The sequence below is a fragment of the Leifsonia poae genome, from assembly GCF_020009625.1.
In the GTDB taxonomy this organism is placed as follows: domain Bacteria; phylum Actinomycetota; class Actinomycetes; order Actinomycetales; family Microbacteriaceae; genus Leifsonia; species Leifsonia poae_A.
Window position 1 is genome coordinate 2461559 of record NZ_JAIHLP010000002.1, and the last position, 111498, is coordinate 2573056.

Here is a 111498-nt window from a genome sequence, read left to right on the forward strand (position 1 = left end):
GATCGTCGGACTGCCGGTCGGCACCTTCGCGATCAACATCGTCGGTGCTTTCGTGCTCGGCATGCTGCTGGAGTGGCTCGCACTGCACGGCCCCGACGTCGGTGCGCGCCGCTCCCTGCGTCTCTTCATCGGCACCGGAATTCTGGGTGGCTTCACGACCTACAGTGCGTTCGCCGTGGACGCCGACGGGTTGATCGCCGCCCAGAACCTCGCCGGGAGCATCCTGTACGCCCTCGCGACGATCGTGGTCGGCGCCCTCGCCTCGTTGGCGGGCATCGCCCTCGCGGCCCGGATGGGACGCGCGGCAGCGGCCCGGGGTGGCGCGGGAGCGCCTCCCCACGACCCGCCGGTGATCGGCGACCCGCACGTGATCGGCGACCCGCACGTGATCGGCGACCCGCACGTGACCGGCGACCCGCACGTGACCGGCGACCCGCACGTGACCGGCGACCCGGGGGCCGGGCGTTGAGCCCGCTGCTGGTGCTGGCCGTCGCGGTTGCCGGCGGTCTCGGCGCGGTCGCCCGCCTCGTGCTCGACGGTGTGCTGCGCAGCAGGATGGTCGTGAACTTTCCGCTCGGCACGACCGTCATCAACGTGACCGGCTCGTTCCTGCTCGGGCTGGTGACCGGTCTCGCCCTCGCGCACGGCCTGCCGACCGAGTGGCGTGCCATCCTCGGCACCGGGTTTCTGGGTGGCTACACCACCTTCAGCACGGCGAGCTTCGAGACCGTGCGGCTCGCTCAGCAGCACCGCTACCGGGCCGCGCTGGTCAACGGGTTCGGGATGATGCTGCTCGCGCTCGCCGCGGCCGGTCTCGGCCTGTGGGTGGGGGCGCTGTAGCGCGGCTACTCCGCGCTGTCGCCCTGCTCCATCCACCACTCCGTGAACTCCTCGGCACGTCCGTCGGGTGCGAGGCGCACCAGCCACAGGTTGCTGTAGGTGGGGCCGTCGCGGTACTCGGTGAGCCCTTCGACGAAATAGGTGGCGCCATCGCGCCCGGCGAGACGCCATTGGAAGGTGGCGCTGCCCGGATCGTCCTGGGCATCGAGCCAGCCTTCGACGATCTCGAGATGACCGTCCCACGGCTCGGCGAACGGTTCGGTTCGGTATGACGCCTCTTCAGTGAAGAGTGCCCGGATGTCGTCGGGTTCGTTGGTCTCCCACGCCCGGCGGTAGAGGTCGATCCAGGTCGTGATCGCGTCGCTCATGGGACCGTTATACGCCTCGCGGCCCGCCCGGCGCCAGAGCGTTGTCTCCGGAACGCGCGGCTCGAGCGCGAGCGGCGGGCGGAAGGAGTTCGGGGGAGTGCGTCGGCCGGGTCAGTGGGTCAGCGCGAGTTGGGGGAGGACCGAGATGAGGGCGGCGAGCTCCGGAACGTCGCCGGCGTCGGTGAGGGCGCGTTCGAGGGCCTCGTCGTGCACCGGTCTCGCCTGGTCGAGGAGGTGGCTGCCCGCCGCCGTCAACTCGGTGTAGATGCCGCGCCGGTCGTCGTCGCAGAGCACGCGAGTGAGCAGCCCGCGGTCTTCGAGGCGGTTGACCAGTCGCGTCGTCGCACTCGGGCTGAGGGCGCTCGCGCGGGCGAGCTGCTGCATGCGCATGTGCCAACCGTGCTGCCTGTTGAGGGCGTCGAGCACGGTGTACTCGACGACGGACAGGTTCGCCTGTCGTGCGAGCGAGCGTTCGAGCTCGTTCCCGATGAAGTCGTGCAGCGCGGTGAGAGTGCGCCAGCCCTGGGCGCGGACTTCGAGTGCATCGTCGGCGATTCCCATGTCCGTCCTTCCATTCGTCGGTGCAGCGAGGGGTTGCGTGAAGTAGTTGCATGTGCAACTATTTATGACGCGTCTGCAACTATTAGAGTACGCGTTCCGGTGCCCCGTCGCACCATCCCCATCCGGACCATCCAGGGAGTACCCATGCCAATCGGCCTCATCGCCCTCGCCCTCGGCGGATTCGGCATCGGTCTGACCGAGTTCGTCATCGCCGGCCTGCTGCCCGAGGTCGCGGCGGACTTCCATGTCGATGAAGCCGCCGCCGGCTGGCTCATCTCCGGATACGCCCTCGCGGTGGTCGTGGGTGCGCTCGGCCTCACCGCCACCGTCACCCGGCTGCCGCGCAAGACCGTTCTGCTCGGGCTCATGGTGCTCTTCATCGTCGGAAACGCCGTGTCTGCGCTGGCGCCCAGCTACACGGTGATGCTCACCGGACGGGTGCTCGCCGCGCTCTGCCACGGTGCGTTCTTCGGAATCGGTTCGGTGGTGGCCGCCGGGATGGTCGCCCCCGAGAAGAGGGCCCGCGCGATCGCGATCATGTTCACGGGTCTCACGGCCGCGAACGTGCTCGGCGTCCCGTTCGGCACTCTGCTCGGCCAGGCCCTCGGCTGGCGCTCCACGTTCTTGGCGATCACTGTCATCGGCGTCGTCGCGCTCGCCGGGGTGGCGCTGCTCGTGCCGCGCGCAACAGAGGCGCCGCACAGCGACGGACTCCTGCGTGAGCTCCGGGCATTCCGCTCCGGGCAGGTCTGGTTGTCGATCGTGGTGACCATCCTCGGATTCGGCGGGATGTTCGGCGCCTTCACCTACATGGCGTACACCCTCACCGAGGTCTCCGGGTTCGCCTCATCGGCCGTGCCGTGGCTGCTCATCCTGTTCGGCGTCGGGCTCTTCGCCGGCAACGCACTCGGCGGCCGGTTCGCCGACCGGGCCCTCGACACGAGCCTCGTGGTCATCCTCTTCGCACTCGCCGTCGTCCTCGCCGTGTTCGCCCTGGTGGCCGGGAATCCGGTCGCGACCGTCGTCGCACTCGTGCTGCTGGGCTTCTTCGGCTTCGCGACGGTTCCGGGGTTGCAGACCCGGGTGATGACGTACGCCGATCGCGCCCCGACCCTCGCCTCGGGGGCGAACATCGCCGCGTTCAACCTCGGCAATGCCCTCGGCGCGTGGATCGGCGGCCTCGCCATCACCGCCGGGCTGGGGTACACGTCCCCTCTCTGGGTGGGCGCCGTGATCACGGCCGGGGCGGTCGTCGTGATGGCGGTGGCGGCCGCACTCGCCCGGCGGTCGAGTCTGAAGATCGAAGAAGATACCGGGCGACCTCTTCCGGTGGCGTGACGAGGGGCGTACAGTGCGTTCTATCTGAGTGCAGGGGGTGACCTGGTGGAAGAGGCAGCCGTCGAACGGCCGAGCTTCCTCACGCCTGCCCGTCTCGTGGTCGGGTCCCTGGTCGGCGGTGCGGGAATCGCACTGCTCGCACTCTTCTTCGGGGGTTCTGCGGCGCACGCGGCCGAGCCGGCTCCGCCGCCTCCGGCGCACTCGCTGTTGAGCGGTGTCGGATCCCTGGTCTCGGGCGTCGACGACACCGTCTCGTCGGTGGTCGGTCACGTCGGGACCACGCTCGGTGCGGTCACCGCACCGGTCGCGACCGTCGTTCCGGCCCCGGTGCAGAACGTCGTCTCCACGGTCACGACCCCGGTCACGGATGTGTTGCACAACGTAGCCGCGGCCACGCCGGTCTCGCATATCGTCACGCCGGTCACGTCAGCGGTTGACTCCGTTTTGAACGCTGTACCGGTCACGCATCAGCTCCTCGGCGACAACCCGCTCGGCACCATCGTCAACCCGGTCGCAGCCACCGTCGACAACACGGTCGGTGCGGTAGCGGGTTTGACGCACGATGCGGTCGCCCCGCTCGGAGGGCAGCCCGCCGCGAGCGGCGGCGGCACAGGAGGACCCGGTTCGGGCGAGCCGGGGGGCGGCGTGATCGCCGGGCCGCCGCTCGTCTCACCGAATGACGGCACGTCATCGCTTTCACCGGGCGTCGCCACAGTGATGAACGCTGGTGCGGTGCTCACGGTCGGCGGGCCAGCGTGGTCAGCCGTGCATCCCGTGCCCGGTACCGCCGCGGTGACCGGCAGCGACCCGAGTGGTGCGCCCGGCGCACCGTTCGACCCGAACGGGCGCGGCCCGCTGGCTCAGCCTGCGACGACCGGTGGCGGCGCGGCCGGCCCCGGATCGGGCGCGGCCGGCGTCGGCTCGGCCCTGCCCTCTGACATCTTCGCCCTGTCCACCGCCGCGAGCGGCGCACAGGGGCCCTCGACGGACGACCGCTTGCCGTCGTCGCCCGTCGCCGACAACGACTCCAGCCCCGACTGAGTGGGTCGCCTCTGCCCTTTTTGGGCGGAAACGCGACCAAAGTCTCCCGTTCCGGGAGCGAACAGCACTCAATCGAAGGGCTTTCCTCATGAACAAATACGTGTCGAGGGGGTTGTGGTTCACCCTCTTCCTCGGCGGTCTCTCACTGGCCGGAGTCGGAGTGGCCAACGCCGCCGAATCCAGCGGCAGCGACGGGGTCGCCTCTGGCGACCAGGCGGCCGTCAGTGTCACCGTGCCGATCAGCCTGAGCGGCAACGGCATCAGCCTGCTGGGCACCTCCTCCAGTTCTGGCGCCCACACGACGACACCGGCCGCGGCCCCCGCCGCAACACCATCGGTCGCCGTGTCGAGCTCCGGACTCGGGGGCGTGCTCTCGGGCGACCAGGCACTGCTCCATGTGAGCGTGCCGGTCACCGTTTCGGGCAACTCCATCAGTGCCGTCGGCGACAGCACGAGCAGCGGGGCGACGACCGCCGCTCCCGCCGCAGCCCGGGCGGCGACGCCGGCGGCCGTGCCGACGACATCCGGCAGCAACGGTATCGCCTCCGGTGTCCAGGCGCCCATCGGCGTCTCGGTGCCCGTGACTGTCGGCGGCAACGCGATCAGCGTGCTCGGCGACACCTCGTCGACGGGCGCGTCCACGAAGACGCCGACGGCTCCCGCCGGGGCGCCGACCGGCGCACTGAGCACCTCGGGCGAAGACGGTATCGCCTCGGGCGCGCAGGTGCCGATCAGTGTGGGCATCCCCGTGACGGTCGGCGGCAATGCGATCAGCCTGCTCGGCGACTCGCACAGCACTGGCGCCGCCACGGCCACTCCGGCCGGAACGACGGCGGCCCCGGGAGGATCCGGGTCGACCACATCGGGCTCCGATGGCATCGCTTCGGGGATCCAAGCGCCGATCGGCGCGGCTGTGCCGGTGACGGTGGGTGGGAACGCGATCAGCCTGCTCGGCGACTCGAAGACCACCGGTTCGGCGACGACCGGTGGCGGAACCCAGGCGGCGACACCGGGCGGTGGTTCGACGACCTCGGGCACAGGCGGCCTCCTCGGCGGTCTGCAACTGCCGATCGGCGCGGCGATCCCGGTGACGGCGGGCGGCAACGCCATCAGCGCGGTCGGTGATTCGACGAGCTCCGGTTCATCGACCACCGGCGGCTCCGGTGGGGGAACCGGTCTCGGCCTCTCGACGAGTGGCGGGGGCGGGCTGCTCGGCGGTCTGCAGCTGCCGATCGAGCTCGGCATTCCGGTGACGCTCGGCGGCAACGCGATCAGTGTGATCGGTGACAGCACGACGGACGGATCGACGACAACGCCCACGACGCCCACGACGCCGACCACGCCCACGACCCCGACTACGCCCACGACCCCGACCACCCCGACCACCCCGTCGACACCGGGGTCCGACACGACGGTGGCCGGTGCCGGCCCGGTGACAGTGCTCGCCTCGGGGAGCGCCTCGGCGCTCGCAGAAACCGGGTCGAACACCGCGGGCGCGTCGAGCCTCGGCGTGATCGCGGCCATGCTGGCGCTGGTCGGCGTCGTGCTGCTGTTCGGAGCGCGCAACCGCGCGACCCGGCACGCACGCAGGCTGCGGAGCACCCACCGCACGCACTGAAAGCGGGCGGCCGTGCCGCCGGGCCACGCGCCCGGCGGCACGCCGTGCTGCCCGGGAGCGGAAACGGGAGCGGGCCGTCAGGCCACGCCCACCGCGCTCCATTCCGCGACGACGTCTCCACGGCCTGCGGCGCGGAAGGCGAGGATCGCAGCCCCGATGCGGCCCGCATCCCCGCCGAGCTCGCTGCGCACGACGCGGGGCCGTTCACGCCAGGCCAGACCCTCGGACATGCGGGCCGTAAGCGGCACGAGAAGAGCGTCGCCGGCGCGGGAGAACCCGCCCCCGAGGACGATCACGTCGGGGTCGAGCAGCAGAGTGAGGGTGTTGAGCCCCTGGGCGAGCACGTCGACGGCCTCGGACCAGACGCGGTCTGCCACCGGATCGGCACCGAGCCTGCCGACGATCTCGCGCGAGCTCAGGGGGTCGCCACCCGCGGTTGCGTAGCGCCGCGCGAGGCCGGCGCCGGAGACGTAGACCTCCAGGCATCCGCGCTGACCGCAGGTGCAGAGCTCGCCCCCCGGCACCATCGGGATGTGACCGAACTCGCCCGCGGCACCCGTGGCGCCGGTCACGATGTCGCCGGCGGTGACCAGGGCGGCCGCCACGCCTGTGCCGATCGGGACGAGCACGAAGTCGTCGGTGCCACGCGCCGCCCCGATGAGGCGTTCGGCGAGCCCGGCCGCCCGCACATCGTGGCCGAGCGCCACGGGCACATCGAGAGCCTCGCGGAGCGCATCGAGCAGGGGCACATCGCGCCAGTCGAGGTTGGAGGCGTACAGCACGACGCCGCGCTCCTCGTCGACGATACCGGGCGTCGCGACGCCGGCGCCGATCACGCGGCAGTCGAGCTCGGTCGCCCGGGCGTGCAGGTCGTGGAACAGGGCGATGAGGGCGGCGACCACGTCGCTGGCCGGAGTCGGCCGGGTGAGCTCGGCGACCGTGCGGCCGAACTCGGTGACGATGGCGCCCTTCATGGCCGTACCGCCGAGGTCGACGGCGAGAACGGCTGCGGATCGATCGTCGCTCATGCGGCGGCACCGCCCGCGAGCGCGTTGATCAGCTCGGCGACGATCGCCTCCGAGGTCGCGATGCGAACGCCGGAGTCGTAGGCGGACGGTGTGTCCGCAACGGTCGGCAAAGCCGCGCTGGGAACGGCCGCGCCGGCGCGGAGGTGAACCTCCGCAACACCCGTCCGGCGAACCAGGTCTGCGACGTTCGACGGCCGCACACCGCCGCCGGCGAGGATGACGATGCGCCCGGCGGCGCGGGTCACAAGCTGTGCGAGCCTATCTGCTCCGTCGGGCGCGGTGACCGCCCCACCGGAGGTGAGGATGCGGCCGACCCCGGCCCGGATCAGCACGTCGAGGGCGGCGAGCAGGTCGGGCGTCTGATCGAACGCTTTGTGGAAGGTGACCGGGTGCTCGCCACAGGCGTCGATCATCCGTTCGAGAGAGCTCGAGTCGATCGTGCCGTCGGGGCGCAGAGCGCCGATCACGAACCCGAGGGGGACACCGGCCGGATTCGGCAGCTCGCGCACGGCGCGGATGTCGGCCACCATCGCCTCGACCTCCGCCGTGCTGTAGACGAAGTCGCCGGCCCGTTGACGCACGAGCACGTTGATGCCGATGCGCGTCGCCGTGCGCAGGGCCACGGAGATGGTGCCGATGCTGGGGGTCGTGCCGCCGTCGCCGAGCGAGGCGCACAGCTCCACCCGGTCGGCACCGGCATGTTCGGCCGCGAGAACGCCGTCCAGGTCGTCGAGGCACACCTCGACGGCGGTCACGCGGAGGCCCCGAGGGCGGCGGCCAGGTCGCGACCGACGGCGATCTCGCCGACCGGCACGCCCCCACCGAGTACGGGAAGCGAGGTCAGGACGGTGGCGCCGGAGATATCGGTGCCGAACGCCTCGAGCACCTTGAGGGCGACGAGCGTGGTGGCGCGCGGGCTTCCGTCGACGATCTTCATCGACACGGCCGTGCCGTCGGCCGCGGCGACCCCGATCACGCCCTCGGCGCCGCCCTTCGCGAGAGCACCGGGAACGGTCTCCATCAGGGTCGAGTTCTGGTGCCCCGAGCCGCCGACGTAGAAGGGATGCTCGCGCATGGCCGCGGCCACCTGGCCGGCCGGTGAGGCCGGGTCGGCCTGCACAAGGGAACGGAAGGATTGGGCGACACCGCGCACGGTGGTGCCGAACAGCGGTGCGCCGCAGCCGTCGATGGCGTCGTGGCCGACCGGAACGCCGGTGAGCTCGGCCATCGTGGCGCGCACATGCTGCTGCAGCGGGTGGTCGGTGTGCAGGTAGTCGTGGGTCGACCAGCCGTTCACGGTACAGGCCAGAAGCATGGCGGCGTGCTTTCCCGAGCAGTTCATGCGGATGCGCGCCCGAGGCTCACCCGCCCGCACCAGGCGCTCGAACGTGCCCTCGTCTTCCGGGCGGTCGACCGGGCAGCCCAGGGCGCTCTCGTCGAGGCCGGCCCGTTCGAGGATTTCGCGTACGACCCGCACATGCTCGTCTTCGCCGGTGTGGCTGCCGGCGGCGATGGCGAGTTCCGGCCCGGCCAGCGGAGCACCGGCCGTGAGGCAGGCGAGCGCCTGCAGGGGCTTCACCGTCGACCGGGGCAGCACCACCGCATCCGGGGTGCCGAGCTCGAGCAGCGCGGCTCCCGACGGATCCACGGCCACCAGCGAGCCGAAGTGGCGGCTCTCGACGAGGCCGGACCGGATCACGGCGGCGAGCTCGGCCAGGTCGGCGACGGCCGGTTCGGCAGCGGCCGGTTCGGCAGCGGCGGGGGTGGGCGGGAAGGGCGACTCAGACATTCGCGGCTTTCGTGTGATCGAGCGCCGGCAGCGCCGGCAGGGGTGGTTGCTTGGCCGGGCGTCGACGCGAGCCGCGTTGCAGACGCGACGCCAGGAACGAGAGGCTGCCGTTGACCACGAGGTAGATCGCGGTCACGGCGATGTAGGTCGGGATGAGCAGGTGCAGGTAGGAGGCGAGCACCTGACCGCGGTACAGCAGCTCGGTGAAGGCGACGATGTACCCGAGCGAGGTGTCCTTCAGCAGGCTCACCAGCTGGGTCACCAGTGACGGGGCGACATTGCGGAACGCCTGCGGGAGCACCACGAAACGCATCGCCTGCGCCGAGCGCATCCCCAGGCTGAGGGCTGCCTCGCGCTGACCGCGGGGCAGACTCGCGACGCCGGCGCGCACGATCTCGGCGAAGACGGCCGAGTTGGCGATGGTGAGCGGAACGACCAGCTTCCACAGCGTCGGCAGGTTGATACCGATCTGCGGAAGCCCGAAGAGCATCAGGTAGATCATCAGGAGCACCGGAATCGTCCGGGCGATCTCGATGTAAGCGGAGCAGAGCCAGCGCAGCCAGCGCTGGTGGCTCATCCGGCCGAGGGCGAGCAGCACGCCGAGCGCACCGCCCAGCACCGCGACGATCGCGGCGGCCTCCAGGGTGCCGAGCAGGCCGACGAGCAGGTAGCTCCAGATCGCCCAATCGGTGAAGGGTGCCCAGCGTTCCGGATCGAGCTGGCCGTGGGCGGCGAACTGCCAGAGACCGAGGCCGAGCACGACCACGATGACCGCACTGCTGACGATCGAGCCGAGCAGGATGTTCCGGCGGCCGCGCGGGCCGGGCTTGTCGTACATGAACGAGGAAGCGTATTGCCGCTTCGGCTTGCGCGGGCGGGCGGGTGCGGGACGGTCGGGGATGAGCTGGGCGGTCATCGGACGATCGCCACCTTTCGTTCGACCCATCCGGCGGTGAGGCCGATGACGAGGGCGATGGCCATGTAGATGAGGCCGGCGCCGGAGAAGATGAGGATGGGCTGCGCGGCCACGAGGTTGATCTTGTTGACCGTGGCGGTGAGCTCGACGACGCCGACCGCGGCCGCGAGGGCGGTGTTCATGGCGAGGGCGATCATCACATTGCCGATCGGCTGCACGACCGCGCGCAGTGCCTGCGGGATGATCACGAACCGCAGCGACTGCGAGAGGGTGAACCCGAGGGCGCGGGAGGCCTCGACTTGCCCGACCGAGACGGTGTTCACCCCGCTGCGCACGGCTTCGGCGACGTAGGCGGCCTCGTACACGGTGAGCACGATGATCGCCGTGGGGGTGAGGGGGAGCAGGAGTCCCGCATCGGGGAGCGCGAAGACCGCGAGCAGCAGCAGTGCGAGCAGCGGGACGTTGATGAAGAACTGCACGTAGACGAAGGCGGCGCCGCGCAGGATCGGGATGGGGCTCACCCGCGCCACCGTCACGAGAACACCGAGCACGATCGAGCAGACCCCGGCGATGAGCGCCATCATCAGGGTCGTGCCGAGTGCCTGGGCGATCAGCCCGAGGTTGTCGATCAGGGGGTTCATTGTTCACTCATTCGGAAAAGGGGCAGGGACGTGAGGGCCGGGGCGCGCGCGAAGGAACGATGGGCACTCCGCGCGCGCCCGAGCGGTCAGGAGCCGGGGACCGAGCCGATCGCCGGCGGGGTCGGGATGGCGGAGTCGGTCACGGTGCCGAGCGTGGTCTTCCACGCCTTGCCCCACTGGCCGTCCTTCTGGATGGTCTTCAGCCAGGTGTTGATGAACGACTTGAAGTCGCTGTCACCGTGCTTGAGGCCGATGCCGTATGGCTCCTTGGTGAACGGCTCGCCGACGACCTTGATCTGCTTCTCGCTGGCCGCGTCGCTCGCGAGCAGGGTGTAGTCCTGCACGTAGGCGTCGCCGCGGCCCTGAATGAGCGCCTGGACGGCGGCCGGGTCGGTGGCGAAGGCGGTGATCTTGGCGGTCGGGACCTGCTTGGGCACCTCGGTGACGGCGGGGGTGTTCGCCCCGACGATCACGTTCTTGCCGGCGAGGTCCTTGATGCTCTTGATCTTGTCGTTGTCGCTCTTGACGGCGACGGCCAATCCGGATTCGAAGTACGGCCCGGCGAAGTCGATCTGCGTCGCGCGCTCCGGTGTGATCGTGTAGGTGTTGAACACGACGTCGACCGTGCCGTTTTGCAGCATCGCTTCACGGGTCTCCGAGGCGGGCGGCACGATCTCCACATTCGGCTTGCCGAGGATGTAGATGGCGAGCAGCTTGGCGAGGTCGGCATCGAACCCGGTCACTTGGTCCGGGTTCGTCGGGTCCTGCTGCGAGAGCAGCGGGGCATCGAGCGCCTCGGCGACGATGAGCTTGCCGCGCTTCTTGATGGCTTCCATCGTCGAGTTCGGCAGGATGAGGTCGGCCTTCGCGACCGGGGCGTCGGCGAAGACCGAGGCGGCGTTGGTCGAGCCGGCGCTGGAGCCGCTGCCGGGCAGGGCGGTGTTGCTGGAGCAGGCGGTGACGGCGAGTGTCACGGCGGCCAGCATCATGCCGGCGGCCATCGCCTTCTTGCGGGGGAATCGGGTCATGGGTACTGCGTCCTTCCTCAGGGGGATGTGTGGTGCAGGGGTTACCTTCCGTGCACTTAGTGCGACAGGACGGAAGCCAGGAACGAGCGCGCGCGCTCGGATCGGGGGGCGTCGAAGAAGTCGGCCGGGGCGGCCTGCTCGACGATCTGTCCGCGGTCCATGAAGACCACGCGGTCGGCGGCACGGCGGGCGAAACCCATCTCGTGGGTGACGACGATCATCGTCATTCCGTCGTGGGCGAGCGAGGTCATCACCTCGAGCACCTCCCCGACCATCTCGGGGTCGAGCGCGCTGGTGGGCTCGTCGAACAGCATGACCTTGGGGTGCATGGCGAGTGCGCGGGCGATCGCCGCGCGCTGCTGCTGGCCGCCGGAGAGTTGCGCCGGGTGGCTGTGCGCCTTCTCGGCGATGCCGACCCGGGCGAGCAGCTCCATAGCCTCTTTCTCGGCGTCGGCCTTCTTGGCGCCGCGCACCTTGATGGGTGCGAGGGTCACGTTCTCGAGGATCGTGCGGTGTGCGAACAGGTTGAACGACTGGAAGACCATGCCGACATCGGCGCGCAGCCGCGCGAGCGCGGCCCCTTCGACGGGGAGCAGTTCGCCGTCGACACGGATCTCGCCGGCGTCGATGGTCTCGAGGCGGTTGATCGACCGGCAGAGGGTCGACTTGCCCGAGCCGGAGGGGCCGACGACGACGACTACCTCTCGGGGCTGCACGGTCAGCTCGATGTCTTTGAGCACGTGCAATTCGCCGAAGTGCTTGTTGACCGCGTGCAGGCTCACCATGGGCTGGGTGCGTGCATCCGTTGCTGTCATCGGGTTCCTCGCGTCATTGTCGATCGTTCTGTCGGTCGGGGCCGGTGGGGGCAGGCCTCGATCGGGGTTGCGGAAAGCGTACTAAGTCTTTGCCGTTTTACGCAATCATGGAGTTACTTTCTGCAAATTCGAATAAAGTCGATACAGTATCCTCGACCCAAACGTCTTCAGAGTGGAGTGGCACGGCGCGATGAACAGCACCACGGACGCCCTGCAGGGCCACGGCTCGTCGGCCGGCGCCATCCTCGACCTCATCCGGTCGGGGCGCTCCCGATCGCGGGCCGAGATCGCCCGCTCCACCGGACTCTCGCCCTCCACCGTCGCCCAGCGCATCGACGCCCTGATCGGCGCCGGCTACGTGAGGGAAGCGGGGGAAGGTGTCTCACAGGGAGGCCGCCGCCCGCGCACGCTGGAGGTCGACCCGTCCACCGGCGTCGTCTGCGCCGTCGACCTCGGCTCGCACCACGCCACCTTCGGCCTGCTCGACCTCTCCGGGCGCCTGATCGCAGTGCGCAACGAAGGCATGGACATCGGAGACGGCCCCCGCCGCATCCTCACCTGGATCACCGCGGTTGCCGACGAACTCGTGGCGGAGCACGGCCAGCCCGGCCAGCGGATGCGCGGCTACGGCATCGGGCTGCCCGGCCCTGTCGACTCCGCCGGAGTGATGGTCTCGCCCTCGCGCATGCCCGGCTGGAACGGCGTGGACGTCGCCGCCATGATGACCGCGCTGAGCGGACTCCCCACCGCCATCGACAACGATGCCAATCTGATGGCCCTCGGCGAGCACGTCAGCCTGCGCGACGATGTGAAGCATTTCGTCTTCGTCAAGGCCGGCTCCAGCATCGGCTGCGGGGTTGTCGCCTCGGGCGACCTCTACCACGGGTTCCACGGCATGGCGGGGGACATCAGCCATGTCACCGTTCCGGGCGCCCCGCCCGTGCTCTGCTCCTGCGGCCGCACCGGGTGCCTGGATGCGGTGGCCGGCGGCGCCGCCATCGTTCAGGCACTCCGCGACGCCGGTGTGGCGGTGGAAGACACCAGCGAGGTGCTGGCGCTCGCCCGTGACGCGCATCCGCTCGCCACCCAGATGCTGCGCGAGGCCGGAACCCGCGTCGGCGGGGTGCTGGCCACCATCATGAACTTCTTCAACCCGCAGCGTCTCGTGCTCGGCGGCATCCTGGGCGAGGCCGAGGCCTTCGTGGCCGGGGTGCGCTCCACCATCTACTTCGAGTGCCTCCCGATGGTCACCGACACGCTCGACATCGCGGTGAGCGTCGCGAAAGACCGCGCCGGCATCCTCGGCGCCGGCCGGCTCGTGCTCGACCTGCTCTTCGACACGCACGAGATCAACCGCGTGGTGCGCTGAGTGCACCACCGCATCGCCGTGGTGGGCGCGGGGCGCATGGCACGCGCCCACGCCGGTGCGTGGGCGCGTCTCGGCCTCGAGGTCGCCGTCGTCGTGTCACCGCGTCGCCGGCCCGAGCTGCCCGAAGCTCCGAACGCCCGGTGGGCCACCTCCCTCGACGACGTGCTGGCCGACCCCACGCTGACAGTCGTCTCGGTGTGCACGCCGACCCCCAGCCATGCGTCGATCGCGATCGCTGCGCTCGACGCGGGGAAGAACGTGCTGCTGGAGAAGCCGATCGCGCTGACGGTCCCCGACGCGCTGTCGGTGTCGGCGGCCGCCGAGCGGAGCCCCGGCGTTCTCATGGTGGCACAGGTCGTGCGCTTCTTCGCCGGGTACTCCGACCTGGCCGATCGTGTGGCTGCGGATGCGATCGGCACGGTCCGTGCGCTGCGCGCCTGCCGCCTGTCGGCGACGCCGGAGTGGGCGCCGTGGCTCGCCGACGAGCAGCAGTCCGGCGGCATGATCGTGGACTTCGCCATCCACGACTTCGACCAGGCCAACCACTTTCTCGGCACCCCTGTCGCGGTTCGCAGCGTGCGGGGGCCGGGCACGGGGATCGGCGCCGGCTTCGGCACCCCGGTCGAGACGACGATCGAGTACGCCGACGGTGGGGTCGCACAGGTGCTCAGCGTCGCCGACCTGCCGGCCGACTATCCCTTTCGCAGCACCCTCGAACTGGTCGGCTCGCGGGGAACGGATGCGGTGCACAGCGATGCCGGCGACGCCTTCCTCGCGCAGGCGCGCAGTTTCCTGTGCTGCGTCGACGCCGGTCAGGATTCGCGACGCTCGCCGACCGCGGCGGCGGTGGACGCCCTGCGGGTCGCCCTCGCCGCCCGCGACTCTCTGCACTCCGCTGCGCGCATCGAACTCCCCGCCCTCCCGGCCCGCTGACCCGACACCGGGATCCGCGTCACCGGGATCCGCGACACCGGGATCGTAACGGGGTGGGAACCGGGCGGCGCGATCCGGCAGGATGAACGTATGAGCCTTCTGCGCGCGGACGACCGCATCCTGTTCATCGGAGATTCGATCACGGATGCGGAGCGTGTGCGCACCGACCCCGCCGATCTCGGCCAGGGCTACGCCCGGGTCGTGGCGGAGTCGCTCGCCGAGACGCGCCCCGAGCTGGCGATCGAGGTCATCAACCGCGGCATCAGCGGCGACCGCGCCGTCGACCTCCAGGCGCGCTGGGAGGAAGACTGCCTCGATCTGACGCCGACCGTGGTCTCGCTGCTCGTCGGCGTCAATGACACCTGGCGCCGGTTCGACTCGAACGACCCCACGTCGACCGAAGCCTTCGAGACCTCGGTGCGCGACCTGCTGACCCGGGCGCGGGAGTCGCTGAACCCCCGGTTCGTGCTGCTCGAGCCGTTCACCCTGCCGGTCGGCCCGGTGACCCCGGAATGGCGGGACGACCTGGAACCGCGCATCGTGGTCATCCGTGCGCTCGCAGCCGAGTTCGACGCCGTGCTGGTGTCGACGGACGAGCTCTTCGCCTTCTGGGCGACCGAGCGCCGCGCGGCCGAACTGCTGGGGGATGGCGTGCACCCGACCCCGCTCGGTCACGAGCTGATGGCACAGGCCTGGCTCGGCGCAGCGGCCTGATCGGCCGGAACACGGGCATTTCAATTGGCGCTCCACGCCGATAGGTTGATGCCATGAAGATCGTGCGCACCACCGTTCTCGTTCTGGCCATCGCGGCCGCGGCCTCCCTCACCGGATGCGCGGCGAACTCCCCGAGCGCGAGCCCCACCCCGACCGCATCCGCCGACTCGTCGGTGTCGGTGTTCGTCGGCTCCTGGGGGGACGACGCCCAGGGGCAGCCGTCGCTGACCATCGCCGCCGACGGCGCCTTCAACGGGTCGGATGGCTGCAACGCGATGGCAGGCAAGGCGACCTTCGTCGGCGACAAGCTCGAGTTCGGGCCGTTCGCCAGCACGCTGGTGGCCTGCGAGGGTGTTCACCCCTGGCTCTCCCTGGCCTCCACTGCCACGGTGTCGGGCGACACCCTCACCGTCTTCAAAGCGGATGGCGACAAGATCGGCACGCTGGCGAAACGGTGACCGCTCGGCGCGCATCCGCTCGCCCGCCTGCCGTGCCGAATCGGCGAACGGGCTGGAACCGGATGCCCGACGGCGGCACTATGGAGAACGGGCGTGCCCCGTCGTGCCCCAGCGAAGGAGAACCGAATGGCTGAGTCCACCCAGGTGCTGTCCGGCGCCGGCATCGGTCAGGGCGTCGCGCTCGGTCGGGTGCTGCGGATGGCCGACCCGCTGCCCGACCCGGTCGACGAGGCGAGCAACCGTACGCCCGACGAGGAGCGCGCCCGCTCGGCGTCAGCGGTGACGATCGTCGCCGCCGATCTGCGCGAGCGTGCGGCGCGGGTCTCCGGCACGGCCGCCGACGTGCTCGAAGCGCAGGCGATGATGGCCGAGGATTCGTCGCTCGCCGATGACGTATCGGAGCGGATCGCGACGGGGAAGACCGCGGAGCGTGCGGTGTTCGAGGGCTTCGCGGTCTACCGCGACATGCTCGTCGGCCTGGGCGGATATCTCGGTGAGCGTGCGGCCGACCTCGACGATGTCGCACGCCGGGTGATCGCCGCCATCGCCGGGCGACCGGCTCCCGGTGTTCCGGAGTCCGAAGAGCCGTACGTGCTCGTGGCGCACGACCTTGCGCCGGCCGACACGGCACTCCTCGACCTCACCAAGGTGCTCGGACTCGTCACCCGCGAGGGCGGGCCCACGTCGCACACGGCCATCCTGGCGCGGGAGAAGGCGATCGTCGCCCTCGTCGGCGTTGCCGGAGCCGACGCCATCCCCGCCGGTGCCGAGGTCGTGGTGGATGCTGCGGCAGGCACGGTCACGGTGGCCCCCGACGAGACCGCCCGCACGGGGCGCTCCGCCGCATCCGGGAACGCGAGCAGGCGCTCTCCGGCGGCAACCGGCCGGGCGCGCTCGCCGACGGCACCGCCGTCCCCCTGCTCGCGAACCTCGGCTCGCCCGACGGCTTGCAGCGGGCGCTCGACGCGGGGGCGGAGGGCGTCGGCCTGTTCCGCACCGAGTTCCTCTTCCTCGACCAGCGGCTCGCCCCCACCGTGGATCAGCAACGTGAGCAATACACCGCCCTCCTCGACGCGTTCCCCGAGAAGAAGGTCGTTGTTCGCGTGCTCGACGCCGGCGCCGACAAGCCGCTCGAGTTCCTGGGCGACGGCACGGCGGAAGACAACCCGGCGCTGGGGATGCGGGGGCTGCGGTCGCTGCGAGCCAATGAACCCCTGCTGCGCGACCAGCTGACCGCCCTGGCCGAAGCCGACGCCGCGACGAACGCGGACCTGTGGGTGATGGCGCCGATGGTGGCCACCGTGGAGGAGACCCGCTACTTCGTCGAACTCGCCACGGCGCTCGGGCTGAAGACCGTGGGCGTCATGATCGAGGTGCCGTCGGCAGCACTGCTGGCCGACCGCATCCTGCGTGAGGCGGCGTTCGCCTCGATCGGCACCAACGACCTCACGCAGTACACGCTGGCGGCCGATCGGCTGCTCGGGTCGGTCGCGGGCTATCAGGATCCGTGGCATCCCGCTGTTCTGAAGTTGATCGGCGAGGTCGGTCAGGCGGGGAGCGCGGCCGGCAAACCCGTCGGCATCTGCGGCGAGGCGGCGGCCGATCCGCTGCTCGCCGTCGTCCTCGTCGGGCTGGGCGCCACGACGCTCTCCATGTCGCCGGCCGCGATCGCCGATGTCCGGCTTTCGCTGCGGCGGTTCACCCTCGATCAGGCGAAACGGCTGGCGGCTGTCGCGCTCGCTGCCGACGGTGCGGCCGAGGCGCGGGATGCGGTGCGCGCGGCCGTCGCGGAGTCCGTCTGAGCCGAACGCTCAGCGCGGCACGATCGGGGTCGCCGGGTCGAGGCACCAGGCCTCCACGGCCGGCCATGCGCCGTAGCCTGCCGTGCGTTCGAGGTGACCGCCGCCGGGGACGACCGTGACCGGCAGCCCGAACGGCGCGCCGAATACGGCGGTCGCACCCGCGGGGCAGAACGGGTCGTCGTCCGAAGCGGCGATCAGGGTCGGCGTCGCGCCGGCGATGAGTGGCAGCCGCGCGAACGCGGCGATCGCGGGGAAGCCGGCCACCACCTCCGGTGAGGGCGGGGCGACGAGCAGCACACGCTCCACCGACTCGTCACCCGACAGGGTCTCCGTGCCCAGCCAGAGCAGGCAGGCGAGACTGTGGCAGAGCACTACGACATGGGCTTCGTTGCCCGAGGCTTCCGCAAGCGCCGCTCCGGCCGCGTCGCGCCAGGCGTCGACCGAGGGGCGTGCGGCATCCGGCAATTGGGGGTAGACCACGCGCTCGCCGCGGGAACGGAGCGCGGTCGCGAGCTCATGCTGCCAATGCCCGGGCGGCCGGAAGTTGTCCCACCCGTGCAGGATGAGGAAAGATCTCGTCACACTGCATTCTTTCGCAGGGCCCGCCCCGGCACCTGGTCGGTTCGCGTCGAGTCGGCGATCACCGGGCGCCCGGCGATGAACACCCAGGGGATGCCGACGGCGGGGCGCCGCGGGTCGGCGTCAGTGGCGCGGTCGGCGACGGCGTGCGGGTCGAACAGCACGAGGTCGGCGACGGCGCCCGCCCGGATGCGCCCTCGGTCTGTGAGCCCGAGCCGGGCGGCGGGACGCGCCGACAGGTGCACGATCGCGTCTTCGAGGGTCAGCACGCCCTCCTCGCGCACATAGTGCCCGAGGTAGCGGGGGAACGTACCCCAGGCGCGGGGGTGCGGCTTGGTGCCCACCAGGATGCCGTCGCTTCCGCCGGTGTGCCGCGGATGCCGCATCATCGTGCGCACGTTCTGCTCGTCGCCGACGTGCTGCAGGATGCTCGTGCCGAGCCGGTCGGCCGTCAGCAGATCGAAGTACACGTTCGATGGGGGTGCGCCCCGGCGCTCGGCCAGCGCCGCGATCGTGTGACCGACGGCCGGGAGCAGCGCCGGATCGAGCACACCGGCGATCTCGACCGTGCCCCACTCCACGGGGACGCCGTGGCAGCCGTCCGAGCCGGTCACTTCCAGTTCGTAGGCGATCCGGGCGCGGTCGGCCGGGTCGCGCAGCCGCGCGAGGGTCGCCTCCGGGCCCCCGGCGGACGCCCAGCCGGGCAGCAGCGCCGACAGCGTCGTCGACCCGGAGAGGTAGGGGTACGTGTCGATGGTGATGTCGAGTCCGGCCGCGAGACCGCCGTCGATCAGGGCGACGAGTTCGCTCGCGCGGCCCCGGTTGACGGCGAAGTTCATCGTGGCGTGGGTGAGATGCAGGGCGCATCCGGCCTGCGCGGCCACGTCGAGCATCTCGGCATAGGCCGCCAGCGCGCCCGCGCCATAGGAGCGCTGGTGGGGTGCATAGAAGCCGCCGTGCTCGGCGACCACGGTGCAGAGGGCGACGAGCTCGGCGGTGTCGGCGAACATCCCGGGCGCGTAGGTGAGGCCGGAGGAGAGGCCGAACGCGCCGTCGCGCATCCCGTCGGCGATGAGTCTGCGCATCTCGCGGAGCTCGTCGGGGGTGGCGGTGCGGCGCTCCGAGCCGACGACGGCCATCCGCACGGATCCCTGCGGGATGAGGTAGGCCACGTTCGTCGCGGTGCCGTGAGCGTCGACGGCGGCAAGATAGTCGGCCACGCTGCGCCAAGCGAAGTCCAGGCCCGGTCCGGTGCCGTTCCAGCCGGCGATCTGTTCGCGCAGCATCGGCATGGTCTGCTCGGTGGCCGGCGCGTAGGAGAGGCCGTCCTGCCCGATCACCTCGGTGGTGACGCCCTGCGACACCTTGGCGAGGTGGGCGTGATCGGTGAGCACGGCGAGATCGGAGTGCGCGTGCATATCGATGAAGCCAGGGGCGACGGCGAGACCGTCCGCGTCGAGGATTCGCCCGCCGACGGGGGCGTCGAGCCGGCTGGCTGCGTTCACTCGGCCCACGGCGGCGATGCGTCCGCCCTCGACCAGGACGTCGCCCACGAAGCCAGGCTCGCCCGATCCGTCGAGCACCAGGGCCCCGCGGATGAGTGTGCTCCCGCCCTCCGGCACGGTCATACTCCGTGGACGGCGGCCGAAAAGGTCTTCGCCTGCTCGCGGATCGCCTGCCACTGTCCCGCCTCGATCGCCGCCGCGCTGACGACGCTCGATCCCGCCGTCACGGCGAGGGCTCCCGCGGCCACCCAGTCGGCGGCCGTGCCCGCGTGCACCCCGCCGGACGGGACGAAGGCCACATCGGGGAAAGGGCCGCGCAGGTCTTTGAGATACCCGGGCCCGACGAGGGAGGCGGGGAAGATCTTCACGGCGGCCGCACCCCACTCCATGGCCCGCATGACCTCGCTGGGGCTGAGCGCGCCGAGGAGGAAGGGGATGCCCGCCTCGCGTGCGACGGCGGCGACGCCCTCGTGCAGCCCGGGCGTCACCAGAAAGCGCGCACCCGCCGCGATGGCGGCCTCGGCCTTGGCTTCGTCGGTCACGGTTCCGACGCCGACGACGGCCCCGTGATCGGCGGCCGTGGCCACCGACTCCGCCACGATGCGCTCCACCTCCGGCGTCGTGAACGTGAACTCGACCGTGCGGATGCCGCCGCTCGCGAGCGCACGACAGAGGGCGGCGGGGTCTTCGATGCGGGGGGCGCGCACCACGGTGAGCGCGCGATCGGCGCGGAGGATGTCGAGGATCATGGTTCTCCCGGTTCGCGGCGGTCAGCCGAAGGTGGTCTCGAGCAGGCCGATCACGCGGGGGTCGGCCGCCTCCACATCGTCGACGATGGCGAGGGCGCGCCATTTGTCGAATGTGGTGCACGGATGCGACAGCCCGAAACGCACGACATCCCCCACGTCGAGCGCCAGCCCGGGCGGAACGCTCACGAAGCTGTGCTGGTCGTTCATCGCGGTGACGACCGCATCCTGGATCGGGATGGTGGTCGTGGAGCCTCGGCGGCGGACGGCCTGGGGTACGGGCAGACCTTCGTCGTAGGGGAGGTCGCGTTTTCCCGCATCCACCAGCGCGAGTCCGGGTTCGGGGCGGGAGACCACCGTGGCCCAGCCGTGGATCGCGGCGTGGAACCCTGCGTTCGATTCTTCGCGGTCGAGCGGGGTGATCCCGTGGTAGAAGCCGTCGTCGTGCGTGATGTAGGCGCCCGAGCGGAGCAGGACCTCAACCACGCGACCACGTGCGCCGACGGGGTCGTGACGCGCGGCGAGGACCTCCGCGACGATGTCGAAGTAGGCGCTGCCACCGGCGGTCAGGATCGCCGTGCCGCCGGCGGGGTAGAGCCCTTCGGCTTCGATCGCGTCGTGCAGCGCGACGAGGGTGCGCAGGTAGTCGCGCACAACGGACAGTGCTGTTTCGTCGCCGGTGTGCGCCAGTGCTCCCTCATAACCGCTGACGCCGGCGAGGGTGAGGGCGGGGGAGGTCGTTACGGCGCGGGCGACGGCGAGGGCTTCGCCCTGCGTTCGAGCCCCGGTGCGGCCGCCCGCGCTGCCGAGCTCGACCAGCACGCCGAGGGGCGCGGGGGCCCGGGCGGCGCTCAGCGTCTCCTGCATGATCTCCACTGCGGCGACCGAGTCCGCCCAGACCAGCACCTGACCGGGTGCCCCCTGCCGGGCGGTGAACCGCAGCGCATCCGGCTGCACGAGGGCGTTGGCGAGCATCACGCGGGGGATGCCCCACTCCAGCGCCACCGAGAGCTGCCAGGGCGTCGCCACGGTGATCCCCCACGCCCCGGCCGCGAGCTGCCGTTCCCAGAGCGCGCGGCTCATGGTCGTCTTCCCGTGCGGCGCCAGACCGACGCCCGCCCGGGCGCACCAGGCGGACATCGTGTCGAGGTTGTGCTGCAAAGCGGCTTCGCTCAGCGTGACGAGCGGGGTGGGGAAGGTGTGCAGCGCCGGTCGCCTGCTCGCCAGGGCGGTGACGTCATCCGCGGTGGAACCGAGCGGCATGGCCTTCGAGGTCTGCATGGCATCTCCTCCTGTGCGTTGCGCATAGCGCAACGGGCGTTGCAGATTGTGTTGTGCCTGTTCTACCATGCAGGATGACGCCGGCGAAACCCGAGAACACGGCATCCGGACGAAACGAGGCGGCGGTGCAACGGGAACCCGTGCAGGTCACGACGATCGGCGAAGCCATGATCGCGCTGTTCCCCGATACCCCGCTTCCGCTCGCGGAGGCGCACACCTTCGGTTCCGATGTGGGCGGCGCCGAGTTCAATGTGGCGAGCACGCTGGCCCGCATGGGCATCCGCACCGCGTGGATCTCACGCCTCGGCGCCGACGGGTTCGGCGACCGCATCCGACGCACCGCGGCCGAAGCAGGTGTCGACACCGCCGCGGTCGAGACCGATGACAAGCGTGCGACCGGTCTCTACGTGAAAGAGACGGCATCCGGGCTGAACGGGACACGCACCCGGATGCACTACTACCGTCGCGAATCGGCCGCCTCGGCGATCGGCCCGGCCCTGCTCCGCTCCGAGGCCGCCGCTGCGGCGCTGCGCGAGTCGCGGATCGTCCACACCTCCGGGATCACGGCCGCCCTCTCGGTCTCGGCCGCCGAAGCCCTCGCCGGGCTGCGCGATGCCGTCGGGCCGCACGCCATCGTGAGCGTCGACCTCAACTACCGCCCGTTGCTCTGGCGCGACCGCGCGACCGACCCTCTGGATGCGCTTGTCGCCCAGGCGGACGCCCTCTTCGTGGGCGTCGACGAGGCCGGCGCCCACTTCGGCCACGCCGACGGGGAGCGACTGTTCGCCGACCACCCCCGCCTCAGCCGGCTCGTGCTGAAAGACGAAGCCATGCACGCTTCCACGCTGCGTCGGGACGGAACGCAGATCCGTGTCCCCTGTCTCACAGTTGAGGTGGTGGAACCAGTCGGCGCGGGTGACGCCTTCGCCGCCGGCTATCTGGCGGCCCTGGTGGAGGGGCGCGACGAGACGACCTGCCTGCGGCTCGGGCACGCACTCGCGGCGCTCACTCTGATCGGCTCCGGCGATCGTCCCGTCACGGTTCCGGATGCGGCGGAGCGCGACCGCATCGCCGCCGCCCCCGACGAGGTCTGGGCAGCGTGGCGTGTGCACCCCGGCGAGATCCCCTGGCGGCGGTCATGAGCCAGTCCTTGGCACGCGGCCTCGAACTGCTCGACCTCGTCTCGCGCGGGGTCGACTCGCTCGACACCCTGGCGGCGGCCACGGGCGTGCACAAGACGACGGTGCTGCGCCTGCTGCAGACGCTGGAATCGCATGGCTACGTCACCCGCGACGTGTCGTACCGCTACCACGTGGGTTCGGCGGTCTTCGGGCTCGCCCAGACCGCCCTCGACACCCGGGATGTGCGTCGCGTCGCCGCCCCCACGCTGCGGGCGCTCGGCGCGACGACCGGCCAGACCGTGCACCTGGCCGCCTTCGACGGGGAGACGGTGATCTACATCGACAAAGTCGAGTCGCGTCAGCCGTTGCGGATGTACTCCCGCATCGGGCTTCCCGCCGCCCTTCACGCCACCGCGGTGGCGAAGATCCTGCTCGGCGGACTCGACGACGCCGACCTCGACCGTGTGGCCGCGGCCGTCGACTACGAGCGGTTCACCGGGTGCACCATCGCCGGCCCCGACGAGCTGATCGCCGAGGTGCGCCGCTCCGCCGCCCGCGGCTGGGCGCAAGACCACGAGGAGCACGAGACCTTCATGAACTGCGTCGGCGCCCCCGTCTTCGGCGCCGACGGACGGGTTGCCGCTGCCGTGTCGGTCTCGGTTCCGAACGTCGTGCTTTCCTACGCCGGTGTGCTCGACCTGCTTCCCGCGCTGCGAGAAGCCACTGCGGCGATCTCCGCCGAGCTCGGGTTCGTGGGCGAAGCGCCCTTCGTGCTTCCGCCCGCCCTCCCCACCCTCCCCACCATCCCCACCGTCTGACCGTCTCGAAAGGACCACCATGGCCGACCGCACCGCCCTGAGCACCCCCGACGCCCCCGCTCCGGCGCACACCTTCTCGCAGGGGGTCCGCCGTGGACCCTTCGTGCAGGTCTCGGGGCAGGGCCCGGTCGACCCGGCCACGAACGAGTACCTGCACCCGGGCGATGTCGCCGCCCAGACGAAGCGGACCCTGCAGAATGTGGAGGCCATCCTCGCGGCCGGCGGCGCCACCTTCGACGATGTCATGATGCTGCGGGTCTACCTCACCAAGCGTGAGGACTTCGCCGTCATGAACGAGGCGTACGGGGAGTTCGTCTCGGCCCGGGTGAGCTCGGGCGTGCTGCCGGCCCGCACCACGGTCTTCACCGGATTGCCCCGCGAGGAGATGCTCGTCGAGATCGACGCCATCGCTGTCACCGACTGATCCCGGGCACGCGGCGGCCTGCGTTCAGCGCGGGAATCGAATGCAGACGTTTTGCGCGGGGGTGCGCTCAGATAGATTCGCCCCATGAGTGACATCGCGGTGACGATGGTGATCCTCGGCCTCGCGGTCGTCGCGTTCGTGAGCGGGAAGGTGCCGACCGGTCTCGTCGCGCTCGGTGCATCCCTCGCCCTGCTCGCGACGGGCGTGCTCGATCTGCCGCAGGCGTTCGCCGGTTTCGCCGACCCCGCGGTGGTGCTCATCGCCTCCCTCTTCGTGGTCGCCGAAGGGCTCGACGCCTCCGGCCTCACCGGGTGGGCAGGGCAGCAGCTCGTGAGTCGGGGCGGCACGAAGGCCGGGGTGCTCACGGTACTCGTCATGCTGGTGGTCGCCGTGCTCTCGGCTCTGATCAGTGTGAACGGTGCCGTCGCCGCCCTCCTCCCGGTGGTGGTCGTGGTCGCCTCGCGCATCTCGGTGGCGCCGTCGCGGCTGCTGCTCCCGCTCGCCTTCGGCGCCCACGCCGGGTCGTTGCTCACCCTCACGGGCAGTCCGGTGAACGTGATCATCTCCGAGCTCGCCGCCGAGACCGGCCACGGCGGTTTCGGGTTCTTCGAGTTCACCGCGGTCGGTGCGGTGCTGGTGGTGGGTACGGTGCTGATCACCGTGCTGTTCCGGCGCTGGCTCATCCCGGAGCGGATGCCGGCCACCATGCCGCGTGACCTCAGCGACCACGCTCGCACCCTCCTCCGGGAGTACGCGACGCCGCAGCCCTTCGCCCGTGTGCGCGTGCGATCCAACTCGCCGCTCGTCGGCCGCTCGGCGGGGGAGGCGCGCCTCGGCGAGCTCGCGCCCGTTCAGCTGATCGCCGTGCAGGGCACCGACCGGCGTCCCGCGGGCGAGACGATCCAGCCGGGCGATCGCCTGCTGGTGCGAGGTGAGACGACGAGTATCCGCATCCTGAAGAAGGAGGCCAAGCTCGCCGGCCTCGGCGCGAACGGCTCGCTCGGGCGCACGGACGCCCTCATCGACGCGACCTACGGGGTGGCCGAGGTCGTCGTCTCACCGCGGTCGAGCATGGTCGGCGAAACGGTGTTCCCGGGCATGATCACCGACAGCGGCGACCTCGTCGTCCTCGCCGTGCAGCGCGCGGGCGAGGCGATCGACTCGCAGACCATCGTGCTCGAGTCCGGCGACATCCTGCTCGTGCAGGGGCGATGGGATGCGCTCGACCTGAACCTCGCCGACCCCGACCTCCTCGTCGTCGACCAGCCCGATCAGTTGCGCCGGCAGGCAGCTCCGCTCGGCATGCGCGCCTGGGTGGCGCTCGCCATCCTCGTCCTCATGGTGGCCTCGCTGGCGACCGGGATCATGCCCCCTGCTGTCACGGGCCTCCTGGCCGCGGCGGCGATGGTGCTCACCCGCGCCGTCACCGTCGAACGGGCACACCGCTCGATTTCGTGGACGACGCTGCTGCTGGTCGCCGGCATGATCCCGATGTCGACGGCCATCACCAAGACGGGCGCCGCGGAGCTGATCGCAACCGGTCTCGTCGACACGGTCGGCCACCTCGGCCCGCTCTTCGTGCTGCTGGCACTCTGCGTCGTCGCCCTCGTCTTCGGTCAGCTCATCAGCAACACTGCGACCGCGCTCATCATCGCGCCGATCGCGGTCTCCGTGGCCGTCGAGCTGCACGTCTCGCCGTTGCCGTTCCTGATGGCGGTCGCGGTCGTCTCCGCCGCGGCCTTCCTCACCCCGGTGGCCACCCCGGCGAACTTCATGATCATGGGGCCGGCCGGTCTGCGCTTCGGCGACTATTGGCGGCTCGGGCTGGTGCTGGTGGTGCTGTTCCTCGCCGTCGCCGTGCTGCTCGTGCCGCTCCTCTGGCCGTTCTGATCCGGCCGTCGTTTCCGGCAGGATGGGGGAGTGACGGACGCGACGAGAACCATTCTGAAAGCGGAGGGCGTCGCTTTCGTGCGCGGCGGCCGCACCATCCTCGACGACATCGACCTCGAGGTTCGGGCAGGGGAGCACTGGGCGCTGATCGGGTCGAACGGTGCCGGCAAGAGCACGATCCTCAGCATGCTCGGCGCGGTGGTGCACCCGACGAGAGGCACCGTCGACGTTCTCGGCCGTCGTCTCGGGCGGGTCGACCTGCGAGAGCTGCGCGGCCTCATCGGTCACGTGAACCCGAGGCACCAGGTGCGCTCGCCGCTCACCGTGCGGGAGGTCGTCCTCACCGGTGCCACCGGCACGACGGAAATCATGATGCGCTGGGAGCCGACAGCAGAGCAGTCGGCGCACGCTGACGAACTGGTCGACCTGCTCGGGATGCGCGACCTCGCCGAGTCGACCTGGCCCACCCTCTCCCAGGGTGAGCGCGGGCGCGCGCTCATCGCCCGGGCGCTCCTGGCCGACCCGCACCTTCTGCTGCTGGACGAGCCGAGCACCGGGCTCGACATCGCGGCCCGGGAGCATCTGCTCGATCGCATCGACGGGCTACGAGCGCAGCACCCGGACCTTGCGAGCGTGCTCGTGACCCACCACCTGGAGGAGCTGCCCGCCAGCACCACCCATGCGGTTCTGCTGCGCGACGGTCGCATCGTGGCGCAGGGGCTCGCCGACGAGGTGCTGACGAGCGAGCTCATCAGCCGGACGCTCGACTACCCCTTGGCCCTCACCCGCACCGACGGCCGCTGGTCCGTTCGCACGGCCGGGCGCTGACGGCACAGGCATCCCGGATGCGCGCTCGCCGGGAATCGGGGGCGAGACGGGGGTGCGACCCCGTGGCGGTGGTACGTTGCGGAGGTGACCCGAATCGTGGCGGTGGCGCCGGTGGTGCCAGCGCGGAGCTACCCGCAGACGGAGATCACCGCGGCGCTTCTGACGATGATCACCTCCGACCCTGGCCGGCAGGCCGTGATGCGCCGCGTCCACGCCTCGAGCGGAGTGGAAACGCGCAACCTGGTGATGCCGTTGGAGCGGTACAGCGCCCTCGCCTCGTTCCAGGAGTCGAACGACTACTTCATCGCCGAGGGCACCACGCTGGCCGAGCGCGCGCTCACCGCGGCCCTCGCGACGGCGGGCCTCGCGCCGGCCGATGTCGACTTTCTGCTGTTCACCTCGGTGACCGGCATCGCCGCCCCGTCGATCGACGCCCAGCTCGTCGCACGCATGGGCCTGCGCCCCGACGTGAAACGCCTGCCCAGCTTCGGTCTCGGCTGCGTGGCGGGCGCCGCCGGAATCGCCCGCGTGCACGACTACCTGGTCGGACACCCGAACGAGGTCGCTGTGCTGCTCTCGGTGGAACTGTGCTCACTGACGGTGCAGGCGAGCGACGACTCGATGGCGAACATCGTGGCCAGCGGCCTATTCGGTGACGGCGCCGCGGCGGTGATCATGGTGGGCGATCGCCGCGCCCAGCAGCTCGGCCTTCCCGGGCCTGAGGTCGTCGACACCCGCAGCCGCATCTACCCGGACACCGCCGATGTGATCGGCTGGGACATCGGAGGCACGGGGTTCCGCATCGTGCTCAGCGCCGGCGTCCCCGAGGTGATCGACCGCAACTTCGCCGGGACGCCGCCGGGTTGCTCGCTGCGCACGACCTGACGATCGCCGATGTGGGTGCGTGGGCCGCGCATCCGGGTGGTCCGAAAGTTCTGGAGGCCTTCGCCCGGGCGCTCGACCTGCCCGACGGCGCCCTCGACGCCAGCTGGCGCTCACTGGCGAAAGTCGGCAACCTCTCGTCGGCGGCCGTGCTGCATGTGCTGGCCGAATTGATGGATACGCAGCCTGCGGCCGGCACCCATGGGCTGCTGTTCGCGCTCGGACCCGGTGTGACCGCCGAACTCGTGCTGCTGCGCTGGGCGGACGGCGCCGACTCCGAGGCGTCGGGCCCGGCTGAGATCGGCACGGCCGCGTGATCCTGTACACGGTGCTGGTGCTCGCCACCGGCGTCGAGCGCCTGGTCGAGCTCGTGGTCTCCGCGCGCAACGCCCGGTGGTCGTTCGCCCGGGGCGGCATCGAGTTCGGTCGGGGGCACTTTCCGCCGATGGTCGCACTGCACACCGGGCTGCTGCTCGCCTGCTTGGCGGAGGTGTGGTTCGGCGGGCGGCCGTTCCTCCCGTGGCTCGGCTGGCCGATGTTCGCGCTGGTGCTGGCCAGCCAGGGCCTGCGCTGGTGGTGCATCGCGGTGCTGGGCCCCCGCTGGAACACCCGGGTGATCATCGTGCGAGGGCTGCCGCTGGTGAATCGTGGACCGTACCGTTGGCTCCGTCACCCCAACTATGTGGCCGTCGTGGTCGAAGGTTTCGCGTTGCCGCTCGTGCACACCGCCTGGATCACCGCGCTCGCCTTCACTGTGCTGAACGCGATCCTCCTGCTCGCCGTGCGCATCCCGTGCGAGAACCGCGCGCTCGCGACGGTGATGCCGGCCCGGCCATGACGGCGAAAGACGCCGACCTTCTCGTGGTCGGCGCCGGCCCGGTCGGGCTCGCGGCGGCCATCGAGGCCCGCCTCGCCGGACAGGACGTGCTGCTCGTGGAAGCGCGGGAGGGCCCGATCGACAAGGCCTGCGGCGAAGGGCTGATGCCGGGAGCCCTGACGGCGCTGCGCCGGATCGGCGTCGACCCGGCCGGCCACGACCTCGCCGGGATCGCGTACCTGAACGCGGACCATCGAGTGGAGCATCGCTTCACCGGCGGAGGCGGACGCGGGGTGCGGCGAACCGTTCTGCAGGCCGCGCTCGCGGCCCGAGCCGCGGACCTCGGCGTGCGCTTCGTGCGCGGCCGGGTGACCGGGGCAGAACAGGGGGGCGGGAGCGCGTCCGTGCGGATCGCCGAAGGGGGAACCGTGCTCACCGCGCCCTGGCTGATCGCCGCCGACGGGCTGCACTCGCCCATCCGCCGCCACCTCGGCCTGGAACGGGCGCCGCAGCCGGAACGCCGCCGCCGGTTCGGACTCCGACGGCACTACGCGCTCGCACCGTGGACCGATTTCGTCGAAGTGCATTGGGCGGGTGCGGTGGAGGCGTACGTCACGCCGGTCGGTCCGCAGACGGTGGGCATCGCGGTGCTCGGTCCGCGGAACCTGCGCTTGGACGAGGCGCTCGCCGGCATCCCGCAGCTCGCCGAACGTCTGGGCGCCGCGGACGCGTCGACTCCGGTGCGCGGAGCCGGTCCGCTGCTGCAGCGGACGAGCGCCCGCACGCAGGGCCGGGTGCTGCTGGTCGGTGACGCCTCCGGATACGTAGACGCACTCACCGGCGAAGGGATGCGCGTCGGCTTCGCGCAGGCCCGCTCCGCCGTCGACGCGGTGCTCGCCGGGCGGCCGCAGCAGTACGAGCGGGCCTGGCGCACGGAGACCCGAGACTTCCGGCTGCTCACCACGGCGCTGGTCCGGGTCGCCCGGTCGCCGTTGCGCGGCCGGATCGTTCCCCTCGCGGCAGCATGCCCCGGCCTCTACGGACGCGTCGTCGAGCGCCTCGCCCGCTGAGGCCCCACTGGCGCCGGGGCAGGGCTAGCCATAGAGTATGTGAAACAGTCAACGATCACATGCAATATATTGCGAGGTCCCCGTGGGTAGTTCTCTTTCGGCCGAAAGCCACGATCCCGACCCCGGCACTTCCGTCTCGCCGGATGCTCAGGGGCCTGTGGGCGCGCGCGAAACCGCCTCCGAGTTCCGTGCCGCACGCAGCTCCGTCGTCGGCGCCGCGGGAGCAACCGGCCCGATGCGACGGACGACGATCACCTTCTACATCACCGAAGGTCTGCGCGACCGCGCCCGCGGTGCCTACCGCGCCACCTCATTCTTCGAGCAGGACAGCAGCTGGTCCGAGATGCTCAACAAGGCGCTTCTCGCGGAGGTCGAGCGTCGGGAGCGGGCGCACAACGCGGGGGAGAGATTCGCCGGAAACGGGAAACCGCTCGCCCCCGGGCGGCCGATCGGATTCTAGGCGGTGTTCCTAGCCGAGAAGCAGCGAGCTGAGCTGGTCGGTGGAGTGAACCACGGCGATCGCCCCGACGGCCTCCGCGGGCGAGCCGTAACCCCATTCGACGAGGATGGTCGGCAGCCCGTTCTCCGCGGCCCCCTCCACATCGAAGGCGCGGTCTCCGACCATTACTGTCTGTGCGAGGTCGACGCCCTGTTCGGTGAGACGACGGAGGGCCTCGGCGACGACCTCCGATTTCGCGCTGCGCGACTCGTCTTCGGTGGCACCGGCGATCACATCGAAATGCCGGGCGAGGTCGAAATGCTCCAAGATGCGCTTCGCCTGCAGTTCGGGCTTGCTGGTGGCCACGGCGAGCGGGATCCCCGCCTCGTTCAGGCGCGAGAGCAGCCCCCGGATGCCGGGGAAGACCGCGCTGTCGAAGGCGCCGTGCTCATGGTACGAGGCACGGTAGACGGTGAGCGCATCGCGAGCCTCGGCCTCGGTCAGACCGGCGAACTGCTGCAGCGAGTCGAGCAGCGGCGGCCCGACGTATTCGACGAGTCGGGCAGGGAGGGAACGGGCAGCCCGAACGTCTCGAACGTCGAGACGAGGGAGGCGGTGATGCCGGGTGCGGAGTCGGTGAGGGTTCCGTCGAGGTCGAACAGGATGCAGGTCCAGGTTCGCGTGACGGTGGGGGTCGGATTGGTCATAACCGTCCAATGGTAGGTGAGGGTTCTCGAAGAATGCTCGGTGTCAGCCGAGTGCGGCCTCGATGTGGGAGCGGGCGACCACCATCGTCTCGTCGGCGCCCGGGTTGAACTGGACCGCCACGAAGTCGGCCGAGGCGATGAAGCCGAGCGCCTCGGTGGCGGGAACGATCACGGCCTGTACCGGAGCCCCCTCGCCCGCGGCGGTGTTCGCCACCGCACCCTGAAGGACCTTCATCGAGGTGAACAGGGGGAGCACCGCTTCCCCCGTCGTCGACGAGATCGTGCGCAGGGTCGTGTTCTCCGGCGTCGATCCGGTGACGTCGACGACCAGGCCGCCGGTGACGGCGGCGGCGAGCAGTGCATCCAAGTTCTCGCGGCTCGGCTCGGCGACGATCGCGGTGAGCGCCTTGCGCACCGGCACGTTCTCGTAGCTGGCGGGGAACCGCGGCTTCGGGGCCATCAGAACAACCTGCTGTCGCTGTCGTCGAGCCCGCGCATGGCGTCGTAGTCGAGAACGAGGCACCGGATGCCGCGATCCTCGGCGAGAGTGCGGGCCTGCGGCTTGATCTCCTGGGCGGCGAACACACCCTGGACCGGCGCGAGGTGCGGGTCGCGGTTCATCAGTTCGAGGTAGCGGGTGAGCTGCTCGACCCCGTCGATGTCGCCGCGGCGTTTCAGCTCGACGGCGACCGAGCCGCCCGTCTCATCCCGAGCCAGGATGTCGACCGGCCCGATGGCGGTCATGTACTCGCGGCGCACCAGCACGTGGCCGTCGCCGAGGAGGTGGATCTGTTCCGCGAGCAGCTTCTGCAGGTGGGCTTCGACGCCGTCTTTCTGCAGGCCGGGATCGACACCCAGCTCGTGCGCCGAATCGTGCAGCACCTCGTGGATCGAGACGACGAGCATATCCGCCGTCTTGGCCTGGGTGACCTTCCAGACTTCGGTCACCCCGGCGGCGGCCTGGGCCTCGTCGGGCTCGATCACCGAGAGGGTGCAGGGCGGGCTCATCCAGTTCAACGGCTTGTACGAGCCGCCGTCGGAGTGCACCAGCAGGCTGCCGTCGGACTTCAGCATGAGCAGCCGGTTCGCCAGCGGCAGATGCGCGCTGAGGCGTCCGGCGTAGTCGACGGAGCAATGGGCTATGACGAGACGCACCGGACAATCCTAAACCGTGGCGGGGATGCGTCCCCGGCCGCTGGCAGGATGGGCTCATGACCCGCGATCTGCTCATCGGCACGTACACCGAAACCCTCCCGCACGTCCACGGCCGAGCGGATGGCATCCTCACCGCCCGCTTCGACGGCGACCGGGTCACAGACCAGGAGGTCGCCGCCGTCGTGACCAACCCGTCGTGGGTCACCGCCACCGCCGACGGTTCCCGCGTGTACAGCGTGATCGAAACCGCGCCTGCGGGTGGGGTCGCCGCCTACGCTCGGGATGCGGTGGGCGCGCTGACCCCGTTGGGCGAGGTGGCGGTCGTCGGCGCGGAACCCGCCCATCTCGTGCTCGACCCGAGCGAGCGGTTTCTGCTGGTCGGCGCCTACGGGGGCGGTTCGTTCTCCGTGTTCGCGCTCGACGCCTCCGGTGCCATCGGCCGGCGCACGGCGTTCGTGCAGCACGAGGGGAGCGGATCGGGCCTGGAACGGCAGGCGGCCCCGCATGTGCACCAGCTCCAGTTCGACCCTCGCACCGGCGACCTCGCGGTCGTCGACCTCGGCCTCGGCGCGGTGCTCTTCTTCGCGTTCGGCGACGACGGAACGGTCACAGCGCTCCCCGACGCGACCGTTATCACCGGTGAGGCCGGCCCGCGGCACCTGGCCTTCCACCCGAGCGGTGCTCACGCCTTCCTGGTGAACGAGCTCGACAGCACCCTCACCCTGCTGCACCGCGTGGGCGACCGGTTCGAGATCGCGGGAAGCGCATCCGCTCGCCCCGACGAGGCCTCGGGCGAGAGCTTCGCCGCCGCCGTGCGCGTGTCGGAGGACGGGGGCACCGTGTTCGCGACGAACCGTGGTGACGACACGATCGCCGTGTTCGCCTTCGACGTCGCGACCGAAGCGCTCACCCTGCTGACGGTGGTGCCGACGCAGGGTGCCGCGCCGCGCGACCTCATCGTGGCGCCGGGGGCGAACGGATTCTCGTGGCGAATCAGGACAGCTCGTCGATCGCCGTGTTCTCGTTCGACAGCGCGACGCGTTCCCTCGACGTCGTCTCGCTCACCGAAGTGCCCACTCCCGTCTGCCTGCACCTCCTCTGACCAGCCCCTGCCCCCCTGCCCCCCCCTCCACCCCTTCGCCCTCGGCGCGAACATTTGCGCCACATGTGGAGAGTGCCGTCGCCGGAGGCGACATTTGTGGCAAATGCGCGGGCGCATTGCCGGAGGGGTGGGGTGGGGCAAGGGCGGGATGAGGGGCGGGTTAGACGCTTTCGGAGGAGGAGGAGGGCTCCGGTGCGGTTTTGCGGGAGCGGGAGGATTCGCGCACCGCCGGTGCCGCCAGGAAGGCAGCGATGAGCAGCACCAGGATGAGGTAGAGCGCGTTGAGCAGGCCGAAGTCTTTGCCGAGGAAGCCGATCAGAGGTGGTCCGACGAGGAAGGCGCAGTAGCCGATGATGGCCACGGCGCTCACCCGAGCCGCCGGGTTGGCGGCGCCGTCGGCTGCGGCCGACATTCCGAGCGGGAAGCCGAGGGAGACGCCGAACCCCCAGAGCACGGTGCCGACGATGACCAACCAGAGCGGTCCGCCGAGGATGAAGATGAGCAGCCCCGCGGCACCGAACCCGGCCGTGATGCGGATGGCGGTCACCCGGCCGATGCGGTCGACGAGCGGCCCGCCGAGCACGCGGCCGAGCGTCATCGCGGTCACGAAGAACCCGAAGACCAGGGCGCCGGTCGAATTGTCTTGGCCGTGCCCGTCGACCACGGCCAGGGAGATCCAGTCGTTGGCCGATCCTTCCCGAACGACATGCCGAGCATGACGACGCCGATCAGGATGAGGCGCCAGTCGGCCCACACGGCGAGGTTCTCGCGCATCCGTTCGCGGAAGGGCACCGCCGGCTTCTCGCCGACCTCGTCGCCCAGGTCGGCCTCGCGCGGGATGAACCGCACGGCGATGATCGCGACGACGACGATCACGATCGCGGTGCCGGTGAGATGCCAGGACACGGCCACGTTCAGCGCGGCCATGGCGACGCCGATGCCCGCTCCGATCACGGTGCCGAGGCTGAAGCAGGCGTGCATCAGCGGCATCAGCGTTTTGCCGATCTCGCGTTCCACGGCGGTGCCTTCGACGTTCATCATGACGTCGACCATGCCGTTGCCGAAGCCGAGCAGGATGAGTCCGGCGGCGACGACCGGCACCGAGTGGGCGACCGATGCGCCCAGCCCGATCAGCACCATGCCGGCGGCGACGATGGCCAGCGCCGAAACCATGCCCTTGTGGGGGCCGAACCGCACGAGCACCGGTGACGATGCGGCGAGGCCGACGATGGCACCCACTGACAGTCCGAGGATGAGCAGGCCGATCGACGATGGGTCTTTTCCGAAGCCGAGGTCGTCGCGGACACCGGGGATGCGCGCCACCCAGGTGGCCATGGCGAGGCCGCTCAGAATGAAGACCATGAAGACGGCGTTGCGCCAGGCGGTGAGCTCTCGGCGGCTGCGGGGGTGGACGTGGTCGGCTGCGACATCGTGGTTCCTGCGGTGCTCGGGTCGTGCTTGAAAAGGGGTCGAATCGTTTCGATCGAAACGATTCGACTAAGCTATCACACGTGAACGACACGAGCACCACCCCCACGCGCCCGACGCTGGCGGCCGTCGCACGGCTCGCCGGCGTCTCCAACTCCACGGCATCGCTGGCGTTCAGCGGCACCGGGCCCGTCTCCGACGCGACCCGCGACCGGGTGCTCGCCGCCGCGAAGGAGCTCAACTACGCCGGCCCCGATCCTCGCGCGCGCTCGCTGCGGCGAGGGCGGTCCGGCATCGTGGGCGTCGTGATGGAGGAGCGCGTGCGCGAGGCGTTCCACGACCCGATCAAGATCGCCCTGCTCGACGGTATCGCCCAGGCCATCGCCTCCATCGAGGCGGGCCTGCTCATCCTGACCGACGCGGGCGGTGCCGCCCAGCGCATCGACGATGCCCCGATGGATGCGGTGGTGCTGATCGGCTGCAGTCCGCGCCTCGACGAGTCGGTCGCCCTGCTCCGTCAGCGCGGCATCCCGCTCGTCGCCATCGAGGGCGACCCGGACGACGATGTGCTCAGCATCGGCCAGGACAACCGGGAGGCCACCCGGGTCGCGGCGCAGCATCTCTACGATCTGGGCCACCGGGAGGTCGCGCTGGTCACTCTTCCGTTCGACCGGGACCGCACCCGCGGAGAGCTCACCGCCGAGCGCATCGCCTCGGGAACCTCGAACACGTCGTCGGAGCGGCTGGCCGGCGCGCGCGACGTCTTTCCGCAGGCCCCGGGTTATGTCACCCGGGGCTCGTTCGTCGAAGAGGGCCTTCTCGCCGGTCACGCCCTCCTCGACGACCCGGCGGGGCGGCCGACGGCGGTCATCGCGCAGAGCGATCTTCTCGCCGCCGGTGTCATCCGTGCGGCCGAGGAACTGGGCCTCACCGTTCCCGACGACCTCAGCGTCGTCGGTTTCGACGGTGTGCGCGTCGACGGTCTCTGGCCGTACGATCTCACCACGCTCGTGCAGCCCGCGGTGGACAAGGGTCGGGCGGCCGGCGCCGCCATCGTCGACATGCTCGAGGGTGTCGTCGCGCATCCCGCCACGTTCACCAGCGTCTTCCACCAGGGGAACACGACAGCCCGGCCGTCCCGCTAGTCGGGGATCGCTCGGGTTCCGCCCGCCGAGTCCCTTGCCCGCCGCCCGAACGTGCCGCGGGTGACGGTGGAGAACGATGCACCGACGATCTCTGCGAGCACGTCGAGATCGATTGCCGCGAGGTTCTTGAGATACAGGCATCCAACGCCGGTCGTGTGCGGGCCGAGCCGTTCGAGTCGGTCGGCGTGCGCGCCGACACCGTCGGGGAGGTACACCGTCGTGGCCGCCGCGCGGGGCGCGAACCCTGCGGCCGCCGAGTCGCCCTTCCTGCCGCTGGCGTACTCATAGTGGTACTCGCCGAACCCGATGATCGAGCCGTGCCAGACCTGCGGTGCCGCTCCGGTGGTCCGGCCGAAGAGGTCGAGCAGCGTCTCGGCGTCTCGTCGGCGCACGGGATGTTTCACCCGGTTCAGGAGCGCTCGCACCGCAGCCGGCCCCTCCGTCGCCGCGCGGGCCGCCTCGTCGCCGCTCATGCCGGCTCGTCGCCGCTCATGCCGTCTCCTTCGTCGCTCCGATGCTGACAGCTCCGATGCTGGCAGCTCTCATGCTGGCACGGACCACGCCTAGGCTGGGATCATGACCGATCTTGAAGCCCTCTACCGCGACCTGCACCGTCATCCCGAGCTCTCCTTCTCTGAACATCGCACCGCCGACATCGTCGTCGACAAGCTCGTTTCGCTCGGTCTCGAGGTCACCGCGGGAATCGGCGGCACCGGCGTCGTCGGCGTTCTCGCGAACGGCGTCGGCCCGACGGTTCTGCTGCGTGCCGATATGGATGCGCTGCCCGTGCTGGAGGACACCGGCCTCGAGTGGGCGTCCACCGACACCGGTGTCGACCACACCGGCAGGACGGTGCCGGTGATGCACGCCTGCGGTCACGACATCCACATCACCTGCCTGATCGGAGCCGTCGAGTCGCTCGTCGCCGAGCGTGCGGAGTGGAGCGGCACCCTCGTCGCGCTGTTCCAGCCCGGCGAGGAGCACGGCGGCGGCGCCCGGGTGATGGTCGACGACGCCCTCTACGAGAAGGTGCCCACTCCGGATGTGGTGCTCGGCCAGCATGTCATCCCGCTGCCCGCCGGCACCCTCGGCGCCCACTCCGGGGCGGCCATGGCGGCCGTGGACACCATGGAGGTCACGCTGCGCGGCCGGGGCGGCCACGGTTCCCGCCCCGAGACCACGGTCGACCCGGTGGTGATGGCGGCCGCGACCGTGATGCGCCTGCAGACCGTCGTCTCGCGCGAGGTCGCCCCGCAGGAGACGAGCGTGGTCACCGTCGGTTCCCTCCACGCGGGCAGTGCGAACAACATCATCGCAGCGGAGGCGAAACTGGGTATCAGCGTGCGCAGCTTCAGCGAGGAGGTGCGTGCCCGGATGCTCGACGCCGTGGAGCGCATCGTCACCGCCGAGGCGGCCGCCTCCGGCGCGACAGAGGTGCCCACCATCGAGTTCGGCGAGCAGTACCCGGTGACCGTCAACGAACCGGCTGCCACCGCGCGCACCACCGCCGCATTCGTCGCCGAGTTCGGCGCTGACCGCATCGTCGACCCGGGTGCGCTCGCGGGCAGCGAAGACGTCGGGAATCTCGCCACCGCCGCGGGCGCGCCGCTGGTCTATTGGATGCTCGGCGGTGCAGACCCCGAGACCTTCGCCTCGGCGCTCGCCGCGGGAACCCTCGACGCCGACATCCCCTCCAACCACTCCCCGCATTTCGCCCCCCTCGCGCAACCGACCATCGACACCGGGGTGCGGGCGCTGGTCGTGGCGGCGCGGGAGTGGCTCGACTAGAGGATCGCCCAGGCCGGTCGCGCCGTCGACCCCGATCACGGGGTCAAGACGAACCGTCCGAACACGTCACCGGCGTCCATGCGCCGGTGTGCGTCGGCCGCCCGGTCGAGCGGGAGCACGTCGTGCACGACCGCGCGCAGTTCGCCGCGCGCCGCCGCGGCGAGTTGGTCGGCCCGAACCCGGTTGCGGGCATCGATCGGCACCGTGTTCAGGCTGAAGGTGGCGAACGACAGCGACCGCTGGAACGACCGCAGGAGCGACATCCCGAAGTCGGTCGGCGGGTAGCCCGCGACCACCCCGACCGACACCAGCCGGCCGTTCGGGGCGAGGCGTTCGATGAAGTCCGGCAGTGCCGCGCCGCCGACGATGTCGAGCACGACGTCGAACTCGGCGGCCTCTCCGTCAGCGGGTGCGTCGGCGGCCGCGCCCGACCGGTCGAGCACATGGGTCGCACCGAGCTTCCGGAGCCGTTCTCCCCGCTCGGCGCTGGACGCCGTGACGGCGATCGTGCCTGCGCCCCGGGCAGCGGCGATCTGCACGGCCAGGATGCCGATGCTCCCGGCGGCGCCGCGGATCAGCAGGGACTCGACCGGGGCGAATCGGGCATGGTCGAGGCCGAACCGGGCGACCGGGCCGGCACTGCCGATGGTCACCGCGTCGACGCTCGTGAGCGTCTCGGGTAGCGGCGTCACATCGTCGACCGCGGCGACGGCACGCTCGGCATATCCGCCGCTCGTTCCGGTGAAAGCCCAGACCCGTCGGCCGATCCAGGCCGTGTCGACGCCGTCGCCGACCCCGATCACGTGGCCGGCGACCTCGCTGCCGGGGACGAGCCCGACCGGGAACCCCGATCCGAGCGTTCCGCGGCGAATCACCGCGTCCACCCCGCCGACGCCGATCGCCTCGACCTCGATGAGTAGCTGCCCGGCCGCCGCGACCGGGTCGGGGAGTTCGGTCACCGTCATCCCGTCGGCGTCGCCATACGCCAGGATCGTCACAGCCTGCATCGTCGTCTCCCTTTCGGGGCCGGTCGTGTGCCCCGGTCAGGACGTTAGTGGACGCCCCCGTCCGTTTGGCTAAAGTGAGAGTCATGCCCGACCGTTTGCCTCACCCGCTGAGGGCCGATGCCGAAGACAACCGCGCGCGCATGGTCGACGCTGCCAGAGAGCTCTTCTCCGAACGGGGACTCGAGGTGCCGATGCGAGCGATCGCCCGCCGGGCGGAGGTGGGGCCCGCGACGCTCTACCGGCGGTTCCCGACCAAGCAAGCGCTCATCGACGAGGCGTTCCGCGACGAGCTCCGCGCCTGCAGGACAATCGTGGACGAGGGGTGCGCCGACCCCGACCCGTGGCGGGGGTTCACGACGATCCTGCTGCGCCTCGGAGACCTGAACGCCCGCAACCAAGGCCTCACCGACGCGTTTCTGGCGACGTTCCCTGATGCGGTCGATATCGGCGCCCACCGCGAAGGGATGCTGCGGTCGCTGGCCGGGCTCTGCCGGCGAGCCCAGGACGCGGGCGCCCTCCGGGCCGACTTCGTGCTCGACGACGTCGTGCTGGTGCTGATGGCCGGGCGCGGGGTGACAGCGGCGACGGCGGATGCGCGACTCGCCGCATCCCACCGCTTCTCGGCCCTCGCGATCGAGGCCTTCCGGGCGTCTGCATCGTCGGCTCCGCTGCCGCCGCCGGCGCGGGTCGCCGCATCCGCCCTGGTCGCTCCCTGACGCGGAACCGCTCCGCTGGTTCAGGCCGCCCCGGCACGCATCCATCGTGTCGCGCGCGCGCGGAGGCCGAGGGTGACCGCACGCGCGCCGATGTAGCCGAAGGCGAAGGCCGCCGTCAGCCAGGCGAGTCCGCTCGCGTCGTGGCCGGCCCAGGCTCCCACCGCCAGAGCGAGGGGGATGAAGACGGCGACGTTCGCCAGGCCGGTGAGCGCGAGGTAGCGGGCGTCGCCGGCGCCGATCAGCACCCCGTCGAGAACGAAGACGTAGCCGCCGAGGGGTGCGCCGACCCCGATGATCGCGAGGGCGACGGGCAGAAGGGCGGTCACGGCGGGGTCGGTGGTGAAGAGCAGAGCGGCGAACGGGCTGGTGAGCACCACCACCGCTCCGAACACGACGCCGGCGCCGACGCCCCACTGCAGACAGCGGCGGAGGACGGCGCGCACCTGCTCCAGATCGCCGGCCCCGAGGCCCTTGCCGATCAGAGCCTGCGCGGCGATGGCCAGAGCGTCGAGGGCGAAGGCCACGGTGGCGAACATCGTCATCGTCACCTGGAACGCAGCGAGCTCATCCGGGCCGAGACGCGTCGCGGTGAACACGGCCAGCAGCATGGCGGCGCGCAGGCTGGCGGTGCGCACGAACAGCCAGCCACCGGAGCGGGCGCTGTGCCCGAGGCCGCCGCGGTGGGGGAGCAGCGGCGCGCTGACGCGGCGGGCGTGACGGGCGACGATCACGAGGTAAACGGCGGCCATGCCCCACTGGGCCACGACGGTGCCGATGGCGGAGCCGGCGATGCCGAGACCGGCCAGGTAGATGAAAGCGAAGTTGAGGACGATGTTGGCGGCGAAACCCGCACCGGCCACGGCGAGCGGGGTGCGGGTGTCCTGCAGCCCGCGGAGCAGACCGGTCGCCGCGTAGACGAGGAGCATTGCGGGGAGCCCGAGCATCGAGAGTTCGAGGTAGCGCGTCGCGGCCGCGGCCACTTCCGGGGAGGCGCCGAACAGGGTGACGAGCGTGGGTGAGGCGAACCAGCCGGCCGCGGCCAGGGCGACGCCGAGGCCGAGCGCCAGCCAGCATCCGTCGACGCCGGAGGCCACCGCGCCGCGTTCATCGCCCGCGCCGAGCCGACGTGCCACCGCCGGGGTGGTGCTGTATGCGAGGAAGACCATGAGCCGACGATGGTCTGCAGGATGGCGCTGGCGATGCCGAGGCCGGCCAGCGGGGTGACGCCGAGGTGACCCACCATCGCCGAGTCGGCGAGCAGGAAGACCGGTTCGGCGATGAGTGCGCCGAGGGCCGGGACGGCCAGGCGCAGGATGTCCCGGTCCACCGGGCGACGGTTGAGAAGCTTCACTGGGGCACCACGCTATCGCGAGCCGCCGATGCCGCCCGACGGGCCCCTCCCCTCCGCGCCCGGTACCATCGCCGCATGAAGGTGACAACGCTGGGCAGCGCGACGCCCTACCCTCGCCCGGACAACGGATGCTCGGGGTACCTCGTCGAGGCGGAGGGGACGGCGCTCTGGGTCGATGCCGGCCCCGGAACGCTCGCAGAGCTGCAACGGCATGTGCCGTTGCGCGGCGTCGACGGAATCTGGATCTCCCACACCCACGCCGACCATAGCTCCGACCTGCTCACGGCCTTCTACGCCTTCCGGTTCGGCGACCTGCCGCCCGGGCCGCCGGTTCCGCTGTTCGCGCCGCCGGCACTGCGCGAGCGCCTCGTCGCTTTCCTCGGCGGGAGTGCGCGGGAGGGCATCGACCGGGCGTTCCGGTTCGTCGAGCTGGCGGCGGCCGATTCCGCGAGGCTGGGAGCGCTCGACCTGCGGTGGCGGGGTGTCGACCACGACGTTCCCGGTTTCGCGCTGCGGGTCGACAGCCCGGCGGGTTCGCTCGTCTACTCGGGTGACAGCGCGCCGTGCGCCGACCTGGACCAATTGGCGGAGGGATGTGATGTGCTGCTCTGCGAAGCAGGCGTCGACGCGCGGCAGCCGGGGGAGCATCCGGCCCACCACACCCCGGAGGAAGCCGGTGCGACGGCAACGCGTTCGGGCGCACATGCGCTGGTCGTCACGCACATCGCCCTCGGAGTGACGGAGGAGGAAGCCGAGTCGCGGGCGCGTACGGCCTTCGCCGGGCCGGTCTCAGCGGCCCGGCCCGGGGTCGCCTTCACGGTCGGCAGCGCAGAGAACGCGGCGCACGGTGCGCGCCGGCCGCCCGGCCGTGGCAGTCTGGATTCCGAGACCCGTCACCCGATCCGTTCCGGGGCCGGCGTCGATCGCCCGCACCGTCCTCAGGGAGAGACCATGACCACCCCCGCCCCCGTCGCCGCCCGCCCGGTGTACTTCGACTGCGACACCGGCATCGACGACTCCCTCGCGCTCGCCTACCTGCTGGCCTCGCCCGAGATCGAGCTCGTCGGCATCGGCACGGTCAGCGGAAACGTGAGCGCGGAGCAGGCCGCCGACAACACGCTGCGGTTGCTCGCCCTCGCCGGCCGGGAGGACATCCCGGTCGCCGTCGGGGCACACGACTTCCTCGCGGCCGAATTCGACGGCGGCGCCACGCATGTGCACGGCGACAACGGCATCGGGGGCGTCGAGCTGCCGGAGGCCGCCGCGCGGCCCGTGGAAGAGGATGCCGCCCACTTTCTGGTGCGGCTCGCGCGGGAGCACTCCGGACGCCTCACAGTGATCGCGGTCGGCCCGGCGACCAATCTCGCGGTGGCGCTCGCGCTCGACCCGGCGCTGCCGACGCGCGTCGCGGAGGTGGTCATGATGGGCGGTGCCGCCCTGGTGCCGGGAAATGTGACGCCGGTCGCCGAGGCGAACATCTGGAACGATCCCGAGGCGGCGGCCGAGCTGGTGGCAGCACCGTGGCCGGTCACCCTCGTACCGCTCGATGTGACGATGGAGAACGTGTTCGAGGAAGCCGACCGGCAGCGGCTGCTCGGCTCGGAGCTTCCGCTCGCCCGCGCGGTGGGTGCGATGCTCGACTTCTATTTCGACTTCTACGTGGATGTCTACGGTCACCGCAGCTGCGCGCTGCACGACCCGCTGGCGGCCGCGATCGCGGTCGGCGGCGTGCGTCCCACCGTCGCCCCGGAGGTCGATGTGGTCGTCGACGCCACTGGCGGTCCCGGCCGCGGGCAGACGATCTGCGATCTGCGCGGGCAGCGTTCGGGCGCGGCCGACCAGCCGGAGCACATGTGCGCGTCGTGCTCGGCACCGATCGACCGCTCGCGCCCCATCTGCTCGGCAGGCTGCTCGGCCCGGCCAGCTAGCGCCCATTCCGCCTCGCCAGGGACCGGTGGCTCGGGATGACCCGGGCTCAGACGGAAGCGATCGCCTTCGCTGACGTGCTTCCCGGGGCTCCGGCGTAGGCCACCCGTGTGGTGCGGCGGCCCGGCCGGAGGGTCTCGGGCGGCCAGCCGTCGAGGTCGAACACCGCCGTGGTGCCGCTGGGCACCTCGGTCTCGACGATCAGCTCGCCATCGTCGAGGCGCCAGGAGATGGCGACGGTCCCGTACGGCGACTCGTGCCGGGCGGCGGCACGGGTGAGGCCGCCACCGGGCCGCGGGGCGAACCGGATCTCCCGGTAGCCCGGGGCTGCAGGGGAGAGCCCGGCGACCACCCTGTGCAGCCAGTCGGCCACCGCGCCGAGGGCGTAGTGGTTGAACGAGGTCATCGTGCCGGGGTTCACGCGCCCGTCAGGCATCTGCGAATCCCAGCGCTCCCAGATCGTCGTCGCGCCCTGGGTCACGGGGTACAACCACGAGGGGCACTCCCGTTCAAGCAGCAGGTCGTACGCCGTGTCGAGGTGACCGGTCGATGAGAGCGCGTCGCTGATCAGCGGCGTTCCGACGAAGCCGGTCGCGATGGTGTTGCCACCGGCGGCGACGAGCTCGGCGAGCCGGTCGCCGAGTCGCGCCTTGAGGTCGTCGTCGACGAGGTCGAAGGTGATCGCCAGCGCGTAGGACGTCTGCGCATCATCGGTGGTGCGGCCGCCGGGGAGCAGATAGGCCGTGGCGAAAGCGTCGCGGACGGCCGCGGCGAGGCCCGCGTAGTGCCGGGCGTCGTCGGTGCGGCCGAGGGTCTCCGCCATCTGCGCGACGGCGCGAGCCGAAGCTGCGAAGTGGGCTGTCGCCACGAGGTATTTGTCGGACTTCGCGTCGGCGGGGTCTTGTGGCGGCGCCGTCGGGTCCAGCCAGTCGCCCAGCTGGAACCCCTCGTTCCAGAGGTGGTCGGGGCCGGCCAGGCGGTCGAGCAGGTCGACCCAGCGGCGGGCGCTCTCGAACTGCGCCGCCGGGATGCCCGCGTCCCCGAATCTCTCGTAGAGCACGGCCGGCGTGAGCGCGGCGACATCGCCCCAGGCGGCGCCCGGGCGGATCGGCGTCCACATCTGGTGGGCCGGGATGACGGGGACATACCAGGGCACGGTCCCGTCGGGCAGCTGGTCGGCCGCGACATCCTTCAGCCAGGAGGAGAGCATGCCCGAGACGTCGTAGAGGAAGGATGCCGTGGGCGCGAACACCTGGATGTCGCCGGTCCAGCCCACGCGTTCGTCGCGCTGGGGGCAGTCGGTGGGCAGGTCGACGAAGTTGCCGCGCATGCTCCACACGACGTTGTCGTGCAGTCGGTCGACGAGCTCGTCCGACGACTCGAACCAGCCGGTGCGCTCGAGGTCGGTGTGGTAGACGCGGGCCACGACATCCCCAGCCGTCACGGCGGCGTCGAGGTCGCCCGGCCACCCTTCGATCTCGGCGAAGCGGAAACCGTGGAACGTGAACCGCGGCTCCCACTCTTCGGCCTGCGCTCGCCCGGCGAGCGTGTAGGAGTCGGTGGAGCGCGCATCCCGCAGAGGGCGGGTGTAGAGCTCGCCGTCCTGCATGACCTCGGCGGTGCGGATCGTCACGACCCGGCCTGCATCTCCACGCACCCGGATGCGCACCCGGCCGACGAGGTTCTGGCCGAAGTCGAGAACGCGCCGCCCGCTCGGCGTGGTCAGCACCGCCACCGCGACGACTTCCTCGGTGCAGCGCACGGGCGGACCCTCCGGTGCCACGAGAGTTGCCGGGTCGCGCTCGGCCAGCGAAACGGCACTCCACCCGCTGTCGTCGAACGCCGGTCTGGACCAGCCGGCCTGCTCGTCGCGTGCGTCGTAGTCTTCGCCGTCGTAGTTGCCGGCGCGCACGATGGGACCGGTGGAGGCACGCCAGCTCTCGTCGGTGGCGATCGTGACGAGGCGGCCGTCGGAGTAGCGGAGTTCGAGTTGGGCGATCAGCGAGAGGTCGCTCCCGAACAGGTTGCGGAAGCCGCCGCGCCAGCCGAGGCGCCCCCGGTACCAGCCGTCGCCGAGCCAGGAGCCGATCGCGTTGGCGCCGGGCCGGAGCAGGGCGCTGACGTCGTAGGTGGAGTAGCGGAGCCGCTTCGGGTACACGGTCCAGCCGGGGGCGAGGGCGTCCTCGCCGACCCGCTGGCCGTTCAGCTCCACCTCGAATAGTCCGTGAGCGGTCACGTAGAGGCGGGCGGAGATGGGGTCGCCATCGACGACGAACTCGTGGCGCACGATAGCCGGCCGGCGGTCGTCGGATCCGGGGTCTTCCGGCCAGGACGCGCCGATCGGCCGTGCCGCCCAGTCGCCCGGTTCGAGGAGACCCGCCTCGAGAGTTGTCTTCTCGCTCCAGGGGCCGGTCGCCCCGTCTTCGCCGGTCACCCGCACTCGCACGGTGGCGCTCTCCCGGGATGCGAGCGGAGTTCCTGGCCACGGGACGAGGATCTGTTCGGCGCCGTCGACCCGATAGTGCCGCACCTCGTCGGCGCGGTCGAGTTCGAGCTCGTAGCCGGTCTGACGCCAGTCGCCGGGTGCTGTTGTCTTCCATGACAGGCGAGGGCTGCTCTGCCCGATGCCGAGCGGTTCGCGGTGGTGCTCGACGGTCGGGGCGGACGGACGCGCTGTGCTGGCACTCATGGGGACCTCGTTGCTTCGATCTCGCGGACCGGCCTCAGCGCCGATCTTCTGACACGTATCAAGTGAACGATACACACGCCCTGATCCAAAGGGAACAGACTGTTGACACGTGTCAAAATCTGCAACAGGATGTGAGTACCACGCTCCGGACACAAGGATGTGCGCGCGTCCGACGCGCCGAGGAGGAGACCCCGCCATGACCCACCGCCCCACTGTCGCCCTCGTGGGCACTCTCGACACCAAAGGCGTCGAGTATCAATGGATCGCCGAGCAGGTGGAGCGGCACGGTGTCGCCGTCCACATCGTCGACGCGGGCATCCGCGAACCGCACGGCTTCGACCGGTCCATTGACACCGATCAGGATGCTGTCGCCGAGGCGGCGGGCACCACCATCGACGCGCTACGGTCGGCCGACGACCGGGGTGCAGCCGTCACGGCGGCCGGCGAGGGAACGGCTGAGGTTCTTGCCGCGCTGCACGCAGCGGGCGGGCTCGACGGGGTGCTCGCGGTCGGCGGGTCCGGCGGATCGTCCATCGCCGCCCGCGCCGTACGCGATATGCCGATCGGGCTGCCCAAACTCATCGTCTCCACCATGGCCTCCGGCGATGTGTCGCCGTACGTGGGGGCGAGCGACGTGACCCTCATGTACAGCGTCGTCGACATCGCCGGTATCAATCAGCTCTCGCGCGCGGTGCTCGGCAATGCGGCAGCCGCCATCGCCGCCATGGCCGTCGAGCACAGCACCCGCCGGTCGGCCGAAACGCCCGACGACCGACCGCTGATCGCCGCTTCGATGTTCGGGGTGACGACCCCGGCCGTGGATGCCGCCCGCGAGCGTCTCGACGACCTCGGGTACGAGGTGCTCGTCTTCCACGCCACCGGTTCCGGCGGCCAGGCTCTCGAGTCGCTTGCACGGTCGGGGATGCTCGCGGGCGTGCTCGATCTGACCACGACCGAGCTGGCCGACGACCTCGTCGGGGGAGTGCTGAGCGCCGGGCCGGAGCGGCTCACCGCCGCGGGGGCATCCTCGGTGCCGCAGGTCGTGAGCCTCGGTGCGCTCGACATGGTCAATTTCGGACCGCGCGAAAGCGTGCCCGCCGCGTTCGAGGGTCGCGACTTCTTCGTGCACAACCCGACCGTGACGCTCATGCGCACGACGGCGGACGAGTCGGCCGAGCTCGGCCGCCGTGTGGCGGCGAAGCTGGCGGCGGCAGCGGCGCCAACGGTGCTGATGCTTCCGCGCGGTGGGGTCTCCGCGCTCGACGCCCCCGGCCAGCCGTTCGCAGACGCGGAGGCCGACCGGGCGCTGTTCGCGGCGGTCACCGACGGGGTGGCCGGTTCGTCCGTCACCACGATCGACCTTCCCGACCACATCAACGATGCGTCGTTCGCGGTACGGGCGGCCGACGAACTGCACACCCTGATCACCGCCCAGAGAAAGAGGAACTGACCATGGAGCGATCCGTCGCCCTCGACCGCCTCCGTGCCACCTCCGCGGCCGGACGGGCCATCATCGGCGCCGGCGCCGGAACCGGCATCTCGGCCAAATCGGCCGAGGCCGGCGGCGTCGACCTGATCATCATCTACAACTCGGGGCGCTACCGCATGGCCGGCCGCGGCTCGCTGAGCGGGCTGCTCGCCTACGGCGACGCCAATCAGGTCGTCGTCGAGATGAGTCGCGAAGTGCTGCCGATCGTGCGCGACACTCCCGTGCTGGCCGGCGTCAACGGCACCGACCCGTTCCGGCTGCTCGGCCCATTCCTCGACGACCTCAAGCGGATGGGTTTCACCGGGGTGCAGAACTTCCCGACGGTCGGGCTCTTCGACGGCGTATTCCGGCAGAACCTGGAAGAGACGGGGATGGGCTACGACCTCGAGGTCGAGATGATCCGCCTGGCCGCTGAGCGCGACCTCCTCACCGCGCCGTATGTGTTCGACGTCGAGTCGACGATCGCCATGACCGAGGCCGGCGCCGATGTGCTGGTCCCGCATATGGGTCTCACCACGGCGGGGACCATCGGTGCGCACACCGCGCTCACCCTGGAGGAGTCCGCCGCCCGCGTGCAGGAGATGCGGGATGCCGCGGTGAAGGTCAATCCCGACGTCATCGTGCTCTGCCACGGCGGACCGATCGCCGAGCCGGAGGACGCCGCCTACATCCTCGGGCACACGACAGGAGTCGCCGGGTTCTTCGGCGCCTCCTCTGCCGAGCGTCTGCCCACCGAACGTGCCATCAAGAAGCAGATCGAGGACTTCAAAGCGATCCCCACCGCCTGAGACCCGCCGAACGACAACCGAAACCAGGAGCAATCATGACCATCGCATCCGCTACCGCCCAGTCGGGCCGCCGCCCCGACGAGGTCCCCACCCGCGTCTTCGATTGGGGCACCATCAAGTGGCTCGTCACCCCGCATCTCGACGGCGACGTCGGCCTCACCACCGGCGAGGTGATCGTCTACCCAGGCAAGGGCCACGACCCGCACACCCACCCGGGCGAGGAGGAGGTCATCTACGTGGTCTCGGGCGAGGGCCTGCAGACCGTCGGCGACGGCGAAGCGTTCCCCATCCGCGAAGGGGACGCGCTGCACATCCCGAAGGGCACGGTCCACTCCACCTACAACACCACGTGGCGTCCGTTGCGGCTCGTCGTCGTCTACACTCCGGGTGGCGGGGAGACCGGGCTCGACGGCCTGCCCGACGCCCGCATCCTCGAGCCCGGCGTCGTGCCGACCTGGGCTCAGGACAGGAGCTGACCCGGTGCCCGTCTTCCGCCCCGGATCCTGGCTCAACCCGGAAAGCCGCCCAGACGGATGCGGCACCGCGACGGCGGGTCGCTTCGCCGTCCCGCTGGCCGGCGGCCGTTTCGACCGGCACTTTCACGACGACGACGAGTTGTGGTTCTTCACCGCGGGCAAGGCGAAGATCCTCCTCGATGGGTCCGAGCAGTACGTGCAGGCCGGCGACATCGTTCTCTCGCCCGCGGGCGCCCCGCACGACATCGTTGAGGTCTACGAGGAGGTGCGCGGCTTCTTCAGCGAGACCGGGCACCCCGTCGGCGGCCGGGTGGGGCATCTGCACACCTCCGAGGAGGATGCGGCCGGGCACGTCGTGCCGGCGCGTCCGCTTCCCGCCGACTTCCCTAGTCTCTGAGTGAGTGCCCTTTCCCCGCCCACCCCGACTCCAGGAGGAGCCGCCATGAGAATCGCCGTCACCGGAAGCAGCGGAAAGCTGGGTTCGGCCACCGTGGAGCGTCTTCGCTCCGAGGGGCACGAGGTGGTCGGGTTCGACCTCGCGGGAGCCCCGGGTGCCGGCTTCACGCGGGTCGATCTGCTCGACTACGGTCAGACGCTCGACGCGATGCTCGGTGTGACCGCCCGGCACGCCGGCCTCGACGCGGTCGTGCACCTCGCGGCGATCCCGGTCAACGGGCTCGTCCCGGATGCGACGACCTTCCACAACAACATGACGGTGTCGTTCAACGTGCTGTTCGCCGCGTTCCGGGCCGGAGTGCGCACCCTCGTCACAGCCTCCAGCATCACGGCGATGGGGTTCCCGTTCGAAACCCCTCCGCCGTCGCTGCCGGTGGACGAGGAGTACACCTCGGCGAACAACACCTACGGCCTCGTCAAGGTGATGGAGGAGGCGATGATCGGCCAGCTGGTCGGCTGGGACGACCGGATGAGCGTGACTGCCCTGCGGTTCACCAACGTCGTGGCGCCGGGCGAGTACGCGACCTTCGCCCGCGCCGGCGAACCGGACTACCGGCGCGACCTGATCGGCTCATACGTCGATTCGCGCGACGGTGCGCTGGCCGTCTCGCTCGCCCTGGCAGCGTCCGAGCCCGGCTTCGAGCTTTACACGATCGCGGCGCCGGACTCCGGTCTCGCGATCCCGTCGTCCCGGCTCGCCGAGCTGTGGTTCCCGGGCGTTCCGGTGCGGGGCGTGCTGGGCGAGCACGAATCTCTGCTGTCGACGCGCAAGGCGCAGGAGGGTCTCGGCTTCCGCGCCGAGCATCTCTGGCGCGACGAATACCGGAGCTGAGCGCGCGGAGCCGGCCGCCGCAGGGCGGGCCGGCTCCGGCGGCGTCAGCGTTCGGCGGTGTCAGCGTTCGGCGGTGAAGGTCAGCCGCAGGGTCGCCGGTTCCGACGGAACCCGGTACCGCTCGGGCAGGGCCGGACCGCAGGACGACGAACCGAGCCCCTGTTGGCGCACGTCCAGGTTCAGCCAGACGCTGCCGGAGTCGCTCAGATCGTGAGGGTGGCGCGCGTTCTCGAGGGCCTCCGACGTCCACCGGCGCGCGGTGAAGTCGAACAGGGAGATCTCGGGATCGGTGGCCGCGATCCGCAGGGTCGGAAGGCCTGGTCCGAGGATGCGCAGCCACCTCGTCTCCACGTGGTTGCCGTTCTCCTCGGGCACCGGGTATGGCACCTGGAAGCTGTCGATGCTGGCGGCGAAGCGCCCGATCCGTGCCGCGGCCATGCTGTCGACATAGGACTCTCCCGGACCCCGCCCGAACCATTCGACCCGGTCGTAGCCGCCGGGCAGGGCCAGGCGCAGGCCGAGCCGCGGGGGTGTCACGTCGTAGTGGCCGTGCGGGGTGTCGCTCCACCGTCCCGTGAAGGCGAAGTCGGCGGTGAGGTCGATCCGGGCGTCACCGACGGTCCAGGTCTGCTCCCAGAGAACCGCGAGGGTCTGGGTCGCGGGGCCGCTGCGCCCTCGAACGACGGTGGTCGGCCCGACGGTCGCACGGGCATCGGTGCGGTGCGTGAAACGGTCGAGTCCGACGGCCTTGCCGTCGGCGGCCATCGTGTTGCTTGAGCCCTGGCCGCGGTCGTTCTCGGTCGGGGCGCGCCAGACATCGACGGTCGGGCCGGCGATCCCGACCCCGAACAGGGAGCCGAGGGCGCCGGTGAGCGGGTCGAAGACGGGCTCGGGACGCACCGGGTCGCCGACCTCCTCACTGCGCGCTGCGGGACCTGCGGACGCGGGTGCGCTCCCGACGGTTTCCCAGCGCGCCTGGCCGACCGCCACTTCATGCCCGCGCGGAGCCCAGTCGGTGGCGTCGGCGAGTGCCGCCGTGACGGTGAGCCAGACCTCACCGTCGGCCGCCTCGACAGGGGGGACATCGTCGAGAACGATCTGCACGCCGGAGCGGGGGCCGACCGCCGGCACGTCGATGGGGCCTTCGGCGATGGGGAGCCCGTCGACGTCGAGACGCCAGCCGAACACCAGAGCGGAGAGGTCGGCGAAGTCGTGCTTGTTGACGATCCGCACGGTTCCGCTCGCCGCATCCGGTTCGAGTGCGACCGGCGCGATCGCCGCGGCGAGCTCGAAGTAGGCCGGAGACGGGGTGCGGTCGCTGAAGAGCACGCCGTCGAGGCAGTACCTCCCGCCGTTCGGACGGAAGGCGATGTCGCCGCCGTGGGCGGTGAACGGCCGGCCTGCGGCATCCCGCGCCGCGAACCCGTGGTCGATCCACTCCCAGACGAAGCCACCGCAGAACCGTTCGTGCGCCTCCAGGATGCGCTGATAGTCCACCAGCGACCCCGGGCCGTTCCCCATCGCGTGCGCGTACTCGACCAGCAGGAAGGGCAGCCCGCGCCGCCGCACATCGTCGGTCGATCCAGGTTCGACCCCCTCGGGCGTCGGCTCCTCACGGCGGCCGATCCGCTCGAGATCCTCGAGCGAGGGGTACATCAGGGAGTGGAAATCGGAGTCGGCGTAGGAGGGGTCGCGCTCGTAGAGCACCGGCCGTCCCGGGTCGGCGTCCCGGATCCACTGGCGGAGCTCCCGGAAGGTGTCGCCCGTCCAGCTCTCGTTCGCCATCGACCAGACCACAACGCTCGGTGAGTTCTTGTCGCGCTGCACCATCCGCCGGATGCGATCGTGCAGCGCGTCGCGCCAGACCGGCTCCGCCGGCGGGTTGCCTTCCCATGCCGCGTAGATGAACCCGTGGGTCTCCAGATCGCACTCTTCGACGACCCAGAGGCCGTACTCGTCGCAGAGGCGGAGAAACTCGGGGTGCGGCGGGTAGTGGCTGGTGCGCACCGCATTGATGTTCGCCCGCTTCATCAGCTCGATGTCGCGCACCATTGTCTCGCGGTCGAGCGACCGCCCGCGGTGCTCGTCGTGCTCGTGCCGGTTCACACCGCGGAAGAGGATCGGCGACCCGTTGACGAGCAGCCTCCCGCCGTCGATCGTGACGGTGCGGAACCCGACGACGAGGTCGATGCGCTCGCCGCCGGCCGTCAGCGTTCCGCGGTAGAGCCGCGGCCGCTCGGCGCTCCACGGGTCGACCTCCGGCACCGCGATCGTCTCGCCGGTCGCCGCGCGGACGCCCAGCTCGGGGATCTCCACCATGCCCGGCCGGTCGGCATCGACCCGCAGGCGGCCCACCCCGGTCGTGTGGTCGTAGTCGGCGACGATGTTGAAGTCGTCGACGGCGTCGACGGGCCGTTCGATGAGCTCGACATCGCGGAAGAGGCCGGGCAGCCACCACATGTCCTGGTCTTCGAGGTAGCTGCCGGCCGACCAGCGGTGGACGCGGACGGCGAGCACATTGCGGCCGGCTCGCAGCAGGTGGCCGACCGCGAACTCGACCGGCAAGCGGCTTCCGGTGAACCAGCCGAGCTCGACCCCGTTCAGCCAGACGGCTGCGCAGGAGTCGACGCCCTGGAAGCGCAGCACCGTCGCACCCTCGCGTCGGTCGGCGACCTCGTCCGCCGGCAGCTCGAACTCGAGACGGTAGTCGCCCGTGGGGTTCTCGGTGGGTACGCGGGGCGGGTCGATCGGGAACGGGAAGGCGGTGTTCGTGTAGAGCGGGCCGGTGCCGTCCAGACGTGGCGCGGATACCCGGGGCTCATCGGCCCAGGGAACCGTGATGTCTTCGAGCACCCAGTGCGCGGGCACCCGGATGAGGTCCCAGGCCGCGTCGTCGTAGCCGTCCCGCTCGAAGCCGGGCCCGGTGCCGGCCGGGGTGGGCGAGAGCCGGAAGCGCCACCGGCCGTTGAGCGAGCGGAGGCGCGCGGTCGAGGTGGTCCACGGCCGCGGTGCTCTCGCGCCGGCGCTGCCGGCCGTCGACTCCCAGTAGCGGTCGAGCATCAGTCGGTCGGTGAGGCCGGCGGCGTGCCCAGGCCGCTGAGCGCATCCCAGAGGCCGGCGGGAACGGTGGTCGCGGCGAGCTCGGCGAGACCGGTCAGGCGCTCGGTCGTCGAGACCCCGACGACGGTCGAGTGGATGCGGGGCTCGGCCAGCGAGAACTGCAGCGCCACCGCAGGAACCGGCACCTGCCAGTGGGAGCAGACTTCTCCGAGCCGGTCGATGTACGCGAGGAGCTCCGGTGACGCCGGGCGGTAGCCGTAGGTGGCGCCCCGGTGCGACGACCCGGCAAGGATGCCGCCGCCGAACGGTGCCGCGTTGAAGACCGCCATGCCGCGTTCGGTGGCCAGGGTCAGGACGGTCTCGGCCGTGCGGTCGACAAGGGTGTACCGGTTGTGGGTGAGGACGGCGTCGAACGCATCCGTGCGCACATAGTCCTCGACGAGACCGCGCGGGCCCGCTGCGATTCCGACGGCGTCGATGACGCCCTCCTCGCGCAGCCGGACCAGTGCTTCGACCGCGCCGCCGGGGGCCATGGCCTCGGCCACGGTGATCGTGTATGGGTCGTGCAGGTGGAGCACCGGAAAGCGATCGACCCCCAGCCGGGTGATCGATTCGTCGACCGACCGACGCACTCGGTCGCCGTCGAACCGTCCCGTGACGGGGTCCTGATCGACCTTGGTGAACAGCGACAGCCCGGGCTCGAGACCACCGGCGCGCGCGATCGCCCCGCCGAGGAGTTGCTCGCTCCGCCCGCCGGCGTAGGCGTTCGAGGTGTCGATCTGGGCGAGCGGCGAGGCGACGATGGCGTCGGCGAGAGCTGCATCCGCACCCTCGCGCTTGCCGAGGCCGCTCGTCCCGATCGTGATGGGTCGCACCGTGAGGCGGTCGAACACTCTCACCCCTTCACCGAGCCGGCCGCGAGACCGGCCATGATCTGCTTGTTCAGGAAGAGGTACAGCACACCGATCCCCAGCACATTGATGCTGATGGCGGCGAAGAGCGGACCGTACTGCGTCGACCCGTATTGGTCGCTGAAGTTCAGGAGGCCGACCTGCACCGTTTGCAACGAGTCGTTCGTCGTGAACGTCAGGGCGATCAGCAGGTCGTTCCAGACGCTGAAGAACTCGACGAGGGCGATCGTCACGATGGCGTTGCGCATCATGGGAACGCCGATCAGCCAGAAGCTCTTCAGCATCCCGGCGCCGTCGATCGTCGCGGCCTCGAAGATCTCGCGCGGGATGGCGCGGAAGTACGCCGTCAGGAGGAACACCGTGAGGGGGAGGCCCATGACCGTGTACGTGATGATGAGCGGCCAGAGCGAGTTGGTGAGGCCGGTGCGGAAGTACACGGTGAACAGCGGAACGAGGATCATCTGGCCCGGGATCATGATGCCGGCGACGAAGGCGAGAAGGATCGCACCGCGCCCGCGGAACACCATCACCTCGAGGGCGAACGCCGCGGCGACGCCGAGTGCGATCATCAGGGCGAGCGCCGGAACCGTCACGAGCACGCTGTTGAGCATGTTGTGCGCGAGGCTGCCGGTCGTCCAGGCCTGCACGTAGTTGGCGAAGTCGAAGTGCTGGGGAGAGCCCAGGTGGGTTGCGAGAAGAACTCGTTCTGCGTCTTGAAGGAGCCCATCACGAGCCAGAAGATCGGGTAGAGCTCCACGATCACGAGCACGGTGAGCAGGATGCGCACGGGTAGTCTGCGCATCCCCCTGGTGAACCCGGAGGCCCGTCCGGGCGGCTTGCGGGCACCTGTCGTCGACGGGAACCCGGTGGATACGGTTGCGGTGGTGACGACCATGGCTCAGACCCTCGTGTTGTCGCGGCGTGCGGAGCGGAAGATGAACAGGGTGACGAGGAAGCACATGATCGTCAGCACCAGGGCGATCGTGCTGCCGTACCCGTAGTCGGAGAACTGGAAGACCGTTCGATACATGTACAGGGTCAGCGGCGTCGTCGAGCTTCCCGGGCCGCCGTTGTTGAGGGCGAGCACGGTGTCGAACACTTTGAGCGTGTTGTTGATGCTGAAGATCACCGACGAGAGCAGCACCGGCAACGACAGCGGCACGACGATGTGGCGCACGAGTTTCCAGCCGGTCGCCCCTTCGAGGCGGGCCGACTCCAGGGTCTCCTCAGGGATGTCGAGGAGGCCCGCGTAGAGCAGTACGGCGAAGAATCCCATCGAGCGCCAGAGTTCCATGATGATGGCGACGATGAAGGTGCCGGTTCCGGTTGAGAACCAGTCGACCGACGGCATCCCGAACGCCTGCAGCGCCGCGTTCACCGGTCCTTCCTGGGTTCCGGTCGCGAACAGGCTTTTGAACAGCAGCGCGACGGCCACCGTCGGCAGCACGGTCGGGAAGAACACGACGGTGCGGACGAACGTGGATGCTTTGCGCAGCACGAAAACGTAGAGCAGGGCGAGCAGGTAACCGAGAAGGATCTGGCCGACCGTGACGACGACGGCGTATTGCACCGTGAACCACAGGGCGTTCAATGCCTGCGGATCGTGGAAGAAGCGGACGAAGTTGCTCACGCCCGCGAAGGTGAACCCGCTGAGCGGGTTACCGGTGAAGAAGGTCAGGCCGAGCGACCACGCCACCGGGACGAGCTTGATGAGCGTGTAGACGAGCAGGGCCGGCCCCAACAGGATGAGGATCGCCTTCTTGTCACCGAGGACGCTGTTCACAGGGGTGCCTCACAGGGGTCGTGGGTGGTGGAGCGGGGTGCCGGCCGGTAGGCGGCCGGCACCCCTGTGCTTGATCGGTTCCGGCTCAGCCGGCGGCCGCGTCCAGGTCGGACTGCAGCAGGGCCATGTAGTCCTTGGCCGACATCGATCCGGTGATCAGGTTCGCGACGTTGGTCTGGGCGTCGGATGTCGTCTTCGCGTCCATCCGCGCCTCGAACCAGAGCACCGTCGACGAAGCATCGTTCACGATTCCCTGCACCGTGGAGGTGAGCGGCGGAACGTCCTTGACCTCTTTGTTCACTTTGAAGCCGGAGATGACGCCCTGGTCGGAGAGCGCGGCACTGCCGTAGTTCTTCGCGATGCAGGAGAGCCAGTCGCCGACCTTCGGGCCGTACAGAGCCGTCGAGGTGGCTGTCGCCGCGCCGGCGTTCGCCGGCCAGTCCTTGCTCGACCCCGTGCCGCCGGTCACATCGGGGAAGGGGATGAAGCCGACCTGGTCGACGCCGATCTTGTTCTGCGCCGGATCGTTGAGGTTCGCGAGGAACCAGGATCCGTTGTAGGTCATGGCCGCCTGACCGTTCAGGAATTGGGCGTTGGCGGTGTCGGTGTCGCGCGAGGTGATGCCGGCGCCGAAGAGCCCGGCGGTTCCGAAATCGGCGATCTCCTGGGCGGCCTTCACGTACCCGGGATCGGTGAGCTTGGCCTTGCCGTCCTGCACATTCTTCATCGCGTCGACGCCGAGCGAGCGGAAGATGTAGTTGCCGAGCAGGCGCGTGATCGGCCAGCCCTGGCTGCCCGCCTCGGTCATCGGGATGACACCGGCCGACTTGAGCGTCTTCGAGTCGGCGACCAGGTCGTCCCACGTCGTGGGCGCTTCGAGGCCGTTCTTCTTGAAGATCTCCTTGTTGTACCAGATGCCCTCGATGTTGTACTGGTACGGCAGCGAGACCATGCCGCCGTAGACGTCCTTGATCGTCGAGGCGGCGGCGGGGAGGATGTCGTCCCAGACGCCGAGCTTCTTGAGGGTCGCTTCGTAGTCGAGCACCATCGTGTTCTTGCCGAGGTCGCCGTCCGGCTTCACCTGAGCGGTTCCGGCGACGAATTGCACCGGAAGGGCGTTCTGGCTGGCGAGCAGGGTGATCTTCTGCACCACATCAGCCTGGGCGACCGTGCTGGTCTTCAGGGGGAGTGCTTTGTTCTCGGCCGTGCACTGGTCCTTCGACAGGCTGGTCAACTGGGTTCTGATGATGGCGTTCTCGGCCGGGGTGAGGAGACTGAACTCCGTGGCCTTGTCCGTGCCACCCGAAGCGTCGCCGCCTGGGGTGGATGCTGCACAGCCCACGAGGGCGAGTGCTGCTGCTGTTCCGATGGCGAGCCCGGTTGTGATCCGGCGCCGCCGTGGCGTGATCGACACATTTCCTCCTTGAAAGGTGTTGCGTGGGATTGACACGATTCAAGTGCGAGGGTAATCAACCGGTTGACCGGTGTCAAGCGCCCGGAGAATAAAGGAGCTCGTGCCTTCACCCTTGTCGCTCGCCTATGTTGACACGTGTCAAGCATCGGGACACACTTACTCTCGTCCGCCCGCCCGGACACGCCGCCCGTCGGAGACGGTCGCGCGCCGGGCATCCCCGATATTGGAGAAGAGTCGAAGACATGAGACTGCAGGGAAAGCGCGCCATCGTCACCGGAGCGGCCGGTGCACTCGGAACGGTGATCGCCCAGACGCTCGCCCGCGAAGGCGCGGACGTGGCCGGTATCGACCTCAATGCCGAGGGCCTCGAGCGCACGGCCGACCTGGTGCGCGCCGAAGGGCGCCGCGCTCTCTCGGCCGCCGCCGACCTCTCGGACTTCGACGCGGTCGGGACGGCCGTCGCCTCCATCACCGACGAGTGGGGAGGCGTCGACATCCTCCTCAACGGCGCCGGCGGCGGCGCGGTCAGCTGGTTCCACGAGATGACCACCGAGACCTGGCAGACCCAGCTCGACCGCAACCTCACCTCCGTGTTCAACGTCACCCGGGCCGTGCTCCCCTCGATGCTGGAACAGCGCTCGGGCCGCATCATCTCGATCGCCTCGATCGCCGCCGTCTCCGGCGGCCGGCTCGTGCGAGGAGCAACAGCGTACGCGGCGGCGAAGGCCGGTGTGATCGGTCTCACCAAGGCGCTCGCCATCGAGGTGGCGGAGCAGGGCATCACCGTGAACGCCCTCGCCCCGGGAGCACAGGCCACCCCCGGCCGCGACAACGACACCCCTGAACGACGCGAGGCCCTGCTGGCGCAGATCCCCACCCGCCTGCTCGGAGATCCGGCGCATCTGGCCCAGATCGTCGTCTTCCTCGCCGCGCCGGAATCCGAGAACATCACAGGACTGGTGCTGCCGGTCGACGGCGGACACTCCATCTGAGAGACGGGAAGAACACCATGACGGAACGCCTCGAGACCGGCAAACGCTGGTTCAACAATGTCTACGGGGAGGGAAAGGCCGATGGGCTCATCGAGATGCAGACCGGGCTCGCTCAGGATCTCGCCCGCTTCGGCATCGAGTTCAACTTCGGTGACATCTACTCGCGGCCCGGCCTCACTCTCGCCCAGCGGGAGCTGCTGTCGCTCGCATCCCTCGTGACGATCGGCGGACTCGAACCGCAGCTGCAGGGTCACACCCGCGGGGCGATCAATGTGGGATGCACACCCACCGAGATCCTCGAGACCGTCATCCACACGGTGCAGTACAGCGGCTTTCCGAAGGCGCTCAACGCGATCCGGGTCGTCACCGATCAGCTGCTCGCCCTCGGGCTCGAGGTGCCGCCTGCGCTCGGACCGGACGGACGCGGCTGAACACCGGGCACGGCCGGCCCCGTCGTGGTGCGGATGCGGTAGAGACTCGTCGTCGCCGTGATGTAGAGGTCGCGTCCGTCCGGGCCGCCGAAGCATACGTTCGACACCGTCTCGGGAACCGGGATCACCGCGATCCGTTCTCCGCTCGGCAGGAACACCTGCACCGAGTCCCGGCTCGACGACCAGACCCGGCCGGCCGCGTCGACGCGGAATCCGTCGGCGGCGCCAGGGCGCACTTCGGCGAACACCCGCGGCGCGCTGCAGGCGCCATCGGCCACCTCGTAGGCTCGGATCCAGCCGGGGGCGTCGTCGTTCCACAGGTAGCCGGTGTCGGCCACGTAGAGCGTCTTCTCGTCCGGCGAGAAGGCGAGTCCGTTCGGGTGCACCATGTCGGTGACGACGGCGCGGAGGTCGCCCGTCGACTCGTCGTAGCGGAAGACCGAACAGCCGCCGTATTCGGGCTCGCCCGGGTGCCCTTCGCGGCCGCTCTCGTGGATTCCGTACGGCGGGTCGGTGAACCAGATCACGCCGGCGGAGTCGACGACGACGTCGTTCGGCGAATTGAACCGGTGCCCCTTGAAGCGGTCGACGATCATCTCGACGTGCCCGCCCGCATCCCGTTCGACCCGGCGGCGGCCGTGCGAACACTGCACGACATCGCCGGCACGGTCGAGGGTGCGTCCGTTGACGAACTCGACGCCGTCGGCGTAGACACCGGTCTCGCCGGTCTCGGGATCGAACTCGAGGATGCGGTCGCCGACCACATCGCTCCAGCGCAGCCGGCCGGTGGCCGCGATCCAGCACGGGCCTTCAGCCCAGGTGCTTCCGCTCGCAAGGTGTTCGAGGGTCGCATCGGTGGCGAGCACGCCGTGCGGGTCGTGGATCGTGGACGGGTTCATCTGACCAGGATGCCAGAGGCCGGGCCTGAATTGACACGTGTCAGAATCTTTTCGCCGCGCAATGCGGCCGACCAGGCCCTCGCCCGGTACCGTTGGCCTACCAAGGTGGCGTGGGGCAGGTGCCGCGACGAGAGGGGATAGCGGTGGCGAGAGTCGGAATGCGGGAGGTCGCGGTGCTCGCCGGGGTCTCCCACGGAACGGTGTCCCACTACCTGAACCACCCCGACCGGGTGTCGGCAGAGAAGGTGGAGCGCATCCAGCGTGCCATCCAGACGCTCGGCTTCGTGCCGAACAACGCCGGCCGTCAGCTGCGGCTGGGCAGCAGCACGGCGATCGCCTACATCGCCCCTGATGTCAGCAATCCCTATTTCGCGACGATCGCCGAAGGCGTGGAGCAACGAGCAGCAAAGAGCGGCCTCTCGGTGTTCATCGCGAACTCGAACCGCAGCCGCGCCCGGGAAGACGCCTATCTCGAACTCTTCGAGCGCCACCAGGTGCGCGGGATGCTCGTCGCCTCCCATGAGGGCGTGGAAGACAGGCTCGCGGCTGTCCGCCAGCGCGGAACACCCAGCGTTCTCGTTGGCCAAGCGGCGGCCTCGCCGGATCAGCCGTCGGTGTCGGTCGACGACGTCGCGGGCGGGTTCCTCGCCGCACAGCACCTGATCGGCCTGGGGCGCCGACGGCTCGCGTTCATCGGCGGTCCGCTCGGCATCCGCCAGCTCGGCGACCGTCTCGACGGGGCGAGCGCCGCGATCCGCGAGTCCGGATCGGCGACGCTCGAGGTCATCAACCTCACCGAACGCACCATCGCCGGTGGTCATGCGGTGGCGAAAGCCCTGCTGGAGCGCCCCGCCGCGCTCCGGCCGGACGGTGTCTTCGCCGCGAACGACCTGATCGCCCTCGGCCTGCTGCAAGATCTGGTGCTGGCGGGTGTGCGCGTTCCCGACGATGTGGCACTCATCGGGTATGACGACATCGAGTTCGCGGCGTCGTCGATCATTCCCCTCAGCTCGATCCGGTCGCCTCACGAGGCCTTCGGCATCGCGGCGGTCGAACTGCTCCTGGCGGAGATCGCCGGTGAAAGCGCGGAGCGGCACCAGATCTTCCCGCCCGAGCTCGTGGCACGGTCGAGCACGGTCGGCGGCGGACGGCGCTGACGCCCACGCCCGTCGAAGCGCGCGGGCGCTGGTGGCCCGGGGCCGCGGTCAGTCGGCGGTCGGCGTGATGGTGAGCCGCAGCCGCGCGCCGGCCGTGTCCATGTGGCGTGTCATCGCCGCCGCCGCCGCCCGCGGGTCGCGCGCGCGCAGGGCGGCGAGCACCTCCGCATGCTCGGCGAGGGCCGCCTGCGCCTCGTCGTCGGAGCTGAGGCCGCGCTCAACCCAGATGCGCAGCAGCGAGCGGATGCTCCGCAGCAGATCCGAGAGCACCTGGTTGCCGGCGCTCGCGGCGATCTCCAGGTGGAACTTGAGGTCGGCCTCGATGAACCGCACATGGTTGCCGAGGGAGTTGTGCATTGCGGTCAGGTGGCGGTCGAGGCGCGTGAGAGCGTCGTCGCCGATCTGGGTCGCGGCGAGCTCGGCCGCGAAGATCTCGAGCCGCCCGCGCAGGGCGATCAGCTCATCCGTGCGTGGCTCGCCGAGCATGAGCCCCCAGCTGAGCGTCTCGGGGAGCAACTCGGAGGCGGAGCCGCGCAGATAGGTTCCGCTGCCCGGTCGAACGTCGATGATCCCGAGGATTTCGAGGGCGGCGAGAGCCTCGCGCACCGCTGAGCGCCCGATCCCCAGCGACTGTGCGAGCTGTCGTTCGGGGGGCAGACGGGCGCCGCGGGGGATGGCGCCGCTGGTGAAGAGCTCGAGCAGGCGCTTCGCGACGGCCGAGACCGCCGTTCCCGTGGGAACGCTGCCGAGCGCCGCGGTGATGGTGTCGGTGGGCTGATCGGGGAACGCTGGCACGGGTTCAGAGTAGCAACCGGGCGGCCGGATTGGTCAACCGGTACTGGAACTGGTCAACCGGTTGATGTTATGGTGGCGATCAGCCCTCCACCGGAACGGGCATCACCGACCCTTCGAACGAGAGAGCAGCAATGATCGGTCTCGGAAGCTACGCCTTCTTCTGGCAGGGGTCCGACCGTGTCAGCGCGCCCCTGACCCTGACCGACCAACTGCGCCGCACCCGCGAACTCGACGTCGACCTGTTCCAGATCTGCGACTACGCACCCCTGCTGGAGCTGTCGGGCGCCGAGCGGCATGAGGCGAAAGCTGTTGCTGACGAGCTCGGGCTGACGATCGAGCTCGGCACGAAAGGCATCGCACCTGCGCACCTCGCGAGCATGCTCGACCTCGCCGCTGTCTTCGACGCCCCCCTGGTGCGCAGCATGGTCCACGCGCCCGGGTCGCGCCCGACGCTCGACGAGGCTGCCGGGATGCTGAGGGCGAGCATCCCCGCGTACGAGGCGGCCGGGGTGACCCTCGCGCTCGAGACCTACGAGCAGCTGCCGTCCGTCGACCTGGTCTCGCTCGTGGAGGAGGTCGGCAGCCCCCGGCTGGGCATCTGCCTCGACCCGGCCAACACCGTCGCCGGGCTGGAGCATCCCCGCGACGTCGTCGCGCTCTGCGCTCCGCACACCGTCGCGATCCACGCCAAAGACTTCGCCTTCCGCCGCCGTGACGGCTGGGTCGGGTTCACGCTCGAGGGCGCAGCGTTCGGAACCGGATTGCTCGACTACCCCCACCTGCTCGCTGCCGTCGATCCGGCCGGCCGCGGCGTCAACCAGGTCGTGGAGCATTGGCTGCCCTGGCAGGGCGATGAAGCCACGACCATCCGACTCGAGAACGACTGGACCGCGGCCACGCTTGCCGCAGTGAGGAGTAGCACATGACGGACACCACGACCAGGGCCATCGCGATCGCGATCATCGGCGCCGGCGGCAAGATGGGGATGCGCGTCTCGGACAACCTCGTCAAGACCGCCCACGATGGCCGCTACAGCGAGACAGGGGCCGCCGGCCGGGAGCGCGTCGAGGCGGCCGGTCGCCGGCTCACCGACACGGCCTCGGCCGTCCGCGACGCGGATGTGGTGGTCCTCGCCGTCCCCGATCTCGCACTCGCCGCGGTGTCGGCCGAGGTGGTGCCGCTGATGAAAGCGGGGAGCGTGCTGCTCACCCTCGACCCGGCGGCAGCCTATGCCGGGTTGCTCACCCGTCGCGCTGATGTCGTGCAGGCGGTGGCGCATCCCTGTCACCCCTCGATCTTCCTGCAGCGCAGCACCCCGGAGGAATGGGCGGATACGTTCGGCGGAATCGCCGCACCGCAGGACGCGATCCTCGCGGTCGAGAGCGACGACCCGGCCACGCGCGCCCGCGTCGAGGAGGTGGTGCGCAGCCTCTACGCCCCGGTGATCGACGTGCACCACGTGACGGTGAAGCAGCTCGCGCAGCTTGAGCCGACCCTCGTGGAGACGATCGCCTGCATGATCGGCGGCCTGCTCAAGGAGGCGCTGCATGAGGCCGTGAACACGATGGGTGTTCCCGAGGCGGCTGCCCGGTCCATCCTGCTCGGTCACACGCAGGTCGCGCTGGCCAACTCGCTCCGCGGCGACAACCCGTTCAGCGACGCCTGCCTGATCGCGATGGACTACGGTCGCGCGAACATCGTCAGAGACGATTGGAAGAAGGTCTTCACCGACGCCGAACTCGACAAGAACCTCGCGGCGATGCTCCACTTGTCCGCGATCGGGCGCTGACCGTGACCCGCCTGTTCAACGAGCCCGCGGCTTTTGCAGACGAAATGGTCGCCGGCTTCGTCGCGGCCAACCGGTCGTATGTGCGGCCGGTCTCCGGCGGCGTCGTGCGCCGCTCGCCGGCAGACCCCGGCTCGGTGTCCGTCGTCATCGGAGGAGGCTCCGGGCACTATCCGGCGTTCGGCGGACTCGTCGGTCCGGGTCTCGCGCACGGCGCCGCCCTGGGCAACCTGTTCGCCTCGCCGTCGGCGCGCGCCGTGCACAGCGTCGCCTCCGAGGTTGCGGGGGAAGGCGGGGTGCTCCTCACCTACGGCAACTATGCGGGCGACGTGCTGAACTTCGACGCCGCTCAGGAACAGTTGAGGGCGGAGGGCATCGCGTGCGAAACCGTCACGGTCACCGACGATATCTCCAGCGCCCCGAGCACCGAGCGGGAGAAGCGGCGGGGTATCGCCGGCGACCTGACCGTCTTCAAGGTCGCCGCCGCCGCGGCCGATGCCGGCTACCCGCTCTCCGAGGTGGCGAGGGTCGCGCGTCTGGCCAATGAGGGCACCCGTTCGTTCGGTGTCGCCTTCACAGGATGCACGCTGCCCGGGGCCCAAGAGCCCCTCTTCTCCGTTCCCGGCGGTCGCATGGCGGTGGGCATGGGAATCCACGGCGAACCCGGGATCGACGAGGCCGACATCCCCTCGGCCGCCGAACTCGCGACGCTGCTCGTCTCCTCCCTGCTCGCCGAGCTGCCCGACGGAATGGACTCGGTGGCCGGGCGACGAGTCGTCCCCCTCCTCAACGGGCTCGGTTCGGTGAAGTACGAGGAGCTGTTCGTGGTGTTCGGAACCGTCGCGCGCCTGCTCGACGAGGCCGGCGTCGTCACGGTCGACCCCCAGGTCGGGGAGTTCTGCACCAGTTTCGACATGGCGGGCGTCTCCCTCACGCTGTTCTGGCTGGATCCCGAGCTCGAGACCCTGTGGTCAGCCGCCTGCGACTCTCCCGCGTTCAAGCGTGGGTCGCGCGACGACCTCCGGATCGCGCCGGCCGGTTCGGAGGCAGCGGCGCCCCGCGCCGTCGTTGCCGAGCCCGAGCCCGCCCCCGACCCCGAGCCCGAGCCCGCCGACCCCGCCTCGATCGAGGCCGCGGCCCGCATCGTCCACCTGCTCGAGGTCGTCTGCGCCACCATCGACGAGAACGCCGACGAGCTTGGCCGCATCGATGCGGTCGCCGGCGACGGTGACCACGGCATCGGCATGCAACGCGGTGTCCACGCGGCGCTCGACGCCGCACGCAGCGCCGCCGAGGGTTCCGGCGCCGGCTCGGTGCTGACCCGTGCCGCGCATGCGTGGGCTGATCGGGCCGGCGGCACATCCGGCGCGCTCTGGGGGGTCGCGCTGCGCCGCCTCGGCGAGACGATCGGGGATGCGGCGGCACCGACTGCCGCGACGGTGAGCGCCGGGGTCACTGCTGCCGTCGACGGGGTCGTCGGCTACGGCAAGGCATCTTTGGGCGATAAGACGATGGTGGATGCGATGCTCCCGTTCCGGGATGCTCTCGCCTCCCACATCGCTGCCGGGCTCCCGAGCGCCTGGAACATCGCGGCCGATGTCGCCGTGGCTGCCGCCGCCGCGACGGCCGATCTGCTTCCGCGGTTGGGGCGGGCCCGGCCCCACGCTCTCAAGAGCGTGGGCACCCCCGACGCCGGCGCGCAGTCGTTCGCATTGATCGTGTCCGCCATCGCGCGGCATCTGAGCACGGGGAAGGGATGACATGACGAAGCCTCTGCGCCTCGTCGTCGGCAGTGACGATGCCGGCTTCGACTATAAGGAGATCCTCAAAGGCGACATGCGGAACAGCCTGCTCGTCGAGTCCGTCGTCGACGTCGGCGTGGACGACAGCGGGCACACGTCTTACCCTCGGGTTGCGATCCGCGCCGCCGACCTCGTCGCCGCCGGCGAGGCCGACCGTGCACTGCTGGTGTGCGGAACCGGGCTGGGGGTGGCCATCTCGGCCAACAAGGTGCCGGGCATCCGAGCCGTCACCGCTCACGACAGCTTCTCCGTCGAGCGGGCCGTGTTGTCGAACAACGCCCAGGTGCTGTGCTTCGGTCAGCGCGTGATCGGGATCGAATTGGCCCGCAGGCTCGCGGGCGAGTGGCTGACCTACCGCTTCGATGAGGCGAGCGCGAGCGCGGAGAAGGTGGCCGACATCGACCGCTACGAGTCCGCCGGAAGCTGCTGAGTCGCTCCGTGAACAGAGGAGGAGCGGGAGCGGGAGCCCGACGCCTCACTGTCGGTGTGAGCTTGAAGATGTATTTCGGGCTCGAACGTACGCGTGAGTACTGCCGCGCGGTCGCCGAATTGGCCAGCCGGCATCCGGCTGTGGTCTCCGGCGCGATCGAGCTGTTCGTCATCCCGAGCACCCCGTTCCTGACCGAGGCCAGGCTCGCTCTGGGCGACACCCCCGTTCGGCTCGGCGCACAGAATCTGCACTGGGCCGACGAGGGTGCCTTCACCGGCGAAGTGGGCGGCCCGCAGTTGGTCGAGGTCGGCGCAGAACTGGTCGAGGTCGGCCATGCCGAGCGCCGCCGCCTGTTCGGCGAGACGGAGGAGGTCGTCGCCCTCAAGTCCGCCGCCGCGCTCCGGGCCGGCCTCGTTCCGGTGGTCTGCGTCGGTGAGCCCGAGCGGGCGACACCGGATGCGGCGGCCGCCGTCGTCGGGCGGCAGGTCCGCTCCGCCCTGGCCGACGCCGGCCCGGGGCGGGTGATCGTCGCCTACGAGCCGGTGTGGGCGATCGGCGCCGCCGAACCGGCCGAGGCCGGGCATGTCCGTGCGGTGAGCACGCACGTGTCGACTCTGCTGGGCGGGCTTCCCGGTCGCACCGGGAGCACGGTCGTCTACGGCGGAAGCGCAGGCCCCGGCCTGCTCGGGGAACTCTTCCCTCATGTCGGCGGCCTGTTCCTCGGCCGGTTCGCCCACGACCCGTCCGGCCTGCACCGCGTGCTCGATGATGCAGCGGATTGTCTGCGCATCCCACGCTGAGCCGTCCGGGCTTGTCACCTGTGATGATTCCGTTAGGAACTTTCACAAATTTGTGAAATGAGCGTAGAGTCCCGCTCATGAACACAGTGATTGAGGCCGTCGGCCTCGAGAAGCGCTTCGGCCGTGTGCGGGCCCTCGACGGGCTCGACCTCTCCGTCACCGCGGGGGAGGTTCACGGATTCCTCGGACCGAACGGTGCGGGGAAGTCGACGACCATCCGCATTCTGCTGGGTCTGGCGAAGACCAGCGGCGGCACCGCCGCCCTGTTCGGGCGTGACCCGTGGAAGGACGCGGTGGAGCTGCACCGCCGCCTCGCCTACGTTCCTGGCGACGTCAACCTGTGGCCGAACCTCTCCGGCGGCGAAGCGATCGACCTGCTCGCCCGGCTGCGCGGGGGGACGACCGACAAGGCCGTGTACGCCGAGCGCAAGAAGCGGCTGGTGGAGGTGTTCCAGCTCGACCCCTCCAAGAAGGGCCGCGCATACTCGAAGGGGAACCGGCAGAAGGTGGCTCTGGTCGCCGCCTTCGCCACCCCGGCCGACCTCTACATCCTCGACGAGCCGACGAGCGGACTCGACCCGCTGATGGAGGCGACCTTCAACGCGGAAGTCGCCCGGGTGGCCGCCGAGGGCGCGACGGTCCTGCTCTCCAGTCACATCCTGTCCGAGGTAGAGCTGCTCTGCGACCGCGTGAGCATCATCCGTTCGGGCAAAACCGTCGAGACGGGAACCCTCGCCGACCTGAGGCACCTCACCCGCACCGAGATCGCGTTCGCGTCCGAAGGTGTGAGCGAGGCGCAGCTCGCGAGCATCCCGAACGCGCACGACCTGCACACCGACAACGGTCGGGTGCGCTTCACGGCCGACAGCGACAAGCTCCCCGGAGTGCTCTCGGCGCTCGCCGGCCTCGAAACGCAGGGTCTGACGGTGGCGCCACCGTCACTCGAAGAGCTGTTCTTGCGCCACTACGGCGACGAACTGGCGGAGGCGAACGCACGATGAGCGCGACCGTGCAGGCGCCGGCCGCGCGCCACGAACGAGAACGGGCGACCGCCGGCGGCGGAACGCTCACAACGCTGAGCGTCCTCCTCCGGCAACGGTTGCGCCGCGACCGCTGGCAGCTGCTCATCTGGCTGCTGTGCATCGCGCTGCTCGCCGCGTTCTCGGCGGCCAGCATTCAGAACACGTACGGGGATGCCACGGGCCGCGTCGAATTGGTGCACCTCGCCATCGCGAACCCCGCCATCCTCATGCTGCGAGGACTGCCGCAGGGCACCGGGCTCGCCTCCGTCACCTTCTTCGAGATCTTCACCTTCCTGGCACTGCTCGCCGGACTGATGAGCACGTTCCTCGCCGTGCGGCATTCGCGCGCCGAGGAGGAGACCGGGCGGGCCGAACTCGTGGCCTCGACGCCGGCCGCGCGCATCCTTCCCACTGTGGCCACCCTCGTGCACGGCGTGATTGCCAATGTGCTGCTGGCCCTGTTCACGGCGCTCGGCTTCATGGCCGCCGGGCTGCCGGCCGCCGGGTCGTTCGTGGCGGGGGCCGCGACCGGCGGCGCCGGCATCGCCTTCCTCGCGGTCGGCCTGCTGCTGGCGCAGCTCATGATGACCTCGCGTGGAGCCAACGGGTTCGCCTCCGCCGTCGTTGTGCTCGCTTACCTGTTTCGCGGAATCGGGGATGCGACCGGAACGGTAACCGCCGACGGCACCCACATGATCAGCTCCTGGCCCTCCTGGCTGAGCCCGATCGGCTGGGGGGAGCAGACCGCGGCCTACACCGCGAACGACGGCCGCCCGCTGCTGCTCGACCTCGGCCTCGCCGTGGTGCTGATGGCCATCGTCTTCGCCCTGCAGTCCGTGCGCGACAGCGGTGCCGGCCTCATCCCCGAGCGTGCCGGCCGGCGGGATGCGCGCGCCACCCTGTCGGGTCCGCTCGGCCTGGCCTGGCGGTTGCAATGGCCGACCATTCTCGGCTGGACGGTCGGCGGCCTGTTCACCGGCCTCCTCGCCGGCGCGCTCGGCAGCGTCGTGAGCTCGTCGATCGCCAACGATCCGAGCCTGGCCAGCATCCGCAAGGCTCTGGGGGCGATCGGCTCGGGCGGCACCGGTCCGCTCACGCAGATCTTCATCAGCGCCATCTTCTCCATCGTGGGAGTGCTCGCCGCCGCCTGCGCGACGCAGATCGTCATCCGACTGCGCCAGGAGGAGTCCGCCGGCGCCGCCGAGGTGATGATGTCCACACCGCTCTCCCGAGTGCGCTGGCTGTTCTCCTTCCTGTTCATCGGCCTCGTCGCGATCGTTCTCGTGCTGCTGGCGGCCGGGCTCGCCTCGGGCCTCTCGGCGCTGTCGGCCGGCGAGAGCGCCTCGGTGCTCGGCGACTCGTTCGCGGCGGCGGCCGCTCAGCTCCCGGTGGCGCTCGTCTATCTCGGCGTGCTCGCACTCGTGTTCGCCGCGGTGCCGTCGTGGACGGTCGGGCTCTCCTGGAGTCTCCTCGGCCTCGGCGCCTTCTTCGGTATCTTCGGCTCCCTGGTCGGGCTGCCCACGTGGTTACACGACCTCTCGCCGTTCAGCCACGCACCCGTCGTGGCGGGCACGCCCGACTGGAGCGGCGGCTACTGGATGTTCGGCATCGCCATCGTGGCCGCCGCCATCGCCGCGGTGCTGGTGCGCCGCCGGGACTTCGCAATCGGGTGAACGGACGAACTGAAAGGATGGCGACATGGCCGAGAACGAGCAAGCGCTGAACGATGTCGTCGAACGCTCGGCCGCCATCCTCACCTCGGCCGGCTTCCCCAAGATGCCGGCCCGCGTGGTGATGGCCCTCACCGTCGAGGAGAGCGGCGGCCTCACCGCCGTCGAGCTGAGCGAACAGCTCGGCGTGAGCGCGGCCGCCATCTCGGGTGCTGTGCGCTACCTCCAGCAGATCGGCATCGTCCGTCGCGTTGCGCAGACCGGCAGTCGCCGCGACCGCTACGAGCTCCCCGAAGACCCCTGGTACGCCGCCCTTGCCAGCAAGAACGAGATCTACGAGGTGCTGGCCGCCCAGGCGGATGCGGGGGCGGCCAGCATCACCGACCCCACCTCCATCGCGCGCGCACGCCTGCTGGAGATGGCTGATTTCTACCGCTTCTTCGGCCGCCGCGTGCCCGAACTCCTCGAAGAGTGGGAACAGCTGCGCTCCGACCAGGCCGACTGACCCCCCCCAACTCCCCCCTCCCTCCATGCGAGCTGGGAAGTCTTCGTAACCTCTCAGCTTGTGGGAGGATGGCTCAACTCAGACGCCAGAGCAGTTCTCGACGGCCGCTGCAGAGTCGCAGTGGGAGGGTCGCCGGAGGTCGCTCGGCGTTCCGGCGTTCTTAAAGGAGAGAACATGACGACGACATCGGCGCCCGCGACCGCTTCGGGGGCACGGCTGAAGCGGAATCTCGGGTTGTGGGCGATCGTGGGCCTCGGGCTCGGCTACATGACGCCGACCGTCGTCTTCGACACGTTCGGGATGGTGTCGCGGGACACGAACAATGTCGTTCCTTCCGCATATCTGGTTGCCCTCATCGTGATGATGTTCACGGCGGTGAGCTACGGCAAGATGGCCGGTGCCATCCCGAGCGCGGGGTCGGCTTACACCTATGTGCGTGAGTCCGTGCATCCGAATGTCGGGTTCATGGTGGGCTGGACCTCCCTGATCGACTACGTGCTGCTGCCGATGGTGAACTGCCTCATCATCCGCAGCTACCTGGGGGCGCTGTTCCCCGAGGTTCCCGGCTGGATCTGGGTGGTCATCTATTGCGCGGTCGTCACCACCGTCATCTACCTGACGATGCGCGGCACCTCGAACATCAACATGATCCTCCTCGTGTTCTCGATCGTCGTGATGGCCGTGTTCGTGGTCATGGTCATCGCCCAGCTGATGCGCGGCGAGGGTCAGGGCACCGTCGCCTCCGTGCAGCCGTTCTTCCACGATGCGGTCACCCTCGGCGCGGTTCTCACAGGTGCGACGATCGTCTGTTTCTCGTTCATCGGGTTCGACGCGGTCACGATGTACGCCGAGGAAGCGAAGAGCCCCAAGATCATGCCGAAGGCGATCCTCTACACCGTCATCATCGGCGGCGCGATCTTCCTCATCACCGCCTACTTCACCCAGCTTCGGTTCCCGTCATCGAGCGCGTTCCCTCAGGAGGCGATCGAAGACAGCACCCTCCCCGAGATCGGCTTACAGGTCGGCGGCCCCACGCTCCAGGCCGTGCTCACGGCGGCCGGGTTCGCGGCGACACTCGCCTCCGGTCTGGCGTCGCACGCGTCGGTGTCCCGGATGCTGCTGGTGATGGGCCGCAACAACGTGCTGCCCCGTAGGTTCTTCGGCCACATCAACGCGAAGACGCACACGCCGACGTTCAACATCGTGCTCGTCGGACTGATCAGCCTGCTGGCGGCGGCGTTCACCCTGGAGATGATCGCGGCGTTCATCAACTTCGGCGCTCTGATCGCGTTCACCTTCGTGAACGTGTCGGTGATCGCCTGGTTCGCCATCCGCAAGGGCCGCCGTCACACGGTGAAGGACATCTTCACGTTCATCGTCCTGCCGGGGATCGGCATGCTGCTGACCGGGGTGCTGTGGGCGAATCTGCACGTAGACGCATTGATCGGCGGCAGCATCTGGATGGGCATCGGCCTGATCTACCTGCTCGTGCTCACCAGGGGCTTCCGCCGCAAGGTCGCCGCCTTCGACGAGAACCAGCCTGTCACCGGCTTCAGCAAGGCCATCAAAACCGACGAGAAGTAGGGGAACGGCGAGCCGGGCGGGCCGGGGGACAGGCATGTGACAGGCTGGCCCCGGCCCCACGAACGGCGGGGCAGCACCACCAGGGGGCCCCTCATGCGTTTCGTGTCGGTCGGTCAGAAGACGATCGTCGTGGGGGTGCTCCTCGGCGTGAACCTCCTCCTGATGCTTCTGCTGAACGCGTTCGGCTGGGAGCCGGGGTCGATCGTCCTCTCGCTCCTGCAACTGGCCGGCTGGTATCTGGCCTCGCGGATGTTCCGGGGCGCCGGCGAGGATGTCGCGCGGGCAAGGCCGTGGTGGCGGATGACGGCGAAGCCCCTGCTGAGCGGAGTGCTCGGCGCCGGCTACGCGCTGCTGGCCGCCGTGAACCTGGTCTTCTCCCTGCTCGGCTACGGCAGCGCATCCGGAACAGTGTCGGTGCTCGTGCAGGCGGCGCTCGCAACGCTGTTCCTGAACTCGTACCGGCGGTTGCGGCGCGGCGACGGCACCCACGACGCGCGGCCGCGCCAGGCGGCTGCGGCCGGGCCCTCGGCCCGAAGGGTGTCCAACCCGTAGGCTGGCAGGATGACTGACTCCGCCACCACCTCCGGCATCGAAACCGCTGAACTCGATCCTTCCGTGCGGCCGCAGGACGACCTGTTCCGGCACGTCAACGGCACGTGGATCGCCCGCACCGAGATCCCCGCAGACAAGGCCCGCTGGGGCTCGTTCATGATCCTCGCGGAGGAGGCGGAGGCGGCCGTCCGCGACATCATCCAGTCGGCCCAGGATGCGCCGGAGGGCACCGAGGAGCGCAAGTTCGGTGACCTCTTCGCCAGCTTCGTGGACGAGGAGCACATCGAGCAGCTCGGTGCGGCGCCGATCGAGAGCCAGCTGGCCCTCGCGAGCGACGTCGACAGCATCCCGAGCCTGCTGAGCACGATCGGCACGCTGGAGCGGCACGGCCTCGCCGGTTTCTACCAGCTGTTCGTCGACAACGACCCGGGCGACCCCGAGCGCTACCTGGTGTTCGCCGAGCAGGCCGGCATCTCGCTGCCCGACGAGTCGTATTTCCGCGAGGAGACGTTCGCGCCGGTGCGCGAAGCGTTCGTGGCGCACATCCAGCGGATGTTCGAGCTGGCCGGCCTCGACGATGCCCCGCAGCGCGCTCAGCGCGTGTTCGATCTGGAGACGGCCATCGCGAGCCATCACTGGGACAACGTGAAGTCGCGCGACTCCGAGAAGACGTACAACCTGTTCACCTGGGCGGAGGCGGCCGAACTGTTCCAGGGCGCCGCCGGCGACGGCGCCGACCTCACTGTGTGGGAGCAGGCCCTCGGCGCTCCCGAGGGCGCGCTGGCCGAGCTCGTGCTGCGTCAGCCGTCGTTCACCGCCGGGCTTGCGAGCCTGCTCACGGCCGAGCGCCTGGAGAGTTGGAAGGACTGGCTCGCCTGGCAGATCATCCACGGTGCCGCGCCCTACCTGAGCGGCGACTTCGTGGAGGCGAATTTCGACTTCTACGGTCGCACCCTCACCGGCACTCCGCAGATGCGCGCACGCTGGAAGCGCGGGGTCTCCCTCGTCGAGGGTGCGATGGGTGAGGCCGTCGGCCGAATCTACGTCGAGAAGCATTTCCCGCCGACCGCGAAGCAGAGCATGGATGTGCTGGTCGGCAACCTGATCGAGGCTTACCGTCAGAGCATTCGCACCCTTGAATGGATGGGGGAGGACACCCGCAACCGCGCCGAGGACAAGCTGGAGAAGTTCACGCCCAAGATCGGCTTCCCGGTGAAATGGCGCGACTATTCCGCCCTCGAGATCGACCCGACCGACCTGCTCGGCAATGTGCGCGCCACCAGCACCTTCGAGTTCAACCGCGAGCTGGGCAAGATCGGCAGACCGCTGGACCGCGACGAGTGGTTCATGACGCCGCAGACCATCAACGCCTACTACAACCCCGGGTTCAACGAGATCGTGTTCCCGGCGGCCATCCTGCAGTTCCCGTTCTTCGACGCCGCACGGGATGACGCGGCCAACTATGGTGCGATCGGCGCGGTCATCGGCCACGAGATCGGCCACGGGTTCGACGACCAGGGGTCCAAGTATGACGGCGACGGCCGCCTGCAGGACTGGTGGACGGAGGCCGACCGCACGGCGTTCGAGAAGCGCACCAGCAGCCTGATCGAGCAGTACAACGCGCTCGCTCCGGCCCAGGTGCCCGACCACCATGTCAACGGCGCGCTCACGATCGGCGAGAACATCGGCGACCTGGGCGGTCTCGGCATCGCCTGGAAGGCCTACCGCATTTCGCTCGGGGGCCAGGAGCCGCCGGTGGTCGACGGTCTCACCGGTGCGCAGCGGTTCTTCCTGTCGTGGGCGCAGGCCTGGCAGCAGAAGGGCCGGGATGAGGAAGTCATCCGGCTCCTCGCCATCGACCCGCACTCCCCGAACGAGTTCCGCTGCAACCAGATCGTGCGCAACATCGACGCCTTCTACGACACCTTCGGGGTCATCGAGGGCGACGGTCTGTGGCTCGCGCCCGAGGAACGCGTCACCATCTGGTGATTCGGTCTTCTTCCGCGGAGGGCGGGGCGCAGGTCCCCCTTCCGCGGGGTAATATCGAGCGTATTGTGCCTTCGGTCGTGCCGCCCGAACGCATGCGGACCAGGGGGACCGCGCCGAACGCACCACCATCGGACGAAGGACTTACCCCCGCCGTGACGATCCAGACGCAGGAACCCGAGCGCCGCAGCCGGCACAGTGCCGCGCGGCGCAGCCGCCACCGAGGTGCCGACACGACCGGCAATTTCAGTCGTGGTTTCGCCGCGCTCGGTCAGCTGGCACTGAACGGCGTGCAGGTTTCGGCTCGTGCCACCGATCTGGCGACGGGCGCCGTCCTCTTCTCGGTCGACGATCATGTGGTGATGCCGACCGCGAGCATCGGCAAGGTGCTGCTGCTGGTCGAGGTGGCGGCCCGGTTGCAGACCGGTGAGCTGAGCCCGTTGACGTTGCTCGACCGTTCGCCGGCCGATGCGGTGGGCGATTCCGGTATTTGGCAGCATCTGCAGGCGCCGTCGCTTCCGGTCGCCGATCTTGCCGCGTTGGTGGGTGCCACCAGCGACAACCTCGCCACCAATGTGTTGTTGCGCCGGGTGGGTTTGGATGCGGTGAGTGCGCGTACGGAGGCGCTCGGCCTGACCCGCACCGCCTTGCTCGATCTGGTGCGTGATCATCGCGGCCCGGATGACGCACCGCAATTGTCGGTCGGCAGCGCCAACGAGCTCACCTGGTTGTTTTCGGCTTTGGCTCGTGGTGAGATCGTGGACCCGCCGACCAGTCAGCGTGTCATCTCGTGGCTGTCGTTGAACAGCGACTTCTCTCTGGTGTCGAGCGCGTTCGGTTTGGACCCGCATTCGCATCGCGCGGCCGAGCACGGCATCCTGCTCGTGAACAAGACGGGCACGGATGCGGGCGTCCGCAGCGAGGTCGGCGTGCTGCGCGGTCCCCGCTCCGGTGTCACCTACGCCGTCTCAACCTACTTCGACGACTCCGCCCTGTCTGCCCGTCTCGCCGTCATCGACGGGATGCGCACCCTCGGCCTCGACCTCCTCGAGCACGTCTTCTGACCCTCCCTCCTCTTTTGGCCTCTCGCCGTCGGGCTCTGCCGTCGTTGGGCGACGGCATCAGAAGGCCCGGGCGAGGGCGGCGTCTGCACCGGCGAAGGCGGAGGCCGCCACCGCCGGGGCGGCTGCGACGCTGCGCAGCGCGTCGAAGACGAGTTGGGCTCGGCGGCTCTGCTGCGCTGAGCCGCCCTGCAGGGTGGAGGCGACGGTCGCTGACCCGATCGTGCCATCGGCCGGTGCGGTGAGCGCGGGCGTGAAGAGCACGGAGGGCGCAGACGCGGTCAGGCGCGCGGCGAGCTCGCGCAGCAGCGAACCGTCCACGACGAGCTGGGAGTCGTTCATTCGAGAAAGAATCCGGGCGAGCTCAGCGGCCGAGGCGCGCGGCGAGCTGGGCATCGACATCGCCGAGGGCTTGCGCGGCCGTGCGCAGGAACCGGGCGAGGTCGTCGAGGCCGCCGATGGTGTTCTGGGCGCCGGTGGTGAAGCGGGTGTACGCGTCGGAGAAAGCGCCCGAAGACTTGTCGGTCGTGAACCCGGCGGTCACGAGGGCGGAGATCTGGGATTGGAGCCTCGACAGGGTTGAGTTGATCTCGTCGCGACCGGCGACGAGACGGTCGGCGTTGCCGTTCAGTTCCTGGAACGAGACGTTGATGTTCGACATGGTTTCCCCCGATGAAATGCGAAATGTGTCATCGACGATACCGAAGGGACAGAGTGCGGGGAACCCTTCGGCGGGCCAATGAAGGCATTTGCGCAGATTCGTTCGAGCCGCCCGATAGGGTCATCGCATGGCCAAACGAACCCGCAAGCGGTGGTATCAGAGCGTCGTCACCGTGGCCCTGATGGCACTGTCACTGGCGGTCGTGACGGTGCTCATCGTCGGGCTGGTCAATCCGTGGCCGAGTGCGCTGCTCATCCGGGCACTGTTCGAGCAGGGTGCGCGCGAAACGGTCGCCGAGATGCAGCCGTACGTGCCGAAGAGCGGGATCGAGGCGCGTCGGAACATCGCGTACGGCGATGCCGGCTCGGACACCTCGCTCGACGTCTTCGCCCCCACCGGAACGGCGAAACCGCTCGCAACCGTCGTCTGGATCCACGGCGGGGCATGGATCTCGGGTGACAAGGACAATGTCGACCCGTACCTCCAGATGATCGCGTCGCACGGGTACACGACCGTCGGGCTCAACTACACGGTCGCGCCCGAGGCGACGTACCCGACTGCCCTGAAGCAGCTCAACCAGGCGCTGGCCTTCCTGGTGGCGCACGCGGACGAGTACGGCATCGATCCGACCCGCATCGTTCTCGCCGGCGACTCCGCAGGGGCGCAGTACGCGTCGCAGATCGCCGTGCTGGCGACGAACCCGGACTACGCCCGCCAGGTCGGGGTCGAGCCGGGGGTGAGCAAAGACCAGCTTCGCGCCGTCATCCTCAACTGCGGCATCTACGATGTGCGGGGCATCCCGGATGCGCCCGGCATCGGCGGCTGGGGCTTCCGCATCGCACTGTGGTCGTATCTCGGCGAGAAGAACTGGTCGACGAGCGCGGGAGGCAAAGCGATGTCCACGATCGAATACGTGACGAAGGACTTCCCGACCACCTGGATCTCCGGCGGGAACGCCGATCCGCTCACCCCGGTTCAGTCGAAGCCGATGGCGACCAAGCTGCAGGGTCTCGGAGTCGATGTGACCACGGTGTTCTACCCCGAGGATGAGAAGCCCGGCCTCCCGCACGAATACCAGTTCCACTTCAAAGATGCGGCCGCCCGCTCGGCGCTCGCCTCGACAGTGGCGTTCCTCGACCGCGTCACCGCCTCGTGAACCGCGCTCGACTCGGATGGGCGTCGGCAGCGATAATCCGTCTGTGACCTCTGGCCCTTGTCCTCCGCTCCCACCGAGCGGCTGGTATCCCGACCCGCAGCCCGTACCGCAGTACCGGTGGTGGAACGGCTTCGCGTGGACGCCGTACGTTTCTCCGCCGCGCGAGGTCTGGGCCCCGCAGAGCGGGCCGGGCGGGCTCGCCGTGGGCGCCGCATCCGAGAGGGGAGTGGCGTGGCAGGGTTCCTCTTCCGCTGTCGTCGCACCGCGCAGACGCACGTGGCTGGGACGTTTCGGCGGGTTCATCATCGTCGGCGCGTGTGCCGGCATCTGGGTCTGGCTGATCGGCCTGAGCGTCATTCTCGCCGCGCTCACCCCGCCCGGGCACGACGAGGGGCCGTCGACGCTCTCGCCGTACTTCCTGGTCACCGGCAGCGTGACCGTCGCCGCCGCGATCCTGTACACGATGGCGTACCGGCTGAGACCAGAGGACGGGCTCAGCGCATCCCGCCTGCTCATCATCGCTCTCGTCGGCGGCACCGGCGCCACTCTGCTGGCGCTGCCCCTGAACTCGCTCATCGACATCGCCGGCGGGGGCACCGCGACGAAACCGAGCGCCCTCGCCCTGGGGCTGGCCGGTGTGGTCGAGGAGTTCGCGAAGATCCTGTTCGTGGTGCTGCTCTCGCTGCATCTGCCGGTGAAGAACGCGCGGACGGGTCTGTTCGTCGGTGGAGCCGTCGGGTTCGGGTTCAGCGTCGTCGAGAACCTCGGCTACCTGCAGCAGGCCTTCGCCCTGGGAGCGGAGAACGGCAACGCGTTCGGCAGTTTTCTCGGCACGATGATCGTGCGGGAGCTGACGGGGCCCTTCCTGCATCCCCTTTTCACCGCACTCCTGGCGGCGGCGGTGTTCGGTGCGGCCCGTAACGGACGGTTCCGTCTCACGATCGGCGTCGTCGGCACCTATCTCGCGGTCGCGGCGGCACACGGGCTGTTCAACAGCCTGGCCGGTCTCACCTCGCTCATCCCGGGCCTCGGGCGGCTGGATGGGCTCGTCTCGTTCGCGTTCAGCGTGCTGCTGCTGCTGGCCGGAGGGTTCGTCTGGCTGTTCGTGGCGCGCGCGGCCAAACGGTCGGCGTTCGCGGTCAGCGGCCTGTGATGCGCTCGGCCAGGAAGGCGTCTTCGGCCGGGTATTCGAACCAGGTGTCCGCCTGGTCGGCGAGGGCGGGGAACAGCCGCTGCCAGCTCCCGCCGTGCCGGTCGGCCGCGTCGACTGCGCGCACCATCCAGTCGATTGCTGCCGCAGCCGCATCCGCGTAGCCCACCGGCTGGTGATAGCCGAGTTCGACCGTCGCGGCGGCCATGCTGAGCAGCAGGGGATGCGCGACCGTCCACGGCGTCGACCCCACCGACCCGATCGGCGGGCCCGGGAACGCGACGATCTCCACCTCGCGGTCCAGCGCGGTGAACACCGTGCGGGCGATCTCGGCGACGCTCAGAGCGTCGTCGTCGACGGCGTTGAGCACACGCCGTCCCGGCTTGTCGGCGCAGAGCGCGACGAGCTCGGCCAGGTTCACCGTGGCCGAAGTACTGAAGCGGTTGGAGCCGTCATCGGAGAGCACCACACGTTCGCGGCGATCGAGCGCCCGTTTGATGAAGAACCACTCACGCAGCCTCGGGCTGAACGGGCCGTGGACGGCGCCGGGGCGCAGGATGCTCACCGGGAGGTCGTCGACCGCGAGAAGCCGACGCTCCATCGCGGCCTTCAACGGTGAGTAGGTCTTCTCGGCGTTGTCGACGACCGGGTCGGTCTCACGCAATGGCAGCGGGAAGTCGGGGAAGTCTTCGGGGCCGGTGACGATGTCGAGGTATCCACCGTCGGCGCCGGTGTAGACCGACCCGGTCGAGACGACCACCAGCGAACCGACATCGCCCGCGAGCCGAGCCAATTGGTCGGCGTGCCGCGGCTCGTAGGCCACGGTGTCCAGCACGAGGTCGTGGCCGCGGGCGTGCGCGAGCAGCGATTCGGTGTCGTCGCGGTCGAGGCGGATGGTCGTGACGTCGAGGTCGGCGAGTGCCGCATCCCCGGCATGCTCACCGCGGTGGGCGATCAGAACCGACCAGCCATCGTGGGCGAGGCGCCGGGCAGCGGCCACGCCGATCTGCCCCGTGCCGCCGATGATCAGTGCCGTGCGCGTGGTGTCCGCCTGCATGGCACCAACCTACGCCGGCTCGGCGGGGGTCAGACCTCTTTGAGGTGGCGGCTCAGGTAGGCGTCCAGCTGGTCGAGCGGGATGCGCTCCTGCTTCATCGTGTCGCGGTCGCGCACCGTCACGGCATTGTCTTCGAGCGAGTCGAAGTCGACCGTGACGCAGAACGGCGTGCCGATCTCGTCTTGCCGACGGTAGCGTCGGCCGATCGCACCCGAGTCATCGAAGTCGACGTTGCGGCGCTTGCGCAGCGAGTCGGCGAGCGAGCGGGCGAGCGGCGAGAGCGCCTCGTTGCGGGAGAGGGGGAGCACGGCCACCTTGACCGGCGCCAGTCGCGGGTCGAGTCGCAGCACTGTGCGCTTGTCGGTGCCGCCCTTCGCGTTCGGCACCTCCTCCTCGTGGTACGAGTCGACGAGGAACGCCATCAGGGCGCGGGTCAGGCCGAACGACGGCTCGATCACGTATGGGGTGAACCGCTCGTTCTTGTTCTGGTCGAAGAAGCTCAGGTCTTTGCCGGACGCCTCAGCGTGAACGCGCAGGTCGTAGTCGGTGCGGTTGGCCACACCCATCAGCTCGCCCCACGGGTTGCCCGTGAACTCGAACTTGTACTCGATGTCGACGGTGCGCTTGGAGTAGTGGGCGAGCTTGTCTTTGGGGTGCTCGAACCAGCGGATGTTCTCCGGGGTCATCCCGAGGTCGACGAACCAGTCCCAGCAGAGGTCCATCCAGGTCTGCTGCCACTCGTCGTCGGTTCCCGGCTCGACGAAGAACTCGATCTCCATCTGCTCGAACTCGCGGGTGCGGAAGATGAAGTTTCCCGGCGTGATCTCATTGCGGAACGCCTTGCCGATCTGGCCGATGCCGAAGGGCGGCTTCTTGCGGGAGGTCTGCAGCACGCTCGCGAAGTCGGTGAAGATGCCCTGCGCCGTCTCGGGGCGCAGGTAGTGCAGTCCGGACTCGTCGTCGACGACGCCGAGGAAGGTCTTGAGCAGCCCGGAGAACTGGCGCACCTCGGTCCACTGGCCGACCTTGTCGGGATGCTCAGGGTCCGGGATGTCGGCGAGACCGTTCTCCGGCGGGTGACCGTGCTTCTCCTCATACGCCTCGAACAGGTGGTCGGCACGGTAGCGCTTGTGGGTGATGAGGGATTCGGTCAGTGGGTCGCTGAACACTTTGACGTGCCCGGAGGCCTCCCACACGGCGGTCGGGAGGATGATGGCCGAGTCGAGCCCGACCATGTCGCCGCGCCCGCGCACGAAAGCGTTCCACCACTCACGTTTGATGTTCTCTTTGAGTTCGACACCGAGAGGGCCGTAGTCCCAGGCCGATCGCGTTCCGCCGTAGATGTCGCCGGAGGGGAAGACGAACCCGCGGTGCTGTGCCAGCGTGATTACCGAATCGAGTTTCGACTGCTCAGCCAATTGCTGCTCCCTGTATTGCCGTTGTCCCAGTGCCTCGGGCGCACGGCCCGCCCTCCCAATGTTACTGAGGTTGTCGGGCCCCCGATTCCCGCGGGTCGACCGGCTCCGGGTGCATCCCGGGCTCAGCGCGCGCGGTACTCGTCATCGAGGATGCCGTAGACGGCGGTGTCGCCCCATTCCCCTTTGAAGATCTCGTTCTGGCGCAGGTGGGCCTCCTTGCGCATCCCGAGACGCTCGCAGAGGCGGGAGGAGGCTTCGTTGCGCGGGTCGAGCTGGGCGAAGACGCGGTGCGCGCCCACAATGTCGAAGCAGATCTTCAGCACGGCTTCGGCAGCCTCGGTGGCGTAGCCGCGGCCGTGGACGGCGGGGTGGAAGACCCAGCCGATCTCCACCTGGCCGAACTGGGCGTTCTTGAGGAAGATGCTCATATCGCCGACGACCCGCCCGTGCCCGCCGGCCGGGTCGGGGAGTTCGACGGCGTAGATGAGGCCGTCGCCGTCTTTCGACAGCTGCCTCATCGCGATGCGCTTCTTGAGGTGCTCCGCGGATTCCTCGTGGTCGTGCACCTCCCAGTAGAGGTAGCGCACGACGTCTTTGAGCTTCTGGTACTCGTGCACATCGTCGAGGTCACCGGCGTTGAGGGGGCGCAGCAGCAGACGCTCCGTCGCCACCTCCTGTGCACCGTAGGGGAGCCCGGTGGCTCCGTGCGGGGCGTCGTTCGCTTCGTTGCTCACGGTCTTCCTCGGGTCGGTGGTCAGGATGCGGCGGTTTCGTCGGTGATCGCGCGCAGACGGCGGGAGGTGGCGGGTGCGTCGGCGATGTCGAGACCGAAGAGCGTGTTGGCGGCGTCGACGACGGCCTGGGCGTCGCCTTCCCGAGCGAGCCGGCGCGCGCGCACCGAGGGGGTGTGGAGCAGCACGCCGGCGAGGTGGCGCAGGGCCGCCTCGGTCTGCTCGCTGTCGTCGCGGCCACGGGAGCGCTCGATCTCGGCGTCGAGGATGTCGAAGACGTGCGTGCGCAGGGCCACGAGAGCGTCGGTCACCGACTGCTCCGCCGACTGTGCGGCGAACTCTGCGGCCGCGGCGCCCACGATGAGGCGGGCGTCTTCGGTGGCGTTGAGCTCCTCGAGCGGGGCGTGGCGGCTGATCGTCTCGAGGTCGAGCAGCTCGGCGCCGTGCAGTTCGGCAACGGCGGGGTCGACGTTGCGTGGCAGCCCGAGGTCGATCACCAGGCGGCGCTCGAGGGCTCCCGGCCGGTTCATCGCCTCGGCGAGCTGGGCACGGCTGAGGATGGGGTCGGTGGCGGCGCTGCAGGTGACCACCAGGTCGCATTCGGCGAGCACCGCGATCAGGTCGGCGCCGTCGATCGGCTCGATGTCGTGGGAACGGGCGAACTTGGCGGCGCGGCCGGAGGGGGAGAACACCCGCACATCGCTCACGCCGCGGTCGCGCAGGGCGGCGAGGCTGGCACCGGCGTATGCGCCGGTGCCGACGAGCAGCACGCGGGTGGCCGCCCAGTCGGTCACGCGGCTCTCGGCGAGGTCGAGGCCGAGTCGCACCATCGAGCGGCCTGCCGTCGTGATGCCGGTGCGGTTCTTCACCCCGCGCGAGGTTCGCGACGCGCCCTGGAAGAGTCGTTCGAGGTCGCTTGTGACAGTCCCGGTGGCACGGGCCGTCTCCAACGCGCGGCGCACCTGCCCGGCGATCTCGCCCTCGCCGACGACGACGGATTCGAGACCGCTCGACACCGAGAAGAGGTGCTCGGCGACGCCGTGGTCGCAGATCACTTCGCTCGAGGCCCGCAACTCGTCCGCGTCGATGCCGGATGCGGCGCTCACAGCCTCGATGACGGTCTCGGCCGAGACGGCGCGTGCCGCGGTGAGCGGCTCGTCCACATCCAGGTAGGCCTCGAAACGGTTGCAGGTGGCGAGCACCACGGATCCGCTGATGACTTCGGTATGCTCCGCGAGTGCAGCTTTCACGGCCGGAGCGTGACGCTCGAGCCGTTCGAGAAGGTCGAAGTCCGCAGTGCGGTGACTCGACGAGAAGCACAGAAGCACGATGAGGAGCCTACGCTTGCCGTCGCCGAACCTCGAATCGGCGGCAGGTGTTCTGCGGCGCTCAGCTTTCCTTCCCGGTGCTTTGACAGAATCAGGGGGTGAACATCCTCGACCCGTCGCACCCGCTGAGTGCGGGACGCACCGCATCCGCTCGCCTCGTCCGTGCCTATCAGGGCGTGCGGCAGGAGGTGGCACCGGTCTGGTTCATGCGCCAGGCGGGCAGGTCCCTTCCGGAGTATCGCGAGCTGCGGGTGGGAACACGCATGCTGGACGCCTGCCTCGACCCCGCGCTCGCCAGCGAGATCACCCTGCAGCCGGTGCGCCGTCACGGCGTGGACGCGGGCATCTTCTTCAGCGACATCGTGATACCGCTGCGTCTGGCCGGTGTGGACGTCGACATCGTTCCCGGCAAAGGCCCGGTGCTCGGCAGCCCGGTGCGCACCGCCGACGATGTGGCGCGGCTCACCGAGACCGACCCCGCCTCGCTCGATGCGTCTGCTTTCGCCCCCATCGTCGAGGCTGTCGCCCTCACGATCGCCGAGCTGGGTGAAACCCCCTTGATCGGTTTCGCGGGCGCGCCGTTCACCCTCGCCGCCTACCTCGTGGAGGGCGGCCCGTCGAAGGATCACATTCGCGCCCGCACCCTGATGCACGCCGATCCCGCCGCCTGGGCGAAGCTCATGGCGTGGACGGCCGACGTCACGGGCGCGTTCCTGCGGGCGCAGATCCTCGCCGGCGCGAGCGCGGCCCAGTTGTTCGACTCGTGGGCGGGCGCCCTGTCGCTCGGCGACTACACCGAGCATGTCGCCCCCGCCTCCACCCGCGCCCTCTCGCATGTTCGCGACCTCACCTACGACGTGCCCGTCGACGACGGAATGAGCGAGACGCGCAATGTGCCGATCGTGCACTTCGGGGTGGGCACAGGCGAGCTGCTCAAGGCGATGCACGAGGTGGGTGCCGACGTCGTCGGCATCGACTACCGCATCCCTCTCGACGAAGCGAGTCGGCGGCTGGGGCATGTGGTTCCGCTGCAGGGCAATATCGACCCGGCGATGCTCGACGCGCCGTGGCCGGTGCTGGAGGCCCACGTCGCCGATGTTCTCGCCCGCGGCGCTGATGCTCCCGCCCATGTGGTGAACCTGGGGCACGGTGTTCCGCCCGAGACCGATCCGGCCGTGCTCACCCGGCTCGTCGAATTCATCCACTCGCGGTGACCGACGTGCCGGAGAACACCCGCCCCGCCGTCGACGATGAGGTGCGTCTCGCGGTCGACTCCGCGCCGACGCGCATCGTCGTGATCGGCGGCGGGATGGCCGGCCTGGTGGCCGCCCGCGACTGCGCGCGGCCCGGTTTCGCCGTGACACTGCTGGAATCGTCGGATCGGGTCGGCGGATCGGTGGCGCCGCTCCCGCTCGACGGCGGCGTGATCGTGGACGCCGGAGCCGAGAGCTTCGCCACGCGGGGCGGTCACGTCGCCGCGCTGATCGAGGAGCTCGGGCTCGCCGACGATATCGTGACGCCGAACGCCGCCGGCGCGTGGGTTCGGTATGGAACGGCCTCCGTGCCGCTGCCGAAGGCCGGTCTGTTGGGCATCCCGAGCTCACCGCTCGCAACCGACGTCGTGCGTGCCATCGGCTGGGGCGGGGCGCTGCGCGCCTATGCCGATCGGCTTCGTCCCGTGCTCAAGATCGGTCGTGAGCGCAGCCTCGGCAAGCTCGTGCGTCAACGGATGGGGCAGAAGGTCCTCGACCGTCTCGTCGCGCCGGTGGCGACGGGGGTCTACTCGGCCGACCCGGATGATCTCGACATCGAGGTGGTGGCCCCGGGTCTCAACTCGGCGCTCACCCGCCTCGGCTCGCTCTCCGGCGCGGTGGGCGAGTTGCGTGCGTCGGCCACGGCGGGCAGCGCCGTCGGCGGCATTCGCGGCGGGATGTGGCGGTTGCCGGAAGCGATCGAGGCCGACCTGCGTGAACGCGGCGGGTTGGTGCGCGTCTCGGCGCCGGTCGTCGCCGTCGTGCCGTTCGTCGCCGCAAAGGGGGAGTCCGTCGGTGCCGATTACGAGGTCGACGGAACCGACGCCGCTGAGTCCGACATCGCTGGACCTGCGCCGTCGCAGCCCGAGAGCGCGCGCTGGACCGTGCGGCTGGCTGACGGCGATGAGATCCCCGCCGACGCGGTGATCGTGGCCGCCCCGGCCGAGGCGGCGCTCGCCGTGCTGGGCACGGCATCCGCGTCGCTCGCCGGTCTCTCCGACCTCGACTGGCCGCCCGCCTCCAGCGTCGAATTGGTGACTCTGGTGCTGACCGACGACCGGCTCGCCGCCGCGCCGCGCGGAACGGGTGTGCTCGTCGCCGACGCCGAGGATTCCGACGTCACCGCCAAAGCGATGACGCACTCCACGGCGAAATGGGCGTGGCTCGCCGACAGTGTCGCCGCCGGTGAGCATGTGGTGCGGCTCTCGTACGGACGCGCCGGCAAACCGTCGGAGACGGACGCCCTCGGTGACGACGAGCTGCGCGAGCTGGCGATCCGGGATGCTGGCAGATTGCTGAATATTCCGCTGACGGCATCCGATGCGACCGGCTTCGCCCGAACACGCTGGACGAATGCGCTTCCCTACGCGGCTCTGGGCGAACGCGAGCGCATCGACCGTGTTCGTGCGGATGTCGCGGCCGTGGAGGGGCTCGAGGTGACGGGTTCGTGGCTCACCGGCACCGGTCTTGCCTCCGTCATCCCGGATTCCCGCGAGGTGGCGACGCGGGCGAGGGGTCTACGCTGGAAAGCACTGACCGACAACCTTTGACGAACGGGGGCTGACAATGCGGGGAAAGATCCTCTTCGTGGCCGGGGCGGCGGTGGGCTACGTGCTCGGCGCCCGAGCCGGACGCAAGCGATACGAGCAGATCAAGTCGACGGCGACGAAGGTGTGGGAGTCGCCCGGCATTCAGAAGCAGGTCGTCGCGGTCGAAGACTTCGTCGCGGCGAAGGTCGGTGACCTTCCCGGCGCGGTGTTCGACGGTGCGAGAAAGCTCGTCGTCCTCGTCGTCGGCCGGCACCCGGAGAAGACCCCGGTCGCTGAGCCCGCGGAACCGCGCGAGAAGCCGGCGACCGCCTCCGCCGTCGCGGCGAAACCGGCCGCGCGCAAGGCCCCGGCCAAACCCGCCGCTCGAAAGGCCCCGGCCAAGCCGGCCGCCGGCGACGCGGAAGCTTGAGCGGCACGCACCGAGGAGTACGGTGGCCCCTATGACTGACGACGAACGCGCACGCTCGCGATCGCTGTTCGCGCTGATCGGCGACCTGCCGCGGTTGCTCATCGCCCTGCTCAAGGCCGAACTCGATCATCTCAAGACAGAGCTGGCCGCCAAGGCGAAATATGCCGGAGTCGGAATAGGCCTGTTCGCCGTCGCCGGTGCGCTGCTGTTCTTCGCACTCGGCGTGTTCGTGGCGGCCGCCGTCCTCGGTCTGGCCGTCGTGCTGCCGGCGTGGCTCGCGGCGCTCATCGTGGCCGTGGCGCTCCTGATCATCGCCGCCGTGCTCGTGCTGATCGGCGTCTCCTCGCTCAAACGCATGAACGGGGTCGCGCCGCAGCAGACGATCGCGAGCATCCGCGAAGACACCGAGGCGTTCAAGGGGATGGGCAAGTATGACAACTGAACCGACCGATGTGGAACGGGCCCGCGCCGACCTCGCCGAGGCCCTCGACGCCATCGAATACAAGCTGAACGTGCCCAAGCGAGCCGCCGAGCGTGTGCAGAATCTGCGGCGAGACAATCCGCTCGCCCTGGTCGGCATCGCCGTCGGAGCCGCCGCTGCGGTCGGCGGGGTCGTCTGGCTCGCGATCCGCGCATCGCGCAGGAAGTAGTCCGAGAAGGGGTTGTGCATGGCCCCCGCTTTTGGCTCTCACAGCTTTCAGAGGGAGACTGTGGGGTATGACTAACCCGGCTGTCCCCCCGGCAGATTCGAGCTTCCCTGAAGAAACACCGAACGGCTTCACCCTCTGGGCCGTTCTCCGCCGGGATCCGGCGCGACCGGACGACCTCGACGGCACGGATGTGCCCCGCGCGGTGAAAGAGCTGGAGGGCGTGATCGCCGACCTCGAGCTGCAGAACGTCACCACCCGCGGCCTGTACGACGTCTCCGGCCTGCGCGCGGACGCCGACGTGATGATCTGGGTCCACGGACCGGAGGCGCACACCCTGCAGTGGGCGCTCCGCCAATTGCGACGCACTCAGTTGCTGAAAGCGCTGCTCCCGACCTGGAACGCAATGGGCGTCCACCGCGACGCCGAGTTCAACAAGGCGCATGTGCCCGGATTCCTGCGTGGCAAAGAGGCGAAGGAATGGCTGACCGTCTACCCCTTCGTGCGCAGCTACGAGTGGTATCTGCTCCCGGATGAGGAGCGTGGCCGAATGCTCTCCGAGCACGGCCGCAAGGGGGCCGCATTCCGCTCGGTGCTCGCCAATACCGTCGCATCGTTCGCTCTCGGTGACTACGAGTGGATCCTTCCGCTCGAGTCCGACGAGCTCACCGACCTCGTCGACCTGATGCGCGATCTGCGGCAGACGGATGCGCGCCGTCATGTGCGCGAAGAGGTTCCGTTCTTCACCGGTCGCCGCATCGCCCCGGCCGAGCTCGTGGAGGTGCTGCAGTGACCGAGGTCGACACCTCGACAGTGCGAGTCCTCGGCGCAACCGAGGCCGCCGCATCCGGCCCGGAGCACGTCACCGAGCCGGTCGCTTACGACGCGATCCTGCTGGCCGGTTTCGGCGGGCCGGAGGGGCAGGACGACGTCATCCCGTTCCTGCGCAACGTCACGCGCGGCCGCGGCATCCCCGAGGAACGCCTCGAAGAGGTCGCCCACCACTACCGTCACTTCGGCGGTGTCAGCCCCATCAACGATCAGAACCGCGAGCTGAAGGCGGCGCTGGAGGCCGAACTGGCTTCGCGCGGCATCGACCTCCCGGTGCTCTGGGGCAACCGCAACTGGGATCCGTATCTGCGGGATGCGCTGGCCGAAGCGGAGGAGCGCGGCCTGAGGAAGATCATCGCGATCGCCACGAGCGCGTACTCCTCGTATTCGAGCTGTCGGCAGTACCGCGAAGATTTCGCGATCGCGCTCGAGGAGACCGGTCTCGAAGGAACCATCCAGATCGACAAGGTACGCCAGTTCTTCGACCACCCCGGCTTCGTCGAACCCTTCATCGAGGGGGTGCGCGACGGTCTGGCCGACATCGAGCGGAAGCTGCCCGGGATCGACCCGGCCACCGAGGTGGAGCTGCTCTTCACGACGCACTCCATCCCCTCGGTCGACGCGGCCAAGTCGGGGCCGGCGGAGCGCAGCTTCGGCGAAGGCGGCGCGTATGCGGCCCAGCATCTGGCGGTGGCCGAGGTCGTCGCGCAGGCGGCGACGGATGGCGTGGTCGCCTGGCAGCTCGTGTACCAATCGCGCAGCGGCCCGCCCTCGATGCCGTGGTTGGAACCGGACATCAACGATGCCATCGCCGCCCTCCCGGCGAAGGGCGTCCGCGCGGTGATCATCGTGCCGCTCGGTTTCGTCAGCGACCACATGGAGGTGCTCTGGGATCTCGACAACGAGGCGATGGAGACGTCTGACGAGCACGACCTCGTCGCCGTGCGGGTTCCGACCCCCGGCACGCACCACGCTTATGTGGCAGGACTGGTCGACCTCGTTCTCGAACGCCGCGACGGCGTTCCCGTCGCGGAGCGCCCGGCGATGACGAAGCTCGGCCCCTGGTACGACGTGTGCCGTCCCGGATGCTGCGAGAACGCACGGCTCGGATTCAAGCCGGCCGCTGCGGGGCTCGCACCGTGAGCGCGACGGTGAGCCGGGCCTCCGGGCCGTCGCCGCGCCGCGACGGCGTGCTCCGGGTCGGCACCCGGGGCAGTGCGCTCGCGGTCGCGCAGACCACCACGGTCGCCGAGCTGATCGCCAAGACGACCGGCCTGGATGTGGAGATCGTCACCGTCACCACGCACGGCGACACGTCGCGCGAATCCCTCTCGGAGCTCGGGGGACGGGCGTGTTCGCGAGCGCCCTGCGGGACGCCCTGCTCGCCGATGAGTGCGATCTGATCGTCCATTCGCTCAAAGATCTGCCCACCGGGGAGGTGCCCGGTCTGGTGATCGGCGCCGTTCCGAAACGTGCGGACGCCCGCGACGCCCTCTGCGCCCGCGACGCGCTCACCCTGGAGAGCCTTCCGGTCGGCGCCCGTGTCGGCACCGGCTCCCCGCGTCGGGTGGCGCAGCTGAAAGCTCGCCGCCCAGACCTCGACGTCGTCGACATCCGAGGCAATGTCGACACCCGGCTCGGCCGCGTCGCCGAGGGCGACCTCGACGCGGTGGTGCTCGCGGTCGCCGGTCTCAAACGTCTCGGCCGCTCCGATGCAGTCACCGACAGCTTCCCGCTCTCCGAGGTGCCGACGGCGCCGGGTCAGGGCGCGCTCGCGATCGAGGTGCGTTCCGGCGACGAGAAGGGTCGCGGACCGATCGCCAAGGCGGTCACCGCCGTCGATCACGCCACCACCCGCGCCTGCGTCACCGCCGAGCGTGTCGTGCTCGCCGGGCTCGAAGCGGGATGCGCGGCCCCCATCGGCGCCACCGCCATCGTCGACGACGGTCTGCTCTTCCTCACCGCCACGGTGTACCGCCCCGACGGGACGGCGCAGGTGACTGCATCCCACGCCGCCACCCGGACTCGATGAGTCGGCACGACCTCGAGGTCGCCGCCCACGACGTCGGCCGGCGCGCCGCCGCCGAACTGCTCGCCGGGGGTGCGGCCGACCTGGCGCCGCTCGGGGCCCACGGTGAGCGCGCAGTCGGGCTCGATCCCCGCGCCGGCGAAACCGCTCGCCGGGTGGCGCGTGCTGGTGCCGCGGGGCGGTCCCTGGGGCGATTCGGTGGCTGCCGATCTGCGCGCCAAGGGCGCTTCGCCGGTCGTCGCCGCCATGATCAACTTCGCGCCGACAGCTGACGCGCCGGCCCTCGAGGCGGCGCTCGCGCGGCTCGCCGACGGCGACTTCGACTGGATGACCGTGACCAGCGCCACCACGGTCGATGTGCTCAGCGCCCAGCGCGTCGTCGTGCCCCCGAGCACCCGGGTCGCCGCTGTGGGCGAGACGACCGCCGCGGCGCTCGTGGCCGCGGGATACACGGTGGATCTCGTGCCGTCGGAAGACAATTCTGCTCGCGGGCTGCTCGCGGAGTGGGAGGCGGCGACCGCCGGCGTCGTGCCGCTGCGTGTGCTCACCCTCCGCTCCGAGATCGCCAAACCGCTCCTCACCGAGGGGCTGAAACGGATCGGGCACGATGTCGAATCCGTCGTGGCCTACCGCACGATCGGTGTCCCGGTGCCCGAGTCGGTCGTGACGGATGTCGCGGACGGTCTCGTGCAGGCCATCCTCGTCACCAGTGGTTCGGTCGCCGAGCAGGTGCAGGGCCAGCTCGGGCCCATCCCCGGTACCACCCTCGTCGCCGCGATCGGACCGCAGACCGCCCGCGATGCCCGCTCTTTCGGCCTCCGCGTCGATGTCATCGCCGCGGAGCGTACCGCCGCCTCCCTCATCGCCGCCGTCGTCGACGCGGCCTCCAGCTGACCCGGCCCTCCGCCAGTCGGAGAAACGGCCCGCTCCCGCGGAAGAATCCGTCGGCACGGACATTCCTTCGGCGGGTCGTGCGATCCTTCCGTCATCCTGGGAGCGCGCGCAGGCTGCCTACCGCGGGCGCGCGTAGGCTTGTCCGGTGACTGACGTGACGCATCCTGTTGTGAGACCACGACGGCTGCGGCAGTCGCCGGCTCTGCGCCGGCTGACCGCCGAGACCCGGCTGCACCCGAACGAGCTGATCCTGCCGATGTTCGTGCGGGAGGGGACACCGGAGGCGCTGCCCATTCTGTCGATGCCCGGTGTCGTGCAGCACAGCGTCGATTCGCTGAAACGGGCGGTCGCCGAGGCGGCCGAGGCGGGCGTCGGCGGCGTGATGCTGTTCGGCGTTCCAGAGACCCGGGATGCGATCGGTTCCGGTGCCACCGACCCCGACGGCATCCTGAACGTCGCGACCCGTGCCGTCGCGGCCGAGGTCGGCGACGCGCTGGTGCTGCAGACCGATCTGTGCCTCGACGAGTTCACCGACCACGGCCACTGCGGCGTCCTGGATGCGTACGGTCGCGTCGACAACGACTTGACCCTGCTGCGCTACCGCGACATGGCGGTCGCACAGGCGGCGGCGGGCTCCCGATTGCTCGGGCTGAGCGGCATGATGGATGGTCAGGTGGCCGCAGTGCGTGATGCGCTCGACGCGGCCGGGCATACCGACACCGTCATCCTGGCGTACGCCGCGAAGTACGCCTCGGCGTTCTACGGTCCGTTCCGCGAGGCCGTCGACTCCCAGCTCTCCGGCGATCGCCGGGCCTACCAGCAGGATCCCGCGAACCGTCGCGAGGGCCTGCGCGAGGCGCGGCTCGACCTCGAGGAGGGCGCGGACATCCTCATGGTCAAACCCGCCCTCAGCTACCTGGATGTGCTCTCGGATGTCGCTGCGATCAGCGATGTTCCCGTGTGGGCTTACCAGGTGTCGGGGGAGTACGCGATGGTGGAGGCCGCCGCCGCGAACGGCTGGATCGACCGTCGCCGGATCGTGGAGGAGACGCTGATCGGCGCTCGTCGTGCGGGGGCCGATGCCGTGATGACCTACTGGGCGACCGAAGTGGCGAGGTGGCTGCGGTGAGCGGCCCCGACGCGAACTCCGCTCTGTTCGAGCGCGCCCAGCGGGTGATCCCGGGCGGGGTCAACTCTCCGGTGCGGGCGTTCCGTTCCGTGGGTGGGACGCCGCGGTTCATCGTGTCGGCCCGCGGACCTTACATCACCGATGCGGACGGGCGCGAATACGTGGACCTCGTCGCCTCGTGGGGGCCGGCGATCCTCGGGCATGCGCATCCCGCCGTGGTCGCGGCCGTGCAGGAGGCCGCGGCGCGCGGTCTGTCTTTCGGCGCGTCGACCCCGGCCGAGACCGAGTTGGCAGAGGCCGTGCTCGCTCGCGTGCCGTTCGTGGAGAAGCTGCGTCTGGTGTCCACGGGCACCGAGGCCACCATGACGGCCATCCGCCTGGCGCGCGGGTTCACCGGACGGCCGCTGGTCATCAAGTTCGCCGGGCACTACCACGGTCACTCCGACGGGTTGCTCGCTGAGGCGGGTTCGGGGCTCGCGACGTTGGCGATGCCCGGCTCGGCCGGCGTCACCGAGGCGACCGCGGCGCAGACGCTGGTGCTGCCCTACAACGACCTGGCCGCGGTGCGCGCCGCATTCGAGGCCCACGGCCCGGACATCGCCGCGGTGATCACGGAGGCCGCCGCCGCCAATATGGGTGTGGTTCCACCGGAGCCGGGTTTCAATGCCGCTCTCATCGAGCTGGCGCACGAGTTCGGTGCGCTGCTCATCCTCGATGAAGTGCTCACGGGTTTCCGTGTCAGCGCGGCCGGCTTCTGGGGGCTCGACCGCGGATACACGCCCGACCTCGTTACTTTCGGAAAGGTCATCGGCGGCGGCATGCCGCTGGCGGCGCTGGGCGGGCGGTCTGAGCTGATGGACTTCTTGGCGCCGACCGGACCGGTCTACCAGGCGGGAACTCTGTCGGGGAACCCGGTCGCGGTGGCCGCGGGCCTCGCGACCCTCGCCCACGCCGATGCGGCCGTGTACGATCGCCTCGACGCCGTGGCCGGCACCGTATCGCATGCCGTCTCGGATGCGCTCGCCGCAGCCGGTGTCGCGCACCGCGTGCAGCACGCCGGCAACCTGTTCAGCTTCGTCTTCGGCGACTTCGCTTCACCGCCGCGAACGTACGCCGAGGTGCAGACGCAGGAGGCGTTCCGGTACCGGGCGTTCTTCCACGCGATGCTGGACGCCGGGGTGTCCCTTCCTCCGAGCGTGTTCGAGGCATGGTTCGTCACGGCCGCGCACGACGATGCGGCTGTCGACCGCATCCTCGCCGCCCTTCCGGCCGCCGCCGAGGCTGCCGCCTCCGCCCGCCCCTGACACGCGCGAGGGCCAGGGGTCAGAGGCCGGAGGGCCAAACGCTAGACGTCGGGGTCGGCGGCGTCGCGGGTGACGGATTCGACGTACGAGTACGTCGCTTCTGTCGGCCAGCCGTCGGCGTCGACGAGAGCGTACACATCGAAGGTGAGTTGCCCGCCCCCGCCGGCGGCCCGCCGCAAGGTTCGGGGCGGGGTGTCGGATGCGGCGCGCACCGTGACCGTCTGCGGTAGCGCATCCCGTCGCAGCAGGCGGGCGTGGAAGGTCGTCGTGCGGGTCACCCCACCAGCCTCTCACGCCCGCACGGTGGCCGCTCCGGTCGGGTGCGCCTGGCCGAGAGGTCGCACCCGACCGGAGGGCCGGTTCTTCGTGGCGGCTTCGCTAAGCCTGCCCGTGCGAGGCACGAGAGCGACGAGAGAGCGAGTCGATGATCACAGCGAGCAGGGTGACCGCTCCGGTGATCATGTAGCGCACGGAGGAGTCGAGGCTGAGCAGGGTGAGCCCGCTCGAGATCGACTGGATGACGAGGATGCCGAGGAGCGCAGACCAGGCGCTGCCGCGACCGCCGAAGAGGCTCGTCCCACCGATGACGGCGGCCGCGATGGCGTTCAGGTTGGTGTCCGTTCCGCCGCTGGACGCGCTCGCCGAGGCGAGTCGGGCGGCGGCGAGGAGTCCGCCGAGTGCGGCGAAGGTGGAGCACAGGATGAAGACCGAGATGTAGATCCGGTTCACCTTGATGCCCGCGCGGCGTGCTGCCTCGACCGAACCGCCGACGGCGAACACCGACCGCCCCCAGCGGGTGCGGGTGAGGAAGAAGTTCATCACGACGACGAGAACCACGAACAGCACGAAGGAGGCTCCGACACCGCTGTCGGTCGCGAGGTACCAGGTGACCGCACAGAGCGCGACCAGGAGCAGGGCCGCTTTGACGGTCGCGACGGTCATCGATCCGACCGAGAGCCCGGCCGCCCGGCGTCGCACCGAGCGGCGCCAGTCGGAGACGAAGAGCCCGATCGCGGCGATCGCCGAGAGGGCGTATGCCGCCCACGGGGGCAGGAAGGTCTGCTGCGAGAACGTCACGAGCCAGGAGTTGAACGGGATGTTGATGGAGCTGTTCGGCCCGAGCACCCACAGCTGCAGCCCGAGGAATCCGAGCAGACCGGCCAGCGTGATCACGAAGCTCGGCACGCCGAAGCGGGTGAACAGCAGACCATAGATGAGCCCGACGACGGCACCGGCGGCAAGGGCCGCGAGCGCGGCCACGACGAGCGGCCAGTGCATCTGGACGAACCCGACTCCGAGGATCGCCGCCGAGAGCCCGCTCACCGATCCGACCGAGAGGTCGATCTGGCCGAGCAGCAGCACGAGCACGATGCCGATGGAGATCGTGCCGACGGCTACGCACTGCAGGGTCAGCTGAACCAGGTTGCTGGCCGAGAGGAACAGCGGGTTGAGGATCTGGAAGACGGCCCAGATCACGATCAGCCCGACGACAACGGGCAGCGAACCGAGGTCGCCGCCGCGCACGCGCCGGCCGAATCCTCTGATCGCTCCGCCGAGGCCTTCTGAGCGGATGAGTCGTTCGTCCTGGAGGTCGGCCGCCTGCTGGGCGGTGGTCTCCGGCGCGGAGTCGGTCATGCCTCGGCCTTTCCTTCACTCGTACGTTCGGCCCGGCGGGTGACCACATTGTCGGTGGCGCCGGTGATGGCCGAGATGATCTCTTCGTAGCTGACGTCCGGCACGCGGAAGTCGCCGTTGTTGCGGCCGAGTCGCAGCACGAGCACGCGGTCGGCGACGGCCTGGACATCGGCCATGTTGTGGCTGATCAAGACGACGCCGAGGCCGCGCTCGCGCAGCCGTTCGATGAGGTTGAGCACCTCGGCGGTCTGGGCGACGCCGAGCGCGGCGGTCGGCTCGTCGAGGATGACGATGCGCGGGTCGCCGATCAGCGATCGCGCGATCGCGACGGTCTGGCGTTGCCCGCCCGAGAGGGAGGCGACGGCGATCCGCACCGATGGGATGCGCGCCGAGAGCTGCCGGAGCAGGCTCCACGAGCGCTGTTCCATCTCCTCTTCGTCGAGGGTGCCGTGGGTGATCTCCCGCCCGAGGAAGAGGTTCGACACCACATCCAGGTTGTCGCAGAGGGCGAGGTCTTGGAAGACCGTGGCGATGCCGAGCTCGCGGGAGACGGCCGGCGAGGGGATGCTCACCTGGTCGCCGTCGAAGCTGATCGTGCCCGAGTCCTGCGGGTGCACCCCGGCGAGGATCTTGACGAGTGTCGACTTCCCTGCTCCGTTGTCGCCGACGATGGCGACCACCTCGCCGGCGTAGACGTCGAGGTCGATGCCGGTGAGCGCTTGTACGGCGCCGAACCCTTTCGAGATGCCACGCAGGGTGAGCACGGGTTGACGCGTCGCGGGTTCGGGTTCGGCGACGGCGGATTCCATCGTCACGGGGTTCTCCTTCGAACGGGTGGGACTGGTGTGTCGGTTACAGGGTAAAGCGCCGGTCGGGGGATGCGTGGGCATCCCCCCGACCGGCGTCGGGTGCTACTTGATTCCGTACTTGGTGCAGGCCGCCTGGTAAGCGGCGGTGCAGATCTGCGAGACGCTGTCGGCTCCGTAGAACTTGTCTTTGACGACGGTGGTCTCGATGTTGTCGGTGGTCACAGCGACCGGCTGCAGAAGGAAGGACTGGATCGCCGCCCCCTTGGCCGTGTTGACCGTGGTGTCACCCTTGGGGCTCTTGCCGTTCGCGAGGTCGATGGCCAGTTGGGCCGCCTTCTCCGCTTCGGGCTGGATGGCCTTGTAGACCGTCATGTACTGGTCGCCCGCGAGGATGCGCTGGATGCCCGCGAGTTCGGCGTCCTGTCCGGTCACCGGGGGGACCGGGTTGACGTTCGCGGCTTTCAGCGCGGCGATGGCGCCGCCGCCGGTTCCGTCATTGGCGGCGTAGACCGCCTTGATCTGGCTGCCGAACTTGGTGATCTGGCCGGAGACCCAGTTCTGTGCCTGTGCCGGGTCCCATCCTGGTGTGTCGTACTCGGCGAGGACCTTGTAGCCGCTCGAGTCGATGACCGAGTGGGCACCCTTCTTGAACAGCGTCGCATTGTTGTCGGTGGGCGAGCCGTTGACCATCAGGATGCCGCTGCCGGCGGGCACATTGTCCTTCTTCAGCTTGTCGACGAGGGCGGTGGCCTGAAGTTCGCCGACCTTCTCGTTGTCGAACGAGATGTAGTAGCTGTCGTCCGGGCTGTCGATGAGGCGGTCGTAGGAGATCACGGGGATCTTCTTGAGCTTGGCCTCGTTGACGATCGAGGCGGCCGCTTCGCCGTCGAACGGGTCGAGCACGAGGACTTTCACGCCCGAGGTGATCATCGATTCCGCCTGCTGCTGCTGTTTGCTGGCGTCGCCGTCGGCGTTCGCGTACAGCACCGTGCAGTCGGGGCAGAGCGAGGCGACCTTCGCCGTGAAGAACGGCTTGTCCGCCGCCTCGTACCGGGCGGTGACGGAGTCGGGAAGGAGCAGTCCGATCTTGGCCTTGCTCGCATTGCTCGACGATGTGCTTCCGGAGCTTCCCGATCCGTTGGAACAGGCTGTGAGTGTTCCGGCTGTGAGCAGGATCGCGGCCGTCGCGATGACGGCTCTCGTGGTGGCGATCTTCATTGAAAAACCTCCGATTCGAAACCGCCATCGTTGGCGGCTGGGTTGAGTGTTGCAGGTGCGACTCTTGGCGTCAAGTATTGAAGACAACGGTTTCGATAACGGTTCGACCGTCAGTGCACTCGGCGCTCGGCAGTCGTCAGAGCGCGAGGTCGTCGGTGGCGATGCTCACGCAGTCGATCGCGTAGGCGACCGCGCCGAGCGTCGCCGCCCGGTTGCCGAGCTGGCCCTGCACGATGTCGGGCATCAGGTCTTCGTTCACGATGATCGAGCGTTCGACCGCGTGCCGCATGGGGCCGAGCAGCAGTTCGCCGGCCCGTGCCAGCTCTCCGCCGACCACGATGCGCTCGGGATCGAGCAGATTGCACAGATTGGCGGTGGCGATCCCGATGTGCTTGCCGGCGTCGGCGATGGCCCGGATGCAGCGTGCATCCCCAGCCATCGCCCGGACGACCACGTCGCCCAACTTGAGGCTGCCGAGATGGTCGCGCAACTCGTCGAGGATGGCGGGGCCGCCGGCGATGGCCTCGAGGCAGCCGCGATTGCCGCAGCGGCAGAGCGGGCCGTTCTCGCGGATCGTCGTATGCCCGAACTCGCCGGCGACCCCGTTGTTCCCGCGATAGAGCTGACCGTTGAGGAGCAGTCCGGCGCCGATGCCGTCGCCGATATCGAGAGTCAGCGTGTTGCGCTTCCCGCGCGCGGCACCCAGCCGGGATTCTGCCAGTGCCGAGAGATTCGCGGCATTGTCGACGAAGACCGGGCGTTTGACGCGACGCTCCATGACCTCGGCGACGGCGACGCCGTCCCAGCCGCGCATGATGCCGCTGCGGGCGATCGTCCCCGACGCCCGGTCCAGCGGCGCGGGGAGCGCGATGCCGAGCGCGAGCACTTCCTCGCGCGTGGCGTCGACCGAGTCGAGCATGTCGTTCAGCAGCAGCGAGACCTTGTCGAGCTCGTTGTCGGCGCGGTGGTCTTTGGCCAGCGGCATGTGGTTCTCGGCCACCACTGTGTTGGCGACGTCTGCCAGCGCGATGCGCATGTGGCGGGTCGAGAAATGCACGCCCACCACGAGCCCGAGGCGGTGGGCGAGCGTGACCTGTTGCGCTCGACGGCCGCTCCGGATGCTCTGCGTGGTGTGCAGCACCCCCGACGTCGAGAGCTCCTTGACGATGTTGGAGACGGTGGCCGGCGAGAGGCCGGTCGCCCCCGCGAGCTCGACCTGCGTGAGCCCTCCGTGCTTCTTGATGGCATCGACGATTCGAGCTCGGTTGGCTTCACGAAGTGAAGTCTGAGAGCCGGGGGTGCGTCTCTGGGTTGCCACGATGAGCAGGATACATGTCTGCACATCGAGCGCTCATTGTGAGCATTCGACGCGCGCGGAAGGGGCTGGACTTGGCAGGATAGGGTCATGGCCGATTTGCACGTTCACCCCGACCGCCTGGAGATCCACCTCACGGCGGCCGAGAAGGTGCTCGCGCTCAAACGGGAGAACCTCGTCGTGCCGCGCGAGAGCATCCGGTCGGTGGCGATCACCGAAGACCCGTGGATCTGGATCCGCGGCATCCGTGCCCCGGGCGCCGGTGTTCCGCTCACGCTCGCCATCGGCACCTGGAAATTCCACGGCGGCAAGGACTTCCTGCTCATCAAGGGCAAGCAGCGCGCGGCCGTCGTGCTCGACCTCGAGGGGGAGGAGTATTCGCGCATCATCGTCTCCACCCCGCACGCGGCGAAGCTCATCGAGACGCTGCGACTCGACGCCGACGAGACCGCCGCCGGTGGAGAACTCATCGACTGAGCACGATCGACCGGCACGACCGTGTCGACCGAGCCCGACTGTGCCGATCAGCGCATCAGCGCCTCAGCGCATCAGCGCCTCAGCCGAGCGAGAGCAGCACGAGCCCCGCGAGTGGAAGCACGCCCTGCACGAGGGCGGCGCGCAGATACAGGCGACCGGTGGTGAGCAGCACGACGGCGGCGAGCACCATGCAGGTGGCGCTGAAGAACACCAGACCGAAGCCGACGTGCCGCAGCGTCGTCCAGTAGAGCACGAGCCCGACGGCCGCGCCGCCGGCGAGGAACAGGTTGTAGAAGCCCTGGTTGTAGGCCATCGGGCGCACGGTGTCCGCATCCCGCTGGGTGGCGATGCCGAAGCGGCGCCATACCGTCGGCGATGACCAGAGAACGCTCTCCATCGCGAAGATCATCAGATGCACGACGGCCGCCGCCGCGATCAGAATCGATCCGATGATGGCCATGCAGGTGAGCATACGCTTGCTGCCATGGAAGCTCTCGACACCTCCTGTGTGATCGTCGGCGGTGGTCCCGCCGGCATGATGCTCGGTCTGATCCTCGCCCGCGCGGGTCTCGACGTCGTCGTGCTGGAGAAGCACGCCGACTTCTTCCGCGACTTCCGCGGTGACACCATCCACCCGTCCACCGTCACTCTGCTCGGCGAGCTGGGGTTGCGCGAGCGGTTCCTCGCGCTGCCGCACACGAGCATCCGCACGCTCGACGTCGTGGTGAACGGTTCTCGGCTGCATCCGATCGATTTCGGCCGTCTCGGCGCTCCGGACGACTTCCTCGTGCTCGCGCCGCAATGGGATTTCCTGTCGTTCCTCGGGAGCGAGGCGGCGGTCAACCCGGGCTTCCACCTGCTGATGGAGACCGAAGCGAGCGACGTGATCGTAGAGGACCATGCCATCCGCGGTGTCGTCGTCCGCGGTCCGGACGGCGTGCGGGAGGTGAGGGCCCCTCTCACGGTCGCTGCCGACGGCCGTGACTCCCGCATCCGCACTGCCGCCGGGCTGCTCCCGCGTCGCTTCGGGGTCGGTATCGACGTGCTCTGGTTCCACCTGCCCAAGCCCGCTGTCGCTCCGCCGAGCACCCTCGCCTACGTGGATGAGGGCGCAATGGTCGTCACCATCGACCGCGGCGACTACTACCAGACCGGGCTCATCATCCCGAAAGGCGGCTTCGACGCTCTCAAGGCCAGCGGGCTGGAGGCGTTCCGGCAGCTACTCGCGACGACGGCCCCGGTGCTCGCTCCCGTGGCCGGAAGCATCACCGATTGGGAGGCGGTGAAACTGCTCTCCGTTCAGATCAACCGCCTGGAACGCTGGTACCGCAGCGGCCTGCTCGCCATCGGCGACGCCGCGCACGCCATGTCGCCGGCGTTCGGCGTCGGGGTGAACTACGCCGTGCAAGATGCGGTGGCTGCGGCGAATGCGCTCGCCGCCCCGCTGCGGGCGGGCGCCGTCGACCTGCGGGTGCTCGACGCCGTGCAGCGGCGTCGTCTGCCACCGGTCGCGCGGATGCAGTCCCTGCAGATCGCCGCCCACGCGCGCATCGCTCGCCCCGGGGGCACGACACTGCTGCCGGACCCGTTGCCCGCCCCGGCCCGCTGGGGGCTGGATGCGGCCATGCCGCTGGTGCAGAGACTGACCGCGCGGGTGATCGGCCGCGGGTTCCTGCCGGAGTCGCTGGCGCCCGAACTGCGGGAACCCGGCAGCGGCCTCAGGCGAGGAGCATCAGCACGAAGCCGATGAGAGGCAGGATTCCCTGCACCAGCGCCGGCCGGAGGTAGCCGCGCCCGGTCGTCACGAGCACCACGGCGGCGGCGACCATGCTCGCCATCGTGAACAGGATGAGCGCGAGCCCGGGCCCGTGCATCCCGACCCCGAACAGGATCAGCCCGACGATGGCGCCGATCGCGAGGAAGAGGTTGTAGAAGCCCTGGTTGTACGCCATGGGTCGAACCGTGTCGGCGGCCTCCTGGCTGGCGACGCCGAACCGTTTCCAGACGGCGGGCCGGGCCCAGCCGACACTCTCCATCAGGAAGATCCCGATGTGCAGGGCCGCTGCCAGGGTGACCATCACGGTCGCGAGGACGATCATGGCCACAGCCTACTGTTCTGCGCGCGCATCCCGTCGCGCCGACCGCGCGAACATTTGCGCCGACCGCGCGAACATTTGCGCCATATGTCGATTCCGACCCGCTCCGATGGCGGGATTCGGCGCGAATGTTCGGCGGAAGGGTGGGGAGCGAAGGGGAGGTCAGGCGCGCACGTCGATGACGGTGCGCCCGTGGAGGCGGCCGGCCAAGATGCTCTCGGCGGCGGGGATCGCCTCGGCGAGGGCGATCACCGAGGTCATCGACGCCAGGGCGTCCGTGTCGAGGTCGGCGGCGAGGCGGCGCCAGGCCGTCTCGCGCAGTGCCGGTGGCGCCTCCACCGAGTTGATGCCGACCAGCGTGATGGCGCGCAGGATGAAGGGCAGCACCGTGGCGGGCAGGTCAGCGCCCTGAGCCAGCCCGCAGGCGGTGACGGTTCCGCCGTACTGCGTCTGGGCGAGCGCGTTGGCGAGCGTGTGGCTGCCGACCGCGTCGACGACACCCGCCCAGCGCTGAGTCTGCAGCGGGCGTCCCGGGTCGGCCAGTTCGGCCCGGTCGATGATCGCGGTCGCACCGAGAGCGGTGAGGTAGTCCGACTGCTCGGTCACCCGGCCGGTGGAGGCGGTCACCGGAAAACCGAGCCCCGCCAGCAACCCGATCGCCACCGAACCGACGCCGCCGGCCGCACCTGTGACCAGAATGCTGGAGCCGGAGGCGCGTACGGCATCCGGGTCGATCCCCGTGCGTTCGAGGGCGAGCACCGAGAGCATCGCGGTGAAGCCGGCCGTTCCGATCGCGGCGGCCTGCTCAGAGGTGAAGGTGTCGGGCACGCGCACCAGCGCATCGCCCCTGACCCGCGCGCGCTCCGCGAGACCGCCGTGGTGGGCCTCGCCGATGCCGTCGCCGTTCAGCAGCACCCGGTCGCCGCTCCGCCACCGCGGATCGTCCGACCCGGTGACCGTCCCCACCAGGTCGATGCCCGGGATGAGCGGGGAGACCCGGGCGATCCCCGGCCGGCCGGCGATGGCCAGCCCGTCTTTGAAGTTGAGGCCGGAGTATTCGACATCCACGGTGACATCACCGGGCATCAGGAACGCATCGGTGACCCGTCTGACCTCCGCCGTGTGGGCGAGGATGCGCCCGGACTCGGTCTCCTGCTCGATCACGATCGCTCGGAAGTCGCTCATGCCTTTCACCATACTCAGGCCCTCGGTCGAGCCTCCCGGCTGCGCGGCGCGTCTGGCCTTCGACCCGTCAGGCCTTCGACCCGTCTGGCCTTCGACCCGTCAGTTGAGCATCCGGGTGCCGCTCGGGATGCCGCCGCCCGCGTACAGCTCGGCGGCGGTCTCCTGCAGCGCGGTCAGCGCCACGCGCTGCGACCACGGCCCGTAGGAGACGCGCGCGACACCGAGTTCCTGCAGCCTGGCGGGCGCGACGGAGACGGGCGAGCCGATCACGCTCAGCGTGCGCTCGCCCAACCCTGCGACGAGCTGTTCGATCGTCGGCTCGTCGAGCCGGCCGGGCACGAACACGCACACGGCCCCTTCGGCGAGATAGGCACGGCCGCGCTCGATCGCCTCGGCCGTCTTCTCGGCGTCCGTGCGCCCTTCGCCGAGCAGGAAGGCGTCCGTGCGAGCGTTCAGCACGAACGGCACTCCCTCCGCTTCGGCGGCCGAGAGCGCGGCGCGAACGGCGGCGACCGAGTCGGCGAACGGCGGCGACCGAGTCGGCGAACGGGCGCATCGCATCCTCGAGGTTCGCGCCGACCACACCGATGCCCACGGCTCGGCGCACGGTCTCCCCGGCGTCGCCGTACCCGGCTTCCAGATCGGCGGTCACCGGCTGCTCGACGACGGCGACGATTCGCGACACCGCGTCCAGCATCAGGTCGAGGGGGATGCGTTCGCCGTCTTCGAATCCGAACGACGCGGCGATGGAGTGGCTTGCCGTCGCGACGGCCCTCGTCTGCTCAAGGGTGGCGATGGCTCTGGCGCTCGCCGCATCCCACACGTTGACGAGCTGCAGCAGCTCGGTCGCCTCGTGCAGCCGGCGCAACTCGTCCGCCCGGTTCCGGATGCTCTTCCCGCGTTCGTCGCTCATGCCCCCACCCTACGCAGCCGCTGCCCCGCCATAGGATGTCCCCATGCCGCAGACGACGGTGCCCACCACGGCCGTGCCCAAGACGCGGTCGACCACCGGCCGCCGCCGGTCGGCCAACGTGCTCGTCGACAATGCCTTCTTCATCTTCGGCGGGGCGGCCGCGGTCTGGCTCGCCTGGATAGCGCTCACCGAGAGCTTCGCCTGGGGCTGGTTCCTCGTTCTGTTCTTCGTTCTGTTCTGGCTGCTGCTCGCCTATCTGGTGCTGCCGCGGTTGCACCGCATCCTCACGACCATCTACGTTCCCGACTACTTCATCGGCCGGGCGCGCACAAGCGACGGCCTGCTGGGCGACCCGATCAATCTGGCCGTGCTCGGCTCAGAGGCCAAGCTCGACGAGGCGATGACCCGCGCGGGGTGGACCCGTGCCGACGAAGTGACACTCGCCTCCAGCTGGCGCATCGTCGCGTCGACACTGCTGCGCCGAAGCTACGACGAGGCGCCGGTGAGCCCGCTGTTCCTGTTCGGCCACCAGCAGGACATCGCCTACCAGCAGGAGGTGAAAGGCAACCCGGCCAAGCGGCACCACGTGAGGTTCTGGCGCTGCCCGGACGGCTGGCTCCTCCCCGGCGGTCACCGCGCCGACTGGATGGCGGCCGGCACCTTCGATCGCGCGGTGGGCTTCTCGCTGTTCACCCTGCAGGTGACGCACAAGATCGACGCGAACACCGACATCGAGCGCGACCACATCGTGTCGAGCCTCACCGGCGCCGACATCGGCGTAGGGGTCGACGTCATCCGCGATTTCTCCTCCGGTTACCATTCGCGCAACGGCGGCGGCGACAGCATCGAGACGGATGGCGACCTGCCCGTTCTCGACGTGCGCCCGGTCGCGGTCGACGAGACGTCGGTGGCGGTCGCCGACCACGCCGACAATCGTCGCGCCGCCCTGGCCGAGCGTCGGCCGGTGCCGACCGTCCTCGGCTTCCTGCTCATGCTGCTGCGGGTGGTGGCGGGCGGGATCTTCATCCTGCTCACGGTGCTCGAGTGGCGCACGTTCGTACAATCCGTGGTGATCGACCCGACGACAGGCAGCATCGACCCGACGTCGCTCCAGGTCGCCGAGGTGGTTCTCGCCGCGGTCATGGTGATCATGGGGATCGGCCTCTTCGTGTATCTCGCGCTGGCCGTCTTCGTCTACCTGGGCCACAACTGGGCGCGCATCGCCGCGATGGCGTTCAGCGCCTTCCTCGTGGTCGCGGCCGCCATCAACTACTTCGAGGGCCACGGGTACGTACCGCTGCGCAACAACCTCCTCGGTCTTCCCCTCGACATCCTCGTCGTCCTCGCGCTGTCGTCGCAACGGTCCAGGCTCTGGGCGCGACGCGTGCGCCCGCGGCCGGGGGATGCGGGCGCCGCCACCGAGAACGCGGCGGCCGACGAGACGACCACCCGGTAAGCCGCTTCCGCCCCGTTCACTCTCGGCGGAGCGGTCTTCACTGTCTGCGGGAACCATTGCCGCCCGGGTCGCGTTGCGGCCATCATGAACAGCATGGATCCGGTCGCCACCATCGTCTGGATCGTGTCGTTCGTGCTCGTGACGGTCACGGTCACCGGTCTGTCGCGCCGGGCGGGCTGGTCGGCGCCTGTGGTGCTCGTGGTCGTGGGCGCGATCGTGTCGTTCATCCCGGGCATTCCGCATGTGGAGCTGGAACCCGAGCTCGTGCTCTACGGGCTGCTGCCGCCGCTACTTTTCGCGGCGGCCATCCAGACCTCGTTCGTGGATGTGCGGGCCCGCCGCGACGGCATCCTCCTGCTCTCGGTCGGCCTCGTCGCGTTCACCGTGATCGTCGTCGGCTTCGCCACGTGGCTGGTGGTGCCGGCGCTCTCGCTCGCCGCCGCGTTCGCCTTCGGGGCGGTGGTGGCGCCCACCGACACGGTGGCGGTCACGGCCATCGCCGGCCGGCTCAATCTGCCTCGGCGTCTCGTCACCGTGCTCGAGGGCGAGAGCCTGCTCAATGACGCGACCGCCCTCGTCGCCCTGAATGCCACGATCGCCGCGATCGTGAGCGTGGTCAATCCGTGGGCGATCGCCGGAGACTTCGTGCTCGCGGTCGTCGTGGGCGTCGCCGTCGGTCTTGCGATCGGTTTCGCGTTGGCGTTCATCCGCAAACAGCTGCGGGCGCCGGTGCTCGACACCTCCCTCGCGCTGATCACGCCCTACCTGGCGTTCATTCCCGCCCAGTTCTTGCACGGTTCCGGCATCCTCGCGGTCGTGGTCGCCGGGCTCTTCCTCGGTTACCGGTCGCCCACCATCCAGACCGCCGAGGCGCGCATCGCCGAGACCATCAACTGGCGCACGATCCAGTTCCTGCTCGAGAACGCGGTCTTCCTGTTCATCGGGCTGGAGCTCGCGGGCATCCTGAACGGGGCGTTCCGTTCCGGGATCACGGTGGGTCAGACCGTGCTGATCAGTGCGGTGGTGCTCGTCGCGCTGTTCCTCGCCCGGTTCGTGTGGATGATCCTCACGACCGCGATCTACCGATTCGGGCCCGAACGCCTGCGGGAGCGCGGCTGGAACTGGCCGACCGGCATCGCGGTCTCTTTCGCCGGCATCCGCGGCGTCGTCACCCTCGCCGCTGTCTTCCTGCTGCCGGCGGCGACACCGCACCGGGAGTTCCTGCAGTTCCTCGCGTTCGTGGTGGTGGTCGGCACCCTGCTCGAAGGCCTGGCGCTGCCGTGGATCATCCGCCGACTCCGGCTCCCTCCGCCCGACTTCGCCCAGGAGGCGAGTGAGATGCAGCGCCTGCTGGCCGAGGCGCAGACGGCCGGGCTCGGCCACCTCGAGACCCAGGTGACCGGTGACGAAGACGAGCGTGTCATCGAACGCCTGCGGATCAACGCGGTCTTCCTCTCCGATTCGCTCGAGAACCCGACGGGCGACGAGAACACCGATGTGCCCCTCGAATACCAGCGGCTGCGCCGGTCGATGATCAAAGCGGAGCGGGAGGCCGTGCTGACGGCGCGGTCGGAGGGGCGTTACCAGGAGGTCGCTGTGCGCTCCGTGCTCGCCTTCCTCGACGCGGAGGAGTCCGCCCTCAAGTCGTCCGGTCCGCGCAAACCGCTCACCTGAGGGCGCCGCTCAGGCGGGGATGTGCTTCGCGCAGAACACGTCGGCCTCGGCCACGCACATCACGAGCTGCTCCCGGCACGACGGGTCGGCGCAGTTGCGCATCCGGTTCGTCTCGGCGCCGCAGCGAACGCAGCGGCCGAGCACGGCCGCACGGTCGCTGAAGTCCATCGAACCGCGCCCATCGAAGACGTACAGCGAGCCCTCCCACAATCCGTCGTCGCCGAACGTCTCCCCATAGCGGGCGATGCCGCCGTCGAGCTGGTACACCTCCCCGAATCCTCGGGACTTCATCAGGCCGGAGAGCACTTCGCAGCGGATGCCGCCAGTGCAATAGGTCACGATCGGTCGGCCTTTGAGGTCGTCGTATCTGCCGCTGTCGAGTTCGGCCACGAAGTCGCGGGTGGTGGCGACGTCGGGCACCACCGCATCCCGGAACCGGCCGATCTCGGCCTCGAACCGATTGCGTCCGTCGAAGAAGACGATGTCGTCGCGCTCCTCCACCAGCGCGTGCAGCGCCGCGGGATCGAGCTTGATGCCGCCGCCGACGACGCCGGCCTCCGACACCTGGAGCTCGCCAGGGGCGCCGAAACTCACGATCTCGTCGCGCACCTTCACCGACAGTCGCGGGAAGTCGAGGCTGCGTCCGTTCTCGTCGAGACCCGTTCCTTCGCTCCACTTCACGTCGAGGTTCGTGAACGCGGGATAGTCCTTCGTCTTGCGCAGGTACCGTTTGAGCGCCGACAGCTCACCGCCGACGGTTCCGTTGAGGCCGTCGCGCGACAGTAGGATTCGACCCCGCAACCCCAGCGACTCGCACAGGTCGCGTTGCCACAGCCGCACCGCGTCCGGGTCGGCGAGCGGGGTGAACACGTAGTAGAGCAGGATCTTCGGAACGGCCACCGCCCCATGGTAGGTCAGCCAGTCTGTACGCTTTCTCCGGCAGCAGGGGCTGCTCGGTTTCCGGTCGTTCACCGAAATCGGGGATGCTAGAGGCGTAAAGTGCGGTTCGCGCAAGAAGGAGGTGGGTTCGTGAGCACCCTCGTGATCATCCCCACCTACAACGAGCGGGAGAACGTGGCCTCCATCGTGGCGAGGGTGCGCGCCTCCACTCCGGAGGTTGAGATCCTCGTCGTCGACGACAACTCACCCGATGGAACAGGTGCGATCGCCGACGCGCTCGCCGCGGAGGATCCGAACGTGCATGTGCTGCACCGACCGGGAAAGAACGGTCTCGGCGCGGCCTACCGCGACGGCATGCGCTGGGCGCTCGACGCCGGCTATGGGCGCATCGTGGAGATGGACGCCGACGGCTCCCACCGGCCGGAGCAGCTTCCGCGACTGCTCGGCGCTCTGCGCACCGAATCGGCGCAGCCCGGGTCGCCGGCGGCTTCCACCACCCCTGGCGGAGCGGATGTCGTGCTCGGTTCGCGCTGGGTCGCCGGCGGTGGCGTCGAGAACTGGCCGGCACGGCGTCGACTGCTCTCCCGCGGCGGCAGCGCGTACTCGCGGATCGCGCTCGGTGTTCCGGCCCGCGACGTGACCGGTGGGTATCGGGCGTTCACCGCGGACGCGCTGCGCCGCATCCATTTCGCCGATGTGGAGAGCCAGGGCTACTGCTTCCAGATCGACATGCTGCGCCGCGCGTACGCCGCCGGCCTCCTGGTCGCCGAGGTTCCGATCACGTTCGTCGAGCGTGAGCACGGTGCCTCCAAGATGACCGGCGGTATCGTCGCCGAGGCGATGCTGCGGGTCACGGGATGGGGCCTGACGGGCCTGCCGACGCGTTTCCGTCGTCGGGCGGCGCCGGTGGCGAGCCTCGAACAGCCCGTCGAGCCCTGAATTCGGGCTGCCGTCATCGGCCGGCAGGCGTAGCGTGGCGGCATGACCGCGATTGACCCGCTGGAGCGTTTCGGCGCCGTCCCCCTGTTCACCCTGACCAGCAACGATGTGGCTGACGACCGGCCGCTCGCCCGGGCCCAGTGGGGTGCCGGTGGTGGGGGCGGCGATGTCTCACCGCAGCTCGCCTGGAACGGTTTCCCGCCCGAGACCCGCAGCTTCGCCGTCACCATCCACGACCCGGATGCGCCGACCGGCTCCGGCTTCTGGCACTGGGCGGTCTACAACATCCCCGCCGACGTGACCGCGCTCGCCTCCGGCGCGGGCGCCGAGAGCGGGGCAGCGCTCCCGCGGGGAGCGGCGATGCTGTCGAACGAGCTGCGTTCGAAGAGCTTCACCGGCGCCGGCCCCCCTCCCGGAACCGGCACCCACCACTACTTCGTCGTTGTGCACGCCCTCGACGTGGAGCGACTGGACCTCGATCCCGAGTCGACGCCCGCGGTGCTCGGATTCAACGCCCATTTCCACACGCTCGCCCGGGCTGTTCTCGTGCCGATCGCCACCGCCGGCGACCTCGAGTAGCTCCTCGACGAGGGGCGGTGAGGGTAGGTTTGTTGTGTGATGCTCCACAACGTTCGTGTGCACCGAAGTGATGAGAACCTCTCCCGGCACGGCCAACTGGCCTGGGCACTGGCGGAGGTCGCGGCCGACCCTGTCGAGGTGACGGATGCGGTGGCCGAGATGGTGGTCAACCGCGTCATCGACAACGCGGCGGTCGCGGCGGCGTCGCTCACACGTCGCCCGGTAATATCGGCCCGCTCGCAGGCTGTCGCCCATCCGGTTCCCACTGCTCAGCTGGCCGAACTGACTGTATCGCGCGAGCATCCGCAGGACGGCTCGACCGTGTTCGGCGAGGCGCCGTCACTGCGAGTCAGCCCGGAGTGGGCGGCGTGGGCGAACGGCGTCGCCGTGCGTGAACTCGACTATCACGACACGTTCCTCGCGGCGGAGTACTCGCACCCGGGCGACAACATCCCGCCCGTGACCGCAGTTGCGCAGCACGCGGCAGGTGCTTTCGGCCTGACCGGGCGCGACCTCGTGCGCGGGATCGCGACCGGGTACGAGATCCAGATCGACCTGGCGAAGGCGATCAGCCTGCACGCGCACAAGATCGACCATGTCGCCCACCTCGGCCCGAGTGCCGCAGCGGGGATCGGAACCCTGCTCGGCCTGCCGGTCGAAACCATCTTCCAGGCGATCGGCCAGGCGCTGCACACCACGACGGCGACCCGTCAGTCCCGCAAGGGGGAGATCTCCAGCTGGAAGGCCCACGCCCCCGCGTTCGCCGGCAAGATGGCGGTCGAAGCGATCGACCGGGCGATGCGCGGCGAGACCAGCCCCACGCCGATCTACGAGGGGGAAGACGGCGTCATCGCCTGGCTGCTCGACGGACCGGACGCGAACTACGACGTCCCGCTGCCCGAGCGTGGCGAGGCGAAACGCGCGATCCTCGACAGCTACACCAAGGAGCATTCGGCCGAATACCAGGCGCAGGCCTGGATCGACCTCGCCCGCCGGCTGCACCGCGAGCATCCCGAGACCGCCGACCCGTCCCGGGTGCAGAGCATCCTCATCCGCACCTCTCACCACACGCACTACGTGATCGGTTCGGGGGCGAACGACCCGCAGAAGTACGACCCGACAGCCTCACGCGAGACCCTCGACCACTCGATCCCGTACATCTTCACCGTGGCGCTGCAGGACGGCGGCTGGAACCACGTCGGCTCCTATCTGCCCGAACGGGCGGCCCGGCCCGACACCGTCGAGCTGTGGGGCAAGGTCACCACCACCGAAGACCCGGAGTGGACCCGCCGCTACCATTCGCTCGACCCCGCGGAGCAGGCGTTCGGCGGCCGGGTCGAGATCCGGATGGCCGATGGTTCGGTGATCACCGACGAGATCGCGGTCGCCGACGCGCATCCGCTCGGCGCTCGCCCATTCGCCCGCGCCGACTACATCGCCAAGTTCCGGATGCTCGCCGCCGACGTTCTGGAGCCCGCCGAGATCGACCGCTTCCTCAACGTCGCCGAGCGGCTCCCCACCCTGACCGCCGCGGAGCTCGGCGGGCTCACCATCACGGCGAAGCCGGGGCTGTTGGCGTCGCTCCCGACCCCGAAGGGGCTCTTCTGATGCTCTACTCCTCAGTTCCGGCGCACGCGAAGCGGGCCGCCTTCCGAGCTCGCCTCGCCACCGGCGAGCTCGTCCGGATGCCCGGCGCCTTCAATCCGCTCTCCGCCCGCCTGATCGAACGCAAGGGCTTCGAGGGCGTCTACATCTCGGGGGCCGTGCTCAGCGCCGACCTCGGCCTGCCCGACATCGGGCTCACCACGCTCACCGAGGTCGCCGGCCGCTCCGCGCAGATCACCAGGATGACCGACCTCCCAGCCCTCGTCGACGCCGACACGGGTTTCGGCGAGCCGATGAACGTCGCCCGCACCGTGCAGACCCTCGAGGATGCGGGGGTCGCCGGTCTGCACATCGAAGACCAGGTCAACCCCAAGCGCTGCGGCCACCTCGACGGCAAACAGGTCGTCGACACGAGCACCGCGCTCAAACGCATCCGTGCCGCCGCCGATGCCCGCCGCGACCCGAACCTGCTCATCATGGCGCGCACCGACATCCGTGCCGTCGAGGGGCTCGACGCGGCCATCGACCGAGCCAAAGCACTCGTCGACGCCGGCGCCGACGCGGTCTTCCCCGAGGCGATGCGCGATCTCGGTGAGTTCGAGGCCGTCCGCAACGCCATCGACGTCCCGATGCTCGCCAACATGACCGAGTTCGGCAAAAGCGACCTCTTCACCGTCGATCAGCTGCGCGACGTGGGCGTGAACATCGTGATCTGGCCGGTCTCGTTGCTGCGCCTGGCCATGGGGGCCGCCGAGCGCGGCCTCGACCAGCTGCTCGACACAGGGACCCTCGAACCCAAGCTCGGCGAAATGCAGCATCGCGCAGACCTCTACGACCTGATTGACTACGAAGGCTACAACGCGTTCGACACGTCCGTCTTCAACTTCGAGGTCGGGCGCTGAGCCTGACCACCCACCGGAAGCAGTGCGATCCCTGCCAGCAGCGAAGGAGCAGCAATGACCGACCGTGAGATCCACAAGGGCCTCGCCGGTGTGGTGGTGGACACCACCTCCGTCTCCAGCGTCAACCCGGAGACGAACTCTCTGCTCTACCGGGGGTACCCGGTGCAGGAGCTCGCCACGCACTGCTCGTTCGAGGAGGTCGCTTTCCTGCTCTGGCACGGAGAGCTTCCCGCCGCCGACGAACTCGTCGCATTCGAGGCGCTCGAACGGTCGTTGCGGGTGCTCGACGCGCGCACCAGGCGTGCGATCGACGATGTGCCGGTCAGCGCGCATCCGATGGATGTGGTGCGAAGCGCGGTCAGCCAGCTCGGCGGTCTCGACGACACCCTCACACGGCCGAACGGTGTGCTCGACCCCGAGCTCAACGACGGACGCGCCCTCTACCTGCTCGCGCAGCTGCCCACGATCGTGGCCTACGACCAGCGTCGTCGTCACGGCCTGCCGGCAGTCGAACCGCGCGACGACCTCGACTATTCGAGGAACTTCCTCTGGATGACCTTCGGCGAGATCCCCGATGATGTCGTCGTCGACGCGTTCCGGGTCTCGCTGGTGTTGTATGCGGAGCACTCTTTCAACGCCTCGACGTTCACCGCCCGCGTCATCGCCTCCACCCTCTCCGACGTCTACTCCGCCGTCACCGGCGCGGTCGGTGCCCTCAAGGGACCTCTGCACGGCGGCGCCAACGAGGCCGTGATGCACGCCTTCGACGAGATCAAGACCGCCGACCGCGCCGAGGCGTGGCTCGACGAAGCCCTCGCCGCCAAGCGCAAGATCATGGGCTTCGGTCACCGGGTCTACAAGAACGGCGACTCCCGCGTGCCGACGATGAAAGCCGCCCTGGAGACGCTGGTCGAGCACTACGACCGTGCAGACATGCTCGACCTCTACAACGCGCTCGAGAAGGCGATGGGCGACCGCAAGAATATCAAGCCGAACCTCGACTACCCCTCCGGTCCCGCATACAATCTGATGGGATTCGACACCGAGACGTTCACACCGTTGTTCGCGGCCGCCCGTGTCGTCGGCTGGACGGCCCATGTCTTCGAGCAATATGCGGCCAACTCGCTCATCCGCCCGCTCTCCCGCTACATCGGCCCGGCCGAACGCCATCTCGCCGTGTCGCCCCGTTCCTGACCCCGTTCCCGTTCCTGACCCCGTTCTTGACCTGTTCCTGGTCCTGACCCCGTTCCCGTTCCTGTTTTCAGGATTCGGCGGCCAACACAGACCGTCTCATCCTGTATTCAGGACCGCACGGTCCCGCGTCGTCGATTCTTCCTGAGAACGGACGCACCGACACTGCGCGGCGGCTCCCGTGAACAGCCACACCCTCATCGCGACAGCAGCAATGCCTCACCCTGTCCGCCACCGCCGCACAGCGCGACGGCGGCCTTCCCCGACCCGCGCCGGGCCAGTTCGTGCGCGGCATGCACGGCGAGCCGGGCACCGGATGCGCCGATCGGATGCCCGAGTGCGATCGCGCCACCGTGGATGTTCACCCGCTCGGGGTCGAGCCCCAGGTCGGCCATCGACTGCAGTGCGACCGCAGCGAACGCCTCATTGATCTCGACGAGGTCGAGATCGTCCGTCGCCCACCCCGTCTTCGCCAGCGCCGCCGCGATCGCATTCGAGGGCTGCGAGTGCAAGGAGTTGTCCGGGCCGGCCACCTGACCGCTCGCTCCGACGACGGCCAGCCAGGTCAAGCCCAGCCGTTCCGCGTTCTCGCGGCTCGTGAGCACGAGGGCCGCGGCGCCGTCGCTCAGCGGTGACGAATTGCCGGCCGTCAGCGTGCCCCCCTCCGCGAAGCTGGGCCGCAGCCCGGCCAGGGTCTCGGGTGTCGACTCAGGACGCACCCCCTCATCCGCCGTCACCACGACCGGGTCGCCTTTGCGCTGCGGGATGCTGACCGGCGCCAGTTCCGCATCGAACGCCCCCGAGACCGCGGCGCGGCCGGCCCGTTGGTGCGAGGCGGCGGCGAACGCGTCCTGCGCTTCCCGCGTCAGCCCGAGCCGCTCGGTGTACTTCTCGGTCGAGGCTCCCATCGAGATCCCGTCGAAGGCGTCGGTCAGGCCGTCGTGGGCGGCGGAGTCGAGCGCGGTGATCGAGCCGTAGTTCCATCCCGTGCGCGAGCCGGGCAGCACATGCGGCGCGTTGGTCATCGATTCCTGACCGCCGGCCACCACCACCTCGGCCTCGCCGGCACGGATGAGCCGGGCCGCGTCGATCACCGCCGCCAGCCCGGAGAGGCACACCTTGTTGATCGTCACGGCCGGAACGTTCCAGCCGAGTCCGGCGGCGATCGCCGTCTGGCGCGCCGGATTCTGGCCCGCCCCCGCTTGCAGCACCTGCCCGAAGATCACGGCTTCCACCGCAGCGGGTTCGACCCCCGAATCGGCGAGGGCCTTCTTCAGGGCGACCGCGCCCAGGTCGACCGCGCTCAGCGACGCGAGAGCACCCTTGAGCTTTCCCTGGGGGGTGCGGGCGGCAGACAGGATGACAACGTCTCGTGGACCGTTCATGGCGACTCCTTCGTGGCCGTTCGGGCGGCTTGTGGCCGGGTTCCTTTCACCATCTCACACCCGGGGCTCCACGGCGACGGGCGCCTCCCGGATTGTCCACACCCCGGCGGTTCTCCACAGATCGGCCTGCGGCCGGCTCCGGGTTCCTCGGGTCTCCCTATCGTGGGGGCATGTCAGACCACGAAGAGGAGGAGCCCCTTGCGAACATCCCAGCCCACGATCGCCCGCGCGAACGGATGCGGCGCCTCGGAGTCGGCTCGCTCACCGACGACGAAGTGCTGGCACTCGTGCTCGGCTCCGGCCAACCGGGGCGCAGCG

At 69.8% G+C, this 111498-nt stretch carries 111 protein-coding genes and 5 pseudogenes (2 of these 116 only partly in view); 68 read left to right on the forward strand and 48 right to left on the reverse strand.

Annotated elements, in window-relative coordinates; genetic code table 11:
* Window positions 1-469: the 3' portion of a fluoride efflux transporter CrcB gene (gene crcB, locus K5L49_RS12510; RefSeq protein ID WP_223693188.1), read on the forward strand. The gene continues 98 nt to the left of window position 1, outside the view; 469 of the gene's 567 nt are visible here — the last part of the coding sequence; the start codon falls outside the window, past its left edge; its stop codon occupies window positions 467-469.
* Window positions 466-840, forward strand: a complete 375-nt coding sequence (gene crcB, locus K5L49_RS12515; protein WP_223693190.1) for a fluoride efflux transporter CrcB — start codon at window positions 466-468, stop codon at window positions 838-840. Before crcB (K5L49_RS12510) ends, crcB (K5L49_RS12515) begins: the two co-directional genes overlap by 4 nt.
* Window positions 841-845: 5 nt before the next feature.
* On the opposite strand, the gene K5L49_RS12520 is transcribed toward crcB (K5L49_RS12515), so the two are convergent.
* Together K5L49_RS12520 and K5L49_RS12525 are read right to left on the reverse strand one after the other, a co-directional pair.
* Entirely contained in the window at window positions 846-1208 is a 363-nt protein-coding gene (locus K5L49_RS12520; RefSeq protein WP_223693192.1) for a hypothetical protein, read from the reverse strand.
* A gap of 111 nt (window positions 1209-1319) precedes the next feature.
* The gene (locus K5L49_RS12525; RefSeq protein ID WP_223693193.1) at window positions 1320-1769 is read right to left on the reverse strand and encodes a MarR family winged helix-turn-helix transcriptional regulator; all 450 of its coding nucleotides are present in this window, start codon (window positions 1767-1769) and stop codon (window positions 1320-1322) included.
* 144 nt (window positions 1770-1913) lie between these two features.
* Between K5L49_RS12525 and K5L49_RS12530 the strand changes: the two genes are divergently transcribed.
* From K5L49_RS12530 to K5L49_RS12540, 3 genes are all read left to right on the forward strand, one after another.
* Window positions 1914-3107, forward strand: coding sequence for an MFS transporter (locus K5L49_RS12530; protein ID WP_223693195.1), 1194 nt, complete (start codon window positions 1914-1916; stop codon window positions 3105-3107).
* 45 nt (window positions 3108-3152) lie between these two features.
* The gene (locus K5L49_RS12535; protein ID WP_223693197.1) at window positions 3153-4148 is read left to right on the forward strand and encodes a hypothetical protein; all 996 of its coding nucleotides are present in this window, start codon (window positions 3153-3155) and stop codon (window positions 4146-4148) included.
* An 88-nt stretch (window positions 4149-4236) separates the two neighbouring features.
* Window positions 4237-5766, forward strand: coding sequence for a chaplin family protein (locus K5L49_RS12540; RefSeq protein WP_223693199.1), 1530 nt, complete (start codon window positions 4237-4239; stop codon window positions 5764-5766).
* A 77-nt stretch (window positions 5767-5843) separates the two neighbouring features.
* On the opposite strand, the gene K5L49_RS12545 is transcribed toward K5L49_RS12540, so the two are convergent.
* The 7 genes from K5L49_RS12545 to K5L49_RS12575 form a co-directional block, all read right to left on the reverse strand.
* On the reverse strand, window positions 5844-6794 hold the full coding sequence (locus tag K5L49_RS12545) for an ROK family protein (protein ID WP_223693201.1): 951 nt from the start codon (window positions 6792-6794) through the stop codon (window positions 5844-5846).
* Entirely contained in the window at window positions 6791-7549 is a 759-nt protein-coding gene (locus K5L49_RS12550; RefSeq protein ID WP_223693202.1) for a copper homeostasis protein CutC, read from the reverse strand. Before K5L49_RS12550 ends, K5L49_RS12545 begins: the two co-directional genes overlap by 4 nt.
* Window positions 7546-8583 (reverse strand): asparaginase, encoded by a 1038-nt coding sequence (locus tag K5L49_RS12555; protein WP_223693204.1) that lies wholly within the window; start codon window positions 8581-8583, stop codon window positions 7546-7548. The genes K5L49_RS12550 and K5L49_RS12555 overlap by 4 nt, the downstream gene beginning before the upstream one ends.
* Complete coding sequence (locus K5L49_RS12560; RefSeq protein WP_223693205.1) at window positions 8576-9499, reverse strand: amino acid ABC transporter permease; 924 nt, start codon at window positions 9497-9499, stop codon at window positions 8576-8578. The genes K5L49_RS12555 and K5L49_RS12560 overlap by 8 nt, the downstream gene beginning before the upstream one ends.
* Window positions 9496-10140, reverse strand: coding sequence for an amino acid ABC transporter permease (locus K5L49_RS12565; RefSeq protein WP_223693207.1), 645 nt, complete (start codon window positions 10138-10140; stop codon window positions 9496-9498). The genes K5L49_RS12560 and K5L49_RS12565 overlap by 4 nt, the downstream gene beginning before the upstream one ends.
* A gap of 86 nt (window positions 10141-10226) precedes the next feature.
* Window positions 10227-11168 carry a glutamate ABC transporter substrate-binding protein gene (locus K5L49_RS12570; protein ID WP_223693209.1) on the reverse strand — a complete coding sequence of 314 codons (942 nt, stop codon included), beginning with the start codon at window positions 11166-11168 and terminating at the stop codon, window positions 10227-10229.
* Between the two features lie 56 nt (window positions 11169-11224).
* On the reverse strand, window positions 11225-11983 hold the full coding sequence (locus K5L49_RS12575) for an amino acid ABC transporter ATP-binding protein (RefSeq protein WP_308116542.1): 759 nt from the start codon (window positions 11981-11983) through the stop codon (window positions 11225-11227).
* 190 nt (window positions 11984-12173) lie between these two features.
* Between K5L49_RS12575 and K5L49_RS12580 the strand changes: the two genes are divergently transcribed.
* From K5L49_RS12580 to ptsP, 5 genes and pseudogenes are all read left to right on the forward strand, one after another.
* Window positions 12174-13352, forward strand: a complete 1179-nt coding sequence (locus tag K5L49_RS12580; RefSeq protein WP_223693211.1) for an ROK family transcriptional regulator — start codon at window positions 12174-12176, stop codon at window positions 13350-13352.
* Window positions 13353-14285 (forward strand): Gfo/Idh/MocA family protein, encoded by a 933-nt coding sequence (locus K5L49_RS20480; protein ID WP_223693213.1) that lies wholly within the window; start codon window positions 13353-13355, stop codon window positions 14283-14285.
* Window positions 14286-14375: 90 nt separating this feature from the next.
* On the forward strand, window positions 14376-14999 hold the full coding sequence (locus K5L49_RS12590; protein ID WP_223693215.1) for an SGNH/GDSL hydrolase family protein: 624 nt from the start codon (window positions 14376-14378) through the stop codon (window positions 14997-14999).
* A gap of 53 nt (window positions 15000-15052) precedes the next feature.
* Window positions 15053-15457 carry an META domain-containing protein gene (locus K5L49_RS12595; RefSeq protein ID WP_223693217.1) on the forward strand — a complete coding sequence of 135 codons (405 nt, stop codon included), beginning with the start codon at window positions 15053-15055 and terminating at the stop codon, window positions 15455-15457.
* A 198-nt stretch (window positions 15458-15655) separates the two neighbouring features.
* Window positions 15656-17259 (forward strand): annotated as a pseudogene (gene ptsP / locus K5L49_RS20690) (phosphoenolpyruvate--protein phosphotransferase).
* 9 nt (window positions 17260-17268) lie between these two features.
* On the opposite strand, the gene K5L49_RS12610 reads toward ptsP, so the two are convergent.
* Genes K5L49_RS12610 through K5L49_RS12625 form a run of 4 tightly spaced genes read right to left on the reverse strand, consistent with a single transcriptional unit; the run spans window position 17269 to window position 21370 of the window.
* On the reverse strand, window positions 17269-17841 hold the full coding sequence (locus K5L49_RS12610) for an RBBP9/YdeN family alpha/beta hydrolase (protein WP_223693218.1): 573 nt from the start codon (window positions 17839-17841) through the stop codon (window positions 17269-17271).
* Window positions 17838-19466, reverse strand: a complete 1629-nt coding sequence (locus K5L49_RS12615; RefSeq protein ID WP_223693220.1) for an N-acyl-D-amino-acid deacylase family protein — start codon at window positions 19464-19466, stop codon at window positions 17838-17840. Before K5L49_RS12615 ends, K5L49_RS12610 begins: the two co-directional genes overlap by 4 nt.
* Window positions 19463-20092, reverse strand: a complete 630-nt coding sequence (locus K5L49_RS12620) for a bifunctional 4-hydroxy-2-oxoglutarate aldolase/2-dehydro-3-deoxy-phosphogluconate aldolase (protein ID WP_223693222.1) — start codon at window positions 20090-20092, stop codon at window positions 19463-19465. Before K5L49_RS12620 ends, K5L49_RS12615 begins: the two co-directional genes overlap by 4 nt.
* A 21-nt stretch (window positions 20093-20113) precedes the next feature.
* The gene (locus K5L49_RS12625) at window positions 20114-21370 is read right to left on the reverse strand and encodes an alanine racemase (protein ID WP_223693224.1); all 1257 of its coding nucleotides are present in this window, start codon (window positions 21368-21370) and stop codon (window positions 20114-20116) included.
* Between the two features lie 74 nt (window positions 21371-21444).
* Between K5L49_RS12625 and K5L49_RS12630 the strand changes: the two genes are divergently transcribed.
* The 10 genes from K5L49_RS12630 to K5L49_RS20490 all read left to right on the forward strand — a co-directional run bounded on the left by K5L49_RS12630 (window position 21445) and on the right by K5L49_RS20490 (window position 29680).
* Window positions 21445-22512, forward strand: a complete 1068-nt coding sequence (locus K5L49_RS12630; RefSeq protein WP_223693225.1) for a sugar kinase — start codon at window positions 21445-21447, stop codon at window positions 22510-22512.
* Entirely contained in the window at window positions 22509-23309 is an 801-nt protein-coding gene (locus tag K5L49_RS12635) for an IclR family transcriptional regulator (protein WP_223693227.1), read from the forward strand. The genes K5L49_RS12630 and K5L49_RS12635 overlap by 4 nt, the downstream gene beginning before the upstream one ends.
* A 19-nt stretch (window positions 23310-23328) precedes the next feature.
* A complete protein-coding gene (locus K5L49_RS12640; protein ID WP_223693229.1) occupies window positions 23329-23733 on the forward strand; it encodes a RidA family protein in 405 nt (134 codons plus the stop codon).
* Between the two features lie 84 nt (window positions 23734-23817).
* Window positions 23818-25623, forward strand: coding sequence for an SLC13 family permease (locus tag K5L49_RS12645; protein ID WP_223693230.1), 1806 nt, complete (start codon window positions 23818-23820; stop codon window positions 25621-25623).
* A gap of 30 nt (window positions 25624-25653) precedes the next feature.
* On the forward strand, window positions 25654-26451 hold the full coding sequence (locus tag K5L49_RS12650; RefSeq protein ID WP_223693233.1) for an ABC transporter ATP-binding protein: 798 nt from the start codon (window positions 25654-25656) through the stop codon (window positions 26449-26451).
* Window positions 26452-26535: 84 nt separating this feature from the next.
* Window positions 26536-27336 carry a type III polyketide synthase gene (locus tag K5L49_RS12655; RefSeq protein ID WP_308116543.1) on the forward strand — a complete coding sequence of 267 codons (801 nt, stop codon included), beginning with the start codon at window positions 26536-26538 and terminating at the stop codon, window positions 27334-27336.
* Window positions 27315-27650 (forward strand): 3-oxoacyl-[acyl-carrier-protein] synthase III C-terminal domain-containing protein, encoded by a 336-nt coding sequence (locus K5L49_RS20485; protein WP_308116544.1) that lies wholly within the window; start codon window positions 27315-27317, stop codon window positions 27648-27650. Before K5L49_RS12655 ends, K5L49_RS20485 begins: the two co-directional genes overlap by 22 nt.
* Window positions 27647-28171 carry an isoprenylcysteine carboxyl methyltransferase family protein gene (locus tag K5L49_RS12660; protein ID WP_223693235.1) on the forward strand — a complete coding sequence of 175 codons (525 nt, stop codon included), beginning with the start codon at window positions 27647-27649 and terminating at the stop codon, window positions 28169-28171. Before K5L49_RS20485 ends, K5L49_RS12660 begins: the two co-directional genes overlap by 4 nt.
* Window positions 28168-29220 carry an NAD(P)/FAD-dependent oxidoreductase gene (locus tag K5L49_RS12665; RefSeq protein ID WP_223693237.1) on the forward strand — a complete coding sequence of 351 codons (1053 nt, stop codon included), beginning with the start codon at window positions 28168-28170 and terminating at the stop codon, window positions 29218-29220. Before K5L49_RS12660 ends, K5L49_RS12665 begins: the two co-directional genes overlap by 4 nt.
* 82 nt (window positions 29221-29302) lie before the next feature.
* Window positions 29303-29680, forward strand: a complete 378-nt coding sequence (locus tag K5L49_RS20490) for a ParB family protein (RefSeq protein ID WP_223693239.1) — start codon at window positions 29303-29305, stop codon at window positions 29678-29680.
* A gap of 9 nt (window positions 29681-29689) precedes the next feature.
* Here the strand turns inward: K5L49_RS20490 and K5L49_RS12675 are convergent, their stop codons facing one another.
* From K5L49_RS12675 to nucS, 3 genes are read right to left on the reverse strand one after another with little or no spacing between them, the layout of a single operon-like run.
* A complete protein-coding gene (locus K5L49_RS12675; RefSeq protein WP_308116545.1) occupies window positions 29690-30376 on the reverse strand; it encodes an HAD hydrolase-like protein in 687 nt (228 codons plus the stop codon).
* 33 nt (window positions 30377-30409) lie between these two features.
* Window positions 30410-30826, reverse strand: a complete 417-nt coding sequence (locus tag K5L49_RS12680) for an SseB family protein (RefSeq protein WP_223693240.1) — start codon at window positions 30824-30826, stop codon at window positions 30410-30412.
* Window positions 30826-31521 carry an endonuclease NucS gene (gene nucS, locus K5L49_RS12685; RefSeq protein WP_223693242.1) on the reverse strand — a complete coding sequence of 232 codons (696 nt, stop codon included), beginning with the start codon at window positions 31519-31521 and terminating at the stop codon, window positions 30826-30828. Before nucS ends, K5L49_RS12680 begins: the two co-directional genes overlap by 1 nt.
* Before the next feature lie 56 nt (window positions 31522-31577).
* On the opposite strand from nucS, the pseudogene K5L49_RS12690 reads away from it, so the two are divergent.
* Window positions 31578-32429 (forward strand): annotated as a pseudogene (locus K5L49_RS12690) (lactonase family protein); the annotation flags it as partial.
* A 354-nt stretch (window positions 32430-32783) separates the two neighbouring features.
* Here K5L49_RS12690 and K5L49_RS12695 read toward each other — a convergent pair.
* Complete coding sequence (locus K5L49_RS12695; protein WP_263299321.1) at window positions 32784-33221, reverse strand: MFS transporter; 438 nt, start codon at window positions 33219-33221, stop codon at window positions 32784-32786.
* Window positions 33222-33226: 5 nt separating this feature from the next.
* Complete coding sequence (locus K5L49_RS12700) at window positions 33227-33985, reverse strand: MFS transporter (protein WP_223693246.1); 759 nt, start codon at window positions 33983-33985, stop codon at window positions 33227-33229.
* A gap of 149 nt (window positions 33986-34134) precedes the next feature.
* On the opposite strand from K5L49_RS12700, the gene K5L49_RS12705 reads away from it, so the two are divergent.
* Window positions 34135-35196, forward strand: coding sequence for a LacI family DNA-binding transcriptional regulator (locus tag K5L49_RS12705; protein WP_223693248.1), 1062 nt, complete (start codon window positions 34135-34137; stop codon window positions 35194-35196).
* Here the strand turns inward: K5L49_RS12705 and K5L49_RS12710 are convergent.
* Window positions 35193-35669, reverse strand: a complete 477-nt coding sequence (locus K5L49_RS12710) for a DUF1801 domain-containing protein (protein WP_223693250.1) — start codon at window positions 35667-35669, stop codon at window positions 35193-35195. The genes K5L49_RS12705 and K5L49_RS12710 overlap by 4 nt on opposite strands.
* A gap of 103 nt (window positions 35670-35772) precedes the next feature.
* On the opposite strand from K5L49_RS12710, the gene K5L49_RS12715 reads away from it, so the two are divergent.
* Window positions 35773-36984, forward strand: a complete 1212-nt coding sequence (locus K5L49_RS12715; protein ID WP_223693251.1) for an amidohydrolase — start codon at window positions 35773-35775, stop codon at window positions 36982-36984.
* Between the two features lie 35 nt (window positions 36985-37019).
* Here K5L49_RS12715 and K5L49_RS12720 read toward each other — a convergent pair whose 3' ends face one another.
* Entirely contained in the window at window positions 37020-37991 is a 972-nt protein-coding gene (locus K5L49_RS12720; protein WP_223693253.1) for a zinc-binding dehydrogenase, read from the reverse strand.
* Between the two features lie 83 nt (window positions 37992-38074).
* Here K5L49_RS12720 and K5L49_RS12725 point away from each other — a divergent pair, with 83 nt between their 5' ends.
* Window positions 38075-38707 carry a TetR/AcrR family transcriptional regulator gene (locus K5L49_RS12725; RefSeq protein WP_223693255.1) on the forward strand — a complete coding sequence of 211 codons (633 nt, stop codon included), beginning with the start codon at window positions 38075-38077 and terminating at the stop codon, window positions 38705-38707.
* A gap of 20 nt (window positions 38708-38727) precedes the next feature.
* Here K5L49_RS12725 and K5L49_RS12730 read toward each other — a convergent pair.
* Window positions 38728-40058: pseudogene (locus tag K5L49_RS12730) on the reverse strand (MATE family efflux transporter).
* Between the two features lie 75 nt (window positions 40059-40133).
* On the opposite strand from K5L49_RS12730, the gene K5L49_RS20500 reads away from it, so the two are divergent.
* Window positions 40134-42026, forward strand: coding sequence for a nucleoside hydrolase (locus K5L49_RS20500; protein ID WP_308116547.1), 1893 nt, complete (start codon window positions 40134-40136; stop codon window positions 42024-42026).
* 7 nt (window positions 42027-42033) lie between these two features.
* Here K5L49_RS20500 and K5L49_RS12745 read toward each other — a convergent pair whose 3' ends face one another.
* The gene (locus K5L49_RS12745) at window positions 42034-44673 is read right to left on the reverse strand and encodes an alpha-L-rhamnosidase (protein WP_223693257.1); all 2640 of its coding nucleotides are present in this window, start codon (window positions 44671-44673) and stop codon (window positions 42034-42036) included.
* Window positions 44674-44869: 196 nt separating this feature from the next.
* Between K5L49_RS12745 and K5L49_RS12750 the strand changes: the two genes are divergently transcribed.
* The 5 genes from K5L49_RS12750 to K5L49_RS12770 are packed head-to-tail and all read left to right on the forward strand — an operon-like array spanning window position 44870 to window position 48714.
* Window positions 44870-46123, forward strand: coding sequence for a Tm-1-like ATP-binding domain-containing protein (locus K5L49_RS12750; RefSeq protein WP_223693259.1), 1254 nt, complete (start codon window positions 44870-44872; stop codon window positions 46121-46123).
* Window positions 46124-46125: 2 nt separating this feature from the next.
* Entirely contained in the window at window positions 46126-46950 is an 825-nt protein-coding gene (locus tag K5L49_RS12755) for a phosphoenolpyruvate hydrolase family protein (RefSeq protein ID WP_223693260.1), read from the forward strand.
* Between the two features lie 35 nt (window positions 46951-46985).
* Window positions 46986-47426 (forward strand): cupin domain-containing protein, encoded by a 441-nt coding sequence (locus tag K5L49_RS12760; RefSeq protein ID WP_223693262.1) that lies wholly within the window; start codon window positions 46986-46988, stop codon window positions 47424-47426.
* Between the two features lie 4 nt (window positions 47427-47430).
* Window positions 47431-47823 (forward strand): cupin domain-containing protein, encoded by a 393-nt coding sequence (locus K5L49_RS12765; RefSeq protein WP_223693264.1) that lies wholly within the window; start codon window positions 47431-47433, stop codon window positions 47821-47823.
* A gap of 45 nt (window positions 47824-47868) precedes the next feature.
* Window positions 47869-48714 carry an NAD-dependent epimerase/dehydratase family protein gene (locus K5L49_RS12770; RefSeq protein ID WP_223693266.1) on the forward strand — a complete coding sequence of 282 codons (846 nt, stop codon included), beginning with the start codon at window positions 47869-47871 and terminating at the stop codon, window positions 48712-48714.
* Between the two features lie 60 nt (window positions 48715-48774).
* Here the strand turns inward: K5L49_RS12770 and K5L49_RS12775 are convergent, their stop codons facing one another.
* The 6 genes from K5L49_RS12775 to K5L49_RS12800 all read right to left on the reverse strand — a co-directional run bounded on the left by K5L49_RS12775 (window position 48775) and on the right by K5L49_RS12800 (window position 55882).
* On the reverse strand, window positions 48775-51774 hold the full coding sequence (locus K5L49_RS12775) for a glycoside hydrolase family 2 TIM barrel-domain containing protein (RefSeq protein ID WP_223693268.1): 3000 nt from the start codon (window positions 51772-51774) through the stop codon (window positions 48775-48777).
* A complete protein-coding gene (locus tag K5L49_RS12780) occupies window positions 51774-52667 on the reverse strand; it encodes an aldo/keto reductase (protein WP_223693270.1) in 894 nt (297 codons plus the stop codon). The genes K5L49_RS12775 and K5L49_RS12780 overlap by 1 nt, the downstream gene beginning before the upstream one ends.
* Before the next feature lie 2 nt (window positions 52668-52669).
* Window positions 52670-53296, reverse strand: a complete 627-nt coding sequence (locus K5L49_RS12785) for a carbohydrate ABC transporter permease (RefSeq protein ID WP_223693271.1) — start codon at window positions 53294-53296, stop codon at window positions 52670-52672.
* Window positions 53275-53580 (reverse strand): hypothetical protein, encoded by a 306-nt coding sequence (locus tag K5L49_RS12790; protein ID WP_223693273.1) that lies wholly within the window; start codon window positions 53578-53580, stop codon window positions 53275-53277. The genes K5L49_RS12785 and K5L49_RS12790 overlap by 22 nt, the downstream gene beginning before the upstream one ends.
* 3 nt (window positions 53581-53583) lie before the next feature.
* Window positions 53584-54468 (reverse strand): carbohydrate ABC transporter permease, encoded by an 885-nt coding sequence (locus K5L49_RS12795; protein WP_223693275.1) that lies wholly within the window; start codon window positions 54466-54468, stop codon window positions 53584-53586.
* Window positions 54469-54553: 85 nt separating this feature from the next.
* Window positions 54554-55882, reverse strand: a complete 1329-nt coding sequence (locus K5L49_RS12800) for an ABC transporter substrate-binding protein (RefSeq protein ID WP_223693276.1) — start codon at window positions 55880-55882, stop codon at window positions 54554-54556.
* A gap of 242 nt (window positions 55883-56124) precedes the next feature.
* Here K5L49_RS12800 and K5L49_RS12805 point away from each other — a divergent pair, with 242 nt between their 5' ends.
* Both K5L49_RS12805 and K5L49_RS12810 read left to right on the forward strand, forming a co-directional pair.
* On the forward strand, window positions 56125-56874 hold the full coding sequence (locus tag K5L49_RS12805; RefSeq protein WP_223693278.1) for an SDR family NAD(P)-dependent oxidoreductase: 750 nt from the start codon (window positions 56125-56127) through the stop codon (window positions 56872-56874).
* Between the two features lie 17 nt (window positions 56875-56891).
* Entirely contained in the window at window positions 56892-57305 is a 414-nt protein-coding gene (locus K5L49_RS12810) for a carboxymuconolactone decarboxylase family protein (protein WP_223693279.1), read from the forward strand.
* On the opposite strand, the gene K5L49_RS12815 is transcribed toward K5L49_RS12810, so the two are convergent.
* Window positions 57245-58204 carry an SMP-30/gluconolactonase/LRE family protein gene (locus tag K5L49_RS12815; protein WP_223693281.1) on the reverse strand — a complete coding sequence of 320 codons (960 nt, stop codon included), beginning with the start codon at window positions 58202-58204 and terminating at the stop codon, window positions 57245-57247. The two genes, K5L49_RS12810 and K5L49_RS12815, sit on opposite strands and share 61 nt — an antisense overlap.
* Before the next feature lie 143 nt (window positions 58205-58347).
* Here K5L49_RS12815 and K5L49_RS12820 point away from each other — a divergent pair, with 143 nt between their 5' ends.
* Window positions 58348-59361: a LacI family DNA-binding transcriptional regulator gene (locus K5L49_RS12820; RefSeq protein WP_223693283.1), complete on the forward strand. Its 1014-nt coding sequence runs from the start codon at window positions 58348-58350 to the stop codon at window positions 59359-59361.
* Between the two features lie 48 nt (window positions 59362-59409).
* Here the strand turns inward: K5L49_RS12820 and K5L49_RS12825 are convergent, their stop codons facing one another.
* Complete coding sequence (locus K5L49_RS12825; protein ID WP_223693285.1) at window positions 59410-60156, reverse strand: FadR/GntR family transcriptional regulator; 747 nt, start codon at window positions 60154-60156, stop codon at window positions 59410-59412.
* Window positions 60157-60287: 131 nt separating this feature from the next.
* Here K5L49_RS12825 and K5L49_RS12830 point away from each other — a divergent pair, with 131 nt between their 5' ends.
* From K5L49_RS12830 to K5L49_RS12885, 12 genes are all read left to right on the forward strand, one after another.
* The gene (locus K5L49_RS12830; protein WP_223693287.1) at window positions 60288-61082 is read left to right on the forward strand and encodes a sugar phosphate isomerase/epimerase family protein; all 795 of its coding nucleotides are present in this window, start codon (window positions 60288-60290) and stop codon (window positions 61080-61082) included.
* Window positions 61079-61945, forward strand: a complete 867-nt coding sequence (locus tag K5L49_RS12835; RefSeq protein ID WP_223693289.1) for a phosphogluconate dehydrogenase C-terminal domain-containing protein — start codon at window positions 61079-61081, stop codon at window positions 61943-61945. The genes K5L49_RS12830 and K5L49_RS12835 overlap by 4 nt, the downstream gene beginning before the upstream one ends.
* A gap of 2 nt (window positions 61946-61947) precedes the next feature.
* Window positions 61948-63702, forward strand: coding sequence for a dihydroxyacetone kinase family protein (locus K5L49_RS12840; protein ID WP_223693291.1), 1755 nt, complete (start codon window positions 61948-61950; stop codon window positions 63700-63702).
* 1 nt (window position 63703) lies between these two features.
* Window positions 63704-64174, forward strand: coding sequence for a ribose-5-phosphate isomerase (locus tag K5L49_RS12845; RefSeq protein ID WP_223693293.1), 471 nt, complete (start codon window positions 63704-63706; stop codon window positions 64172-64174).
* A gap of 56 nt (window positions 64175-64230) precedes the next feature.
* A complete protein-coding gene (locus K5L49_RS12850) occupies window positions 64231-64974 on the forward strand; it encodes a triose-phosphate isomerase family protein (protein ID WP_223693294.1) in 744 nt (247 codons plus the stop codon).
* 77 nt (window positions 64975-65051) lie between these two features.
* Window positions 65052-65975 carry an ABC transporter ATP-binding protein gene (locus K5L49_RS12855; protein ID WP_223693296.1) on the forward strand — a complete coding sequence of 308 codons (924 nt, stop codon included), beginning with the start codon at window positions 65052-65054 and terminating at the stop codon, window positions 65973-65975.
* A complete protein-coding gene (locus tag K5L49_RS12860) occupies window positions 65972-67669 on the forward strand; it encodes an ABC transporter permease (protein ID WP_223693298.1) in 1698 nt (565 codons plus the stop codon). The genes K5L49_RS12855 and K5L49_RS12860 overlap by 4 nt, the downstream gene beginning before the upstream one ends.
* Before the next feature lie 25 nt (window positions 67670-67694).
* A complete protein-coding gene (locus K5L49_RS12865; RefSeq protein WP_223693300.1) occupies window positions 67695-68171 on the forward strand; it encodes a GbsR/MarR family transcriptional regulator in 477 nt (158 codons plus the stop codon).
* A 174-nt stretch (window positions 68172-68345) separates the two neighbouring features.
* The gene (locus tag K5L49_RS12870) at window positions 68346-69755 is read left to right on the forward strand and encodes an APC family permease (protein WP_223693302.1); all 1410 of its coding nucleotides are present in this window, start codon (window positions 68346-68348) and stop codon (window positions 69753-69755) included.
* Window positions 69756-69848: 93 nt separating this feature from the next.
* The gene (locus K5L49_RS12875) at window positions 69849-70307 is read left to right on the forward strand and encodes a hypothetical protein (RefSeq protein WP_223693303.1); all 459 of its coding nucleotides are present in this window, start codon (window positions 69849-69851) and stop codon (window positions 70305-70307) included.
* 9 nt (window positions 70308-70316) lie between these two features.
* Entirely contained in the window at window positions 70317-72296 is a 1980-nt protein-coding gene (locus tag K5L49_RS12880) for a M13 family metallopeptidase (RefSeq protein ID WP_223693305.1), read from the forward strand.
* A 152-nt stretch (window positions 72297-72448) separates the two neighbouring features.
* Window positions 72449-73357: a serine hydrolase gene (locus K5L49_RS12885; RefSeq protein WP_223693307.1), complete on the forward strand. Its 909-nt coding sequence runs from the start codon at window positions 72449-72451 to the stop codon at window positions 73355-73357.
* Between the two features lie 57 nt (window positions 73358-73414).
* Here K5L49_RS12885 and K5L49_RS12890 read toward each other — a convergent pair whose 3' ends face one another.
* A complete protein-coding gene (locus K5L49_RS12890; protein ID WP_223693309.1) occupies window positions 73415-73696 on the reverse strand; it encodes a hypothetical protein in 282 nt (93 codons plus the stop codon).
* Window positions 73697-73718: 22 nt separating this feature from the next.
* A complete protein-coding gene (locus tag K5L49_RS12895; RefSeq protein WP_223693311.1) occupies window positions 73719-74015 on the reverse strand; it encodes a WXG100 family type VII secretion target in 297 nt (98 codons plus the stop codon).
* A 127-nt stretch (window positions 74016-74142) separates the two neighbouring features.
* Here K5L49_RS12895 and K5L49_RS12900 point away from each other — a divergent pair, with 127 nt between their 5' ends.
* Window positions 74143-75171 carry an alpha/beta hydrolase gene (locus K5L49_RS12900; protein WP_223693313.1) on the forward strand — a complete coding sequence of 343 codons (1029 nt, stop codon included), beginning with the start codon at window positions 74143-74145 and terminating at the stop codon, window positions 75169-75171.
* A 43-nt stretch (window positions 75172-75214) separates the two neighbouring features.
* Window positions 75215-76324 carry a PrsW family glutamic-type intramembrane protease gene (locus K5L49_RS12905; RefSeq protein WP_223693314.1) on the forward strand — a complete coding sequence of 370 codons (1110 nt, stop codon included), beginning with the start codon at window positions 75215-75217 and terminating at the stop codon, window positions 76322-76324.
* On the opposite strand, the gene K5L49_RS12910 is transcribed toward K5L49_RS12905, so the two are convergent.
* The 4 genes from K5L49_RS12910 to K5L49_RS12925 all read right to left on the reverse strand — a co-directional run bounded on the left by K5L49_RS12910 (window position 76311) and on the right by K5L49_RS12925 (window position 80855).
* Complete coding sequence (locus K5L49_RS12910; RefSeq protein ID WP_223693316.1) at window positions 76311-77378, reverse strand: NAD-dependent epimerase/dehydratase family protein; 1068 nt, start codon at window positions 77376-77378, stop codon at window positions 76311-76313. The genes K5L49_RS12905 and K5L49_RS12910 overlap by 14 nt on opposite strands.
* A 29-nt stretch (window positions 77379-77407) precedes the next feature.
* Window positions 77408-78796 carry a glycine--tRNA ligase gene (locus K5L49_RS12915; protein WP_223693317.1) on the reverse strand — a complete coding sequence of 463 codons (1389 nt, stop codon included), beginning with the start codon at window positions 78794-78796 and terminating at the stop codon, window positions 77408-77410.
* 122 nt (window positions 78797-78918) lie between these two features.
* A complete protein-coding gene (locus K5L49_RS12920; protein WP_223693319.1) occupies window positions 78919-79530 on the reverse strand; it encodes a GNAT family N-acetyltransferase in 612 nt (203 codons plus the stop codon).
* A gap of 20 nt (window positions 79531-79550) precedes the next feature.
* On the reverse strand, window positions 79551-80855 hold the full coding sequence (locus K5L49_RS12925) for a glutamyl-tRNA reductase (protein WP_308116548.1): 1305 nt from the start codon (window positions 80853-80855) through the stop codon (window positions 79551-79553).
* A 104-nt stretch (window positions 80856-80959) separates the two neighbouring features.
* On the opposite strand from K5L49_RS12925, the gene hemE reads away from it, so the two are divergent.
* From hemE to hemL, 11 genes and pseudogenes are all read left to right on the forward strand, one after another.
* Window positions 80960-82069, forward strand: coding sequence for a uroporphyrinogen decarboxylase (hemE, locus tag K5L49_RS12930; protein ID WP_374107708.1), 1110 nt, complete (start codon window positions 80960-80962; stop codon window positions 82067-82069).
* Window positions 82070-82164: 95 nt separating this feature from the next.
* Window positions 82165-83658: a protoporphyrinogen/coproporphyrinogen oxidase gene (locus tag K5L49_RS12935; RefSeq protein WP_263299333.1), complete on the forward strand. Its 1494-nt coding sequence runs from the start codon at window positions 82165-82167 to the stop codon at window positions 83656-83658.
* A gap of 16 nt (window positions 83659-83674) precedes the next feature.
* Complete coding sequence (locus K5L49_RS12940) at window positions 83675-84067, forward strand: YtxH domain-containing protein (protein WP_223693326.1); 393 nt, start codon at window positions 83675-83677, stop codon at window positions 84065-84067.
* A 31-nt stretch (window positions 84068-84098) separates the two neighbouring features.
* Entirely contained in the window at window positions 84099-84509 is a 411-nt protein-coding gene (locus tag K5L49_RS12945; RefSeq protein WP_223693328.1) for a phage holin family protein, read from the forward strand.
* Window positions 84499-84717: a DUF3618 domain-containing protein gene (locus K5L49_RS12950; RefSeq protein ID WP_223693330.1), complete on the forward strand. Its 219-nt coding sequence runs from the start codon at window positions 84499-84501 to the stop codon at window positions 84715-84717. Before K5L49_RS12945 ends, K5L49_RS12950 begins: the two co-directional genes overlap by 11 nt.
* Window positions 84718-84784: 67 nt before the next feature.
* Entirely contained in the window at window positions 84785-85507 is a 723-nt protein-coding gene (gene hemQ, locus K5L49_RS12955) for a hydrogen peroxide-dependent heme synthase (RefSeq protein WP_223693331.1), read from the forward strand.
* On the forward strand, window positions 85504-86688 hold the full coding sequence (locus tag K5L49_RS12960) for a ferrochelatase (RefSeq protein ID WP_223693333.1): 1185 nt from the start codon (window positions 85504-85506) through the stop codon (window positions 86686-86688). Before hemQ ends, K5L49_RS12960 begins: the two co-directional genes overlap by 4 nt.
* Window positions 86685-87672 (forward strand): annotated as a pseudogene (gene hemC, locus K5L49_RS12965) (hydroxymethylbilane synthase); the annotation flags it as partial. The gene K5L49_RS12960 and the pseudogene hemC, both read left to right, overlap by 4 nt.
* 7 nt (window positions 87673-87679) lie before the next feature.
* Complete coding sequence (locus K5L49_RS12970; RefSeq protein WP_223693335.1) at window positions 87680-88468, forward strand: uroporphyrinogen-III synthase; 789 nt, start codon at window positions 87680-87682, stop codon at window positions 88466-88468.
* Window positions 88469-88622: 154 nt separating this feature from the next.
* Window positions 88623-89597, forward strand: coding sequence for a porphobilinogen synthase (gene hemB, locus K5L49_RS12975; RefSeq protein ID WP_223695301.1), 975 nt, complete (start codon window positions 88623-88625; stop codon window positions 89595-89597).
* Window positions 89594-90901: a glutamate-1-semialdehyde 2,1-aminomutase gene (gene hemL, locus K5L49_RS12980; protein WP_223693337.1), complete on the forward strand. Its 1308-nt coding sequence runs from the start codon at window positions 89594-89596 to the stop codon at window positions 90899-90901. Before hemB ends, hemL begins: the two co-directional genes overlap by 4 nt.
* Before the next feature lie 41 nt (window positions 90902-90942).
* Here hemL and K5L49_RS12985 read toward each other — a convergent pair whose 3' ends face one another.
* The 5 genes from K5L49_RS12985 to K5L49_RS13005 form a co-directional block, all read right to left on the reverse strand.
* Window positions 90943-91179, reverse strand: coding sequence for a hypothetical protein (locus K5L49_RS12985; protein ID WP_223693339.1), 237 nt, complete (start codon window positions 91177-91179; stop codon window positions 90943-90945).
* Between the two features lie 100 nt (window positions 91180-91279).
* Entirely contained in the window at window positions 91280-92536 is a 1257-nt protein-coding gene (locus K5L49_RS12990) for a sugar ABC transporter permease (RefSeq protein ID WP_223693340.1), read from the reverse strand.
* Window positions 92533-93345 (reverse strand): ATP-binding cassette domain-containing protein, encoded by an 813-nt coding sequence (locus K5L49_RS12995; protein WP_223695302.1) that lies wholly within the window; start codon window positions 93343-93345, stop codon window positions 92533-92535. The genes K5L49_RS12990 and K5L49_RS12995 overlap by 4 nt, the downstream gene beginning before the upstream one ends.
* A gap of 102 nt (window positions 93346-93447) precedes the next feature.
* Complete coding sequence (locus K5L49_RS13000) at window positions 93448-94563, reverse strand: ABC transporter substrate-binding protein (protein WP_223693342.1); 1116 nt, start codon at window positions 94561-94563, stop codon at window positions 93448-93450.
* A 136-nt stretch (window positions 94564-94699) separates the two neighbouring features.
* Complete coding sequence (locus tag K5L49_RS13005) at window positions 94700-95881, reverse strand: ROK family transcriptional regulator (RefSeq protein WP_223693344.1); 1182 nt, start codon at window positions 95879-95881, stop codon at window positions 94700-94702.
* Between the two features lie 87 nt (window positions 95882-95968).
* Here K5L49_RS13005 and K5L49_RS13010 point away from each other — a divergent pair, with 87 nt between their 5' ends.
* The gene (locus K5L49_RS13010) at window positions 95969-96355 is read left to right on the forward strand and encodes a hypothetical protein (RefSeq protein WP_223693345.1); all 387 of its coding nucleotides are present in this window, start codon (window positions 95969-95971) and stop codon (window positions 96353-96355) included.
* Window positions 96356-96434: 79 nt separating this feature from the next.
* Here the strand turns inward: K5L49_RS13010 and K5L49_RS13015 are convergent, their stop codons facing one another.
* Window positions 96435-96815: a DUF1304 domain-containing protein gene (locus tag K5L49_RS13015; protein WP_223693347.1), complete on the reverse strand. Its 381-nt coding sequence runs from the start codon at window positions 96813-96815 to the stop codon at window positions 96435-96437.
* Window positions 96816-96839: 24 nt separating this feature from the next.
* On the opposite strand from K5L49_RS13015, the gene K5L49_RS13020 reads away from it, so the two are divergent.
* Complete coding sequence (locus K5L49_RS13020; RefSeq protein ID WP_223693349.1) at window positions 96840-98105, forward strand: FAD-dependent oxidoreductase; 1266 nt, start codon at window positions 96840-96842, stop codon at window positions 98103-98105.
* On the opposite strand, the gene K5L49_RS13025 is transcribed toward K5L49_RS13020, so the two are convergent.
* The 4 genes and pseudogenes from K5L49_RS13025 to K5L49_RS20700 form a co-directional block, all read right to left on the reverse strand.
* On the reverse strand, window positions 98074-98454 hold the full coding sequence (locus K5L49_RS13025) for a DUF1304 domain-containing protein (protein WP_223693351.1): 381 nt from the start codon (window positions 98452-98454) through the stop codon (window positions 98074-98076). The genes K5L49_RS13020 and K5L49_RS13025 overlap by 32 nt on opposite strands.
* A gap of 159 nt (window positions 98455-98613) precedes the next feature.
* Window positions 98614-99636, reverse strand: a complete 1023-nt coding sequence (locus K5L49_RS13030; RefSeq protein ID WP_223693352.1) for an MDR family oxidoreductase — start codon at window positions 99634-99636, stop codon at window positions 98614-98616.
* 99 nt (window positions 99637-99735) lie between these two features.
* A complete protein-coding gene (locus K5L49_RS20695; RefSeq protein ID WP_374107686.1) occupies window positions 99736-100197 on the reverse strand; it encodes an isocitrate lyase/phosphoenolpyruvate mutase family protein in 462 nt (153 codons plus the stop codon).
* A gap of 16 nt (window positions 100198-100213) precedes the next feature.
* Window positions 100214-100549, reverse strand: a pseudogene (locus K5L49_RS20700) (isocitrate lyase/phosphoenolpyruvate mutase family protein); the annotation flags it as partial.
* A gap of 43 nt (window positions 100550-100592) precedes the next feature.
* Here K5L49_RS20700 and K5L49_RS13040 point away from each other — a divergent pair.
* Both K5L49_RS13040 and K5L49_RS13045 read left to right on the forward strand, forming a co-directional pair.
* Window positions 100593-102005: an LssY C-terminal domain-containing protein gene (locus K5L49_RS13040; protein ID WP_223693354.1), complete on the forward strand. Its 1413-nt coding sequence runs from the start codon at window positions 100593-100595 to the stop codon at window positions 102003-102005.
* A gap of 93 nt (window positions 102006-102098) precedes the next feature.
* Entirely contained in the window at window positions 102099-103679 is a 1581-nt protein-coding gene (locus K5L49_RS13045; protein ID WP_223693356.1) for a Na+/H+ antiporter, read from the forward strand.
* Window positions 103680-103688: 9 nt separating this feature from the next.
* Here K5L49_RS13045 and trhO read toward each other — a convergent pair whose 3' ends face one another.
* Window positions 103689-104579 (reverse strand): oxygen-dependent tRNA uridine(34) hydroxylase TrhO, encoded by an 891-nt coding sequence (trhO, locus tag K5L49_RS13050; RefSeq protein ID WP_223693358.1) that lies wholly within the window; start codon window positions 104577-104579, stop codon window positions 103689-103691.
* A 129-nt stretch (window positions 104580-104708) separates the two neighbouring features.
* Here trhO and K5L49_RS13055 point away from each other — a divergent pair, with 129 nt between their 5' ends.
* The 5 genes from K5L49_RS13055 to K5L49_RS13075 are packed head-to-tail and all read left to right on the forward strand — an operon-like array spanning window position 104709 to window position 109798.
* Entirely contained in the window at window positions 104709-105518 is an 810-nt protein-coding gene (locus K5L49_RS13055) for a polyprenol monophosphomannose synthase (protein ID WP_223693360.1), read from the forward strand.
* Window positions 105519-105560: 42 nt separating this feature from the next.
* Window positions 105561-106097 (forward strand): YbhB/YbcL family Raf kinase inhibitor-like protein, encoded by a 537-nt coding sequence (locus K5L49_RS13060; RefSeq protein ID WP_223693362.1) that lies wholly within the window; start codon window positions 105561-105563, stop codon window positions 106095-106097.
* Window positions 106098-106136: 39 nt separating this feature from the next.
* Complete coding sequence (locus tag K5L49_RS13065) at window positions 106137-107705, forward strand: MmgE/PrpD family protein (protein ID WP_223695303.1); 1569 nt, start codon at window positions 106137-106139, stop codon at window positions 107703-107705.
* Window positions 107705-108604 (forward strand): methylisocitrate lyase, encoded by a 900-nt coding sequence (gene prpB, locus K5L49_RS13070; RefSeq protein WP_223693364.1) that lies wholly within the window; start codon window positions 107705-107707, stop codon window positions 108602-108604. Before K5L49_RS13065 ends, prpB begins: the two co-directional genes overlap by 1 nt.
* Before the next feature lie 54 nt (window positions 108605-108658).
* Window positions 108659-109798 (forward strand): bifunctional 2-methylcitrate synthase/citrate synthase, encoded by a 1140-nt coding sequence (locus K5L49_RS13075; RefSeq protein WP_223693366.1) that lies wholly within the window; start codon window positions 108659-108661, stop codon window positions 109796-109798.
* 194 nt (window positions 109799-109992) lie between these two features.
* Here K5L49_RS13075 and K5L49_RS13080 read toward each other — a convergent pair whose 3' ends face one another.
* A complete protein-coding gene (locus K5L49_RS13080) occupies window positions 109993-111180 on the reverse strand; it encodes an acetyl-CoA C-acetyltransferase (protein ID WP_223693368.1) in 1188 nt (395 codons plus the stop codon).
* A 170-nt stretch (window positions 111181-111350) separates the two neighbouring features.
* On the opposite strand from K5L49_RS13080, the gene K5L49_RS13085 reads away from it, so the two are divergent.
* Window positions 111351-111498 carry the beginning of a JAB domain-containing protein gene (locus K5L49_RS13085; protein WP_223693370.1) on the forward strand. The gene runs 605 nt beyond the window's last position, so the window shows 148 of its 753 coding nt (coding positions 1-148); the start codon lies at window positions 111351-111353; its stop codon lies off the right edge, out of view.

What these genes read in the sequence shown, in the direction of transcription:
- K5L49_RS12520 (WP_223693192.1), bottom strand. Translation starts at nt 1,208, where the DNA reads ATGAGCGACGCGATCACGACCTGGATCGACCTCTACCGCCGGGCGTGG.
- K5L49_RS12525 (WP_223693193.1), bottom strand. Translation starts at nt 1,769, where the DNA reads ATGGGAATCGCCGACGATGCACTCGAAGTCCGCGCCCAGGGCTGGCGC.
- K5L49_RS12530 (WP_223693195.1), top strand. Translation starts at nt 1,914, where the DNA reads ATGCCAATCGGCCTCATCGCCCTCGCCCTCGGCGGATTCGGCATCGGT.
- K5L49_RS12540 (WP_223693199.1), top strand. Translation starts at nt 4,237, where the DNA reads ATGAACAAATACGTGTCGAGGGGGTTGTGGTTCACCCTCTTCCTCGGC.
- K5L49_RS12545 (WP_223693201.1), bottom strand. Translation starts at nt 6,794, where the DNA reads ATGAGCGACGATCGATCCGCAGCCGTTCTCGCCGTCGACCTCGGCGGT.
- K5L49_RS12555 (WP_223693204.1), bottom strand. Translation starts at nt 8,583, where the DNA reads ATGTCTGAGTCGCCCTTCCCGCCCACCCCCGCCGCTGCCGAACCGGCC.
- K5L49_RS12560 (WP_223693205.1), bottom strand. Translation starts at nt 9,499, where the DNA reads ATGACCGCCCAGCTCATCCCCGACCGTCCCGCACCCGCCCGCCCGCGC.
- K5L49_RS12565 (WP_223693207.1), bottom strand. Translation starts at nt 10,140, where the DNA reads ATGAACCCCCTGATCGACAACCTCGGGCTGATCGCCCAGGCACTCGGC.
- K5L49_RS12570 (WP_223693209.1), bottom strand. Translation starts at nt 11,168, where the DNA reads ATGACCCGATTCCCCCGCAAGAAGGCGATGGCCGCCGGCATGATGCTG.
- K5L49_RS12575 (WP_308116542.1), bottom strand. Translation starts at nt 11,983, where the DNA reads ATGACAGCAACGGATGCACGCACCCAGCCCATGGTGAGCCTGCACGCG.
- K5L49_RS12580 (WP_223693211.1), top strand. Translation starts at nt 12,174, where the DNA reads ATGAACAGCACCACGGACGCCCTGCAGGGCCACGGCTCGTCGGCCGGC.
- K5L49_RS12590 (WP_223693215.1), top strand. Translation starts at nt 14,376, where the DNA reads ATGAGCCTTCTGCGCGCGGACGACCGCATCCTGTTCATCGGAGATTCG.
- K5L49_RS12595 (WP_223693217.1), top strand. Translation starts at nt 15,053, where the DNA reads ATGAAGATCGTGCGCACCACCGTTCTCGTTCTGGCCATCGCGGCCGCG.
- K5L49_RS12615 (WP_223693220.1), bottom strand. Translation starts at nt 19,466, where the DNA reads ATGACCGTGCCGGAGGGCGGGAGCACACTCATCCGCGGGGCCCTGGTG.
- K5L49_RS12620 (WP_223693222.1), bottom strand. Translation starts at nt 20,092, where the DNA reads ATGATCCTCGACATCCTCCGCGCCGATCGCGCGCTCACCGTGGTGCGC.
- K5L49_RS12625 (WP_223693224.1), bottom strand. Translation starts at nt 21,370, where the DNA reads ATGCAGACCTCGAAGGCCATGCCGCTCGGTTCCACCGCGGATGACGTC.
- K5L49_RS12630 (WP_223693225.1), top strand. Translation starts at nt 21,445, where the DNA reads ATGACGCCGGCGAAACCCGAGAACACGGCATCCGGACGAAACGAGGCG.
- K5L49_RS12635 (WP_223693227.1), top strand. Translation starts at nt 22,509, where the DNA reads ATGAGCCAGTCCTTGGCACGCGGCCTCGAACTGCTCGACCTCGTCTCG.
- K5L49_RS12640 (WP_223693229.1), top strand. Translation starts at nt 23,329, where the DNA reads ATGGCCGACCGCACCGCCCTGAGCACCCCCGACGCCCCCGCTCCGGCG.
- K5L49_RS12645 (WP_223693230.1), top strand. Translation starts at nt 23,818, where the DNA reads ATGAGTGACATCGCGGTGACGATGGTGATCCTCGGCCTCGCGGTCGTC.
- K5L49_RS12665 (WP_223693237.1), top strand. Translation starts at nt 28,168, where the DNA reads ATGACGGCGAAAGACGCCGACCTTCTCGTGGTCGGCGCCGGCCCGGTC.
- K5L49_RS12680 (WP_223693240.1), bottom strand. Translation starts at nt 30,826, where the DNA reads ATGGCCCCGAAGCCGCGGTTCCCCGCCAGCTACGAGAACGTGCCGGTG.
- K5L49_RS12695 (WP_263299321.1), bottom strand. Translation starts at nt 33,221, where the DNA reads ATGACGCTCGGCCGCGTGCTCGGCGGGCCGCTCGTCGACCGCATCGGC.
- K5L49_RS12700 (WP_223693246.1), bottom strand. Translation starts at nt 33,985, where the DNA reads ATGGTCTTCATTCTGAGCGGCCTCGCCATGGCCACCTGGGTGGCGCGC.
- K5L49_RS12710 (WP_223693250.1), bottom strand. Translation starts at nt 35,669, where the DNA reads ATGAGCGGCGACGAGGCGGCCCGCGCGGCGACGGAGGGGCCGGCTGCG.
- K5L49_RS12715 (WP_223693251.1), top strand. Translation starts at nt 35,773, where the DNA reads ATGACCGATCTTGAAGCCCTCTACCGCGACCTGCACCGTCATCCCGAG.
- K5L49_RS12720 (WP_223693253.1), bottom strand. Translation starts at nt 37,991, where the DNA reads ATGCAGGCTGTGACGATCCTGGCGTATGGCGACGCCGACGGGATGACG.
- K5L49_RS12725 (WP_223693255.1), top strand. Translation starts at nt 38,075, where the DNA reads ATGCCCGACCGTTTGCCTCACCCGCTGAGGGCCGATGCCGAAGACAAC.
- K5L49_RS20500 (WP_308116547.1), top strand. Translation starts at nt 40,134, where the DNA reads ATGAAGGTGACAACGCTGGGCAGCGCGACGCCCTACCCTCGCCCGGAC.
- K5L49_RS12745 (WP_223693257.1), bottom strand. Translation starts at nt 44,673, where the DNA reads ATGAGTGCCAGCACAGCGCGTCCGTCCGCCCCGACCGTCGAGCACCAC.
- K5L49_RS12750 (WP_223693259.1), top strand. Translation starts at nt 44,870, where the DNA reads ATGACCCACCGCCCCACTGTCGCCCTCGTGGGCACTCTCGACACCAAA.
- K5L49_RS12755 (WP_223693260.1), top strand. Translation starts at nt 46,126, where the DNA reads ATGGAGCGATCCGTCGCCCTCGACCGCCTCCGTGCCACCTCCGCGGCC.
- K5L49_RS12760 (WP_223693262.1), top strand. Translation starts at nt 46,986, where the DNA reads ATGACCATCGCATCCGCTACCGCCCAGTCGGGCCGCCGCCCCGACGAG.
- K5L49_RS12770 (WP_223693266.1), top strand. Translation starts at nt 47,869, where the DNA reads ATGAGAATCGCCGTCACCGGAAGCAGCGGAAAGCTGGGTTCGGCCACC.
- K5L49_RS12775 (WP_223693268.1), bottom strand. Translation starts at nt 51,774, where the DNA reads ATGCTCGACCGCTACTGGGAGTCGACGGCCGGCAGCGCCGGCGCGAGA.
- K5L49_RS12785 (WP_223693271.1), bottom strand. Translation starts at nt 53,296, where the DNA reads ATGCTCAACAGCGTGCTCGTGACGGTTCCGGCGCTCGCCCTGATGATC.
- K5L49_RS12790 (WP_223693273.1), bottom strand. Translation starts at nt 53,580, where the DNA reads ATGGTCGTCACCACCGCAACCGTATCCACCGGGTTCCCGTCGACGACA.
- K5L49_RS12805 (WP_223693278.1), top strand. Translation starts at nt 56,125, where the DNA reads ATGAGACTGCAGGGAAAGCGCGCCATCGTCACCGGAGCGGCCGGTGCA.
- K5L49_RS12810 (WP_223693279.1), top strand. Translation starts at nt 56,892, where the DNA reads ATGACGGAACGCCTCGAGACCGGCAAACGCTGGTTCAACAATGTCTAC.
- K5L49_RS12815 (WP_223693281.1), bottom strand. Translation starts at nt 58,204, where the DNA reads ATGAACCCGTCCACGATCCACGACCCGCACGGCGTGCTCGCCACCGAT.
- K5L49_RS12830 (WP_223693287.1), top strand. Translation starts at nt 60,288, where the DNA reads ATGATCGGTCTCGGAAGCTACGCCTTCTTCTGGCAGGGGTCCGACCGT.
- K5L49_RS12835 (WP_223693289.1), top strand. Translation starts at nt 61,079, where the DNA reads ATGACGGACACCACGACCAGGGCCATCGCGATCGCGATCATCGGCGCC.
- K5L49_RS12845 (WP_223693293.1), top strand. Translation starts at nt 63,704, where the DNA reads ATGACGAAGCCTCTGCGCCTCGTCGTCGGCAGTGACGATGCCGGCTTC.
- K5L49_RS12855 (WP_223693296.1), top strand. Translation starts at nt 65,052, where the DNA reads ATGAACACAGTGATTGAGGCCGTCGGCCTCGAGAAGCGCTTCGGCCGT.
- K5L49_RS12860 (WP_223693298.1), top strand. Translation starts at nt 65,972, where the DNA reads ATGAGCGCGACCGTGCAGGCGCCGGCCGCGCGCCACGAACGAGAACGG.
- K5L49_RS12865 (WP_223693300.1), top strand. Translation starts at nt 67,695, where the DNA reads ATGGCCGAGAACGAGCAAGCGCTGAACGATGTCGTCGAACGCTCGGCC.
- K5L49_RS12870 (WP_223693302.1), top strand. Translation starts at nt 68,346, where the DNA reads ATGACGACGACATCGGCGCCCGCGACCGCTTCGGGGGCACGGCTGAAG.
- K5L49_RS12875 (WP_223693303.1), top strand. Translation starts at nt 69,849, where the DNA reads ATGCGTTTCGTGTCGGTCGGTCAGAAGACGATCGTCGTGGGGGTGCTC.
- K5L49_RS12880 (WP_223693305.1), top strand. Translation starts at nt 70,317, where the DNA reads ATGACTGACTCCGCCACCACCTCCGGCATCGAAACCGCTGAACTCGAT.
- K5L49_RS12890 (WP_223693309.1), bottom strand. Translation starts at nt 73,696, where the DNA reads ATGAACGACTCCCAGCTCGTCGTGGACGGTTCGCTGCTGCGCGAGCTC.
- K5L49_RS12895 (WP_223693311.1), bottom strand. Translation starts at nt 74,015, where the DNA reads ATGTCGAACATCAACGTCTCGTTCCAGGAACTGAACGGCAACGCCGAC.
- K5L49_RS12900 (WP_223693313.1), top strand. Translation starts at nt 74,143, where the DNA reads ATGGCCAAACGAACCCGCAAGCGGTGGTATCAGAGCGTCGTCACCGTG.
- K5L49_RS12910 (WP_223693316.1), bottom strand. Translation starts at nt 77,378, where the DNA reads ATGCAGGCGGACACCACGCGCACGGCACTGATCATCGGCGGCACGGGG.
- K5L49_RS12935 (WP_263299333.1), top strand. Translation starts at nt 82,165, where the DNA reads ATGGCCGGCCTGGTGGCCGCCCGCGACTGCGCGCGGCCCGGTTTCGCC.
- K5L49_RS12940 (WP_223693326.1), top strand. Translation starts at nt 83,675, where the DNA reads ATGCGGGGAAAGATCCTCTTCGTGGCCGGGGCGGCGGTGGGCTACGTG.
- K5L49_RS12945 (WP_223693328.1), top strand. Translation starts at nt 84,099, where the DNA reads ATGACTGACGACGAACGCGCACGCTCGCGATCGCTGTTCGCGCTGATC.
- K5L49_RS12950 (WP_223693330.1), top strand. Translation starts at nt 84,499, where the DNA reads ATGACAACTGAACCGACCGATGTGGAACGGGCCCGCGCCGACCTCGCC.
- hemQ (WP_223693331.1), top strand. Translation starts at nt 84,785, where the DNA reads ATGACTAACCCGGCTGTCCCCCCGGCAGATTCGAGCTTCCCTGAAGAA.
- K5L49_RS12990 (WP_223693340.1), bottom strand. Translation starts at nt 92,536, where the DNA reads ATGACCGACTCCGCGCCGGAGACCACCGCCCAGCAGGCGGCCGACCTC.
- K5L49_RS12995 (WP_223695302.1), bottom strand. Translation starts at nt 93,345, where the DNA reads ATGGAATCCGCCGTCGCCGAACCCGAACCCGCGACGCGTCAACCCGTG.
- K5L49_RS13000 (WP_223693342.1), bottom strand. Translation starts at nt 94,563, where the DNA reads ATGAAGATCGCCACCACGAGAGCCGTCATCGCGACGGCCGCGATCCTG.
- K5L49_RS13010 (WP_223693345.1), top strand. Translation starts at nt 95,969, where the DNA reads ATGGCCGATTTGCACGTTCACCCCGACCGCCTGGAGATCCACCTCACG.
- K5L49_RS13015 (WP_223693347.1), bottom strand. Translation starts at nt 96,815, where the DNA reads ATGGCCATCATCGGATCGATTCTGATCGCGGCGGCGGCCGTCGTGCAT.
- K5L49_RS13020 (WP_223693349.1), top strand. Translation starts at nt 96,840, where the DNA reads ATGGAAGCTCTCGACACCTCCTGTGTGATCGTCGGCGGTGGTCCCGCC.
- K5L49_RS13025 (WP_223693351.1), bottom strand. Translation starts at nt 98,454, where the DNA reads ATGATCGTCCTCGCGACCGTGATGGTCACCCTGGCAGCGGCCCTGCAC.
- K5L49_RS13030 (WP_223693352.1), bottom strand. Translation starts at nt 99,636, where the DNA reads ATGAGCGACTTCCGAGCGATCGTGATCGAGCAGGAGACCGAGTCCGGG.
- K5L49_RS20695 (WP_374107686.1), bottom strand. Translation starts at nt 100,197, where the DNA reads ATGCGATGCGCCCGTTCGCCGACTCGGTCGCCGCCGTTCGCCGACTCG.
- K5L49_RS13040 (WP_223693354.1), top strand. Translation starts at nt 100,593, where the DNA reads ATGCCGCAGACGACGGTGCCCACCACGGCCGTGCCCAAGACGCGGTCG.
- K5L49_RS13045 (WP_223693356.1), top strand. Translation starts at nt 102,099, where the DNA reads ATGGATCCGGTCGCCACCATCGTCTGGATCGTGTCGTTCGTGCTCGTG.
- K5L49_RS13060 (WP_223693362.1), top strand. Translation starts at nt 105,561, where the DNA reads ATGACCGCGATTGACCCGCTGGAGCGTTTCGGCGCCGTCCCCCTGTTC.
- K5L49_RS13065 (WP_223695303.1), top strand. Translation starts at nt 106,137, where the DNA reads ATGCTCCACAACGTTCGTGTGCACCGAAGTGATGAGAACCTCTCCCGG.
- prpB (WP_223693364.1), top strand. Translation starts at nt 107,705, where the DNA reads ATGCTCTACTCCTCAGTTCCGGCGCACGCGAAGCGGGCCGCCTTCCGA.
- K5L49_RS13075 (WP_223693366.1), top strand. Translation starts at nt 108,659, where the DNA reads ATGACCGACCGTGAGATCCACAAGGGCCTCGCCGGTGTGGTGGTGGAC.
- K5L49_RS13080 (WP_223693368.1), bottom strand. Translation starts at nt 111,180, where the DNA reads ATGAACGGTCCACGAGACGTTGTCATCCTGTCTGCCGCCCGCACCCCC.